The sequence below is a fragment of the Novosphingobium sp. BL-S-20 genome (assembly GCF_055521635.1).
Genome location: NZ_CM145493.1, coordinates 350,001 through 460,741, shown reverse-complemented (window position 1 = coordinate 460,741; position 110,741 = coordinate 350,001). Strand labels below are relative to the sequence as shown.

Annotated in this window: 112 protein-coding genes and 9 pseudogenes (2 of these 121 cut by a window edge); 62 read left to right on the top strand and 59 right to left on the bottom strand. The window is 61.6% G+C overall.

From position 1 onward, the window contains the following. The 5 genes from ACZ1II_RS02125 to ACZ1II_RS02105 all read right to left on the bottom strand — a co-directional run. Window positions 1-331 carry the start of a TonB-dependent siderophore receptor gene (locus tag ACZ1II_RS02125; protein WP_465144154.1) on the bottom strand. The gene continues 2,063 nt to the left of window position 1, outside the view, so the window shows 331 of its 2,394 coding nt (coding positions 1-331); it begins with the start codon at window positions 329-331; the stop codon falls past the left edge of the window. 60 nt (window positions 332-391) lie between these two features. After that, window positions 392-1,408, bottom strand: coding sequence for a FecR family protein (locus ACZ1II_RS02120; RefSeq protein ID WP_465144153.1), 1,017 nt, complete (start codon window positions 1,406-1,408; stop codon window positions 392-394). A 28-nt stretch (window positions 1,409-1,436) separates the two neighbouring features. Then, the gene (locus tag ACZ1II_RS02115) at window positions 1,437-1,955 is read right to left on the bottom strand and encodes a sigma-70 family RNA polymerase sigma factor (protein ID WP_465144152.1); all 519 of its coding nucleotides are present in this window, start codon (window positions 1,953-1,955) and stop codon (window positions 1,437-1,439) included. 141 nt (window positions 1,956-2,096) lie between these two features. Continuing rightward, window positions 2,097-3,812: a malate dehydrogenase (quinone) gene (gene mqo / locus ACZ1II_RS02110; RefSeq protein ID WP_465144151.1), complete on the bottom strand. Its 1,716-nt coding sequence runs from the start codon at window positions 3,810-3,812 to the stop codon at window positions 2,097-2,099. A 99-nt stretch (window positions 3,813-3,911) separates the two neighbouring features. Next, entirely contained in the window at window positions 3,912-5,315 is a 1,404-nt protein-coding gene (locus tag ACZ1II_RS02105; RefSeq protein WP_465144509.1) for an alginate export family protein, read from the bottom strand. 435 nt (window positions 5,316-5,750) lie between these two features. Here ACZ1II_RS02105 and ACZ1II_RS02100 point away from each other — a divergent pair, with 435 nt between their 5' ends. The 4 genes from ACZ1II_RS02100 to phoA all read left to right on the top strand — a co-directional run bounded on the left by ACZ1II_RS02100 (window position 5,751) and on the right by phoA (window position 12,900). Further along, the gene (locus tag ACZ1II_RS02100) at window positions 5,751-7,478 is read left to right on the top strand and encodes a sensor histidine kinase (protein ID WP_465144150.1); all 1,728 of its coding nucleotides are present in this window, start codon (window positions 5,751-5,753) and stop codon (window positions 7,476-7,478) included. Further along, window positions 7,475-8,797, top strand: coding sequence for a sigma-54-dependent transcriptional regulator (locus ACZ1II_RS02095; protein WP_465144149.1), 1,323 nt, complete (start codon window positions 7,475-7,477; stop codon window positions 8,795-8,797). Before ACZ1II_RS02100 ends, ACZ1II_RS02095 begins: the two co-directional genes overlap by 4 nt. 424 nt (window positions 8,798-9,221) lie before the next feature. After that, on the top strand, window positions 9,222-11,240 hold the full coding sequence (locus tag ACZ1II_RS02090) for a TonB-dependent receptor domain-containing protein (protein WP_465144148.1): 2,019 nt from the start codon (window positions 9,222-9,224) through the stop codon (window positions 11,238-11,240). Window positions 11,241-11,484: 244 nt separating this feature from the next. Further along, on the top strand, window positions 11,485-12,900 hold the full coding sequence (phoA, locus tag ACZ1II_RS02085) for an alkaline phosphatase (protein WP_465144147.1): 1,416 nt from the start codon (window positions 11,485-11,487) through the stop codon (window positions 12,898-12,900). 112 nt (window positions 12,901-13,012) lie between these two features. On the opposite strand, the gene ACZ1II_RS02080 is transcribed toward phoA, so the two are convergent. After that, window positions 13,013-14,044: an acyltransferase family protein gene (locus tag ACZ1II_RS02080; RefSeq protein ID WP_465144146.1), complete on the bottom strand. Its 1,032-nt coding sequence runs from the start codon at window positions 14,042-14,044 to the stop codon at window positions 13,013-13,015. 200 nt (window positions 14,045-14,244) lie between these two features. Here ACZ1II_RS02080 and ACZ1II_RS02075 point away from each other — a divergent pair, with 200 nt between their 5' ends. Next, entirely contained in the window at window positions 14,245-15,354 is a 1,110-nt protein-coding gene (locus ACZ1II_RS02075) for a glycosyltransferase (RefSeq protein ID WP_465144145.1), read from the top strand. Here ACZ1II_RS02075 and ACZ1II_RS02070 read toward each other — a convergent pair. The 3 genes from ACZ1II_RS02070 to istA (ACZ1II_RS02060) all read right to left on the bottom strand — a co-directional run bounded on the left by ACZ1II_RS02070 (window position 15,306) and on the right by istA (ACZ1II_RS02060) (window position 18,201). Next, complete coding sequence (locus tag ACZ1II_RS02070) at window positions 15,306-15,848, bottom strand: glycosyltransferase family 4 protein (protein WP_465144144.1); 543 nt, start codon at window positions 15,846-15,848, stop codon at window positions 15,306-15,308. The two genes, ACZ1II_RS02075 and ACZ1II_RS02070, sit on opposite strands and share 49 nt — an antisense overlap. A gap of 95 nt (window positions 15,849-15,943) precedes the next feature. Continuing rightward, window positions 15,944-16,711, bottom strand: coding sequence for an IS21-like element ISSsp5 family helper ATPase IstB (istB, locus tag ACZ1II_RS02065; RefSeq protein WP_465143720.1), 768 nt, complete (start codon window positions 16,709-16,711; stop codon window positions 15,944-15,946). Next, window positions 16,708-18,201 (bottom strand): IS21 family transposase, encoded by a 1,494-nt coding sequence (gene istA / locus ACZ1II_RS02060; protein WP_465143721.1) that lies wholly within the window; start codon window positions 18,199-18,201, stop codon window positions 16,708-16,710. The genes istB (ACZ1II_RS02065) and istA (ACZ1II_RS02060) overlap by 4 nt, the downstream gene beginning before the upstream one ends. A gap of 184 nt (window positions 18,202-18,385) precedes the next feature. Between istA (ACZ1II_RS02060) and ACZ1II_RS02055 the strand changes: the two genes are divergently transcribed. Together ACZ1II_RS02055 and ACZ1II_RS02050 are read left to right on the top strand one after the other, a co-directional pair. Next, complete coding sequence (locus ACZ1II_RS02055; RefSeq protein WP_465144143.1) at window positions 18,386-18,748, top strand: carboxymuconolactone decarboxylase family protein; 363 nt, start codon at window positions 18,386-18,388, stop codon at window positions 18,746-18,748. Continuing rightward, window positions 18,748-19,257: a (R)-mandelonitrile lyase gene (locus tag ACZ1II_RS02050; RefSeq protein WP_465144142.1), complete on the top strand. Its 510-nt coding sequence runs from the start codon at window positions 18,748-18,750 to the stop codon at window positions 19,255-19,257. The genes ACZ1II_RS02055 and ACZ1II_RS02050 overlap by 1 nt, the downstream gene beginning before the upstream one ends. On the opposite strand, the gene ACZ1II_RS02045 is transcribed toward ACZ1II_RS02050, so the two are convergent. Next, window positions 19,245-20,138, bottom strand: a complete 894-nt coding sequence (locus ACZ1II_RS02045) for a LysR family transcriptional regulator (protein WP_465144141.1) — start codon at window positions 20,136-20,138, stop codon at window positions 19,245-19,247. The two genes, ACZ1II_RS02050 and ACZ1II_RS02045, sit on opposite strands and share 13 nt — an antisense overlap. A gap of 143 nt (window positions 20,139-20,281) precedes the next feature. Between ACZ1II_RS02045 and ACZ1II_RS02040 the strand changes: the two genes are divergently transcribed. The 6 genes from ACZ1II_RS02040 (at window position 20,282) to ACZ1II_RS02015 (ending at window position 25,971) form a co-directional block, all read left to right on the top strand. Further along, window positions 20,282-21,715 (top strand): MFS transporter, encoded by a 1,434-nt coding sequence (locus ACZ1II_RS02040; RefSeq protein WP_465144140.1) that lies wholly within the window; start codon window positions 20,282-20,284, stop codon window positions 21,713-21,715. Window positions 21,716-21,730: 15 nt separating this feature from the next. Continuing rightward, window positions 21,731-22,714, top strand: coding sequence for an aldo/keto reductase (locus tag ACZ1II_RS02035; RefSeq protein ID WP_465144139.1), 984 nt, complete (start codon window positions 21,731-21,733; stop codon window positions 22,712-22,714). A gap of 20 nt (window positions 22,715-22,734) precedes the next feature. After that, window positions 22,735-23,592, top strand: a complete 858-nt coding sequence (locus ACZ1II_RS02030) for an aldo/keto reductase (RefSeq protein ID WP_465144138.1) — start codon at window positions 22,735-22,737, stop codon at window positions 23,590-23,592. Between the two features lie 15 nt (window positions 23,593-23,607). Then, the gene (locus ACZ1II_RS02025) at window positions 23,608-24,765 is read left to right on the top strand and encodes an aldo/keto reductase (protein WP_465144137.1); all 1,158 of its coding nucleotides are present in this window, start codon (window positions 23,608-23,610) and stop codon (window positions 24,763-24,765) included. Window positions 24,766-24,836: 71 nt separating this feature from the next. Continuing rightward, entirely contained in the window at window positions 24,837-25,352 is a 516-nt protein-coding gene (locus ACZ1II_RS02020; protein ID WP_465144136.1) for a nuclear transport factor 2 family protein, read from the top strand. Then, window positions 25,339-25,971, top strand: a complete 633-nt coding sequence (locus ACZ1II_RS02015; RefSeq protein WP_465144135.1) for a flavodoxin — start codon at window positions 25,339-25,341, stop codon at window positions 25,969-25,971. The genes ACZ1II_RS02020 and ACZ1II_RS02015 overlap by 14 nt, the downstream gene beginning before the upstream one ends. A 292-nt stretch (window positions 25,972-26,263) precedes the next feature. Here ACZ1II_RS02015 and ACZ1II_RS02010 read toward each other — a convergent pair whose 3' ends face one another. Beyond that, entirely contained in the window at window positions 26,264-26,656 is a 393-nt protein-coding gene (locus ACZ1II_RS02010) for a putative quinol monooxygenase (protein WP_465144134.1), read from the bottom strand. 223 nt (window positions 26,657-26,879) lie between these two features. Here ACZ1II_RS02010 and ACZ1II_RS02005 point away from each other — a divergent pair, with 223 nt between their 5' ends. The 5 genes from ACZ1II_RS02005 (at window position 26,880) to ACZ1II_RS01985 (ending at window position 30,341) form a co-directional block, all read left to right on the top strand. Beyond that, entirely contained in the window at window positions 26,880-27,287 is a 408-nt protein-coding gene (locus ACZ1II_RS02005) for a (R)-mandelonitrile lyase (RefSeq protein WP_465144133.1), read from the top strand. Continuing rightward, the gene (locus ACZ1II_RS02000) at window positions 27,284-27,754 is read left to right on the top strand and encodes a (R)-mandelonitrile lyase (protein WP_465144132.1); all 471 of its coding nucleotides are present in this window, start codon (window positions 27,284-27,286) and stop codon (window positions 27,752-27,754) included. Before ACZ1II_RS02005 ends, ACZ1II_RS02000 begins: the two co-directional genes overlap by 4 nt. A 9-nt stretch (window positions 27,755-27,763) precedes the next feature. After that, entirely contained in the window at window positions 27,764-28,531 is a 768-nt protein-coding gene (locus tag ACZ1II_RS01995; RefSeq protein ID WP_465144131.1) for a glucose 1-dehydrogenase, read from the top strand. A 25-nt stretch (window positions 28,532-28,556) separates the two neighbouring features. Beyond that, window positions 28,557-29,309, top strand: coding sequence for a carboxymuconolactone decarboxylase family protein (locus ACZ1II_RS01990; protein ID WP_465144130.1), 753 nt, complete (start codon window positions 28,557-28,559; stop codon window positions 29,307-29,309). Between the two features lie 87 nt (window positions 29,310-29,396). Beyond that, window positions 29,397-30,341, top strand: a complete 945-nt coding sequence (locus tag ACZ1II_RS01985; protein WP_465144129.1) for a LysR family transcriptional regulator — start codon at window positions 29,397-29,399, stop codon at window positions 30,339-30,341. A 459-nt stretch (window positions 30,342-30,800) separates the two neighbouring features. Here ACZ1II_RS01985 and ACZ1II_RS01980 read toward each other — a convergent pair whose 3' ends face one another. The 6 genes from ACZ1II_RS01980 to ACZ1II_RS01955 all read right to left on the bottom strand — a co-directional run bounded on the left by ACZ1II_RS01980 (window position 30,801) and on the right by ACZ1II_RS01955 (window position 39,617). Then, window positions 30,801-31,964: an aspartyl protease family protein gene (locus ACZ1II_RS01980; protein WP_465144128.1), complete on the bottom strand. Its 1,164-nt coding sequence runs from the start codon at window positions 31,962-31,964 to the stop codon at window positions 30,801-30,803. Between the two features lie 980 nt (window positions 31,965-32,944). Continuing rightward, window positions 32,945-33,472 carry a GNAT family N-acetyltransferase gene (locus ACZ1II_RS01975; protein ID WP_465144127.1) on the bottom strand — a complete coding sequence of 176 codons (528 nt, stop codon included), beginning with the start codon at window positions 33,470-33,472 and terminating at the stop codon, window positions 32,945-32,947. A 67-nt stretch (window positions 33,473-33,539) separates the two neighbouring features. Continuing rightward, a complete protein-coding gene (locus tag ACZ1II_RS01970; protein ID WP_465144126.1) occupies window positions 33,540-34,535 on the bottom strand; it encodes a dipeptide epimerase in 996 nt (331 codons plus the stop codon). Continuing rightward, on the bottom strand, window positions 34,532-35,842 hold the full coding sequence (locus ACZ1II_RS01965) for an MFS transporter (protein ID WP_465144125.1): 1,311 nt from the start codon (window positions 35,840-35,842) through the stop codon (window positions 34,532-34,534). The genes ACZ1II_RS01970 and ACZ1II_RS01965 overlap by 4 nt, the downstream gene beginning before the upstream one ends. Beyond that, window positions 35,839-37,380: a serine hydrolase domain-containing protein gene (locus ACZ1II_RS01960; RefSeq protein WP_465144124.1), complete on the bottom strand. Its 1,542-nt coding sequence runs from the start codon at window positions 37,378-37,380 to the stop codon at window positions 35,839-35,841. The genes ACZ1II_RS01965 and ACZ1II_RS01960 overlap by 4 nt, the downstream gene beginning before the upstream one ends. A gap of 50 nt (window positions 37,381-37,430) precedes the next feature. After that, complete coding sequence (locus tag ACZ1II_RS01955; protein WP_465144123.1) at window positions 37,431-39,617, bottom strand: TonB-dependent receptor; 2,187 nt, start codon at window positions 39,615-39,617, stop codon at window positions 37,431-37,433. Between the two features lie 156 nt (window positions 39,618-39,773). On the opposite strand from ACZ1II_RS01955, the gene ACZ1II_RS01950 reads away from it, so the two are divergent. The 3 genes from ACZ1II_RS01950 (at window position 39,774) to ACZ1II_RS01940 (ending at window position 42,291) form a co-directional block, all read left to right on the top strand. Continuing rightward, complete coding sequence (locus tag ACZ1II_RS01950; protein ID WP_465144122.1) at window positions 39,774-40,337, top strand: TetR/AcrR family transcriptional regulator; 564 nt, start codon at window positions 39,774-39,776, stop codon at window positions 40,335-40,337. After that, window positions 40,338-41,246, top strand: coding sequence for a LysR family transcriptional regulator (locus tag ACZ1II_RS01945; protein ID WP_465144121.1), 909 nt, complete (start codon window positions 40,338-40,340; stop codon window positions 41,244-41,246). A 73-nt stretch (window positions 41,247-41,319) separates the two neighbouring features. Then, entirely contained in the window at window positions 41,320-42,291 is a 972-nt protein-coding gene (locus ACZ1II_RS01940; protein ID WP_465144120.1) for an MBL fold metallo-hydrolase, read from the top strand. 41 nt (window positions 42,292-42,332) lie between these two features. Here the strand turns inward: ACZ1II_RS01940 and ACZ1II_RS01935 are convergent, their stop codons facing one another. The 3 genes from ACZ1II_RS01935 to ACZ1II_RS01925 all read right to left on the bottom strand — a co-directional run bounded on the left by ACZ1II_RS01935 (window position 42,333) and on the right by ACZ1II_RS01925 (window position 44,886). Next, entirely contained in the window at window positions 42,333-42,884 is a 552-nt protein-coding gene (locus ACZ1II_RS01935; protein ID WP_465144119.1) for a flavin reductase family protein, read from the bottom strand. 66 nt (window positions 42,885-42,950) lie between these two features. After that, window positions 42,951-43,712: an SDR family NAD(P)-dependent oxidoreductase gene (locus ACZ1II_RS01930; RefSeq protein ID WP_465144118.1), complete on the bottom strand. Its 762-nt coding sequence runs from the start codon at window positions 43,710-43,712 to the stop codon at window positions 42,951-42,953. 277 nt (window positions 43,713-43,989) lie between these two features. Beyond that, complete coding sequence (locus ACZ1II_RS01925) at window positions 43,990-44,886, bottom strand: helix-turn-helix domain-containing protein (protein ID WP_465144117.1); 897 nt, start codon at window positions 44,884-44,886, stop codon at window positions 43,990-43,992. 207 nt (window positions 44,887-45,093) lie between these two features. Here ACZ1II_RS01925 and ACZ1II_RS01920 point away from each other — a divergent pair, with 207 nt between their 5' ends. The 4 genes from ACZ1II_RS01920 to ACZ1II_RS01905 all read left to right on the top strand — a co-directional run bounded on the left by ACZ1II_RS01920 (window position 45,094) and on the right by ACZ1II_RS01905 (window position 47,302). After that, on the top strand, window positions 45,094-45,924 hold the full coding sequence (locus ACZ1II_RS01920; RefSeq protein WP_465144116.1) for an SDR family NAD(P)-dependent oxidoreductase: 831 nt from the start codon (window positions 45,094-45,096) through the stop codon (window positions 45,922-45,924). Between the two features lie 18 nt (window positions 45,925-45,942). Continuing rightward, window positions 45,943-46,245, top strand: coding sequence for a putative quinol monooxygenase (locus ACZ1II_RS01915; protein WP_465144115.1), 303 nt, complete (start codon window positions 45,943-45,945; stop codon window positions 46,243-46,245). A 21-nt stretch (window positions 46,246-46,266) separates the two neighbouring features. After that, a complete protein-coding gene (locus ACZ1II_RS01910; RefSeq protein WP_465144114.1) occupies window positions 46,267-47,001 on the top strand; it encodes an SDR family oxidoreductase in 735 nt (244 codons plus the stop codon). Between the two features lie 61 nt (window positions 47,002-47,062). Continuing rightward, window positions 47,063-47,302 carry an Atu4866 domain-containing protein gene (locus ACZ1II_RS01905; protein ID WP_283407062.1) on the top strand — a complete coding sequence of 80 codons (240 nt, stop codon included), beginning with the start codon at window positions 47,063-47,065 and terminating at the stop codon, window positions 47,300-47,302. Window positions 47,303-47,316: 14 nt separating this feature from the next. On the opposite strand, the gene ACZ1II_RS01900 is transcribed toward ACZ1II_RS01905, so the two are convergent. Next, the gene (locus ACZ1II_RS01900) at window positions 47,317-48,228 is read right to left on the bottom strand and encodes a LysR family transcriptional regulator (protein WP_465144113.1); all 912 of its coding nucleotides are present in this window, start codon (window positions 48,226-48,228) and stop codon (window positions 47,317-47,319) included. A gap of 220 nt (window positions 48,229-48,448) precedes the next feature. On the opposite strand from ACZ1II_RS01900, the gene ACZ1II_RS01895 reads away from it, so the two are divergent. Further along, complete coding sequence (locus tag ACZ1II_RS01895; RefSeq protein ID WP_465144112.1) at window positions 48,449-48,901, top strand: hypothetical protein; 453 nt, start codon at window positions 48,449-48,451, stop codon at window positions 48,899-48,901. Here the strand turns inward: ACZ1II_RS01895 and ACZ1II_RS01890 are convergent. The 7 genes from ACZ1II_RS01890 to ACZ1II_RS01860 all read right to left on the bottom strand — a co-directional run bounded on the left by ACZ1II_RS01890 (window position 48,850) and on the right by ACZ1II_RS01860 (window position 54,267). After that, on the bottom strand, window positions 48,850-49,803 hold the full coding sequence (locus ACZ1II_RS01890; RefSeq protein ID WP_465144111.1) for a zinc-binding dehydrogenase: 954 nt from the start codon (window positions 49,801-49,803) through the stop codon (window positions 48,850-48,852). The two genes, ACZ1II_RS01895 and ACZ1II_RS01890, sit on opposite strands and share 52 nt — an antisense overlap. Beyond that, window positions 49,796-50,245, bottom strand: coding sequence for an ester cyclase (locus ACZ1II_RS01885; protein WP_465144110.1), 450 nt, complete (start codon window positions 50,243-50,245; stop codon window positions 49,796-49,798). Before ACZ1II_RS01885 ends, ACZ1II_RS01890 begins: the two co-directional genes overlap by 8 nt. A 17-nt stretch (window positions 50,246-50,262) precedes the next feature. Further along, on the bottom strand, window positions 50,263-51,033 hold the full coding sequence (locus tag ACZ1II_RS01880; protein ID WP_465144109.1) for an SDR family NAD(P)-dependent oxidoreductase: 771 nt from the start codon (window positions 51,031-51,033) through the stop codon (window positions 50,263-50,265). A gap of 22 nt (window positions 51,034-51,055) precedes the next feature. After that, on the bottom strand, window positions 51,056-51,655 hold the full coding sequence (gene wrbA, locus ACZ1II_RS01875; RefSeq protein WP_465144108.1) for an NAD(P)H:quinone oxidoreductase: 600 nt from the start codon (window positions 51,653-51,655) through the stop codon (window positions 51,056-51,058). 244 nt (window positions 51,656-51,899) lie between these two features. Beyond that, the gene (locus tag ACZ1II_RS01870) at window positions 51,900-52,670 is read right to left on the bottom strand and encodes an SDR family NAD(P)-dependent oxidoreductase (protein ID WP_465144107.1); all 771 of its coding nucleotides are present in this window, start codon (window positions 52,668-52,670) and stop codon (window positions 51,900-51,902) included. Between the two features lie 39 nt (window positions 52,671-52,709). Beyond that, window positions 52,710-53,306 (bottom strand): NADPH-dependent F420 reductase, encoded by a 597-nt coding sequence (locus ACZ1II_RS01865; RefSeq protein ID WP_465144106.1) that lies wholly within the window; start codon window positions 53,304-53,306, stop codon window positions 52,710-52,712. Window positions 53,307-53,343: 37 nt separating this feature from the next. Next, window positions 53,344-54,267: a pirin family protein gene (locus ACZ1II_RS01860; RefSeq protein WP_465144105.1), complete on the bottom strand. Its 924-nt coding sequence runs from the start codon at window positions 54,265-54,267 to the stop codon at window positions 53,344-53,346. Window positions 54,268-54,367: 100 nt separating this feature from the next. Here ACZ1II_RS01860 and ACZ1II_RS01855 point away from each other — a divergent pair, with 100 nt between their 5' ends. After that, window positions 54,368-55,258, top strand: a complete 891-nt coding sequence (locus ACZ1II_RS01855; RefSeq protein ID WP_465144508.1) for a LysR family transcriptional regulator — start codon at window positions 54,368-54,370, stop codon at window positions 55,256-55,258. A 242-nt stretch (window positions 55,259-55,500) separates the two neighbouring features. Here the strand turns inward: ACZ1II_RS01855 and ACZ1II_RS01850 are convergent, their stop codons facing one another. Together ACZ1II_RS01850 and ACZ1II_RS01845 are read right to left on the bottom strand one after the other, a co-directional pair. Further along, on the bottom strand, window positions 55,501-56,388 hold the full coding sequence (locus tag ACZ1II_RS01850; RefSeq protein ID WP_465144104.1) for an SDR family NAD(P)-dependent oxidoreductase: 888 nt from the start codon (window positions 56,386-56,388) through the stop codon (window positions 55,501-55,503). Between the two features lie 76 nt (window positions 56,389-56,464). After that, complete coding sequence (locus ACZ1II_RS01845) at window positions 56,465-57,199, bottom strand: SDR family oxidoreductase (protein WP_465144103.1); 735 nt, start codon at window positions 57,197-57,199, stop codon at window positions 56,465-56,467. Between the two features lie 234 nt (window positions 57,200-57,433). Here ACZ1II_RS01845 and ACZ1II_RS01840 point away from each other — a divergent pair, with 234 nt between their 5' ends. The 3 genes from ACZ1II_RS01840 to ACZ1II_RS01830 all read left to right on the top strand — a co-directional run bounded on the left by ACZ1II_RS01840 (window position 57,434) and on the right by ACZ1II_RS01830 (window position 59,837). After that, on the top strand, window positions 57,434-57,877 hold the full coding sequence (locus tag ACZ1II_RS01840) for a DoxX family protein (RefSeq protein ID WP_465144102.1): 444 nt from the start codon (window positions 57,434-57,436) through the stop codon (window positions 57,875-57,877). A gap of 61 nt (window positions 57,878-57,938) precedes the next feature. After that, window positions 57,939-58,694 (top strand): alpha/beta fold hydrolase, encoded by a 756-nt coding sequence (locus ACZ1II_RS01835; protein WP_465144101.1) that lies wholly within the window; start codon window positions 57,939-57,941, stop codon window positions 58,692-58,694. Between the two features lie 534 nt (window positions 58,695-59,228). Further along, entirely contained in the window at window positions 59,229-59,837 is a 609-nt protein-coding gene (locus ACZ1II_RS01830) for an outer membrane protein (RefSeq protein ID WP_465144100.1), read from the top strand. A gap of 789 nt (window positions 59,838-60,626) precedes the next feature. Here the strand turns inward: ACZ1II_RS01830 and ACZ1II_RS01825 are convergent. Together ACZ1II_RS01825 and ACZ1II_RS01820 are read right to left on the bottom strand one after the other, a co-directional pair. Next, window positions 60,627-61,100 (bottom strand): DoxX family protein, encoded by a 474-nt coding sequence (locus tag ACZ1II_RS01825; RefSeq protein ID WP_465144099.1) that lies wholly within the window; start codon window positions 61,098-61,100, stop codon window positions 60,627-60,629. Between the two features lie 70 nt (window positions 61,101-61,170). Beyond that, a complete protein-coding gene (locus ACZ1II_RS01820) occupies window positions 61,171-61,443 on the bottom strand; it encodes a BufA1 family periplasmic bufferin-type metallophore (RefSeq protein WP_465144098.1) in 273 nt (90 codons plus the stop codon). A gap of 193 nt (window positions 61,444-61,636) precedes the next feature. Here ACZ1II_RS01820 and ACZ1II_RS01815 point away from each other — a divergent pair, with 193 nt between their 5' ends. From ACZ1II_RS01815 to nhaA, 6 genes are all read left to right on the top strand, one after another. Next, window positions 61,637-62,176, top strand: coding sequence for a sigma-70 family RNA polymerase sigma factor (locus tag ACZ1II_RS01815; RefSeq protein ID WP_465144097.1), 540 nt, complete (start codon window positions 61,637-61,639; stop codon window positions 62,174-62,176). After that, window positions 62,173-62,814, top strand: a complete 642-nt coding sequence (locus ACZ1II_RS01810; protein ID WP_465144096.1) for a DUF1109 domain-containing protein — start codon at window positions 62,173-62,175, stop codon at window positions 62,812-62,814. Before ACZ1II_RS01815 ends, ACZ1II_RS01810 begins: the two co-directional genes overlap by 4 nt. 74 nt (window positions 62,815-62,888) lie before the next feature. Further along, window positions 62,889-63,161, top strand: a complete 273-nt coding sequence (bufA2, locus tag ACZ1II_RS01805) for a BufA2 family periplasmic bufferin-type metallophore (protein WP_465144095.1) — start codon at window positions 62,889-62,891, stop codon at window positions 63,159-63,161. 59 nt (window positions 63,162-63,220) lie between these two features. Then, window positions 63,221-64,051: an MNIO family bufferin maturase gene (gene bufB, locus ACZ1II_RS01800; RefSeq protein WP_465144094.1), complete on the top strand. Its 831-nt coding sequence runs from the start codon at window positions 63,221-63,223 to the stop codon at window positions 64,049-64,051. Further along, entirely contained in the window at window positions 64,048-64,803 is a 756-nt protein-coding gene (locus ACZ1II_RS01795) for an HvfC/BufC family peptide modification chaperone (RefSeq protein ID WP_465144093.1), read from the top strand. Before bufB ends, ACZ1II_RS01795 begins: the two co-directional genes overlap by 4 nt. A gap of 712 nt (window positions 64,804-65,515) precedes the next feature. Then, window positions 65,516-66,697: a Na+/H+ antiporter NhaA gene (nhaA, locus tag ACZ1II_RS01790; protein ID WP_465144092.1), complete on the top strand. Its 1,182-nt coding sequence runs from the start codon at window positions 65,516-65,518 to the stop codon at window positions 66,695-66,697. Here nhaA and ACZ1II_RS01785 read toward each other — a convergent pair. The 11 genes from ACZ1II_RS01785 to ectA all read right to left on the bottom strand — a co-directional run bounded on the left by ACZ1II_RS01785 (window position 66,688) and on the right by ectA (window position 79,531). Next, window positions 66,688-68,409: an SLC13 family permease gene (locus ACZ1II_RS01785; protein ID WP_465144091.1), complete on the bottom strand. Its 1,722-nt coding sequence runs from the start codon at window positions 68,407-68,409 to the stop codon at window positions 66,688-66,690. The two genes, nhaA and ACZ1II_RS01785, sit on opposite strands and share 10 nt — an antisense overlap. Beyond that, complete coding sequence (locus tag ACZ1II_RS01780; protein ID WP_465144090.1) at window positions 68,406-69,977, bottom strand: DUF389 domain-containing protein; 1,572 nt, start codon at window positions 69,975-69,977, stop codon at window positions 68,406-68,408. Before ACZ1II_RS01780 ends, ACZ1II_RS01785 begins: the two co-directional genes overlap by 4 nt. A gap of 107 nt (window positions 69,978-70,084) precedes the next feature. Next, window positions 70,085-70,924, bottom strand: coding sequence for a hypothetical protein (locus ACZ1II_RS01775; RefSeq protein ID WP_465144089.1), 840 nt, complete (start codon window positions 70,922-70,924; stop codon window positions 70,085-70,087). A 3-nt stretch (window positions 70,925-70,927) separates the two neighbouring features. Beyond that, entirely contained in the window at window positions 70,928-72,166 is a 1,239-nt protein-coding gene (locus ACZ1II_RS01770; protein ID WP_465144088.1) for a mechanosensitive ion channel family protein, read from the bottom strand. A gap of 104 nt (window positions 72,167-72,270) precedes the next feature. Beyond that, window positions 72,271-73,533, bottom strand: a complete 1,263-nt coding sequence (locus tag ACZ1II_RS01765) for an MFS transporter (RefSeq protein WP_465144087.1) — start codon at window positions 73,531-73,533, stop codon at window positions 72,271-72,273. Between the two features lie 53 nt (window positions 73,534-73,586). After that, on the bottom strand, window positions 73,587-74,855 hold the full coding sequence (locus ACZ1II_RS01760; RefSeq protein ID WP_465144086.1) for an MFS transporter: 1,269 nt from the start codon (window positions 74,853-74,855) through the stop codon (window positions 73,587-73,589). A 55-nt stretch (window positions 74,856-74,910) separates the two neighbouring features. Continuing rightward, window positions 74,911-76,350, bottom strand: a complete 1,440-nt coding sequence (locus ACZ1II_RS01755) for an aspartate kinase (protein WP_465144085.1) — start codon at window positions 76,348-76,350, stop codon at window positions 74,911-74,913. After that, window positions 76,347-77,273, bottom strand: a complete 927-nt coding sequence (thpD, locus tag ACZ1II_RS01750; protein WP_465144084.1) for an ectoine hydroxylase — start codon at window positions 77,271-77,273, stop codon at window positions 76,347-76,349. The genes ACZ1II_RS01755 and thpD overlap by 4 nt, the downstream gene beginning before the upstream one ends. An 18-nt stretch (window positions 77,274-77,291) precedes the next feature. Next, window positions 77,292-77,678: an ectoine synthase gene (locus ACZ1II_RS01745; RefSeq protein WP_054436098.1), complete on the bottom strand. Its 387-nt coding sequence runs from the start codon at window positions 77,676-77,678 to the stop codon at window positions 77,292-77,294. 30 nt (window positions 77,679-77,708) lie between these two features. Then, complete coding sequence (ectB, locus tag ACZ1II_RS01740; RefSeq protein WP_465144083.1) at window positions 77,709-79,022, bottom strand: diaminobutyrate--2-oxoglutarate transaminase; 1,314 nt, start codon at window positions 79,020-79,022, stop codon at window positions 77,709-77,711. A gap of 17 nt (window positions 79,023-79,039) precedes the next feature. Next, window positions 79,040-79,531 carry a diaminobutyrate acetyltransferase gene (gene ectA / locus ACZ1II_RS01735; RefSeq protein WP_465144507.1) on the bottom strand — a complete coding sequence of 164 codons (492 nt, stop codon included), beginning with the start codon at window positions 79,529-79,531 and terminating at the stop codon, window positions 79,040-79,042. Between the two features lie 335 nt (window positions 79,532-79,866). Between ectA and ACZ1II_RS01730 the strand changes: the two genes are divergently transcribed. Then, window positions 79,867-80,313, top strand: coding sequence for a MarR family winged helix-turn-helix transcriptional regulator (locus tag ACZ1II_RS01730; protein ID WP_465144082.1), 447 nt, complete (start codon window positions 79,867-79,869; stop codon window positions 80,311-80,313). A gap of 381 nt (window positions 80,314-80,694) precedes the next feature. Beyond that, window positions 80,695-81,618 carry a bifunctional helix-turn-helix transcriptional regulator/GNAT family N-acetyltransferase gene (locus ACZ1II_RS01725; RefSeq protein WP_465144081.1) on the top strand — a complete coding sequence of 308 codons (924 nt, stop codon included), beginning with the start codon at window positions 80,695-80,697 and terminating at the stop codon, window positions 81,616-81,618. A gap of 395 nt (window positions 81,619-82,013) precedes the next feature. Here ACZ1II_RS01725 and ACZ1II_RS01720 read toward each other — a convergent pair whose 3' ends face one another. Then, window positions 82,014-82,907, bottom strand: a complete 894-nt coding sequence (locus tag ACZ1II_RS01720) for a LysR family transcriptional regulator (RefSeq protein WP_465144080.1) — start codon at window positions 82,905-82,907, stop codon at window positions 82,014-82,016. Window positions 82,908-83,030: 123 nt separating this feature from the next. On the opposite strand from ACZ1II_RS01720, the gene ACZ1II_RS01715 reads away from it, so the two are divergent. The 4 genes from ACZ1II_RS01715 (at window position 83,031) to ACZ1II_RS01700 (ending at window position 86,920) form a co-directional block, all read left to right on the top strand. Next, window positions 83,031-84,212, top strand: a complete 1,182-nt coding sequence (locus ACZ1II_RS01715) for an aldo/keto reductase (RefSeq protein ID WP_465144079.1) — start codon at window positions 83,031-83,033, stop codon at window positions 84,210-84,212. Between the two features lie 78 nt (window positions 84,213-84,290). After that, entirely contained in the window at window positions 84,291-85,460 is a 1,170-nt protein-coding gene (locus ACZ1II_RS01710) for an NADH-dependent flavin oxidoreductase (protein ID WP_465144078.1), read from the top strand. Beyond that, on the top strand, window positions 85,444-86,211 hold the full coding sequence (locus ACZ1II_RS01705; RefSeq protein WP_465144077.1) for a glucose 1-dehydrogenase: 768 nt from the start codon (window positions 85,444-85,446) through the stop codon (window positions 86,209-86,211). The genes ACZ1II_RS01710 and ACZ1II_RS01705 overlap by 17 nt, the downstream gene beginning before the upstream one ends. Before the next feature lie 16 nt (window positions 86,212-86,227). Then, window positions 86,228-86,920 (top strand): nitroreductase, encoded by a 693-nt coding sequence (locus ACZ1II_RS01700; protein WP_465144076.1) that lies wholly within the window; start codon window positions 86,228-86,230, stop codon window positions 86,918-86,920. A 102-nt stretch (window positions 86,921-87,022) separates the two neighbouring features. Here the strand turns inward: ACZ1II_RS01700 and ACZ1II_RS01695 are convergent, their stop codons facing one another. Continuing rightward, window positions 87,023-87,628: a TetR/AcrR family transcriptional regulator gene (locus ACZ1II_RS01695; protein ID WP_465144075.1), complete on the bottom strand. Its 606-nt coding sequence runs from the start codon at window positions 87,626-87,628 to the stop codon at window positions 87,023-87,025. A 99-nt stretch (window positions 87,629-87,727) separates the two neighbouring features. Here ACZ1II_RS01695 and ACZ1II_RS01690 point away from each other — a divergent pair, with 99 nt between their 5' ends. Then, window positions 87,728-88,939: an MFS transporter gene (locus ACZ1II_RS01690; protein WP_465144074.1), complete on the top strand. Its 1,212-nt coding sequence runs from the start codon at window positions 87,728-87,730 to the stop codon at window positions 88,937-88,939. 217 nt (window positions 88,940-89,156) lie between these two features. Here ACZ1II_RS01690 and ACZ1II_RS01685 read toward each other — a convergent pair whose 3' ends face one another. Continuing rightward, the gene (locus ACZ1II_RS01685; RefSeq protein ID WP_465144073.1) at window positions 89,157-89,789 is read right to left on the bottom strand and encodes a tyrosine-type recombinase/integrase; all 633 of its coding nucleotides are present in this window, start codon (window positions 89,787-89,789) and stop codon (window positions 89,157-89,159) included. A 290-nt stretch (window positions 89,790-90,079) separates the two neighbouring features. Here ACZ1II_RS01685 and ACZ1II_RS01680 point away from each other — a divergent pair, with 290 nt between their 5' ends. Beyond that, complete coding sequence (locus ACZ1II_RS01680; protein WP_465144072.1) at window positions 90,080-90,442, top strand: response regulator; 363 nt, start codon at window positions 90,080-90,082, stop codon at window positions 90,440-90,442. A 93-nt stretch (window positions 90,443-90,535) separates the two neighbouring features. Here the strand turns inward: ACZ1II_RS01680 and ACZ1II_RS01675 are convergent, their stop codons facing one another. Together ACZ1II_RS01675 and ACZ1II_RS01670 are read right to left on the bottom strand one after the other, a co-directional pair. After that, the gene (locus tag ACZ1II_RS01675; protein ID WP_160172155.1) at window positions 90,536-90,682 is read right to left on the bottom strand and encodes a hypothetical protein; all 147 of its coding nucleotides are present in this window, start codon (window positions 90,680-90,682) and stop codon (window positions 90,536-90,538) included. A 29-nt stretch (window positions 90,683-90,711) separates the two neighbouring features. Continuing rightward, window positions 90,712-90,912, bottom strand: a complete 201-nt coding sequence (locus ACZ1II_RS01670) for a S1 domain-containing protein (RefSeq protein WP_407635860.1) — start codon at window positions 90,910-90,912, stop codon at window positions 90,712-90,714. Between ACZ1II_RS01670 and ACZ1II_RS01665 the strand changes: the two genes are divergently transcribed. The 4 genes from ACZ1II_RS01665 (at window position 90,820) to ACZ1II_RS01650 (ending at window position 92,855) form a co-directional block, all read left to right on the top strand. After that, entirely contained in the window at window positions 90,820-91,128 is a 309-nt protein-coding gene (locus ACZ1II_RS01665) for a hypothetical protein (RefSeq protein WP_465144545.1), read from the top strand. The two genes, ACZ1II_RS01670 and ACZ1II_RS01665, sit on opposite strands and share 93 nt — an antisense overlap. Before the next feature lie 157 nt (window positions 91,129-91,285). Next, a complete protein-coding gene (locus ACZ1II_RS01660) occupies window positions 91,286-91,672 on the top strand; it encodes a hypothetical protein (RefSeq protein ID WP_465144071.1) in 387 nt (128 codons plus the stop codon). A gap of 98 nt (window positions 91,673-91,770) precedes the next feature. Continuing rightward, a complete protein-coding gene (locus ACZ1II_RS01655) occupies window positions 91,771-92,037 on the top strand; it encodes an antitoxin Xre/MbcA/ParS toxin-binding domain-containing protein (protein WP_334185926.1) in 267 nt (88 codons plus the stop codon). After that, window positions 92,031-92,855: a transglutaminase-like domain-containing protein gene (locus ACZ1II_RS01650; RefSeq protein WP_465144070.1), complete on the top strand. Its 825-nt coding sequence runs from the start codon at window positions 92,031-92,033 to the stop codon at window positions 92,853-92,855. The genes ACZ1II_RS01655 and ACZ1II_RS01650 overlap by 7 nt, the downstream gene beginning before the upstream one ends. Here the strand turns inward: ACZ1II_RS01650 and ACZ1II_RS01645 are convergent. Next, window positions 92,847-93,278, bottom strand: a complete 432-nt coding sequence (locus ACZ1II_RS01645) for an acyl-CoA thioesterase (protein WP_465144069.1) — start codon at window positions 93,276-93,278, stop codon at window positions 92,847-92,849. The genes ACZ1II_RS01650 and ACZ1II_RS01645 overlap by 9 nt on opposite strands. 227 nt (window positions 93,279-93,505) lie before the next feature. Between ACZ1II_RS01645 and ACZ1II_RS01640 the strand changes: the two genes are divergently transcribed. The 4 genes from ACZ1II_RS01640 (at window position 93,506) to ACZ1II_RS01625 (ending at window position 95,223) form a co-directional block, all read left to right on the top strand. After that, window positions 93,506-93,712, top strand: a complete 207-nt coding sequence (locus ACZ1II_RS01640; RefSeq protein ID WP_031342023.1) for a cold-shock protein — start codon at window positions 93,506-93,508, stop codon at window positions 93,710-93,712. 560 nt (window positions 93,713-94,272) lie between these two features. Continuing rightward, window positions 94,273-94,497, top strand: a complete 225-nt coding sequence (locus tag ACZ1II_RS01635; protein WP_465144068.1) for a hypothetical protein — start codon at window positions 94,273-94,275, stop codon at window positions 94,495-94,497. Next, on the top strand, window positions 94,494-94,718 hold the full coding sequence (locus ACZ1II_RS01630; RefSeq protein ID WP_465144067.1) for a hypothetical protein: 225 nt from the start codon (window positions 94,494-94,496) through the stop codon (window positions 94,716-94,718). Before ACZ1II_RS01635 ends, ACZ1II_RS01630 begins: the two co-directional genes overlap by 4 nt. A gap of 49 nt (window positions 94,719-94,767) precedes the next feature. Beyond that, complete coding sequence (locus tag ACZ1II_RS01625; RefSeq protein WP_465144066.1) at window positions 94,768-95,223, top strand: hypothetical protein; 456 nt, start codon at window positions 94,768-94,770, stop codon at window positions 95,221-95,223. A gap of 262 nt (window positions 95,224-95,485) precedes the next feature. Here the strand turns inward: ACZ1II_RS01625 and istB (ACZ1II_RS01620) are convergent. The 5 genes and pseudogenes from istB (ACZ1II_RS01620) to ACZ1II_RS01600 form a co-directional block, all read right to left on the bottom strand. After that, window positions 95,486-96,160: pseudogene (gene istB / locus ACZ1II_RS01620) on the bottom strand (IS21-like element ISSsp5 family helper ATPase IstB); the annotation flags it as partial. Between the two features lie 64 nt (window positions 96,161-96,224). Beyond that, on the bottom strand, window positions 96,225-97,067 hold the full coding sequence (istB, locus tag ACZ1II_RS01615; RefSeq protein ID WP_222614186.1) for an IS21-like element helper ATPase IstB: 843 nt from the start codon (window positions 97,065-97,067) through the stop codon (window positions 96,225-96,227). Then, the gene (gene istA / locus ACZ1II_RS01610; protein WP_465144065.1) at window positions 97,067-98,317 is read right to left on the bottom strand and encodes an IS21 family transposase; all 1,251 of its coding nucleotides are present in this window, start codon (window positions 98,315-98,317) and stop codon (window positions 97,067-97,069) included. Before istA (ACZ1II_RS01610) ends, istB (ACZ1II_RS01615) begins: the two co-directional genes overlap by 1 nt. 144 nt (window positions 98,318-98,461) lie before the next feature. Continuing rightward, window positions 98,462-98,560: pseudogene (locus ACZ1II_RS01605) on the bottom strand (ATP-binding protein); the annotation flags it as partial. After that, window positions 98,557-99,015 (bottom strand): annotated as a pseudogene (locus tag ACZ1II_RS01600) (IS21 family transposase); the annotation flags it as partial. The pseudogenes ACZ1II_RS01605 and ACZ1II_RS01600, both read right to left, overlap by 4 nt. Window positions 99,016-99,125: 110 nt before the next feature. On the opposite strand from ACZ1II_RS01600, the pseudogene istA (ACZ1II_RS01595) reads away from it, so the two are divergent. The 7 genes and pseudogenes from istA (ACZ1II_RS01595) to tnpC form a co-directional block, all read left to right on the top strand. Next, window positions 99,126-100,645 (top strand): annotated as a pseudogene (istA, locus tag ACZ1II_RS01595) (IS21 family transposase). Then, window positions 100,635-100,748, top strand: a pseudogene (locus tag ACZ1II_RS01590) (ATP-binding protein); the annotation flags it as partial. The pseudogenes istA (ACZ1II_RS01595) and ACZ1II_RS01590, both read left to right, overlap by 11 nt. 129 nt (window positions 100,749-100,877) lie before the next feature. After that, entirely contained in the window at window positions 100,878-102,062 is a 1,185-nt protein-coding gene (locus ACZ1II_RS01585) for an IS256 family transposase (protein WP_465143339.1), read from the top strand. Between the two features lie 41 nt (window positions 102,063-102,103). Further along, window positions 102,104-102,613 (top strand): annotated as a pseudogene (locus ACZ1II_RS01580) (ATP-binding protein); the annotation flags it as partial. Between the two features lie 78 nt (window positions 102,614-102,691). After that, window positions 102,692-103,051 carry an IS66-like element accessory protein TnpA gene (tnpA, locus tag ACZ1II_RS01575; RefSeq protein WP_465144064.1) on the top strand — a complete coding sequence of 120 codons (360 nt, stop codon included), beginning with the start codon at window positions 102,692-102,694 and terminating at the stop codon, window positions 103,049-103,051. Next, window positions 103,048-103,395, top strand: a complete 348-nt coding sequence (gene tnpB, locus ACZ1II_RS01570; protein WP_465144063.1) for an IS66 family insertion sequence element accessory protein TnpB — start codon at window positions 103,048-103,050, stop codon at window positions 103,393-103,395. Before tnpA ends, tnpB begins: the two co-directional genes overlap by 4 nt. Before the next feature lie 88 nt (window positions 103,396-103,483). After that, window positions 103,484-104,527: pseudogene (tnpC, locus tag ACZ1II_RS01565) on the top strand (IS66 family transposase); the annotation flags it as partial. 85 nt (window positions 104,528-104,612) lie between these two features. Here tnpC and ACZ1II_RS01560 read toward each other — a convergent pair. The 3 genes from ACZ1II_RS01560 to ACZ1II_RS01550 are packed head-to-tail and all read right to left on the bottom strand — an operon-like array spanning window position 104,613 to window position 107,832. Further along, a complete protein-coding gene (locus ACZ1II_RS01560) occupies window positions 104,613-105,608 on the bottom strand; it encodes a tyrosine-type recombinase/integrase (protein WP_465144062.1) in 996 nt (331 codons plus the stop codon). A gap of 17 nt (window positions 105,609-105,625) precedes the next feature. Continuing rightward, window positions 105,626-106,597, bottom strand: a complete 972-nt coding sequence (locus tag ACZ1II_RS01555; protein WP_465144061.1) for a tyrosine-type recombinase/integrase — start codon at window positions 106,595-106,597, stop codon at window positions 105,626-105,628. Further along, window positions 106,594-107,832: a site-specific integrase gene (locus tag ACZ1II_RS01550; protein ID WP_465144060.1), complete on the bottom strand. Its 1,239-nt coding sequence runs from the start codon at window positions 107,830-107,832 to the stop codon at window positions 106,594-106,596. The genes ACZ1II_RS01555 and ACZ1II_RS01550 overlap by 4 nt, the downstream gene beginning before the upstream one ends. A 791-nt stretch (window positions 107,833-108,623) precedes the next feature. Between ACZ1II_RS01550 and ACZ1II_RS01545 the strand changes: the two are divergent. After that, window positions 108,624-109,229, top strand: a pseudogene (locus tag ACZ1II_RS01545) (IS66 family transposase); the annotation flags it as partial. Between the two features lie 4 nt (window positions 109,230-109,233). On the opposite strand, the gene ACZ1II_RS01540 reads toward ACZ1II_RS01545, so the two are convergent. Continuing rightward, a complete protein-coding gene (locus ACZ1II_RS01540) occupies window positions 109,234-109,503 on the bottom strand; it encodes a DUF6429 family protein (RefSeq protein WP_465144059.1) in 270 nt (89 codons plus the stop codon). Between the two features lie 73 nt (window positions 109,504-109,576). Between ACZ1II_RS01540 and ACZ1II_RS01535 the strand changes: the two are divergent. Beyond that, a pseudogene (locus ACZ1II_RS01535) lies at window positions 109,577-109,762 on the top strand (ATP-binding protein); the annotation flags it as partial. Between the two features lie 102 nt (window positions 109,763-109,864). Further along, window positions 109,865-110,035 carry a hypothetical protein gene (locus ACZ1II_RS01530; RefSeq protein WP_465144058.1) on the top strand — a complete coding sequence of 57 codons (171 nt, stop codon included), beginning with the start codon at window positions 109,865-109,867 and terminating at the stop codon, window positions 110,033-110,035. Window positions 110,036-110,451: 416 nt separating this feature from the next. On the opposite strand, the gene ACZ1II_RS01525 is transcribed toward ACZ1II_RS01530, so the two are convergent. Continuing rightward, on the bottom strand, window positions 110,452-110,741 hold the 3' portion of the coding sequence (locus ACZ1II_RS01525) for a hypothetical protein (RefSeq protein WP_465144057.1). It continues 259 nt past the right edge of the window; 290 of the gene's 549 nt are visible here — the last part of the coding sequence; its start codon lies beyond the right edge, outside the window; its stop codon occupies window positions 110,452-110,454.

Here is a 110,741-nt window from a genome sequence, read left to right as displayed (position 1 = left end):
GCGAAGTGCGGACCAGGCGTACCGAAGCGGCTCCCGTCTGCCGATAGCTCAGGCCGGTACCCACCAGCATCGCCGCCAGCGCCTCGCCCGCGGGCCGCTTGCCGGATATTGCCGTGGAGATGCGACCTGCCACATCGCCAGGCTCGTAACCGACCTGCATGCCGGATTGGCGCATCCAGGCAACAAGTGCATTCTCCAGCGGCTGCGCGGGGATGTCATAGCCGCGGTTCCCGACCTCCTGCGCGATCGCGACTTGCGGCAGAACCGTCGCGAGAGGTAGCGAGGCACTCGCGAGAAAGCCGGATGCAAGACGTGCCGAAACCGAATTCATGTCAACTCCCGCATCGCCCAAAGACCGTGCCCCCCGTCGGCAAGCCCACCGATGGCGCGATCAGTCGGCGCCGCGCCTGACGACCAGGATGCCGCCGGGCAGGCGGACGCACTCCAGCCCGCGCATCGAGGCCAAAGTGTCCAGCGCCTCCTCGGGCTTGTCGGTGCGAAAGATGCCGCTGATCGGCGGCTCTGCGGAAAGATTTCCGACGATGAAGACCGGAGCGCGGCGATAGCGGGCCAGAGCGCGGATCGCTGCGCGCAGCGGAACCTCACGCAGCAGCAATTCGCCGCGCCGCCAATCCGCGATGCGATCGGCGGGCACCGTTCCAATCGCCCGGCCCCTGCCGTCCGCACCGATTTCCGCGATCTGGCCGGCGCGCAGGACCAGATGATTTCCCGCTTCCAGTTCGGCCACGCCCTCGGTCACACCGACGCGGGTGTTCGGGCCCGTGTCGTCGACCTCGAAAGCCGTGCCGATATCGCGCACGACACCGCCCGCCGCCGCGACGCGGAAAGGGCGGGCGTCGCCGTGGCGAACGGCAAACCAGGCCCGCCCCTGCAACAGACGGATCGTGCGGCCGCTACCGTCGTAATCGATGGCAATGGCGCTATCGCTGTCCAGCACTGCCCGCGATCCGTCCGCCAGCGGCACTTCGCGAAGCTCACCCGCAGCACTGCGCGCATCGGCGCGCGCCCAGAGCCAGGCCGAGGGAGCGGCAAACCACGCAAACGCCGCTGCCGCCGCAATCGGCAACAGCAGCGCAGGCCGGAAGCGCCGTGCCCCCGCCGGCTCAGTTCCGGCTTCGGGCGCAAGTTCGAAAGCGCTCCGCAAGGCTTCAAGATCCTGCCAGGTCTGGCGCTCGCGCAGAAAGGCCGCACGATTGCGCGGATCGGCGGAAATCCAGCTGTCGAAGGACTGCAACTCTTCCACGGTCATCGTCTGGGATGCAAGGCGCACCACCCATGCGCGCGCCTGTTCACCGCGCATATCGGCCGTATCGTTGCCCTGCATTTCCATGATCGCCCTGATCTCTCCACCCATGACACTGACTAGACGCGCGGCGGACCGGGCCACCCAACCCGCCATTTCCGAATAATCGCCATTACAATTCCGGATCGCGCCCCTCGCGCGCTGCCGCAAGGGCGCCGAGTGCCCGGCGAATGTGGTTCTCCACCGTTGTGGTGCTGATCCCCAGCCGCCTTGCGATGGCCGGCTGGCTTTCCCCCTCGAAGCGATTGAGGCGAAAGATCGTACGCGTGGGTTCGGGCAAGGCGAGCGCGGCGGCCCGCACCCGTTCGAGCATAAGCGTGGAATCGACGATGCGGTCCTGCCCCGGTGCTTCGTCGCGTTCCGTCAGGATCGCCTGCACGGCATCGGCCAGAGCGCCGCGCCGCTGCTGCGAACGCCGGAAATCAAGCGCGAGATTGCGTGCAAGGCGGAAGAGGTAGGCGCGCTTGGACAGGATCGGGCGATCGTCTTCCATCGCCTGCACTTTCAGCCAGATCGACTGGACGACTTCCTCCGCGTCGGCGGGATCTTCGACGATCCGGCCAACCCGGCGCAGCAGGGCGGCACGTTCGGTAATGACAAGATTGGCAAGAACGGCCGCGTTTCCACCCATGGAAGCGCGCGTAATGCTATTGCGACGGACATGCAATATCGGCCTTCCCCAAAGGATTGCCGCACTGTTTCCCCCGCGTGAAATAGACCGTCAGCCCCGAGGACTGCGCCGGGCGAGGAGGCCGCCCGGCGCACTATTCCCTTACAGAGCTTGTTGTTCCCGGTTGAGATTCCGTCCCTCGGCAGGGGCGGGAGTGGCCGAAGCCGGAGCCGACCCGAGGTTTTCCGGAACCGCGATGTACGGCAGACCAAGGCGCTCGCTGGTCATCCGGCGAATGCTGTTGGTCAGCGCCGGGCTGTCGTTCAGCTTCTTCCCGTAGGAAGGAACCATCTGGCGAATGCGCTGGCCCCAGGCGCCCTTCATCTGCTGCGGGAACGCCTTTTCCATGACCACGATCATGATGCCGGGCGAAGTCGAGGCACCCGGCGATGCTCCCAGCAGCGCGGCGATGGTGCCGTCCTTGTCGGTCACGATCTCGGTGCCGAATTGCAGGACGGTTCCCTTCTTGGGGTCGCGCTTGATGATCTGGACGCGCTGACCCGCCGTGACGAGCTTCCAGTCCGCGCGGCGGGCCTTGGGGTAGTACTTGACCAGTTCGGCCTGCCGGTCGGCGTCCGTCAGCATCGCCTGCTGCGAAAGGTAGCGCACGAGGTCCAGATTCTCGGCACCGACCTTGACCATGCCGCCGACATTGTTGTTGTTCACCGAACCGAACAGATCGGTCCACGATCCGTTCTTCAGGAACTTGGTGCTTTGCAGTGCGAAGGGTCCGAACAGCGTCACGTCATGCCCGTCGAGCTTGCGCGCATCGAGGTGCGGCACTGACATCGGCGGCGAACCGGCCTCGGCCTTGCCGTATACCTTCACGTCGTGACGCCCCGTGACGGCGGGCGACTGGAACGCCAGGAACTGGCCGCCGACCGGGAAGCCCGCATAGTTCTTCGCTTCCGGAATGCCCGAAAGCTGAAGCAGCTTGAGCGAGGCACCGCCCGCACCGATGAAGACGAAGCGCGACTTGATCGTCGCGTCCTGCCCGGTCTTGAGATCGCGGACGGTCACGTTCCATGTCTTGTCGGCATTCTGGCGCAGGCCGCGCACTTCGTGGGACAGCTGCATGCGGAAATTCGGATTGCGCAGGAGAGCACTTGTCAGCTGGCGGGTGATGACGCCGAAGTTCACATCGGTGCCGAGCGGCATGTACGTCGCGGCGACCTTCTGGGCCGGATCGCGGCCGTCCATCACCAGCGGCGCCCACTTGCCGATCTGGGCATGGTCCTGCGAATACTGCATGCCGTAGAACAGCGGGTTCTTCACCAGCGCCTGCTGGCGCTTGTGCAGATAGGCGATGTTCTCATCGCCCCACACGAAGCTCATGTGCGGCGTCGGGTTGATGAAGGCGGAAGGCTTCGGCAAGCGGCCCTCAGCCACTTCATGGGACCAGAACTGGCGCGAGACCTCGAACTGCTCGGCGATGTCGATCGCCTTTTCGGTCGCGATCGAGCCGTCCTTGTTTTCCGGCGTGTAGTTCAGCTCGGCGAACCCGGAGTGGCCGGTGCCCGCATTGTTCCAGCCGTTCGAGCTTTCCGCCGCGACCTTGTCCATGCGTTCGAACAGACGTACCTTCCAGCCCGGCTCCAGTTCCTGGAGATACGTGGCCAGGGTGACGCTCATGATGCCGCCGCCGATCACCACGACATCGACGGGCTTCTCGTTCTCGGCCACAGGTACCGCGCCGAAATAGAGCGGGCGATAGAGAAACGCCACGAAGGCGAGCAGCAGCGCGAGGACCACGCCCCCGGCAATCTTGAGGCCGCGCCGGGAGCGGCGTCGCGGCTCCGGTCTGGATCGATCGTTCATGTGTCGGTTCTTTCGATTAGCGAAGGGTTTATCGGTTTTCGAGCGGTGTGAAGCGGATCAGGGGGGCTGACGAGATCGGAGCGCATGATCCGGTCCCCGTCAGAAACGCAGGTTGAGCCAGGCGGCGAAGAAGTCGGAATTGCCGTATCCGGCGCGCGTGAGCACGGGTCCGGCATCGAGATGCTCATAGCGCCCGGTGATCGAGACGCGCGGCGTGATCGACCAGACCACCTGCGCGCGCAGGGATTCGCCGATCTTGCGGCCCGCGACCCGCTCCGTGCCGACATAGGCGGAGCGGTTGGCGCGGTAGACGGCATCGCGCGCATCGGCCCGCCAGGCGAACTGGTATTCCAGCAGGGCGCGCACGCCGGGAAGCGGCGCAAGCGAGAGCGTGGGCGCGACGGTTTGCAGGTTGGTGGGGGTGAGCGCCAGCTGGTAGCTGTAATAGACGTTGTTGCCGTGCGGCGTCGTTGCCGCGGTCAGCTTGCCCGATGCATAGCCGCCGCCATCGGCATGATCGGCATGGAACCCGATGCTCGGCGACAGCGGCAGGCCCTGAAGCTTGTAGGATTGGGCCAGGAAAACCTGCCAGGCATCGATCTCGCGCCCGTCGAAACGGCCGGACTGATGGTTGACCGTCCAGTCGATCGCCCAGCGGCCCGCCTCTCCCCACAGCCGCGCGCCGGTGAACATGCGCTCCTCGCGCCCGGAGGTACCGCCGCGAGCGATATCGCGGCTCCGCAGGCGCCAGACGAACGGATCAAGGTAGAGCCGCGATCCGCCAAGCGCCTGCGCCGGGATGCGCAGGCCCGCGGTGAATCCCGAAAAGCGCTGCCCGTGATCGACCCTGTCGTCGCCCGCGCCGCCGGTGCCCAGCCGCGTCGGCTTGAGGTCGAACGCATCGACCCGTACCCTCCCGGTACGCGCCCAGACCCGCACGCCGTTCAGCGCATAGCGGATCGCATTGTTGTCCCGCTGCGCCGTCAGCAGCGGGCTGCCGTCCATGAACTCCTGCCGGCCGTAACGCAGGCCGAGGTCGACACCGCCAAGCCGCGCCTTCGCCTCTGCGAAGGATTGCTGAACGACGAGATCGTTGCGCATCGCACCGGCGGGGCTGCCGATATTGTGGCCCGAAATCCCGGCATGGACCAGTTCGCCATAGAACCGCAGATGCGGACCGACGTGCAGATCGGCAGCGCCCATAATGCGGGTCATGTCCTGCCGCTGGTCGCCCGCATTGCGCAAGTTCAGGTTGGCGGTGCGGTTCATCCGCAGCCGCAGTTCACCGCTGAGCGACAGGTACACCTCGCCATCGCCGTCAAGCGGCAGGAATTTCAGGCGGTCGAGCGGATCGTCGCGGCGGGCGGGATCGCGATAGCCGCGCCAATCCTCCGCCCATCGGGACTGGGCATACCCTTTCGAAACGCTGCCTTCGCCGACTGCCCCGACCGGGTAGGTCTCGGCATCGGCCTCGGCGGCCTCCGCCGGAGAACAGGCGGCGATGGCACAGACGCAGGCACCAAGGCTAAGGCGCGCCGTCTTGCGCGCGTGAACTGTCGGCACGATCGAAGCCCCCTCAGGCGGGAACCAGCCGCGCCGCGGCAAGGCGGGACGTGCGCGAGAAGCGGTCGTGCCGCAGGATTCGGATCGGAGAACAGGCAGGCATGGCAACGGTCTTTCCAGCCCGGCCGAACTCCGCATGGGAGCACATCGTACCGGGTACGGTTGATTTCGCGGCATTATCTCCAGGCGAAGCGCTGATGCAATTTGCCCTATTTCTCAATTATTATATATATTGATCAAATAGTTGATTGACATTTCCAGAACTCGCCCCCGGCCGATTGTGTCGGTATCGAAACATCTGAAAATTCATCGCGTGTCACTATTGGCACACTGCCATCCCGCCGCTATCGGGAGCGAATGGCGGCGACCCGTTCCTTGATTCCCACTCTCTGCATCGCCGCGCTGGCATTCCTGGGCGGCGGGGCCGTCTGGGCTGTGGGCGAGGTGGCGGCAAGCAGCGAACAGGCCCGTCTGGAACGGGAAGCCGCCACCGCCGCCGCGCTTCGCGAAGCCTACCTCGAAAGCGAGATCGAACGCTTCCGCCTGCTTCCGGTGACCCTGTCGGACGACAGCGATATCGGGGCGGGCCTGGCAGGATCGCAGGCCGCGCTGCGGCAGGTCGCCCGCAAGCTGGAAACACTGGCGAAGACTACCGGCGCCGCGCAGATCTACCTTCTGGATGCACGAGGAACGACGCTGGCATCCAGCAACGCCGCCGCGCCGGGCAGTTTCGTCGGCCAGAACTACGCCTTTCGCAACTACTTCCGCAGTGCCGCGAAACATGGTGCCGGAACCCAGTTCGCGCTGGGCACCGTCAGCGAGCGGCCCGGTCTCTACCTCGCGCAGCGCACGCGCGGCGGCGGGTACATCGTCGTCAAGCTGGAGTTCGAGAGGATCGAGCGCGAATGGGCGCGGCTGGGCGAGATCACGTTCGTCACGGGGCGCGAGGGGATCGTGCTCATCACCAGTCGGCCGCAATGGCGCTTCACGACCACGCGGCCGCTTTCGCAGGCGGCACAGCAACAGTTCCGAGCCGAGCTTCAGTCCGGCGAGGGGTCCCTGCAGGCCATTCCGGTCACGCCGACGAAGTCCGGCATGGTCCAGCTGGAGGACGACCCGCGCACGCGGCTGCTGTGGACGTCCGAACCGATGGCCATGTCGGGCTGGCAGCTCAACCTGTTGACCGCGACCGGCAGCGTGGATCGCGCCGCCCGCACCGCGCGGATATCCGCGCTGCTGGCGCTGCTGGTCCTGGCCGGTCTCGCCTGGATCGCACGGGAACGCGGCCTGCGGCGGGCGGAACGCGCAGCGCTTGCGGCGGCGCGGACCGACGAACTGGAGGCCCTCGTCGCCGAGCGCACGCGCGAACTGCGCCGCGAAATGGAGGAACGCGCTGCCGGGGAGGCACGCGCCGATGCCTTGCGCGAAGGGCTGCGACAGGCCAATCGCCTCGCTTCGCTGGGACAGATCACCGCCGGGATTGCGCATGAGACCGCCCAGCCGGTCGCCGCGATCCGCGCCTATGCCGCCAACAGCCGCCAGCTCCTGGCACGCGGAGATACCGCCTCTGCCGTGCAGAACCTTTCCACGATCGAGCGGCTGACCGAGCGGATCGGCCGGGTGACCGCCGAACTGCGCGGCTTTTCGCGCAAGGGGACCGGCACCGTATCGGCAATCCCCTTGCGCGATCCGGTCGAGGGCAGCCTGCTGATCCTGCGCTCGCGCATGAACGGCGTGGCGCTCACCATCGCCGGGGTGCCCGAAGACCTGCGGGTCATGGCCGACGCCGTCCGGCTGGAGCAAGTGCTGGTCAACCTGCTGCAGAACGCTCTCGAAGCGCTGGACGGCACGCCCGATCCGTCGATCGCGATCGAGGTTCGGGTAGAGGACGAGCGTGTCCTGCTCCGCGTGCGGGACAATGGCCCGGGCATTCCGCCGGACATGCAGGAGCGCCTCTTCACCCCCTTCGCCACCAGCCGGCCTGCCGGACTTGGCCTCGGCCTCGTCATCGCCAGCGACATCATGGCCGATCTCGGCGGCGCCCTGCGGCTGCTACCGGCCGAACCGGGCACCTGTTTCGAAATGGAGTTGCGCCGAGCATGACCGAACCCCTGCCCGAAATCCGCTGCGTCGCGGTGATCGACGACGACGCCGACATGCGCGATGCCATGGGCCAGACCCTGACCCTTGCAGGCTACGAAGTCATGGCCTTTCCCGGCCCGCGCGAAGCGCTCAAGGCCATCGATGCCGGTTTTCGCGGCGTCGTCGTCAGCGACGTGCGGATGCCGCACATGTCGGGCATCGAGCTGTTCCGCACGATCGCAGCGATGGATGCCGAACTGCCGGTCATTCTCGTCACCGGCCACGGCGACGTGCCGATGGCGATCGATGCGCTGAAAGGCGGCGCGTGGGATTTCATCACCAAGCCGTTCGACCCCGACGGCCTCGTCGCCTCGGTCGGCCGGGCGGCGGAGAAGCGCGCGCTGGTGCTTGAGAACCGGCTGCTGCGCCAGATGGTGAGCGAGCCGACCTCCCCGCTGATCGGCAACTTCCCCGCGATCGTGCGGCTGCGCGCCACGATCGAGAGCCTGGCCGCGACCGATATCGACGTACTGATCGAAGGCGAGACCGGCACCGGCAAGGAGCTGGTCGCGCGGATGATCCACAAGCGCAGCCTGCGCGCGCGCCAGCGTTTCGTCACGGTCGCCTGCGGCGCCCTGTCCGACGCGGTTGCCCGCCCGATGCTGCACGGCGGGCTGCGTTCGGGCCACGGCCCGGTAGACGGCAAACTGCTGCAGGCGCACGACGGAACCCTGTTCCTGGACGACGTGGACCAGGCCGGTGACGCACTTCAGGCGAATCTCGTGCAATTCATGGAAGACCGCATCGTGCTGCCCGAAGGTGCGCGCGAGCCGCAGCCGGTGGACGTCCGCGTCATCGCCTGCATGCGCGAGAACGTCGGCGAGATGCAGGTGCAACCCGCCCTGCTCTACCGTCTGGCGGCGATCCGCCTGCGCATTCCGCCGCTGCGCGAGCGACGGGAAGACGTTCCGCTGATCTTCGCCCACCTGCTGGAGGCCGCCGCCAGTCGCCTGCGCCGCGAGGTGCCGGTGATCGACAAGCAGACCTGGGCGAGACTGGTCGACCACGACTGGCCCGGCAATGTGCGCGAACTGGCGCATTTCGCCGAGCGCGTCGTCCTCGGGCTGGAGGACGGTGCCTCGGCCGGTCAGGCTCCGCTGCCGCTCAACCAGCAAGTGGACGCCTTCGAGCGCAGCATCCTGGTGGAAGCGATACGCGCGGCGGGCGGCAACATCAGCAAGGCGATGGCCAACCTCGGCCTCGCCCGCAAGACGTTCTACTACAAGGTCGGCCGCCATAACCTCGATCTCGACGAGATCAGGCGCAGTCTGAACAACTAAGTGGCGGAGCGCATTCGACAATCGATCTGCGAATGGCGGGCGGGTGCCAGGCCGTGCAAAAAGTGACACAGTTCGTTGAAATTCCGGGCATAAATGGAGACACTTTCGGCATAAGCCCGGATATCTTTATCCTATCAAGCAATTGATATTTAGTAATATTTCAATACTAATGAGTTTCATTTGCAGCAATGTGTCACCTTGGTAGAACCGGCCCACCAAGCGGCGGATTGCCATGGCCCGCTGCCGATACCGGCGTGATCTGCCGATATCGGTCCAAGGGTGCGAACGGTGCGGCGGCCCAGAGCCGCCGTGCCGGTCAGGGGGTTGCGGTCACGTTGTTCCAGCCATTCCATCTCGCTGCATTCGCGGCTTGAAAGGTCGTGCGCCGTCTTGGGGACCATGCTTCAACACGGGGGATTACATCTTGAAATTCGGTCTCAATGTCCGCGCTCGCCTGCGCGGCGCGTCGTGCCATGCCGCCTGCGCCGCCGTCTGCGCAATCGCCGCGGCCTCGCTTTCGGTTCCGGCCCATGCCTCCACCGGTGCCGCCGATGCTGATGGCGCCGCGGATGGCGCTGCCCCCACCGACATCGTCGTCACCGCGACCGGGTACGACCAGACGGTGGAAGACGCGCCTGCCTCCATCACCGTGATCGACGGCGACGACTTGCGCCGTCGCTCGATCCAGAATCTCGGCGATGCAGTGCGCGATGTCGAAGGCGTGGTCGTTAACGGCGGCGCGAACGAGCAGGACATCCAACTGCGCGGCATGCCCGGCGACTACACGCTGATCCTCGTCGACGGCAAGCGCCAGAGCGGCCGCGAATCCCGCGTCAACGGCAATCGCGGCTACGAGCAGGGCTTCACCCCGCCCGCCGCCGCGATCGAACGCATCGAGGTCGTGCGCGGGCCGATGTCCTCGCTCTACGGCTCGGATGCGATCGGCGGCGTCATCAACATCATCACCCGCAAGCCGGGCACGGAATGGAGCGGCAGCCTGTCCTACGACATCTCCCTGCGCGAGGCCGGGGACCAGGGCGATGCCCATAACGTCCAGGCCTTCGTCAGCGGACCTCTCATAAGCGGCCTGCTCGGCTTCCAGCTCTGGGGCGGCTTGCTCGAACGCGGCGCCGACGACAATGTGGAAGTGACCAACGGCTTCGCCCGGTCACGTAACCGCAACGCCAGCGGCCGCCTCTTCCTGACCCCGAGCGCCGATCACGACATCATCCTGGAAGGCGGCCTGTCGCGGCTGCGCAATGGCGAGGGCGTCAGCGCCAACTGGGCGACCCGCCAGCAGGACAACGACCGCGACTACTGGTCGCTCACCCACAACGGCCGCTGGGGCGCGGCTACGTCCACGCTTTCCTACCTCGACGAGAAGACCAGCCGCGAAGGCCTTGCCACGCCGGACCAGGCCGACGTCTACGGCCGCAAGCCGGAAATCCGCAACCAGGTGTTCGACGGCAAGCTGACCCTGCCGATCGGCACGAACACGCCGACGATCGGCGTCCAATGGCTGAAGACCTCGCTGACCGACTGGAACCAGGCCAATCGGGGCCAGGCCAACGAGTTCGAATACGAGACTTACTCCGTCACCCAGAAGGCGATCTTCGCCGAAAACGAATGGCGTGTTTCCGATGCCTTCGCGCTGACCGGAGGCATCCGCCTCGACGATCACAGCCTCTACGGAAGCCACTTCAATCCGCGCGCCTATGCCGTCTGGCATGCCACGAAGCGCCTGACGCTGAAGGGCGGCATAGCCAAGGGCTTCAAAGCGCCGGAGCTGCGCGCGGTGATCCCGGACTATGCGGTCATCCGCCGCAACCGGCTGGTCCAGTTCGGCAATCCGAACCTCAAGCCCGAGAGCAGCACCAATTACGAAGCGACGGCCATGTGGTCCAACCGCGACGGCATCTCGCTCAGCGCCACGGTGTTCTACAACGACTTCCGGGACCGCCTTTCGACCGAGACGACCGACCAGCGCTGGCAGGGCCTGCAAGTGCTCAACCGGATCAACATCGACAAGGCCTCGATCCTCGGCGTGGAGCTGAGCGGCAAGTGGAAAGTCAGCCGCGCGGTATCGCTGCGGGGCAACTTCACCTACCTCGATTCCGAGCAGAAGAGCGGCGCGAACAAGGGCGCACCGCTGGCGCTGACACCAAAGTACAAGGCCAATGCGCGAGCCGACTGGGAGATCAGCCGCAAGGCCACGGTCTGGACCTCGATCAACTACTACGGCAAGGAATACGAAGCCACAGCAACGGGCGGCGCCGCACCGGCCTATGTGACCGCGGACCTGCTCGGCTCATACGCATTGAACCCGATGATCCAGCTCAAGGCCGGTATCTACAACATCAACGACAAGCGCCTGGACGACGCGACTTACGGCACGGTGAACTATGGGCGCACTTACTGGTTCGGTATCGGCGCCAGCTTCTAAAACCGTTCCCGCATCATCAGGTGATCCCTCAAGATTCGACCGCGCTTGCCCCAGGTGGGCAGGCGCGGTCGGCGTAGCGGTGGCCGGTCACCACGCAATCCCGTTCCCACTTCCGAGGAAATTTTCCTGGCCCGCACGCATGACTGTCAAACTCACCGCCTAAGGGCGTGAAGCCGGGCATGGCGCCCCCCGAAAGGCGCCATGCTCCTTCGCATATCCCGTCTCTTTCTGCGTGAGTTCGACCATGAAATACCGCCTGCTTGCTTCGGCGCTCCTCTCTTTCGCAAGCGCCGTTCCGGCGATGGCCCAGACCGCCGCATCTCCCGATGATCTTGCCCGCGCCGCCGCCGGCGATCCGCAAGAGCCGGGCGGCGCACGCCGTCTGCATGGCAACATGACCGACCTCTACCGCCGCCTGAACAGCGACGGCGAAGTGCGAAACGTGATCCTGCTGATCGGCGACGGCATGGGCGATTCCGAGATCACCCTGGCACGCAACTACGCCGAAGGCGCAGGCGGCTATTTCAAGGGCATCGATGCCCTGCCCTTCACCGGCCAATACACCCATTATTCGCTCGACAAGGCGACCGGCAAGCCGAACTACGTGACCGATTCCGCTGCCTCCGCCACGGCCTGGTCGACCGGGGTGAAAAGCTACAACGGTGCGATCGGAGTGGATATCGCCGAAAAGCCCCATGCCTCGTTGCTGACGCGCGCCAAGGCGGCAGGCCTCGCGACCGGCGACGTTTCCACCGCCGAGATCGAGGACGCCACCCCGGCCGCCCAGGTCGCGCATGTGACCCAGCGCAAGTGCTTCGGGCCGGTCGTGACCAGTGCCGCCTGTCCGGCCAACGCGCTGGAGAACGGCGGCCTGGGATCGATCGCGGAACAGCTTCTCGACACCCGCCCCGATGTCACCCTCGGCGGCGGCGGCGCGGCATTTGAAGAAACGGCCCGTGCAGGCAAGTGGAAGGGCAGGACGCTCACGGCGCAAGCGCAGGCCCGAGGCTACCGGCTCGTGCGCAATGCGGACGAACTCGAACAGGTTTCGGCGGCGAGCCAGAAGCAGCCGCTGCTCGGCCTGTTCTCGCAAGGCGACATGCCGGTGCGCTGGAAAGGCCCCAAGGCCAGCCTCCACGGCAATCTCGAAAAGCCGCCGATCACCTGCGAGATCAACGATTCGCGTACCGACGACATTCCGACGCTGGCCGATATGACGCGCAAGGCTATCGACCTGCTCGGACGAAATCCCAAAGGCTTCTTCCTGCAAGTCGAGGGCGCGTCGATCGACAAGGAAGACCATGCCGCCAATCCCTGCGGCCAGATCGGCGAGACGGTCGATCTCGACGAGGCCGTGCAGGTCGCGCTGGCTTTCGCAAAGGCCGATGGCCATACACTGGTGATCGTCACCGCCGACCATGCCCACAGCAGCCAGATCATCGCCAATGGCAGGCACGCGCCGGGCCTGACCGCTGCCCTCAAGACCCGTGAAGGCGGGGTGATGACGGTCAGCTACGGCACTGCCGAAACCGGCTCTCAAGGCCATACCGGCACGCAGCTGCGTATCGCCGCCTATGGCCCGCATGCCGCGAACTTCTCCGGCCTGCTCGACCAGACCGACGTGTTCTACATCATCCGCGATGCCCTGAAGCTTCCCTGAGCATGAAGGCCCGGCCGACCGGAAGGGGCCGGGCCTTCGATCCCGCTGCGTTGCGCGTTTGCGGCAATGATATAGACCTCGGCCTTCGACGGGTGACGCGGCGAAAATGAACTCAGCCAGCCGCTCCGAGCGGGCGGCCACGCTGGAGCAGAGTTCGCAGGCCCTGCGAGGCGGGCTGCTCGATCAGCCGATAGAGAATGTCCGCAGCGACCACGGCCCCGGCAAGCCCCAGCAGGATCGAGAAACCGGCCGCCACCGGGCTACCGGCGCCCAGGTGTTGCCAGGCGACGATGACCGGCTGCGTGACGAATGGGTGGACAAGGTAGAGCGAATAGCTGGTGTACCCGATGCGCTGTACGATCTTCCAGGAAGCGAGATGTCCCGCCCTCTCGGCGGTCAGGGCGCCCATGAGGATGAGCGTACAGGCCCCGGTTGCACTCAGCGTCGAAGCCGGGCCGGACAGCATGAGCGGCGTGGCGACAAGCCAGATGGCGCCCGCCATGAGGCTCGCGATCCCGGTCCAGCCTGGTCCTGGAACGGCGAGCCGGAGATGCGCGACCGTCATGCCCGCCACGAATTCGAGCAGCTTGGGATTGGTATAGAAAAACGCAAGGCCCGGCCCTTCCGGGCGCAGCACGAAGCCGGCAAGCACGAGGGCAACGATGACCGCAACGCAAATCTCGAACTGGCGGGTGCCCCGCCCAATGGCCAGCGAGCCGGCGAAGACGAGATAGAAGAACATCTCGTAGTTGAGTGACCATCCCAAGAACAGCATCGGCATCATCTGCCCGTCGACACGCGCGTAGGGGATGAACAGGAGCGACTTCACAACCGCAAGCGGGTCGGCGGCGGTACTTTGCAGAACGCGTGGGACGGCAAGGGCGATGGTGAAGACGAGCAGCGTCATCGTCCAGTAGAGCGGCACGATCCGTATGGCCCGATTACGCAGAAACCGGAGCGGCGTCATGCGCGTCGAATCGGTCGTGTAGACCATGATGAAGCCGCTGATCGTGAAGAAAAGGTCGACGCCGAGCGCCGCAAATTCAATCCGGCTCTCCTGCACGCCGAAGGGCGTGAACAGAACCTTGAGATGAAAGAGGACGACGAGCAGGGCAGCGGCCGCTCTGAGCCCCTGAACGTTCACAAGTACCTTGCCAGTTCCTTTTGCCGGAGAAGTCATCATATCGGACGGTTACCCAAACAGGATAGCTTACAGCAAATTGTGGGTATCGATGATGTATTGCTACAACTATACATCAAGACAGAGTTGAACGGCAATATTTCTCTTGCAGTGCAGCAAATCAATTGATTTCTTCTGCATTGAAACCGTGAGGACGATTCCGCTTGGCCAGGATTGCTTACTACGTACACGACCTCAACGATCCCGCCGTCGCTCGTCGCGTCAGGATGCTTCGCGAGGGCGGAGACGACATCCGGCTTGTCGGCTTCTATCGCGGCTCCCCTCCACCGACGCGAATTGAGGGCGCGAACGTCGAGGCGCTCTGCGCAACGTCCGACGCGGCGATGCTGCAGCGAACTCTCGCTGTTTTGCGCTGGTTCTCGGCCCCCGGGAGAGCCGGTGCCGCGGCCAGCGATGCGGACATCGTCATTGGACGCAACCTCGAAGCGCTCGCCATCGCTGTGCGAACACGGCGCAGGGGCTCCCGGCTGATCTACGAATGTCTCGACATCCACCGCCTTCTGCTCGGCAATTCGATGCCGGCGCGGATGATCCGGGCCGTCGAGGCCACGCTGCTGAAGGCCGTCGATCTTGTCATCGTTTCTTCCCCTGCGTTCGAACGCCACCACTTTGCCGTCAGGTCCCCTGACCTGCCCGTGGCGCTCGTCGAAAACCGTCTGCTCGCGCTCGATCCGCCCCTTCCTGCCCCTCTCCCCGCGCCGCCGGGGCCGCCCTGGACCATCGGGTGGCTCGGCAACTTGCGCTGCCGCCGTACTTTCGATGTGCTGACCGGGCTTGCCCGACAGCTTGACGGCCTCGTCCGCATCCTTGTTGCCGGGCGCCCGACGACGGCCATCTTCGAGGACTTGCCGGGGGAACTCGCACGCGCACCGCACTGCACCTATCTCGGTCCCTATGGACCCGAGCAACTCGGCGATATCTATGGACAGTGCCATTTTGCCTGGATGATCGACTGGTTCGAAGAGGGCCTGAACTCTGCCTGGCTCCTGCCGAACCGTCTCTATGAGGCACAGAGTTTCGGTGTGGTGCCGATCGCCCTGGCATCCGTGGAAGTGGGCCGCTGGCTGCAGCGTCATGGTAGCGGAATCCTGCTCGACGCCGGGCTTGCCGACCTCGAGAGCCGTTTCAGGCTCCTCGACCCACCGGCCTATGCCTCGCTGCGACGCGCCGTCGACGCCATTGCCCGGCAAGATCTGATTGCCGATCAAGAAGCCTGCTCGCAACTCGCACGAACCGTCTCGGGCAACACCTGACTGGCCCGCACTTCGAGACCGATTGGCCGCTGCCCATGTTGCGCTACCGCTGAATGCACAAGTTCTTCCCAGCGCCTGGAGAAGCTATCCGGGTCGTTGGCTGCCGCGATCATCCGGGAACCGGCTACGGCGGCCCTCCGAAACACGTCGCGATGACTGTCAGGATCGCGGAGGATCGATAACAGCTCGCGCTCGCCCTCGATCCGCAATGGATAGTCGTCAACATCCATGGCCTCGAAAGTGACCGCATTGCCGATCACCGGAGCGCCATAGCCGAAGGCTTCGAGCACCTTGGTCTTGATCCCCCCCGGGAGATAGGACGGTGTCAGCAGAACGCTGCCGCCATCATAGATCTCGTCGATCGTCCGGGCATAGCCTGCCATGTGCACGTTCTCCGGCACCGCGATCCTGCGATGTTGCTCTCCGTAGATCACCAAAGGGGAGGCCAGCCGGTGACGGCACCAGATGTCAACGGCGGAGCAAAAGTCGGCCATGCGGCGGCGTAAAACCAGGCCATCGTGTTACATGCCGGGGGGAGTGGCGTGAGGGCGTAGCCCGAGGGGCACTCCCCCCGGCATTGGCGTAATTTTCAGGGTCTGGTTTTGGCCTTGCGGGCCCGGCTGTGAGCGAGGCGATAGCTTTCGCCATTCATCTCGAGGATGCTGACGTGATGGGTCAGGCGGTCGAGGAGCGCGCCTGTAAGCCGCTCGGATCCGAAGGTTTCGGTCCATTCGTCGAAGGGCAGGTTGCTGGTGATCAAGGTGGAGCCGCGTTCGTAACGCTGGGAGATCAGCTCGAACAACAGTTCGGCGCCGGTCTTGGAGAGCGGTACGAAGCCCAGTTCGTCGATGATGAGCAGCTTGTATCCGATCATCTGCTTCTGGAAGCGGAGGAGACGCCGCTCGTCGCGCGCCTCCATCATTTCGCTGACCAGCGCCGCCGCAGTGGTGAAGCCCACCGACAGTCCTTTCTGGCATGCAGCCAGTCCGAGCCCCAAAGCTACGTGCGTCTTTCCGGTGCCCGATGGCCCCAGAGCGATGGCGTTCTCACGCCGCTCGATCCACTCGCAGCGCGCCATCTCGAGCACCTGCATCTTGTTGAGCTTGGGGATGACGGCGAAGTCGAAGCTGTCGAGGCTTTTGACGGCGGGGAAGCGCGCAGCCTTGATGCGCCGCTCGACCATACGACGCTCCCTGTCGATCATCTCCATCTCGACGAGACGAGCGAGGAAGCGGATGTGATCGACGCCTTCAGCGGCACATTGCCGCGCGAGCTTGTGATGCTCTCGCAGGCACGTAGGCAGCTTGAGTGCCTTGAGATGGTGAGCGAGAAGAATCTCCGGGGCCTGATCGCTCATGCGGCCTCCTGCTGGTCGGACAGGAGGCTCAGATAGGCTCTGGCAAAGGTCTTCTCGACCGTGGTGCGTGGCAGGAAGGGATAGACGTCCAGGTCCAGTCTGGGCGGTACGCGTTCGACCCGGCACAGCACGAGGTGCTTGACGGCATCGAAGCCGATGGCGCCAAGGTCGATGGCCTGTTCCACCGCTGCCTGGAGATCGGCGACGGCGAACGTTTCCAGCAGGCGCAGCACCTGTACATATTCGCGCCTGCCATGTTTGTGCATGCGCCCTTCCATCAACCGCTGCAGTGTCGTGAACGCTTCGGGCAGGTCCCACCCCTGCAAAGGGGCGGCCTGGTCGAATGCGTTGATCTTCTGCTCGATCAGCGGGAGATAGTGGAGCGGGTCGAAGATAACCTCCTCGCGGGCATAGCAACGAGGATGACGGGCGATGACTTCGCTGCGGCATCCGATCACCACTTCATCGACATAGGCCCTGATCCAGACCTCCTGATGGCCCCAGGCCACCGGAACCGAATAATCGTTGGTCTTGTAGCGCACCAGAGATTGCGAGGAGACCCGCCCACCGGTCTGGTCGCAGGCCTCGAAGGGTGTTGCGGGCAGAGGCCGCATGGCCGCGAGATCGCGCTGCAAGCGCTCACCGATCGTCTCGCTCTCCCCGCGCACCTTGTCCTGCTGGCGCTTGCGGCATTGCTCCTCCAGCCACAGGTTGAAGGCCTCCCAGGTCGGGAACTTCGGGATCGGCACCATGAAATTGCGGCGGCAGTAACCAACCAGCCCTTCCACATTGCCTTTCTCGTTCCCCTTGCCCGGGCGGGCATAGCGGTCGCGGATCACGTAATGTGACAGGAAAGCGCTGAATAGCGTAGCACGCTTGCGCGTGCCGTCTGGCAGGATCTTCGCCACAAGGCAGCGATCGTTGTCATAGACGATCGAGCGCGGCACCGCGCCGAAGAACGCGAAGGCATGAACGTGCCCGTCCACCCAGGCCTCCGCCACTGCCGCCGGATAGGCCCGCACATAGCAGGCATCACTGTGCGGCAGATCGAGCGCGAAGAAGTAGGCCTTCTGCTCCACCCCGCCGATCTCCACCAGCGCTTCCCCGAAATCGGCCTGCGCATCTCCCGCCGGGTGCGCCAGCGGCACGAACATCTCCCGGCCGCGCTGCTCACGCTCCCGGATGTAATCCTTGATGATCGTATAGCCGCCGGTGAAACCATGCTCGGTGCGCAAACGGTCAAATACCCGCTTCGCCGTATGGCGCTGCTTGCGCGGGACACTGCGGTCCCTTTCAAGCCATCCATCGATGATCGCCACAAACCCGTCCAGCTTCGGGCGCTGCGGTACAGACTGACGCCGGTAACCCGGCGGCGATGAAAACGACAGCATCTTGCGTACCGTATCGCGCGACACATTGAAACGCTTCGCCGCCGCCCGCTGGCTCATACCTTCCGCGCAAGCCAAACGGACCTGAAGATAAAGTTCCACGCTGTAGATCCCCACACCTCCCTGACTTGGCAGAAAGGCTTCAAGGTGGACGACTTTTACGCCGTCCGCAGCGGGACTATCCCGCCGCTAGCGTGGCCGAATATTGCTCCGCCGTTCTCAGAAGACGATCACGCGCAGCCTCATCCTCGTTTCAGGCACGATGCTGGGCTCAGGAATGCCGGGTTTGGTTCAGGCTCAGACACCCGCAGCGAACACCGCCAGCGCGCCGTCGCGCGCGCAGCAGCTGATGGGCGACATCGACCCCAAGCTGGCGGAACTGACGGACGAAGTCCTGCTCGGTGACGTGTGGGAACGGCCGGGCTTGGCCAAGCGGGACCGTAGCCTCATCACTGTCGCCGCGTTGATCGCGCTCAATCGCCCCGAGCAGCTACGATCGCACATGCAGCTTGCGCGGACAAACGGGGTCACCGAGACAGAGATCGTGGAGGCAATCACCCAGCTTGCCTTCTACTCGGGCTGGCCCAACGCGATCACCGCCGTTGGCGTCGCGCGTGAGGTGTTCCATCCCAAGAGCGAGGCTGAGTGATGCGCGGACTGAGCAAGGCGGCGATAACGATCGGCGCGGCATGCCTGCCGATGCCTGCCGTGGCAGGTGACGACCCAGGCACGGCACCGGGCGTTTCGGTAATCCGGGAAGGCTCCACCGAGAAATCCACCGGCGCGGCCGCCAACTTCACCGGGACCGCGCTAGTCGAGGGGCGCTTCCAGCGCGAAGCGCCGGCGCGTATCGGCGGCGGGACTGTAACTTTCGCGCCTGGCGCGCATACCGCATGGCACACGCATCCGCTCGGGCAAACCCTCGTCGTCACGCGCGGTCACGGCTTCGTGCAGCAGTGGGGGCAGCCGGCCGAGCAGTTCGGACCGGGCGATGTCGTCTGGATCGGCCCCGGTATCAAGCATTGGCACGGCGCAGACCCCGACGAAGCAATGACCCACGTGGCGCTGGCGGAGGGCAGCAATGGCCAATCCGTGGCGTGGGAGGAACTTGTCAGCGATGCGCAGTATGCAGACGCGGTCGGCCATCAGACACGATAGCGCAAGGCCTCCACGAACAGCGCGAAGGCCGGAGATGCGTGGCGACGGCTGGGATAATAGAGGTGATAGCCAGGAAACGGTTCACACCAGTCTTCCATCACCCGGATCAGCTGACCACGTTCGATGAAGGGCAGCACCTGATCCTCAGGGAGATAGGCGAGGCCCAGCCCGTCGAGTGCCGAGTTCAGTCGCAGGCTGATGTTGTTGAAGACCAGCTGCCCCTCGATCCGGACATTGACCTCATGGCCGTCCTTGTCGAGATCCCAAGGGAAGATGCCGCCGTACGTCGGAAGCCGGATGCCGATACAGTTATGCGCGGTAAGATCCTGCGGCGAACGTGGCACGGGATAGCGGGTGAAATAGTCTGGCGAGCCGACGACAGCCATGCGCAGGTCTGGGCCGATGCGCACCGCGATCATGTCTTTGGCGACCTGGTCACCTAGGCGCACACCGGCATCGAACCCTCCCGCAACGATATCGGTAAGGCCGTAATCGACTATGATCTCGACGCTGATATCGGGATTGTCGGGCAGCAGTTTGCGCAGAGCCGGCTGCAGAACGGACACAGCGGGATGTTCTCCGGCGTTGATTCGGATCTTGCCCGAAGGCTTGTCTCGCAATTGGCTCAGCGAGCCGAGTTCTTGCGCGATCTCCTCAAAACGTGGCGCCACCGTGTCGAACAGGCGATGGCCTGCCTCGGTCGGCGAGACACTGCGGGTCGTTCGGGTCAACAGGCGCAGGCCCAGTCGCTCCTCGAGCCCCCTAATCGTCTGGCTGAGCGCCGATTGCGAAACACCCAGCTGAGCCGCAGCGCGAGTGAAGCTCCGCTCACGAGCCACCATCACGAAGGCCGCTAGCTCGTTGTAGTTCTCGCCCGCCATTAATTAGATCACCTTATAGCGACATGCTGATTATGGCGTCTAATCGCATTCCAGTGCGCGGGCTATATCCAATCCAACAATTCCCTCCGCTGCCTGTGCCCGATTGCCGGACAGCCTGATGAGAGCTTCGGACCAACCTCGCTATGACGCAGCGCCTTCAACCCTCCGGCGAACCGCACAAGAGCGCCATTTTGGCGATCATCCTCGTGAGTTACGTGATGATCGTTCTCGATATCTCGGTCGTGCTTACCGGGCTTCCCAGGATCCACGAGCAGCTCGGCTTCAGCGAGGCCAATCTCGCATGGGTCCAAAGCGCCTACACGCTGACCTTCGGGGGCTTCATGCTGCTGGGCGCGCGCGCAGGAGACATTCTCGGGCGTCGGCGGATGTTCGTCACGGGCCTTGCCATCTTCACGCTGTCGTCCCTCGCAATCGGTGCGTCGCCGTCGGCCACGTGGATGCTGTCGTCGCGGGCGATCCAGGGCCTTGGCGCCGCCGTTCTGGCGCCGTCGACACTCGCTTTGCTGCAGACCAACTTTGCCGAAGGTCATGAACGCACCCGTGCGGTTTCCTACTATGCAGCTGCAGCAGGCGCCTCGGCTACGGTCGGTCTGGTCCTCGGCGGTGTTCTCGCTGAATGGGTGTCTTGGCGCGCAGGGTTCTACGTCAACCTGCCGGTCGGCATCGGCCTGATCATCGCTTCCTATCGCTATATCGAGGAGACGCCAAAGCACACTGGCCGCTTCGATCTGCTCGGAGCCCTCACTTCCACGCTGGGCATCGGTGGTCTGGTCTTCGGTTTCATCCATTCCGCACAAAGCGGGTGGAGAGATCCGATCACAATCATGTCGATCGCCGGAGCGGTCGTGCTCATCGTGCTGTTCGTCAAGATTGAGCGCCGCGCTGCGCAACCGATCCTGCCGCTCGATCTGTTCTCGAGCCGGGTGCGTTCGGGCGCCTATGCTGCGCGGGTGCTCTATCTGGGCGCTATGGTCGGGTTCTTCTTCTTCACGACCCTCTACCTGCAGGACGTAAAGGGCTACGGTCCGGCAAAAAGCGGTCTCGCTTTCATCCCAGCGACCATCCTCCATGTACCGTTCGCCATCGCCGTGCCCCGACTGGTCAAGCTGTTCAGCGCCAACCGCCTGATGGTCGTGGGCATCGTCATCGGCATTGCGGGCATGGCGTGGCTGAGTTTTGCAGGCGCAAATTCGCCCTACATCATCACGGTCGCGCTACCGATGCTTCTGATCGGCGTGAGCCAGGGTCTGACGCTCAGCCCGCTGACCTCTGCCGGTGTCGCCGGAGTAGCCCACGCGAATGCCGGCGCTGCTTCGGGAGCCGTCAACGTAGCGCACCAGATCGGCAGTTCGGTTGGCCTCAGCGTCCTCGTCGCGGTCGCCGGCATCGCAAGCGCTGGACTTCAGGGACAGGCCTTTGCCGTCAGGCGCATCGGCGCCGCGTTCGACACCGGCACGGTCATGCTGGTCCTCGCCCTACTGGTGGTGCTGACCACGATCGTTGCACCGGACAAAGTTTCGAACACCAGACCCTTGGGCGCCACCGGCGCTGCTTGAAGAAAGGACAGTCCCATGAACACATGCGAACTCGGACGTACCGGCCTCGAAGTTTCGGAAATCGGCTTTGGGTGCATGGGTCTCAGCTTCGGCTATGGCCCCCCGATGGAGCGCAGTGCCGCTGTGACGCTGATCCGCGACGCTCATGAGCGAGGTGTGACCTTCTTCGACACGGCAGAAGCCTATGGCCCCGGTTTGAATGAAGAAGTGGTGGGCGAAGCTCTCGAGCCAATCCGCGACGAGGTGGTGATCGCCACCAAGTTCGGTTTCGTGAACGGGGTTCCGGCGCAGGGCCTCGACAGCCGCCCTGAGCGTATCCGCCAGGTTGCTGACGAAGCGCTGGCGCGCCTGCGCACCGATCGCATCGATCTGTTCTATCAGCACCGCGTCGATCCCAATGTGCCGATCGAGGACGTGGCGGGCACCGTCAAAGATCTGATCGCAGAGGGCAAGGTCAAGCATTTCGGGATGTCCGAAGCCGGCATCGATGCGATCCGCCGTGCCCATGCCGTGCAGCCGGTCGCCGCGCTGCAGAGCGAATATTCGATGTTCTGGCGTGAGCCGGAGAACGCGCTCCTTCCGGTGCTCGATGAACTCGGTATCGGCTTCGTCCCGTTCGCACCGCTCGGGAAGGGCTTCCTGACGGGTAAGATGAGCGCCGATACGGTGTTCGCAAAGGATGATTTCCGCAGCACGGTTCCGCGCTTTCAGACCGATGCGCTCAATGCCAACCAAGGTCTCGTCGATCTGGTTATGACCCTCGCGGCCGAGAAGAACGCAACCCCGGCGCAAGTCGCCTTGGCCTGGCTGCTGGCCCAGCGCCCGTGGATCGTGCCGATCCCCGGCACAACCAAGCTGCACCGGCTTGAAGAAAACCTCGGTGCTGTGACCGTCGAGCTGAGCGAGCCGGACCTGGCCCGTATTCGCACGGCACTGACTGCCATCGAACTGGTGGGCGAGCGCTATTCCGCTGCCAACCAGAGCCTCGTCAATCGCTGATTTGAACCGAAGGATCTCCCATGTCCCAGTCCGTTCCCACCGTCACCTTGAACAACGGCGTCGCAATGCCAAGCCTCGGCTTTGGCGTATTCCAGGTTCCCGACCCGGCAGAATGCGAACGCAGCGTGCAAGACGCCATCGATGTTGGCTACCGCCTCCTCGATACCGCCACCTCCTACGGAAACGAGGAAGCCGTCGGCCATGCGATCCGCAACCACGGCATTGACCGCAGCGAGTTGTTCGTCACGACCAAGCTGTGGATCGAGGACGCCAGCTATGAAGGCGCGAAGGCGGCCTTCGAGCGATCGCTCAATAAGCTACAGCTCGACTATCTCGACCTCTGGCTGATCCATCAGCCTTACGGTGATGTGTATGGCGCATGGCGGGCGATGCAGGAGCTCCATCGCGATGGCCGCATCCGGGCCATCGGCGTGAGCAACTTCTATCCCGATCGCCTTCTGGATTTCGTGCTTCATAACGAGATCACGCCTGCCGTCAACCAGATCGAGATCCATCCCTTCCACCAGCAGGACGATGCCCAGGCCCTGCTTGAGGAATACAAGGTTCAGGCGGAAGCTTGGGGGCCCTTTGCCGAAGGCAAGAACGGGCTCTTCAGCAATGAACTGCTCGCCTCAATTGGGACCAAGCACGGCAAGAGCGTCGCCCAGGTCGTCCTGCGCTGGCTGAACCAGCGCGGTATCGTCGCGATCCCCAAGTCGGTCCGCAAGGAGCGCATGGCCGAGAATTTCGCGATCTTCGACTTTGCCCTCGACGAAGAGGACATCGCCGCGATCGCCACGCTGGACCAGAAGGCCAGCAGCTTCTTCGACCATCGCGATCCTGCGATGGTGAAATGGCTCGGCACCCGCAAGCTCTGATCGAAAGGCGATACCATGTCAGATGAAGTAGCATCAGGGCAGGTCAGCCGGCGCGGCCTGCTCGGCGTGGCGGGAACGGGCGTCGCCCTCGCAGCGCTCGGAGCGGGTACAGGCAGGGCGACGAGCGCCACAGCAGCAACGACTCCAGGCAAGGCGGTCCAGGTTGGCGATCGTCGCAAGCTGGGTTCACTTGAGGTCTCCGCCGTCGGTCTCGGTGTCCAGAATATGCACCGGACCTATCAGACGACCATTCCAAACCGGGCGGAGATGATCCGCATCATACGCGCGGCTTATGAGCGCGGCGTCACCCTGTTCGACACAGCGGAGGCTTACGGCCCGTTCGAGGACGAACGCATCCTCGGCGAGGCCGTGCAGCCCTTCCGCAAGGATGTGGTTATCACCTCCAAGTTCGGGTGGAATATCGATCCCGATGGCAAGCGCGTCACGGGCGCCCCGCTCAACAGCCGGCCCGATCACATCAAGCGGGCGGTAGAAGGGTCGCTCAAGCGGCTTCGCACCGATTATCTCGATCTCGTATATCAGCACCGCGTCGACCCTGCGGTGCCGATCGAGGACGTCGCCGGTGCGGTCGGCGACCTCATGCGTGAGGGCAAGGTCCGTCACTGGGGCCTGAGCGAAATGGGGCTCGGCACGCTGCGTCGCGCCCACGCCGCGTTGCCGGTGAGCGCTGTTCAAAACGAATATTCGATGCTGTGGCGCGGCCCCGAGGCCGAGGTGCTACCGCTGTGCGAACAGCTCGGCATCGGCTTCGTATGCTGGAGCCCGCTCGGGGTTGGCTTCCTGAACGGCGCGATCGATGCGCAGACCCGCTTCGCCCAGGGCGACATCCGGGGCAGCGAAGGGCGGTTCTCCCCTGAGAATGTGCCCCAAAACCTCGCTCTGGTCGAACTGGTGAAGCGATGGGCGGTCCGAAAGAACGCGACGCCGGGGCAGATTGCGCTTGCCTGGCTCCTCGCGCAGCGCCCGTGGATCGTGCCGATCCCAGGCACGACCCAGATGGCGCATATGACCGAGAACAGCGCCGCAGGACAGGTGCGCTTCTCGCCGGAGGAGATCGTGGAATTGAACACGGCAGTGCGCGCCATCGAGGTGCAGGGCGCTCGGCTTCCCCCGCAAGTCCTGACCTTCTCTGGCGTCGAGGCGCCAAGCTGAGGGTCCTAGGCAACGGGGAGGCTCGGACCGATCGGTACGTTTGAACGTCGAGAATTCAATAGGAGAGTTACATGCGAAAGCTGGCTATCGGTCTCACGTTATCGATGCTGCCCATGCAGCCGTTGCTGGCGCAACAAACGCCGGCGCCCCCGACAGAGACGATCAAGACCGCCGCCTCCCACACGCCGACCGAGCAGCAGATCATCGACCTCTCGAACAGCAAGTGGGACTGGATGGCGGACAAGAACGTCGACGCCCTGGCGACGCTCTTTGATGATCGGGCCATGTTCACGCACATGGGCGGAACCTGGGGCAAGGCTCAGGAGCTCGCTACGATCAAAAGCGGCGGTATCTGGTACAAGAAGGCGTCGATCCACGCGGTCGACGTGCGCATGTTCGGCGACACCGCGATCGTTCTGGAGGACATGGACCTTGAGGCTGTCGTCGGTCCTCGCACCGTCACCAATGCCTTCATGGTGACGGAGGTCTATACGAAGCAGTCCGGAAACTGGCGCTTGGCCCAGCTTACATTTTCGCATCTGCTCCGGCCGGTGAAGGAAGGTTCCGGCAGCAATGACCATCGATGAACGCGGCCGTTTGCGGGCCACCAAAACCGTCATGGGCGCATCCGAAGATTTCTCGCGTCGTGCTCTGCTGGCCGCGCCGGCGGTGCTGGCGTTTTCCGGCACTGCCGCCTGTGCACAGGAAGGAGGATCAACCAAGATCACGGGAAGCAGAACGCTCGTCGCCTATCTGACGCGGTCGGGCAACACGCGGGTTATCGCCGAGACCCTTCAGCGCAAGCTGGGGGCGACGCTGTTCGAGATCAGGCCGGCGAACCCCTATCCGGCCGATTACGAACAGCATGTCGCTCAGGCGGAGCGCGAACGACAAGCTGGTGTCGAGCCTCCGCTCGCGGCAAGGGTCGAGGATATCGCGACATATGACGAGATTTTCCTCGGGCTGCCGATCTGGGGGACTACAGCACCGGCGCCGATCCGTTCGTTTCTCAAAGCACATGACCTGGCCGGCAAAAGGCTCCGCCCGTTCATAACCCATGGCGGCTATGGTGTGGGAAGTGCGCCGGACGTCATCGCCAGCCACGCGCCACGATCCCACATAGAGCAGGCCTTCGTCATGGAGGCCGATCAGGAGCGGAGGACGCTCAACGAGATTACCGGATGGCTGGGTCGGATACAGAGCTAATAGGCAGTTTCTACTGTTAGCGACCTGACCGCTAAGTCCCAGACTCATCCAAAATCTGAGTGTCCGCTTTCAGGCGAGGCAAAATCGCTGTCGAACGACTTGAATGGGGGCGCGAAGCTGACCACCATTCAGGCGACTGCAATCGCAGACCTAAATTCGCCGCGATACCATTAGCTTCCAAGTCCGTCGCACGAGCTTAGCTGGTGGTAGCAGTGAACACATCGAAGGGGGCAATGAATTCGTTTTCCCATTCCTAGCGTTCGCCAGTGCCAATGCTGAAGCAAACAAGCCGTCAATCTACAGGAGGGCTTTTGCTTTCGAGAGAGATCGGATCCGTGTCAGTCAGCGTCAACGATCGCACCATGTTCGCTGTCGCCATCTTGTACTTCAGGAAGTGGGCGCTGCGAACATGCGCGTCGTACGCGGCTTGGTCGGCATAGACCTCGGTCAGACGGATCTGATTAGGCCGCCCCCGAACGGCGACGGCGTAGAGCATCAGCACGCCGGGTTCGCTGCGCATGGAAACCTCGATCTCCTCCCGCAAATGCGCCTTGTAAGCTTCGATGCTTTCGGGTGCGATTTCGAGTTCGGCAAGTCGGACCATCGGCACGGTTTTGGCCATTGCAGGCATACTCCAAACCAGAAACGAAAACCCGGCCACAGCCTTCCAGCAGATATGCTTCATGAAGTGGTCCTCAACGCTGCGGCAGGGCGGGATGCAGGATTACCCGGGATTTCAGGTAACATCTGCATTGTACCCGAGATGGTCGATCTCACACGTTGAATTCTGCGCAAGAGTTCGTGGCGATCTTCTCATGACGTACAAGGTGCGCGGAGGTGCATCCTGAGACGTATTCGACGGACCGCCGAACAGTACGGCCTGTCGCTCAATCCGAAGGACATTCTTCATGCATCTCAAACGTGCAGGATCGCAGCCATCTCTCGCCGGTCCGGCTGGGTGGTTCACCGGGACGGTGCGGATCGATCCGCTCAACACCGCCACGGATCCGGCGCGCCACAGTTGCGCCGCCGTTACTTTCGAGCCCGGCGCGCGTAGCAACTGGCACACACATCCGCTCGGCCAGACCCTGATCGTCACCAGCGGTTGCGGCTGGACCCAGTGCGAAGGCGAGGAGATCGTCGAAATCCGAGCCGGAGACGTCATCTGGTGCCCGCCCGGCCACAAGCACTGGCACGGCGCCAGCCCGACCACGGCAATGACCCACATCGCCATTCAGGAGGCGCTGGAAGGCAAGAACGTGGAATGGCTCGAACCGGTGACGGATGAGCAGTATCTGGCTGGCCCGCAGGCATGAGGGTGGCGACCCTCATAGCCATTGCCTCTCTCGCGGCAGGCGCCGCAGGGCATGCGCAAGTTGCCCATCAGCACGAAATGCCTTTGGTAAAAGGATCGCCGGATAGCTTCACCGGTGATGTCTCGGTGCGAATTCTGGCCAAACCGCAGCCGCCGGCACAGGCGTCGGTCGGATCGGTGACATTTGCTCCGGGTGCGCGGTCGTATTGGCACACGCACCCGGCCGGGCAGACCCTGATCGTGACCGATGGATGCGGCTGGACGCAGGAAGCAGGTGGTCCCGTTCGTCGTATCTGCAAGGGAGACACTATCACCGTCGCACCCGGCGTGCGGCACTGGCACGGAGCCACGGCCAACGGCGCCATGACCCACCTTGCGATTACCGAAACGGTCGATGGTCGCAATGTCGACTGGAAAGAACCGGTGAGCGCCGCCGAGTATCAGGCCGCCGCGCGCACCGCACGATAGGAACAGGCAATGAATCCGACGTATGATTGCAACGGCCAGGTCGCGCTCGTGACCGGGGCGGCCAAGGGCATGGGTCTGGCCACCGCCCGCATGTTCGCGCAGAGTGGCGCCTCCGTATTGCTCGCTGATCTGGAAGGCGATCGCGCCGAGCAGGAGGCCGCACGCATCGTCCGCGAAGGTGGCCGTGCCATTGCGTTCGCCTGCGATGTCGCGGACGAAGCGCAAGTCTCGGCCATGGTGGACAAGGCGGTGGCCGAGTTCGGCCGCCTCGACATGGCATTTAACAATGCCGGCATTCAGGTGCCGCCCTCCGATGCGGCGGACGAGCCGGGCGACCAGTTCGACCGCGTGACCGCCGTCAACCAGCGCGGGGTCTGGGCCTGCATGAAGCACGAATTGCGGGTGATGCGCGCGCAAGGCGCGGGTGCCATCGTCAACTGTTCCTCGCTTGGCGGGCTTGTCGGCCTGCCGCAGCGCGCGGCCTATCACGGCACCAAACACGCAGTGCTCGGCATGACCAAGAGTGCGGCCGTGGAATATGCACCGCGCGGCATCCGCATCAACGCGGTCTGCCCCGGAACCATCGATACGCCGATGGTCGCCGACATGCTCGAAGGCCAGCGCGAAGCCATGGCCGAGATCATGCGTGAACAGGTGATCGGCCGCCTTGGCCACGCCGACGAGGTAGCCGCTGCAGTGCTGTGGCTGTGCAGCCCCGGCGCCAGCTTCGTGATCGGCGTGGGACTTCCCGTTGATGGCGGCTTCACCGCGCACTGACATATATCCAAGGCAGGAGCCGACCATGAAAGCTCTGCTTCCCCTACTGGCAGGATTGACGACTATGATCGCAGGCAACCTAGAAGCGAAGACCACCGTGCCTTCAGGCAGCGTATCGCCAACGCTGGCGGCGCACACCGAACAGCGCATCGACGGCGATCTCTGGAAGCGGACAGGCCTCTCCCCACGAGACCGTGCCCTCGTGGCAATCGCCGCACTGATCGCGCGCGGCGAGAGTGCCGGAGTGGGTGCCTATGCTGACAAGGCCCTCGGATACGGTGTGAAGCCCGCCGAACTTTCGGAAGCCGTGCTGCACCTTGCCTACTATACCGGCTGGGGCAATGCGATGAACGCTGTTGCGCCCATAACTGTTGTATTTGAAAGACGCGGCATCGGCGCCGATCAGTTGCCCGACGTTTCCCCCCGGCTGCTTCCGCTCGACGAAGCGGCGGAGGCGGCGCGCAGTACCCACGTCAGTGCACAGTTCGCCGCCGTTGCGCCGGGGTTGGTCGACTACACCACCAACTATCTCTTCCGCGATCTCTGGCTGCGCCCTGATCTCGCCCCGCGCGACCGCAGCATGGTCACGGTGGCCGCGCTGATGACGATGGGGCAAGCGGAGCAGATTCCCTTCCACCTGAACAAGGCAATGGACAACGGCCTGACCGCGACCGAGGCTGGAGAAATAGTCACGACGATTGCCTTCTACGCCGGTTGGCCCAAGGCGTTCTCGGCGGCACCGGTCGTCGCCAAAGTGCTGGAGCAGCGCGGAAGCTGACGTTCTGCCTGAAGGATGGCGGTCTGCCTGACTCCGGCTTAAGATGAGCGAAACTCAACGCGCCAACTGCTGGACCCGACCTTCACGATGGACAACGAACCCCGGACCCCGCCCGGCCGCAAATCGCGATTTCGGCGTTCGGACATCGCGAGCCTTGGATACTTCCTCGCCATCGCGCGGCATCGCAATTTCCGGCTGGCGGGGCTGGAAATCGGGGTCGGCACCTCGGCGATCAGCCATTCGCTGCGCGGTCTGGAGGAGAGCATCGGCGTCCGCCTGTTCAACCGGACCAATCGCAGTGTGACCCTGACTGCGGCAGGCGAGGAACTGCTTGCCGAGATTGCCGAACCGTTCGACCGGATCGACAATGCCATCGACATTCTGAATCGCTTCCGGGGATCGCCGGCCGGGCGCATCAGGCTGAACGTGCTCGACGTCGCCGCGACATATCTGATCGCGCCGGTCATGCCCGCCTTTCTCGACCGCTATCCCGATATCGAGATCGATCTGCGCGTGTCGAACAGCATCGTCGATATAGTAGACGGCGGCTTCGACGCTGGAATTCGCTATGGCGGCACGGTACCCGAAGACATGATCGCGCAGCGTCTCTCAGCGCCCGTCCGCTGGGTAGCTGTTGGCGCACCGGCCTATTTCGAGCGCTTCGGCATACCCCGTCATCCCGACGATCTGCTTGCGCATCGCTGCGTGCAGATCCGTCTGGGAGACGACCGCATCTATCGCTGGGAGTTCGATCGCGGATCGGAATCGGTTGCCCTTGCCGTGCCCGGCGCGATCACGATCGACTCCAGCGACACCGCCCGCGCACTGGCACTCAATGGCGCGGCGATCATGTACGCTCCCGAGCCCGCCATTGCCCGCGAGGTGGCGCGCGGCGAGCTGCAGATCGTGCTGGAGGACTGGGCCTCTCCGGGGCCTGCCATGCACATCTACTATCCCGGACGCCGCCAGGTGCCGGTAGGCTTGCGCCTTTTGATCGATCTTGTCCGAGAGCTGCGACCATTGGGCTATTGACGCGACTGCCCTTGAATACTCCTCAACGCACCATTGTTATCCTCGCGGCTGATCAGCTTCGGGTGTGGGCGCCAGTGACCGTTCGTGAATGGCAAGTTTCAGGAGGATAAATGAGACTCGGAAAGCGCAGCAATGGGGCGCGTAGCCGCCAAGCCCCTGCCCTGCACTCTCGATCCGAAATCGCCGACTGAGCCGACGTTCAGCGCCTCATTGAGGCACGCTCAAAGCCGCCGTTCGTTCACCGAACCGTGAACGATGGTGAACGGCCAGTATTCCGACCAGGCTCGCTGCACCCGGAGCGCCCGCCACCGGAACGGATGAGACTGTAAGATGCATGAAGACACCGACTTCGCGGACGGTTCGCACACCTGCGCCGACCAGCCTACGGCAATCTACAAGCGAGGAAAGGCCTGATCGGGTAAAGCCTAAAAAGCTAACCGGGTCGTCGCGGTTTTCCGTTCAAAGGAAAGGCGCCAGCACGAAGCGAACCGACCGGTTTTGGCGAATGCCAACAAGCGAAAGCATCACCTCTTTCCCCGGATGCCCCGCAATGAGCGCGATCGCGGACTTGAGGTCATGGCCATCGATGCGATCACCTACCCGAACGCCCGCAGCTTCCGCCGGACTACCCGTCCCCACCATCGCGACACGAACTTCACCCCCCCTGTCGTCCAGCCATAGGCCCGACAAGCCGTATCGCTCAGGCAAAGGCGCTGCGTTGGCATGGCGCTGCAACCAAAGCGAACGCGTCCGCACTTCGGTGGAGAGATTAAAGCCCCGAAGCATCGACAGTCCAATAATGCCATCATGCTCCCGCGCCCCGTCCGAAGGCGCGCGGAGCAGCACGAGCGGCCTGTCGAAACCCTGCCCAGCAAACACCGCGTTGTTCGCCCGCACGATTCTTCCAATGCCCCCGCTACCGCCGACCCCGCGACTGATTTGCGGCGCGAACGGCTGTGCATCGTTCCACAGGCCCAAACGGCGAGCATTGTCGTAGCTGATCGAAATGCCGCCGGGCGCCCCGGTATCCAGAAGGCAGTCGAGCCTTGTCCCGTCCAACTCGATCTCGCCGTAAAGGCGTGGCGAAGCGGCATTACGACTCAGACCATTGTCATTGCGGATCGCGCGGTCGAACTTGACGAAATCCGTGCGCTGGGGACGTCCATCCGGGTAGATGCGCCATTGGCCTGCCTCGATATCGAGGTCGCTGTCGACTGTCGTGAGAATGCCGGCGGCCAATGTTCCGCGTACACGAGAGCCGAATCCTTGCTCCATGGCGGAAAAGGAAACGACGCCTTGCTGCGCGCCGCCTCCGAAAACGACATCGCGCGCCGAGTAAGTACCAACCACGGCCTGCCCGCCGACACCCCGCATCTTCACCGATCCAGTCGACTGAAGTCGAAGCTCACGAGCAAGACCTGCATCGATGAGACTCGCTGCACCGCCTGTGTCTAGCAGAAAGAGATAAGGCCCATTCCCGCTGATCGTCACCGGCATCACAACGCGTCCGTCCACCAAAGCGATCCGGCTGACAATTATGCGCCGATCCTGCGCAAGCACCGGTCTTACAACTCCGGTCGCCAACGCGAATGCAAATCCTCCCAACAAGTCGCGTCTTTGCATTGTCCAGAGCTCCCTATCCTGCGAAGACACCAACGAAGAGGATGATCCGCATCAGCGATGCACTTGTAGCCGATGTACAGACTAATTAGGGTGACAATTCATGTCGTTTCTACGCTACCGCGGGCGATTTTAGCGGTAGCTGATAGCCTCAATCACACGCCGTCCAGGCTCGGGGCGCAGCTGTGGCCATTGTGGCCATTGCCGTTTTCAGTGATACCTTCGCCGCATGACAAGCAGCAATCCGCTCCGTTTCGTAATGGTAGGCGTCTGGATAATGATTGCCTCAGTAATTTCTACATTCGCAACTATCCCCCTCGGCATTGGAGAGGTTTCCGGTGCCATCTTCCTAATCGGAATGATCTATTCGTGGTTTGCGGGAATTTTGGCCTTGCTAATATGGATTGGACAGCGGCTTCGCGCAAATCGGACCGGCAGCTAGGGCCATTCATACGGACGCCGCAGACAGCTTAAGGTGGTCGCAAAACTACCAATAGCACGCTGCCCCCCAAAAGGAAATCCGCCGACAGAGAGTCGCCGTTCAGCCGCCCATATGAACGTCTCCAAAGCGGCCATTCGTTCACCGCGAGATCAACCACGATGAACGGCTGGCAATGGCCGGTAGGCGACTGTCGCGTTTGGAGCGCACATACAGAGATAGTTGCCGCTTAGCTGCCTCTCCTGCCGACCAGACCCAGTCTTTCCAGTTCGGCATCGCGAACGTCTGTTCACGCAGGAACCGGTCATTCAACGGTGCTGCAGCTGCCAGAATCTATTCTGATGAAACCTAGAAGGGTAATCATTCAGTTTTGCTTCGCAGCTCGGCGCATCAGATGCCGGCAAGCTGATAGTTAACATATAGATGGGAATGATAGATGACTGCCAGAGTCAATCGAAATGCTCGGTGGTTAGCTTGATGATCCTGAGCGTTCCTCCCTCGTTTTCTCCTCGGCAAGCAAGCAAGCCTCACGCTAGCTTTATAATCAGCGCTTCAGCCGGTGGTACTTATTTACGCTGGCTTCGCGATACTTCGTCGAACCATAAGCTCGGAAGTCTAGGCGAGCCGCCAGCCTTACCGAAGGCGCATTCTGGGTATCAATGATGCAAACACAACGCTCTTCGGGCCGAGTGCAGTCGAACCAGCCCATCAGTGTTTCCATCGCCTCTATGGCATAGCCGCGGCCATGCGCTCCTCCGGCAAACAGCCAGGCAGCTTCAGGAGCTGCATCGAAGTCGGCGCCTAATCCTCGCTGAAATTGAGCAAGCCCAACTTCTCCAATCAAACAGCCACTGCCTCGCTCAAAGACTGCAAACATTCCGTATCCGAAAAGGCTCCAGTGCCCTGCGTAACGCAGGAACCTATGCCAGGTATCCTCCCGAGTGAGGGGAAGGCCGCGGATGAACTCCTGTACGGCAGGATCCCGATATCGATTGAACTGCTCATCCACATCACGAATGTCGTGCGCGCGCAAAATTAGGCGGTCAGTCGAGAGATCGGGGCGCTGTGCCATATATTGTCAAATCGTTTGCCGGTCGGTTTGGAGTGGAAGCAGGTGGCTGATGGTCTGTCCGGCGGATCTAGCTACTGCCCCAAAGGCTGAGGGGAAGCTCGATCCGCCCGTCGCGATAGCGAACCGATGGCGTCAAGTCCGATTTAATGAAACTCGGCCCATCCAGGTCGACGAAATCGCAGAATTGTCCAAGAATGTATGCGGGAGCAGCCGCAAGGCTTGAGCCCGCCATGTTTCCGACCATCGTGCGAAGGCCGAGCACTCTGGCACGTTCCCGAAGCTCGAGCGCTTCGGTGAGACCGCCACATTTGTCGAGCTTTATATTTGCTACCTGGAAGCGTCCCACCAGCTGTTCCACCTCATCAAGCCCAAGCAGGCTCTCGTCAGCTGCAAGGGGGATCCCAAGCCGGATGAACTCCAGCCCCGCCTCTTTGCCACGCGGAACCGGTTGCTCCACGAGCTTCACTTCGGCGTCGTGTAGAACCGGCGCGAGATCGGACAGGCGGTCCACGCTGTAACCCTGATTTGCATCGACCATGAACCAGACATCCGGGCGGTGACGATGCACCATCCTTATCCTTTCGGAATCAGCATCGAGATCGCCGTCGAGCTTGAGTTTGATGGCCCGCGCATCGGCGTAGCCATCGAGTTGCTCTAGCATCTCGGCGGGATCATCGGCCGACAGCGTGAAAGTCGTAACGAGAGGCTGGATGTCCCTCAATCCGGCCCGCTTCCATGCTGTTATTCCTGAGGTTGCAGCCTCGATGTCCCACAGAGCGGCATCCAGAGCATTTCGTGCGCCGCCCGCAGGGAGGTGTGCGCGCAAGGACGCGCGGCCAATGCCGTCGCTTAATAGGGGTCTTACCTGCTCAAGCTGGGCGCAAATATTTTCAACCGTGTCCCCTGTGTAGTAGACTCCGCTGGCTTCGCCCCTGCCAACAGCTGCCCCGTCAGTCAGCTCAAGGCGCACTGCCGGTATGCCTTCAAATATGTGACCAGCAATCCGCAGAGGCTTTTTGAATGGCATGGGATCAACGGTATATGTGAGGCTCAGCGGCTTCATGGCGCCACCGCTTCAGTTCCATTGAGCTTGGCGCCGCGCATGGCGACTCCGAAGAAAAGCGCGCTCAGGAGGGCTCCAGGGACACAGATGCCGGCGATTGCGAGACCAAGCTTCGCTTCACCCCCGAGCACTGAACTGAGCAGAGCAATTGCGGTTGGCGCAGTTGCAGCACCGAATACCGCTGAAACGAAGACATTCGCGCCAAGTGCAAGACCGCGAATTTCATTTGGCACGTTCAAGGTGATAGCGATCACTCCGACGGTGGCATTGAATGCTCCCACCAGCATGCTGCCAGCCAGAAGAATGCCGAACGTGGCAACGGAAGGGGCGACACCGAAGAAAGACAGGGGAGCAGTGAGAGCCGCCGCGGCGATCGCTGGCAGCAGAACGCCAGCGCGACCAGCCCGCCTACGACCAAATTCTGCCAGCTGTCCGCCGAGCAACGCTCCCACAATGCCGCCCGCGAAAGTCACCGCGCTCAACCAGCCTGCGAACTGGCCCGGCGTCTGATGATAGCTCCGGATCAGGACCGGGGTCGCCCAGACTGCGGCTGCCTGGAAGGTCATGGTGCTGAATAGCATTGCAGCCAGCAAAGGACCTAGGAACGAGCGATGCTGCCACAGTTCCAGTAGAGCCATCTTCAAACTTCTGCCGCGTTGTTCCTGCTCCTGCCGTGCTGGTTCGGAGATGAGGCCAATGCCCAGAAGAAGCGGGAGGGCGAGGGCGGCCGCCGCGAGATAAAGCGTACGCCAAGGCACCAGGCCCCCCATCAGGCCCGGGCTGCCGACAAGCAGCTTGGTGAGCACATCGAAGATCAGCCCCCCCGCCAGAATGCCGAATGCCTGGCCGCTCGCTTGGCCCACAGCGAAGAGGCTTGTCGCTACGGAGCGCCGCTCGGGGGGATAAAGGTCCGAAATGATGGAGAGTGCGGACGGTATCAGCAGGGCATAAACGAACCCTAGTGCGACCCGGCTCAACATCAGCGTAGTGACCGAGCCCGCCAGTGCTGTCGCCCCCATCGCGACCATCCAGATGAGGAGGCCCAGCTTGAGCAAAGTAACCCTATTGGCCCGATCGATCGCCCGCCCGAGGGGGAGCGAAGCCAGTCCAAATGCCAAGCCGAATGCAGTGCCTTGAAGGAGCCCGATCTCGACGTCGGTAAGCGTCATGTCATGCTTCATCGGCTCGATGAGCAGGGTTGTGAGCGTCACATCCATGGAGAGGAAAAAGCCAAGGACGCTGAGGACCATGATGGCCAAGCGAGCCGTCTTGTGCGGCGGATAGGAGGCGGCGGGATCGATCGTCATGCCAAACCCTGCCGGGCAAAGTGCAGCCGAACCGTGCGACCGGTTGTCAGGAGAAAGCCATCATCGACGATCTCCAGCGTCCCGCCGGTTGATGCCGGCTCGGGCGGACTGATCTTCCAAAGTTTGTGGCCGAGCGGGTGCAAACGATAATCGGTACCCCCCGCCGGTCCTCTGAGATCGACTCGCCAGAATGATTTTTCGTCCTGGTAGATGTTGGCAGACAATCCCGCCGACTGTGCGACGAACATTCCTTTCAAATCTGACGGGTCACCTGCGGCTGAAGCATCGACCAGGCTCAATCGATCCGCATGTCCGAATTCCACGGCTTCGAGTGCCGGTGTACCGCCATCGTCAACGATCCGAAGACGTAGGTCGCTTGGAAGAATAGCGATGCTCATTGTCCCATCCGCAAGGCGTTTGGCGGGAAGCGTCATGCCTGCAACAGAGATGGCCTGCTGATCGCCGATTCCGACCAATGAATAAACTTGTCCCGTCGCCGCCGAGTAGAATGTACCCTCATGCACTTGGCCGACGACATCTTCGTCGGGAGCAGGAAGGCCAGGGATGCACCGGTCAATGATGGCATCGACCAGACTGTAGAGATCGAGGGCGCTTCGGCCGTTCGTCATGATGATGATGTCGAGATCATGCTCAAGGACCTTCAGCATCTGGCTCGACCCGCCGATGACTCCTCCCGCATGATGAACCGTCGCCAGCCCACGGTGCGAGGTCATATTGAGTCCAAGCCCATAGCCATGAGTCGTCAACGGCGTCCGCATCTCCTGCCAGGTCTCTGGGCTGCCTACGATAGGATCGCCCATATGCTTGAGCCACCGCAGCATGTCATCGACCGTCGAAACGATGCCGCCCTCGCCTCCGATCGGGGCGCCGAATACCCCCCGGCTCCAGCCACCATCGGGGCGAGGAAGGTGCAGAGTTGCGCTATTGGGCAAGAGCGCAGTATCGAGCGGGCGCAGGAGGGTGTTATGCATGCCGAGAGGCTGGAGGATGCGCGCCTGCAGGAAATCTGCGAAACTTTGGCCGCTCAAGCGCTCGATTATCTCCGTGAGCAGCACATAGCCGCCATTATTGTAATTCCAAATGTGACCGGCAGGCGCATTGACGCTATCGAGCCCGGCCAGCAGCTTGAGCTGGAAGTCGTTTGAAACGGCTATGCCGGGGCCGGCAGATTGCAAGAGCAGGTCCAGACTGTCGCGCATCCCGCTGGTGTGCGCCATAAGCTGGCGGACCGTCATTGGCGCGGCCCATTCTGGAAGCTCGGGCAGATAGGTCTGCGGAGATGCTTCCAGATCGAGCTTACCCTCTTCACGAAGAAGCATGGCCGCCAGGACGCAGAAATGCTTGCTAGTGGACCCTATGCGCATGCGAATGGACGGGGAAAGCGCTACGGGAAGTTCAATACTCGCCATGCCAAAGCCGCGACGATATCCCGGGACGCCATTGAGAGCGACGCCTACCGCGAAGCCGGGAGCATCGGTACGATCGAAGGGTGCGAACAGCGCGTCGAGCGCTGTCACATCGATGTGTGCAGAGTGCGGAATGGGATCTCTCCTGGAGCTCGGATTGCTCAGAAATGGGAGCTGAGGCTGACGCCTATCGTCCTGGGCTGCATCATGGTTACTTGAGCGGGACCGCCGGCAGACGACAGAATGGTTGCTGCTGACAGCTGGGCTCGCTCGTCGGTTATATTTCGTGCGAACAGCTGGACCTCGAAGCGTCCCACGTCCAACCCGGCGCGCAGATCGATCGCCACATAGTCAGGCAGCTCATACTGAGGCACGCCTAGATTCCCGTCGAACGACGCCGAGCGATCGGAAACAAACCGCAGCGTGGCTCCAAGACGAGGACGCAGCTTCATATCTGCTGGGGCCCGGTAGTCGGCATTGAGTGTGGCGGTATACCGGGGAACGTTGGGCAGGCGATCGCCTCGAAGGGCGCCAAGGTCCAAGCTGTCCTCGGACAATCTGGCATGCTGGTAAGCGAATGCCCCAACGACCGTAAATTGCGGCGAAGGACGCGCGGTCAATGTAAGTTCGCCGCCGGTTATCTTGGCGCCGCCGGCGTTGGCTATCACCGAAACTCCGCCGGCGGCGGTAGTGACCTGTATGTCCTTCCAATCGATATGATAGCCAGAAATGTCGATCCCAAAGGTTCGGTTTGTCGTCTCTGCCTTGAAGCCAGCTTCGTAGCTGTCGAGGGAATCGGACGCGAACAGAGCGGGGGCAAGTGGAGCGCCGGTCACCGGATCGTTTACGACGTAATTGGGTCCCCCAGGCCTATAGCCGGTGGCAAAGCGCACGTAGGCCGTGGTGTTCGGGCTAAACTTGTATCGCGCGTTGGCAAGATAGGTGACGACGTCATCTCGCGAACGAACTTGTGGCGTCGAGCCAATCAGCAACCCGCTGCCGATCTGTTCGAACTTCTGGCGATTTTCTGCCCATCTGAGCCCCCCAGACAGGTCAAACCGATCGGTGACGTGGAGCGTCAGGTTACCAAAGGCAGCGATTTCCTCGTAGGTACTTGGAATGGAAACGTCGGCCAAAGAAATGGGGGACACCACACCCTCGTCTTCATAGGGCACGATGACCTGCGCGTTGCCGGATTTCTCATGCGTGTAGAAGCCACCGACCATCCAGTCCAAAAGCCTCGCGCCACTGGAGGCGAGGCGAACCTCCTGCGTGAACTTATCGGTAGTCCGACGTTGATCAACTGCGACGGCGTCAAAAGGGAGACCAAATGACGTGAGCACCGGCACGTAGAGCGCTGAGCCATCCTGACGATAGCTGTTGCGTATTGTCTGATAGCTGCTGATCGACGTCAGCGACACTGGGCCGAGGTCATAGCTTATGGTTCCGCTCACAAGGCGAAAGCGCTGATCGAAGGGTTCATCAACAAGTCGACGCTGGTCGAGGGAGCCGTCGATCGGTTTTCCGGCAAGCGTGAAGTCAGCCGAGGCGCCGCCGCGCCTGTGGATGTTCTGCAGAAAGCCCGAAAGCCGGATCGTAAGGTCCTCGGTGGGCGTGAACTGAAGGTCGGCACGTCCTCCATATACCCTGGACCTGTTCACATCATTCCTGCCGGCGGCGAGATTGTCGATAAAACCGCCATCATGGGAGTAATAGCCGCTAGTGCGCAGCCCCAACTTACCGGTCACAATCGGGAGGTTGAGACCTGCCGAGCCGCTGTAGCTTGTCCCCCCCCTGTAGGTGTCGGAGAGGCTGGCATTGGCAGAGCCGCTGAAATTGTCGGTGTCCGGCGCAATCGTGACATATTTCAGCAGACCGCCCATCGTGCTGGCGCCGTAGAGTGTGCCTTGAGGGCCACGAAGAACCTCGATGCGCTCCATGTCGAACAGACCGGCATCAAGGGCTAGAGACGAAGCATTGGCGAAGGCGCTGCTGGATCCGAAGGGTACGTCATCCACGTAAATGCCCACGGTCGGACCGATGTCGTTGCCCGCGGTCACGCCGCGAAGTGTCAGCTGGGTCTGCCCGGGTCCTGCCGTTGAGAACGTGAGGGCCGGAACGGCGTTGGCGAAGTCGCGGAACTGCACGGCATTGAGGCGGCTAAGGTCAGCAGCCGATATCGCAGTGACGGATTGCGGCGCATCCAGCAGACGTTCGCTACGCTTTTGGGCGGTTACAACAATCTGGGATCCATCTGAACCTTCATCCTGGGCCAGTGCCGGATGCGGAAAAAAACCTACGAGACCCGCGATGGCGGCGGCGCTCGTCAGCAGTCGGGCATTGCGCATGGGAACCCCCTGTCCTATCGATGCCCCTTCGCATCAATAGAAAGAGAACGTTCCGTCTTTTTAGATTCGTGTCAAGAGATTGTCATGCAGGTTTTGAAGGAATAAAGAACAAACGTATTTTTTGAGGATCTTATGCCAAAGCGTGATGCCCAGCACATGAGCGCTCAACGCGAGCGCATCCTTCGCGGCACGATCGCGTGCATCTCGCGCAAAGGGGTCGAGGGGATGTCGCTTGCCGATATCCGAAAGGAATGTGAGGTCAGCACCGGTGCGATCTACACGCATTTCAGTAACAAGGAGGAGATCGTCGCCGAGGCGCTTCGCTACGGTTTGGTCTCGGGCAGCAGCTTCCCAGAGGACTGGCTGTCGTTCAAACGGATGATCGTCAATCTTGATGATCAGCTGGGTTTCGACATCGCCACTGTGGTGAAAACCCGGCTTCATCTGCGCGCCGAATGTGCCAACCCAGGTCGATTGCACGATCTCTACAAGCCGATCCTGGAAGAAGCGCTGGAAACGCTCTGCGCATTGCTGACGCAACTAGAGGCCAAAGGTGAGATCGCTCTCAAAGCACCGGCCCGGCAGACAGCTCTGGCGATAAGCAGCTTCATTGACGGCATGCTCTGGACGGCGTTGGCAATGGATCGCCCGCTGGCGGATTTGACGCCGGAACTGGCCGCCGGAATCGATAATTTCGTCGAGCCAAAGAAAGGCTCCTGATTGGAGTATCCTGAGCTCGATCTTGCGCTTCTTGTCACGCTCCGGACCCTTTTACAGGAGCGGAACGTGACCAGGGCTGCGACCCGGCTCGGACTATCTCAAGCGGGAATGTCGGGCAGGCTGGCGCGGCTGCGGGACATTTTCGACGACCCGCTCTTTGTCCCCGCATCCAATGGTCGCGGGGTAATACCCACCCCCCGTGCATCAGGCTTGGAACCTGCCCTCTCGAACCTGATTACGGGTGCGCTGGCGCTTGTCTCCGACGCAGACACTTTTCAGCCCGAAACCACCTCCCGGACGTTTGTCCTGGCGATGGCCGAAACACCTGCGGCGGTCCTCGGACCAGTATTGAGCCGAGTGATGCAGAACCATGCGCCAAGAGCCCGCCTGGCCATGGTGTTGCCCTCGCAAGATCCTGTTGCCGACCTCGAGAATGGACGTGTCGATCTGCTTCTCACTGGCCCTGAGACGGTCCCAGGGGACATGATGCAGCGCGTCCTCTGGAAGGACAAGTTCATGACTGCCCGATCGGTTAGCGCGTCAGGCATGCCACTCGACCTCGATTACTTCTGTGCCGCCGATCATGTGATCGTTTCCTCAGTCGGCACATTCTCCGCGATGGTCGACGACGCGCTTGCCAAGGCGGCGCGAAGCCGAAAGGTTGTAGCTTCCGTACAAAGCTATGCGATCGCGGCGATGATTGCTGCCGAAACCAACTATCTGTGCACCCTGCCAGCTCGTTTTCTCATGCGATTTGCTGACCGCCTCGATCTGGCTCCGCCTCCTCTCGAGTTGCCGGGACTGACGATAATGGCAGTCTGGCATCCGCGGATGAATGGTGACCAAGGTCATCGCTGGCTGCGCGACCGCATAGAAGCCGCCACCGCCTCCGTTCGCTCTGCCCGATAGGTCCTATAGCCTTCACACGACTCCGAGGACGCTGTTTGGTCACGATATGCCAGCCTCCATTGGAGGTACTATCATGATTTCAAAGAAGGTGAGGACCGCCGCAGCGCTAATGGCGGTCGCTTCGATTTCGGTAGCGAACGCGCAAGAGCTTGGGCCACACACATCGACAACGATCGCCATGGAGCGGGACCAAGGCGTCCGCACGATACAGGTCGGCGCGGCAACCGTCTTCGCGCTCTACGACGGATCTGTTCCTTTGAAGGCGGCCGATCTGCTCAAGGGCGAAAGCCCGGATACCATAAGGGCACAGCTCCGGGCCGCAGGGGAAAAGGAAGAGGTCGTAACGTCGATCAATGCCTATCTCATCCGCACGGGTAAGCGGTTAGTCCTCGTCGACACGGGGGCTGGGTCTCTGTTCGGGCCGAACGGCGGCAGCTTGATTACCCGGCTTAGATATGCCGGGTACGGGCCAGGAGATGTGACGGACGTATTGATCACGCATATCCATACGGATCATTCTGGTGGTCTCGCGAAAGACGGTAAGTCCGTTTTCCCAAATGCGCTAATCCACGTTTCCAAAGAGGATTTCCGGTTCTTTTTTGAACCCGGTAACCTGCCATCCGACATCCCTGTTCGCTTTCACGACGAGGCCGTTGCAGCTCTTCAATCATATGTAGACCAGGGACAGGTCAGGACATTTTCCAGACCGGCGCAGATATTGCCTGGAATTCGCGCCATCCCGGCGCGGGGCCACACGCCGGGGCACAGCATTTACGAGCTTAGCAGTAAGAAGGAGACCATCGAGTTTCTGGGCGACATCGTTCATGTGGGCGCGGTTCAACTACCCCATCCTGAAGTAACGATCACCTTTGATGTAGACCAGTCCAAAGCCCAGCAGCAGCGTCTGGCCCAGTTCCACCGCCTTGCGAACGACAAAAAGCTCATAGCCGCAGCGCACTTGCCCTTCCCGGGAATGGGCTACCTGAACCGAAGCAATAACGGCTTTGCATTCACGCCTGCCCAAGTGAGAGGCCTTGAACATTGAGCTGATTGTAACCCTGCCGCCGCCCGCTTCTTGGGCGGCGGCTAAAGGTTTTCCGGCCGGAATCGCTCAGTGAAAGCAAGCTCTTCGCCTGCGACCATGAAAGTGCCGTTGCCGCGATAATGGAGCGTTCTTGGCGCCTCCACATCGGCAACATGAGCTTTCACGACCTCCCAGATGAAGAAGCCATAGTTGGAGATCATGGCATCGTCGTAGAGTCTGCATTCGAAGCTCGCATAGCACTCGTCCAGAAGCGAAGCCGCGACAACCTTGCCGCGCCGCGGGGTCAGGCCCGTCACCTCGAATTTGTCGCCGTCGCGCGCATGCCGATTTCCGATTTCCACCACTTGGTCGGCGATTTCAGCCGTCGGTACGTTGATGACACATTCTCCGGACCTGCGGATCAGATCCCTGCTTTCATTACCTTCCCAGATGTAGCAGCCGACCAGGGCAGGCGAGAATTGCAGCATGGTGTGCCAGCCCAATGTCATGATGTTGGAGCGGGAACCGTGCTGGGAGGTGATCAGGACGATCGGGCCAGTCTCAAGGTGCTGGCGCACTGCGTACAGCGGGAAGTTCCGTTTCGAATACGTCACGATAGATTTCCTGTTCTTGAGCGGTAGGAGGCGGATGGCGCCTTCCGGCACCATCCGCCTGCTGACTTAGCCGATTACGACGCTCATACCGCCGTCAGCCATGACCACCGAACCGACGATGAAGCTGGCTCGATCGGAGGCGAGGAACGCCACGATCTCGGCGATTTCCTTCGGGTCGGCAGCGCGACCGATTGGCGCATTCTGCCCATGCTCGGCCAGGAATTCGCGGCCGTCGTCGCGGAAGTGATTGAGCAGGTTGGTCACCACGTCGCCCACGCCGATGGCGTTGACGCGGATATTGTGCTCGATCGCTTCGAGCGCCTGCGTGCGGGTCATCTGGGCGATGGCCCCCTTCGAGGCAGTGTAGGCTGCGATCCCGGGGAAGGCGAAGTAGGCGGCATAGGAGGCGATGTTCACGATCGCACCCGAGCCATTCTTCATCATCGCCTTCTGGGCCTCGCGCGAATGCAGGAAAGCGCCGGTGACGTTTGTCTGCATCTGCCATTCCCACTCGTCGCGGGAAAGATCGACTAGGTTCTTGTAAAGAATGCGACCGGCGTTGTTGACGAGGATGTCGAGCTTGCCGAAGGTATCGACCGCAAGCGACACGGCCTGCTCGGCAACTCCATCGACGGTGATGTCGGCAACCAGGGCAATGAGGCCATCGCGTTCGAGATCCTTCACGGCGGGGTCGATATCTTCTGCAACGACCTTGGCGCCGCGCGAATGCAGCAATTCTGCGATTGCCCGGCCGATGCCGCTGGCTGCGCCCGTGACGATGGCAACCTTGCCCTCAACTTCATTCACAGTGTTCACGATGTTGGTCATGATCAAACTCCATCCGGGATCGCTGGAATAATGCCGGATTTGACGATCCCTTGATCAATCCGGCTCCGTCAGAAGACGTGAGCTGGATATGACACTTGGCGACCGACGCTTCTCTCGGAGCCTTGCGAAAACTGTCGGAGTTTTGCTCAAACTTTTGAAAGTGGGTCTGATGCGCTGCCTTGCAGGGCTTGAGCCGTTACTGATCGCTTCAAAGCCCCCGATTGCCTGCAAAGGAGCGACTAATGGCCTGCAGGTGGTCAAAGCAGGCTATGTTAGCTTATGCGTCTCGATACGAGCGGGGCGATACCCCCGTCTCCTTGCGGAACACCTGTGCGAAATGGCTGGGGCTGGAATAGCCGACTTCAAGTCCCACAGAGATGATCGGTTGGTCGGTTTCCCTGAGGAGCTGTCGCGCCCGACTGACGCGCAGGCGGATAAAATATTGCGATGGCGCGAGACCCGTGGCTTGTTTGAACTGGCGGCTGAAGTGAGCGCTGCTCATTCCTGCAGCCTCCGCATATTGCGCCAGATCAAATTCCTCACTGAGAGATTCTTCCATCTGCTCAATGACTCGGCGAAGCCGATAGGCTGGAAGAGCGTTCCGCCGCTTGGCGCCATCCCTAGCTTCGTCTCGATAACGCTGAACAAGACGGATCGCGAGCGCTTGGGCGATGCTCTCGAGATACAGCGGGCTCGGCTCCCTTGCCCCCGCAATCTCTGCCTCGATCAGCTCTATGTAGCGCCCTAGTTGATCGTCCCTGGCGCCGGAGACCTCGGAGAGAAGTGGCCGATGGCGGCATCCGAGGACCTCGGCGCCAGCCTGTTCCATGAGCGGTAGTCCAAGATAGAGATGCATTACTTCGAACATGCCTTCATCAAGTGATCTCCAGCGCAATTCATATGGCGCGTCGGAATCCGTGATGAAGAAATCACCAGCGGCGACCCGAGCGGCTGTCCAATCGCCGCCAAGCTCCCGCTCTTCGACGACTGCAGAGCCTTTAAGGACCCAGACTATGAGCGGTTCCGCGACCGCTGGCACAAGGAAGCCGTCCTGTTCACTTTCTCGGGCGAAAATCTGAGCAATGACGCTGCGCATCGCGCGATCACGCCCGTCCGCTAGGAGCCGTCCCCGAATATGCCTGTCCAGCGTCTCTGCTGCAGTCCGGTCGATCACGTCCTGGCCTTCTCTGTCTCCACCTACATCACGCCCTGTTCTCTTCCAAGTTGAGAGCAGCACTGCGCACTCGGAAAGTGCCGGCACCACAACTGATTTATAAGCGTGGCTTACAAGGTTCGTCGAGCAGCAGCGGATTATATCCGCCTAACCATCGGAATAGATAGGTCTCAACGGCGCAGACGCGCGAAGCTTCAGGAGGTTTCCATGGCGCAGAAGACTTGGATGATTACCGGTATCTCAAGAGGACTGGGTCTCGCTCTTGCTACGGCCGCACTGGGCCGCGGCGACACTGTCGTTGGCACGACCCGCGATGGCCGATTTCCCACCACCCTTTCATCTGATCGCCTCCACGTGCTGCCTCTGATGATGGGCGAATTATCGCGGGTGGAGCAGATATTCAGTGACGCTGCGGAGCTTACCGGTCCCATTGATGTCCTGGTCAATAATGCAGGATTCGGCCTGTTGGGTTCGATCGAAACAGCAGCGCAGGACGAAATCGATCAGATTTTCAACGTCAATGTGTACGCGCCTCTTGCCTTAATTCGAGGGGCTCTTCCCCTCATGAGGGCACGGGCCCACGGTCATATCGTCAACATCTCGTCGGTTGCCGCGATCGCACCGGCACCAGGGTCGGGGATCTACTCCGCCACAAAAGCTGCGCTTTCGGCCGTGTCAGTTAGCCTGGCGCAGGAGGTTGCTCCGATGGGCATCTGGGTCACCAACGTGTCCCCCGGTTCTTTCCGGACCGAGTTCCTTTCCGAACAGTCGGTTCGGCGCACGGAGCGAAACGTCGATGATTATGCGGCAACGAGCGGCAGGGCTGTCACCGGTCTCCTCAACAAGGATGGCAAGCAAATCGGCGATCCACAGAAGGCCGCACAAGCCATTCTTGCCGCCGTAGACGCCGATGAGCCGCCGATTGATCTCGTTCTGGGATCGGATGCCATCGCGCGTACGCGGGCGCGCCTCGATCGGTTCGAGGACGATCTGCGGCAGTGGGACGACGTATCCACCTCCACCGATTTCACGATCTAATCAGAAAGGAGAAACTCGATGCCCGAACATACCAACCTCGCACAAATCCGGGCAAAGGCCGGACAGACCGACGCACTGGGCGCCGCCCTTCAGAGCCTTGTTGCTCCCTCGCGCGAAGAACCCGGGTGCATCATTTATCAGGTTCATCAGAGTACTGAGGATCCTGCGCTCTGGATGGTCTACGAAGTGTGGCAGTCTTCGGATGATCTCGCCAACCACTTCACCCTCCCGCACATGCAGGCGTTTGTCGCCAGGGTACCCGAACTGGTCGAAGGTGACCTCGACCTCAAATCCTTCACGCGCGTCGGGCCAACGGCCTGATCCAGAAAAAGGGATTACGACATGCACAATGTTGCAGGGAAAATTGTCCTGATCACTGGTGCCAGCAGCGGCATTGGCGAGGCAACCGCGCGTCTTTTAGCCAGTCATGGCGCCAAGGTCGTCCTGGGCGCGCGCAGAACTGATCGACTGGACAAGCTCGTCGAGGAGATCAGGGCACAGGGCGGCGTGGCAGAGGCGCTCAAGCTGGACGTCACCGACCGCGCCAGTGCGGAAAGCTTCGCCAAGGCCGCCCTTGACACGCACGGCCGCATTGACGTGATCGTCAACAATGCCGGCGTGATGCCGCTCTCCCCGATGGCCTCCCTGAAGGTTGACGAATGGGACCGCATGGTCGACGTCAACATCAAGGGCGTGCTCTACGGCATTGCGGCGGTGCTACCTATCATGAACGCCCAAGGGTCGGGGCATATCATCAATGTCGCTTCGATCGGCGGGTTGACGGTTACACCTACCGCTGCCGTGTATTGCGCCACGAAATTCGCGGTGCGGGCGATCTCCGAGGGCCTTCGCCAGGAGAATGACAAGATCCGCGTCACGATTGTATCGCCCGGCGTGGTGGAATCCGAGTTGGCTGACAGCATCTCGGATGAGAAGGGGCGCGAGGAGATGAAGACGTTTCGTGCAATCGCGCTCAAGCCCGAAGCGATCGCTCGCTCCATCCAGTTCGCCATCTCACAGCCTGATGACGTCGATACGACCGAGATGGTCGTTAGACCCACGGCGGCACCCTATTGAACTGGCAGGCGGGCCGGCTATCCCGTCCGCCTAGCTATAATTCCGATCCAGGCGAGACACGATGACGCAGCAACACAAATATGCCGGAATGTGGGTGACGAAGGACGGCTACATCCGCCATGAGCTTCTCCCCAATGGCCGCTATGACGAAGCCCGAGGGAAGAAAAAGAGCGCCTACCAGGGGCGGTATGAGATCTCAGGTGATCACATTGACTATTGGGATGACACCGGCTTTACCGCTGATGGCGATTTCAAGGACGGCATCCTCTACCATGCCGGCATGATCCTTTACCGAGAATAGGTTTGAGGCGAGGGTTATTCCCTCGCCTTCATTCGTATGAAGTCAATGAAAGCGCGCAGAGCCGGGGCCATCTGGCGTTGCTTCGGGTAGCAAAGGAAATAGCCCGGATAAGAGGCGCAATAAGGGTCCAGCATGGCGACCAGGTCGCCTCGCGCGACAAGATCATCGGCCTCCCTGTTCGTCGCAAAGGCGATACCGACATGATCGAGACAGGCCCGCATCATCATCGGTCGATCGGTGGCGATCAAAGAGCCGCTGACAGCCAGTTCGAACCACTCGCCATCGCGATTGAACTCCCAGTTGTATGGAAGAGGGCGCCCGGCCCAGCGCCAGCGAATGCAGTTATGGCTGAGCAAATCCTCAGGCTTTTCCGGCACCGCGCGGCCTTCAAGATAGCGGGACGTCGCAACTGGAAATTGGCGCAATTCGCCGCCAAGCTGGACGGCAACCATATCCCGTTCGACAACTTCTCCCGGCCGCAGAGCGATGTCCCATCCACCAGCCACGATGTCCACCGTGGCATCGTCTACCGTAACATCGAGAAGGATTTCCGGGTATTTTTCATGGAATTCGCCAAGGATCGGCTCGATATGCGCGGTGGCGGCTACCCGGGCGGCGTGAACCCTTACCGTCCCGGCAGCGCTGTCCCGGAAATGCGATGCGTTCGCCAGAGCTGCTGCGATCTCGTCCATGGCAGGGCGGAGGCGCTGCAATAGCGCATCCCCTGCAGGGGTCAGGGCAACGCTGCGGGTCGTCCGATTGAAAAGCCGAAGAGACAATCGCTCTTCCAGGTTTCGGATCGTCTGACTGAGCGATGACGGCGTGATCCCGAGCTGCTCAGCCGCGCGAGAGAAACTGGCGTGTTCCGCGACGGACACAAAGGCACGAAGTTGCGCAAACTCGCTGCCCTGAACCGTCGGTGTCATCGTGTACCTCACTTACGCCCGCACCATGACATTATGCTGCGCGTGCGAATAAACCAAGATGTTCGGGCGAGTTTATGTGGCTTGGCCGACGTAAACCGCCCAAGACCAAAGGCTGCATTTTGAGGTCCTGCTAACAAAGCTGTGTCTCCCTCATTGGATTAATGGCGCGTGGTCGGTTCGCTAGATTGCCTCTCAGACATCATCATCGAGGCACGCCATCATGCATTCCGATCCCCAGGCATTTCGGCCCGCCGCGTCGCCGGACTTTCTCCCCCCAAAGCAGCTTTCGCGGCTCGAACAGCAGGTCGTCATGCTCTCGCTACGCGATCCCCGGTCCAGCCTTCGCAGACCGTCGAAATGGGAGGCTCGATGGAAAAAGCTTTTCGGTGTCGAGATTCCCAATCCGCTGGCCGATCCTCGCCTCGAAGCGCTGCGCCGTTTCTCGGTGCTGATGCGCATTGATGGATATTCGATGCCTGCGAAGGAATATCGCAGGCTTAGCGAGGCGGGGTTCGATGAAGTGATCGCAGACCAGGTTCATGCGTTGGTGTCAGGGCGATCGTCCGCTTCGACACCGCAGCTGGCTGGCGACCCGCACCTAGCCGTTGCCGCCCAATCGGATCAGGGAACGAGGACTGGGTTTGGGCCTATCGTGCGATCGGCGATCGCCTGATGTGCAACTGCGGCGTCTTTCAGGGCATAGCGATCCAGCTGGATTTCTCCGAAAGTACCGTCTCTCCAGCGCGCGAAAATCTCGGTGGCGGCTGCTTCCAGAATGGCCCCCTTTACCGCCGAGGCGGCGCTCGCATGCTCGACACGGATCCGCCGATCCGTCACCAACCTCTCGTCAAATGCCGCCGGGCCTGATGCCGCGCCGATCGTGAAGATTGCGCCTCCCTCTCGCACGGCCTTAAGAGTGGCATCGGCGGTAGCACGTCCCACAAAGTCGTAGACCACGTCGACGCCATCGGGGGCGAGTGCCCGGATTTCGGATCCGAGATCAGGGGTTTCGGAGGCGAGGCGATGACCGATATCAGCGGGAAGCCGCTCGAGCTTGGCGGCGGAGCCAACCGCAATGACGAGCGCCCCAAGCTTCTTGGCCCAGCGCGCCACCAGCGATCCCACGCCACCGGTTGCGCCCTGAACAAGAACAACATCACCGGCTTTAACTTGATGCAGCCTTCGAACAGCCAGCCACGCGGTTACCCCCTTGGTCAACAGACCCGCGGCCAGTTGCGTCGGGACATCCTGCGGCAGCATCACCAGCGGCGCGGTGTCCATGATCCGCTCTTGAGCGTAGGCTCCTGGTGCGAAGAAATATGCGACCCGGCTCCCTGGCTGGAAACCGCCAACATTGGCACCGACTTCGATTATTTCGCCGGCTCCTTCTACGCCATTCACGAATGGCAAGGATACGCCGAACGTGCCGCTGCGGAACATTGTATCGAGGAAGTTCACACCGATCGCGCCATGCCTGATCTTGACCTGGCCCGGCGCAGGGGAACCCAAGGTTTCCTGCTCAGCCACCAACACTGCAGGGCCGCCGACTGTATGCATGCGGATGACATCAGACATGATCGGGTTCTCCGACGGGCAGCGGGTCGATTACACCGATTTGCTGCAGGACCGAGTAAAGGTTAGCCACCCCCCAATGCTCCGTGATCTGACCGTCGATCACCTTCATGGCATCCACGGTTTCGAAGCTGACGCGTGTGCCCGTGCCCGCATGCCCCAGAAAAGTACCGAGATGGGTGCCACGATAGGTCTTGAAGGTGGTGACGATATCGCCGTCAACCTTCTGCCAGTGGATCTCCGGCTTGAAGTCAGGGAATGCTTTCCGAAGGCGCTTGTAGAGGACCAATACGCCAGCCTTGTCGCGGGTACCGCCGGGCTGGGGAGTATGATCGTAGAAGTCATCCGAGAAGAGCTGGTCGAACAGGTCGAAGTCGCCTCCCCCCTGAACTTCTTCCGTGTTGCGGCGGACCACCAGTTTGGCGGCTTCGCTAATGTCGTTCATGTCATATCTCCTATGAATCAGACTTCAAATCCGCCGATGGTCATGCCGCCGTCGACCACCAGCAGCTGTCCGATGACGTAGCTTGCAGCGTTCGAGGCCAACCAGATCGCAGCCTCGGCAATCTCTTTCGGGTCCGCACCGCGTTTCGCGGGAATGGCCGTGCGAGCGAGCTCAGCGAAGCGGGGGTTCTGGTGGCTGTTTGCGACAACCATCGGTGTCTCGGTCCAGCCTGGCGCGATTGCATTGATCCGGATGCCGCGGGCGGCGTTTTCCATGGCCGCTACACGGGTCAGTCCATGCACCCCATGTTTTGAGGCGGCATAGGCACTCATCCCACCCGGGCCGGTTACAGCTGCAACGGAGGCGGTGTTTACGATCGCTCCACCACCACTCTTCAGCATTGCCGGAATCTGGAACTTCATGCCCAGGAAAACGCTGCGCAGGTTCACCGCCAAGACACGGTCAAAGTCATCGACCGGATAGTCCTCGATACGATGGGTCTCGCCCGTAATGCCGGCATTGTTGAAGGCAATGTCGAGACGACCCGCCCATCCGAGTACATGAGAGGTAAAACGCTCGACGTCGCCTTCTCGAGAGACATCGATCTCCGACAGGCTGAAGCGAAAGCCCTCCGATGTGACAAGCTCACTTGTCTGCTGCAGCCCTGCCATATCACGGTCGGCGCCAAAGACCCGGGCGCCCGCTCTTGCGAAACCGAGCGCCGCTTCTCTGCCGATGCCGGAACCGGCCCCGGTTACGATGACAACTTTGTTCTGCAGGTCTACCATCGGAGGTCTCCCGTGGTGCGGCTTAGCCGAAGAGCTTGGCTGCGGTTTTTGCTACGATTTCACCCTGATGGCGGGCACCATCGAGTTCGATCTGCGAAGGCTGCCGCGAGCCGTCACCGCCGGCGATCGTTGTGGCGCCGTAAGGTGCGCCTCCGACGATCTCGTCCATGCTCATCTGGCCGCCATGGCTGTAGGGCAGGCCTACGATGGTCATCCCGAAATGCAGCAGGTTGGTGATGATCGAGAACAGCGTCGTCTCGTTGCCACCGTGCTGGGTAGCCGATGACGTGAAGGCCGCGCCAACCTTGCCGTTCAGCGCGCCGCGTGCCCAAAGGCCGCCTGCCTGATCGAGGAAGGCCGCAAGCTGGCTCGACATGCGGCCAAAGCGTGTGCCGGTTCCCACGATGATTGCATCATAGTCGGCAAGTTCGTTGACGGTGGCGACCGGAGCGTCCTGATCAAGCTTGAAATGCGCGCCGCGGGCGATGTCCTCGGGGACAGTTTCGGGGACGCGCTTCACGTCCACGGTCGCTCCAGCGGAGCGAGCGCCTTCGGCGATTGCCTGGGCCATCGTTTCGATGTGGCCATAGGAAGAATAATAAAGAACGAGAACCTTAGCCATTGTGCAGATCCTTGAGAGAGGAGTTGGAAAAGAGCGTCTGTGTGAGACTGTTTTGACAGCCGTCTCCTGGTTCGAAAATCCGAATACGATCGACGGCTATCATCGAGAAAATCGACAAGCACGGCGTCGCCACCTGCGGTGAGTTGCCATGCGATCTACCCCTTTCTTCATCGACGCCAACGCGACGCCGATAAAAAGAGAACGTTCCGTCTTTTATCGTCGGTGTCAAGCGCGCATCTGATCCTCAGATTACCGCCAGCAAGCCGCCATCGACTTGAAGAGCAATGCCAGAGACATAGCTCGACAGTTCCGAGCCCAGGAACGCGACAGCGTCACCTATCTCGGAAGGCTTTCCAAGCCTGCGCAGCGGAGTGCGTTGGCGAAAGCCTTCGCTCGCGGCAGCGATATCGGGCGTGCTGCGCAGAAGCTCGGTGTCGATTGTCCCAGGAGCAACGGCGTTGACGCGGATGCCATCGGGCCCCAGAGCGTCAGCCAGGGCCTTCGCCATCAGCACGACACCGCCTTTGCTCGTCGAATAGGCGACAGTGATGCCGGCACCAACGAGGCCTCCCATGCTGGCCATCAACACGATGCTGCCGGCTTTGCCCGATGCCTTCATCTGACGCGCAGCCGCCTGTGCGCCGAACAGCGTTCCATCTAGGTTGATGGACATGAGACGCCTATAGTCTTCTTCCGTTACCTCCGCGCCATCAGTGCGGAGGGATATGCCGGCATTCAACACCATGACGTCCACGCCGCCGAATTGATCTGCCGCAGCGACCAGGTGATCATTGTCGTCCTTCTTCGAGACATCGGCCCGGACGAACAGCGCCGGTACGCCGAGCGCCTCGATCTCTTGCGTAGTGAGAGACCCGCCCTCACGGGGTGCCTCGATGATGTCGGACACGATCACGGCCTTCGCTCCATGCTGGGCCGCCGAGATGGCGATGGCACGGCCGATACCGCTGGCAGCGCCTGTGACGACGACAGTCTTGCCGTCCAGAATGTTGGACATGGAAATTCTCCTTGGCGCCATTGCGCCTTTGCTTGATGATCAGCCCTGCTTGATGAGGCTGTGGACCATGAGCGCCCCGCCGAACTGCTGCAGGCGGCCGCCTTCATCGATGCGACCAAGGTTGATGGCCGTGTACCCGAGCGCTTCGATCAGCTGCGCAGCTCTCGCCGATGCGCCGGGATCATTGCTGGCGTGGAAGATGGTGCGCTTACCCGTCGCGGAACCAGGCTCCTGGGCGAGGACAGCTGCGGGAAGCGTGTTGAAGGCTTTCACGATCGCAGCCCCGGGCAACGCCGAAGCGACGATGTCGCTCGAAAGACGGCCCCCTAGGTCTGCGGGTGAGAAGTCCGTGAAGTTGATCGCATTGGTGGCGTCGATGACCACGCGCTCGCTCCAGTCGGATGCCAGAGCCGCGACATCGGCAACAGCGGAAAATGGCATTGCGAGGATAATGGTGTCCGCTTCCACCGCTTCGGAGAGTTCGACTGGGCGAACGCTGGATCCCAGTTCCTGCGCCAAGCCGGCAAGTGAGGCGGGCCCCCGAGTGTTGGCAATGAGGACAGGCGTGCTGGTCCGAGCAAACTGACGAGCCAGAGCGGTGCCAATCGCGCCCGAGCCAATGATCGAATAGGTCATGATGAATATCCTTTTTTGAAAAAGTTGAAGGAGAGGGTCAGGCCGCGCGAGGCGCCGTGACGGGAAGAGGGATGAATTCGGGGTCACCGGGCACGATCGGAAAGCGACCGGAACGCCAGTCATCAGCGGCCTGCTCGATCCGTTCGAAACGGCTCGAGACAAAGTTCCAGTAGATGTGTCGCTCACCTTCGAGCGGCTCGCCGCCCATCAGCATCACCCGCGTGTCAGATGCCGCGCGTAGGACGATCTCTGAGCCGGGTTTGAAGACGATCAACTGGTCTTTGATGAAGCGGCCATCCTGGCCCTCGACTTCGACTTCACCGCTGACGACATAGGCCGCGCGCTCGATATGATCGGACGCCAGTTTGAAGCGTTTGCCTGCGCCCAGTTGCAGATCGGCGTAGAGGGTTTCGGAGAAGATCGGCGTCGGCGACGTTACCCCTGCCAGGCCGCCGGCAAGCAGCTTGAGATGAACACCGTCCTCGGCAAGGCTAGGGAGAGCCCCTGCTTCAACATGCTTGAAGCCGGGATCTGCTTCCTCCAACTCCAGCGGCAATGCCAGCCAGGTCTGGAAACCGAACATACGAGCTTCGCGGTCGCGGAAACCCTGCCCACTGCGTTCGGAATGTACGATACCACGTCCCGCAGTCATCAGGTTGACCTCGCCGGGCTGGATCGTCTGGAAATAGCCTTCACTGTCCCGGTGATCGAGCTCACCCTCGATCAGGTAGGTAAGCGTGGCGAGACCGATGTGCGGGTGGGGGCGCGTATCAACGCCTTCCCCAGACCGAAAGACAGCAGGTCCGAAGGCGTCGAAAAATGCGAAGGGTCCCACCATCCGGCGCTGGACCGAAGGGAGAGCCCGGCGCACATCGAAGCCGCCGAGATCACGCACTGCCGGCAGTATCACCTGCTCGACGAGTGCCGGATTTGCTTGGAAAGTCATGTCTTGTTCCTTCATCGTCGGCGGTAAGCCAGTGGCGATGTCGGAGAGTTATGCGTTTCCTTCCGTCTAAAAAACCGGCATACGATCGGTGATTAGGTTCGAGGAATTCGATATGATTAGTGAGCCCGGCACTCCTACGCTTGACCAGCTAAAGGTCTTCCTGACGGTCGTGGACGTGGGGAGCTTTGCCGGCGCGGCACGGCAGCTCAATCGCGCCTCCTCCGTTGTGAGTTATTCGATTTCGAACCTCGAGGCACAACTCGGGCTGACACTGTTCGACCGAGAGACGACCCGCAAACCCCAACTGACCGAAGCTGGACGCATGGTGCTTGCTGAGGCTCGCCGGGTGGCCGGCGGTATCGACAGCCTGCGAGCGAAATCAAAGGGCATGCTGCAGGGCCTGGAATCCGAGCTTCACATCGTGCTGGATACCTTGCTGCCCGAGGAACGGGTAGTCGATGCCCTTACCAGTTTCCGCGAACAATTCCCGACTGTGACGCTTCACCTGTACGTCGAATCTCTGGGCTCGGTAACGAGGCTGGTAATGGAGCGGATTGCCACCATCGGCGTCGCTGGCCCGCTGGTCAACGTAGATGGCATCGAAAAGGAGGGGATCGGCAGCGTGCGCATGATCCCCGTTGCCGCGCCGAGCCATCCCTTGGCGATAGCAGAGGAGAATCTGCCAGGGGCAGGTCGCGAACATGTCCAGTTGGTCCTTACCGACCGGTCGGCGCTGACCAAGGGGCGCGACATTGCTGTGGTGGGGACCAGCACCTGGCGCCTCGCGGACCTCAGCTCCAAGCACATGCTTCTCAAGGCCGGTATCGGATGGGGGAATATGCCTGAGCCGATGATCGCGGAAGATCTCCTGACCGGGAGGCTGGTGAAGCTGGAGATGCCCGACAGCATCGGTGGTGACTATGTGATGGATGCGATCTACCGGACAGACAGCCCCCCCGGTCCAGCAGGGCGATGGCTGATACAACGCTTCAAGGATCAAGCATAAGCTGGGGCTGGAATGCCGTCAGTTTTCAGAAGCGACCTGCGAGGTTAGGAAGCAGGCTGTTGGACATGAAGGGTAGCTCAGTCTTGCTGCTCGACGGCAAGGATAGCCCGTAAAGGCGCTTCTGAGCGTTGCTGGCTGTACCCCTTGCCATAAGCACTGGATGTGATCGCGATGACCATGCGGCGACTTGGAGCTTCGGTGACAGGAGCCGCATGAACGCTCCTGTCACCCGATGCTTCGCACTAGCCCAGTTCAAGAAGGCGATCGAAGCCCATGATACGGAACACGCGCTCAGTCTGCGCCTGTGCGACGCTATTCACCGGCTCGGCGCCATAGTCTGAATAATCGACGGTCGTTCGCATCGGCTTGCTGCCGCGCGGCAGAGCAAGCACGCGGGCAATCTCATCCGCAACGCCTTGAACAGGAGCATCGCAGCCGCCGCGGAACAGATGACGCAAACCGGGCTCATATTGGTCATATTCTGCCTGGAGCTTGTCGTACCCGGCAACCGCCGCTTCATCCGCCGGAAAGACGGCGGTAGCGAAATGGGAAGTCCCGTCCATGAAGACGCCGGGCATGACGATCACCGTCTCGATCCCGAGGGGGCCTACTTCATAGGCCGTCGCCTCTGCGACGGCGTCCATGGCGTACTTGCCGGCTACATAGGGCATCATGAACGGGGAAACGATCCTGGTGATACCGCTGCCGACGTAGAGCAGGACGCCCGAACCATGCTTGCGCATGTGCGGAAGCGCCGCTCGGTTTAGGCGATGAGCACCCACGGCATTGGTATTGATGCTGTCGGCGAGTTGCTCGGCCGTGAAGCCTTCTGCCATGCCGATAAAAAGGTGAGCCGCATTATGGATCACGACGTCGAGGGAGGGAAATTCGGTAAGGACTTGTGCGACAGCGGCGTTACAGGAATCCTGGCTATGGATGTCAAGGTCGACAACCTTTACGGTCCCGCCGCATTCTCGAGCGAAAGCTTCCAGACCTTCTCGCCGCGCGCTGCTGCGTCCGTGCGGGTCGCGAACACCTGCATAAACGGCATAACCTTCTTTGATCAGGGTTTGGGCCGTCAGAAGTCCCATACCTGAACCGGACCCAGAGATGAGGACTGTCTTTTTCATTTCGGAAAACTCCTCGATTTCATCGCACGCCGGCTCATCGAACCGGCGCTTTGCGCGTGCTGTTGGTTGCGATCGATCAGAGTGCGGACGCGGTCGGGCGAACGATCATCTCGGTGGTGTCGACGTCCGCAGGCTGCTCGACAGCAAAGCGGATTGCCCTGGCGATGGCGAACGGGCTGATCGCGACCTTGCGATATTCCTTCATCTCCTCACGCCCCTTGGGATCGGAGATCGAGTCTGCCAGTTCAGATTCGGTCACACCCGGGCTGATCACCGTCACGCGAATCTTGTCGTTTTCCTGGCGTAGACCTTCGGAGATCGCCCGGACTGCGAATTTGGTCGCACAGTATACCGCTGCAGTGGGAGAGACGACGTGACCGCCCGTCGAGGCGATGTTGATCACGTGACCGAAGCCCTGTTCATTCATGACGGGGAGCACAGCTGCGATGCCGTAGAGCGTTCCCTTGATGTTGACGTCAACCATGCGGTCCCATTCGTCGACCTTCAGAGCGGCCATCGGAGACAACGGCATGACGCCAGCATTGTTGACGATCACGTCGATCCTGCCGAACCGGACCCGGGCTTCCTCGGCAAATGCTGCAACCTCTGCCTGATCCGTCACATCCAGCGCTTTCGCCAATGCCTTGCCACCGGCGGCTTCGATTTCCTGGACCAGTTTTTCAAGACGCTCCGTGCGGCGTGCGCCCAGCACAACCGTGGCTCCTGCTTCGGCGAGAGTGCGAGCTGTGGCTTCACCGATACCGCTGCTTGCGCCCGTGATCAGTACGACCTTGCCATTGAGATTCTGCATGGGATCAATCCTTTCACTTGGTTGGTGAAGCGGATGTATCCCGGCGAACGGTCACCGATAATCGCATGGAAAACATCAAGCTTTGTTAGCAGGACATGCATATTCCATCCGGCTAGTCGATTTTCTCGATCCTAAGCGTCGATCCTATTCGTCTATTTTGAGCAGCTGAGCAGTGCCATTTGGACGTCAGCAGCGGTCGCGGTGACCGGCTGAACCAGACGAAAGAGACATCCAATGAATACTGCAACTGTCAGCCCCGCCCAGACCTTCTCGGGCGCAAACACGAACGCCAATGGCGCTTCCTATGCTGCCCTCGCCGGCCGCGTACTGATCGCTCCGCTCTTTCTGCTTTCTGGCGTATCCAAGGTGGCCGCCCCCGCCGCAACCATCGGCATGATCGGAAGCGTCGGCCTTCCCCTTCCTTCGGTCGGCTTCGGCCTGGCTGTTTTGGTCGAGATCCTCGGCAGCGTCGCTCTCCTCGCAGGCTATCGCACCCGATTGGTAGCTGCAGTCATGGCCCTGTTCACGCTCGGCGCCGCGCTCGCCTTCCACAACAACCTCGCCGATCAGAACCAGTTCATCCATTTCTTCAAGAACATTTCGATCATCGGCGGCCTTCTGCAGATCGTGGCCTTCGGTGCCGGTCGCTTCAGCCTGGATGGCAAGGCGAGCCGCTGAACATGCCCTCGGCACGGCCGAGCCGTGCCGAGCATTCCAGCTTCGATACAGGACCAAGTTTATGAAACGTACAATCCCTTTCCTGGCGGCCGTAGCGGCAATGGCCTCTGGTCCTTCAACCGTCAGCGCTAAGGACACGAGCCACATCCATAACGTGGTCCTGGTACATGGCGCCGCGATGGATGGATCGAGCTGGCGCAAGGTCTACGACATTCTCGTCCGCAAACATTACACCGTATCGGTCGTCCAGCTCCCCCTGTCGGGTCTTGACGCTGATATCGCGGCCACCCGCGCCGTCATAGCCCGCCAGAATGGCCCGGTAGTGCTGGTGGGGCATTCTTACGGCGGGGCCATCATCACTGTCGCTGGCGAAGATCCAAAGGTGAAATCACTCGTCTATGTCGCGGCCATACAACCCGACGCAGGTGAATCTGTTGGTGAACTCAATGCCAGATGGCCGCTTCCAAGCCATGTGCTGATGGTCGACGAGACGTCGCTGATCGTTGATCCCGCCATGTTCGAACATGACGTGGCTAGCGATTTGTCTGCAGACGAGGCACGCTATCTCGCTGCTGCTCAGCGCCCTACCGCGGTAAGCGGTTTTTCCGCAAAGTTGCGAACGGCAGCATGGCACGCAAAACCGAGCTTCGGCATCGTCGCACAGAATGATCGCACGCTTTCACCTGAGATGCTGCGAACTCTCTACCGCCGCTCGCATACGGTGGCCGTCGAGTTTCCAGGAAGTCACCTGATCCAAATTTCGAATCCCCGCGCGGTTTCCGATGTCGTCGTCAAGGCGTCGAAGGTGGATTTCTGACTGGCTACCGTGCCCGCTAGGATGCCTGATTTGTAGCGCCACTATGTGGCTTCGCTAACAAACCTTGGCGCGAACGACGCGATTATTTCCCTGAATATTGCCCCCTATTCTGTCCGCATACGGCCGAGGATGGACATGTCCGCCGTTGGCTTCGGAGGATGACATCATGAACAGAAATCAAGAGGTGAGCCATGACGTAGCTTTGATCCTAAAGCCTCTGGTATGCGATCTCTGCCCTGACACGTTCCACAGCAGCACTCTGGTCTTGAGAGATAGGGGGCTTCAATGAAATGGATGCCTGTTCTTCTGTCGCTGTGCGGCTTCAATGCCGGGCAAGCCACCCAAATTACCTATACCCTTGAGTTCATGATCGCCGAAATTCGCCAATTTGGCGGTCGGTGAACCAGCTCAAAGCTCGGAAATTCCCCAGCAACCCGTGTGCCCAGAAGCAACCGCTGTCTGCGGAAGCGCTGGCGTGCGCCCTGTCTCCATCAATCAAGTCTGCGTACTCAGCACTTTCAAAGGATCATTTTCATGAAAAAGCTCATCATTGCATCCGCCGCTCTGCTCGCTGCGTCGGGCATTTCGGCTGCAGCCTCCGCAGAGCCGTTCAACGGTCCCTATGTCGGCGCACAAATTGGTTGGGATCACGACGACGCCGGAAGCGTCGGCACTTCGGTCGGCCGAGTGAACTCATCCAATGAGCACGACGCCTTCATCGGCGGTGCGTTTGTCGGCTACGATTACAAGATCGCGCCCAAGGTAGTGATCGGCGCCGAAGCGGGGTTCAGTGTAGGCGCCGATGACGCGCTGTCTGGCGGCGCTGCAGGTAGTGCCCTTGTTCTCGATCCGAAATACTCCATCGATGTCAGCGCTCGAGCCGGTTACCTGATCCAGGAAAACACGCTCGTGTACGTCCGCGGCGGATATTCCAATGTTCGTGCCAATGTGCGGCTGACTGAAGCTTCGGGAATTCGCAGCGGGAAGGACAACCGGGATGCCTGGATGGTCGGCGGCGGCGTTGAGCACGCAATCACGCAGAACATCTCTGCTCGTCTGGAGTATCGATATTCAGATCTGAGTGAGGGCCACGGGTCCTGGGATCGGCACCAGGTGCTCCATGGCGCAGCCTATCGCTTTTAACTGATCTTCCTTCGTGTTCGGTCCAGGGTGGGCTTTAGCCCCACCCTGGGGACAGCAATCTCCTCGCCCGAGGCAGTCTTCAGGCCCCAAAAGTCTGAGATAAATTTTGTCTACTTGAATTACGGCAATGCGTGCAAAACCGGACGTGCCGAGTTGTGCTCGGGAGCGGCAGTATTGTCGCAGCCCCGGCCATAACCGGACTGACCGCTCGTAGGCGCGAGACTCTTCCAATTGAGCGGCTTGGATGGGCGCGTACCTGCCAAAGCCCCTGCCCCACTGCCTATTCCAAAACCGCCGACAGAGCTGCCGTTCAGCGCATCACCTGCCAACCCTCAAAGCTGCCTTCCGTTCACCAATCTTCGCCCTCTTCTGAACGACCTAATGTGCCGATAGCTGGCATTTAGGCGGCGTTGGCTGCCGATCCAACCCAGACGCTTGGCGCCAAAACGCCGTTTGGTAAATGCTGAGGTTCCGCCCTTGCGACTGCAGAGCGGTATCCGGCAAGCAGGTCAGCTGCGCGCAATTTTCGGTAAATCGGATGTCTATGGCGTTATCTTTCCAGTCACGGTGAGCTTGTGGGCTGTTTGGAATTATCGCAGCATCTTGCTCATTGCAGCCTCGACATGACCATCGATTGTGCTCGCGTCACCGTGGCTAATAAAGCCGATCTGGTCCTGGTTTGAAGGCAGGGTGGCTGGGCGGGACGACGCTGATCTATGAGAATCTGGCGGTCGTCATGTTCCACGTGGCATGTGGTTGTATCGAATGACGGCTGCCTTGGCCTCGAGGTCATGCATGTCGAGGTTCTTTCCGGGAAAAGTAAAATGAAACTGTGGCGAGTCGGTCGAGCGACCATGCCCCGCCTCCGCGGGCGATGAGTGGGAGCAGGAGCCCTGCCCAGCTCAGGTGCGTCGGCCAGGCATCGGGATAGACGAAAATCTCGATCACGCACGTCATGCCCAACAGCGCGAGGGCCGCAGACCGAGTGAACAGACCCAGCACCAGCAGCAACGGGAAAAGATGCTCCGAATACGTCGCGAGGTGGGCGGCCGTTACCGGATCGATGAAGGGCAAGGCGTATTCGCTGCGGAACAGCTCATAGGTGCTGTCGGTGATGGAGAGCATGCCCTCCACCTTCGTCCGGCCCGACTGGAAGAATACGGCAGCGATGCCGCACCGGGCAACGAGCAGCAGCGCTGCATCTGGCAGAGCGTCCTTTACACCGTTGCACACGCGGCGGTAGATCTGAAGGGGGGATGCCATGGTGATCCTCTCAATCGATGGGCCACGCCGCCCGCAACGGGGCGGCGCCGTCCTTCTCAGGCCTGGTGATTCAGGCCTTGGGGCTCAGCGATCCCATGCCCTTGGGTGTCTTGATCGTGGTGCAGGTTCCGGCTTTCACGAGCTTCCAGGCATTGCCCTGGTAATCGACCTTCGAAGTGCCCGCGCAGCTGGTCCCGGCGCCAGCCTTACAGTCGTTCTTTCCAGCCTTGGCGACGCCGTAGCACTTTTCCATCGGTACTTTCGCGTCATCCGCGGCATGAGCGCCCGCAGCGGTGAGGGTAAGGGCCAGGGTGGCGGCGAAAGCGGCATGAGTGCGGTTCATCGGATTTCTCCTTGAATTTTGGTGACTGAAAGACTGTTCAGGGCCGCATCGGTGGATCGGCGGTCCATGCCGGGGCTTACGCAGCGGTGCGCAGGCCGGTTACACAGAGTTCGGCAGAAAGTTTTTCTGATGGATGTCCGCTCGGCGTGTAACCTTGCGCCACCATGCCGCGTAGACATGTGCTGGAGGCCGAATGCAGGCGAGCGAAGCACAACTCAGACATTGGATGACCGCAGGTCTCGATGGCGACGCCGCGTCGCACGAGGCGCTGTTGCGCGCGCTCGTGCCGCTGTTGGGGGCCTTTTACCGTCGCCGGATGCGCGACGCGCAGGACGATGTCGAGGATCTGGTGCAGGAAACGTTGATCTCGGTACATGGCAAACGGGCGACTTATGATCGCGACCGGCCGTTCACCGCCTGGCTCTACGCCATTGCCCGCTATCGGCTCATCGACCATTTTCGCAGGCGGCGCCTGTCGGTTTCGATCGAAGATGTCGAGACGATCCTGATCGTCGAGGGGTTCGAGGATGCGGCATCGGCGCGGATGGACGTGGACGTGCTGCTTTCCACCCTTTCCCCCAAGCAGGCGCGCGCGATCCGAGACACACATATCGATGGCCTCAGCATATCCGATGCCGCCGCCGGCGCCGGCATCGGGGCATCGGACGTTAAGGTATCCGTCCATCGTGGACTGAAGGCGCTCGCCGCGCGTATCCGGGGAGAGCGGACATGAAGACCGATGACCTCATCCGTTCCCTGAGCCGCGACGTGCCGCGCGTATCGCGCAGTGCGATGGGCCGCAGGATCGGCCTTGGCATCGTGGGCGGCGGACTCATTACGGCACTGCTGGTGGCTATGGTGCTGGGCATCCGGCCCGATCTCCACACCGCGATGCACGGCTTCTCGTTCTGGATGAAGTGGACCTACACCGCTTCGCTGGGGATAGGCGCGATCTTTGCCGTCATTCGCCTATCGCGCCCGACATCCTCCGGCTTGCGCGGATTGTGGTGGCTGATCGTACCGGTTCTGCTCCTTGCCGGGATCGGCATCGCCGAGCTTGCCGCCACCCCGTCGCGCGAATGGCTTGGCATGTGGCTGGGCGCGAGCTGGAAGGTATGCCCGTGGCTGGTGCTGACGCTGGCAATGCCGATCTTCATCGGCCTGCTGTGGTCGTTCCGCCGTCTTGCGCCCACGCGGCTGCGCGAAGCGGGCGCTGCTGCGGGACTTGCGGCAGGGGCATGGGCGGCGACGATCTATTGCCTGCACTGCCCCGAAGTATCGGCGATCTTCGTTCTCACCTGGTACAGCCTGGGCATCCTGTTGGCCTCACTTGCCGGAGCCTTTCTGGGGCCGCGTCTTCTTCGTTGGTAGTTATGTGTAACCGGTGGCGCCGGGCCTGCGTAGGAAAAGGGCCAATCCGGCAGATCTACATACAGGAGAGCATCATGACCCCATCCAAAACCACTGCCACCGCAGGTTTCGCCGCCATCGCCGCCCTCATCGCTCTGTCCGGCGCCGCAGCCACCACGCCTGCCTTCGCCAAGAGCAGCGCCAAGCAGGTGGAATGTTTCGGCGTCAACGCCTGCAAGGGCCAGTCGGACTGCAAGACCGCTAGCCATGACTGCAAAGGCCAGAACGACTGCAAGGGACAGGGTTTCAAGTCCGAGAGCGCCAAACAGTGCGCAGCCGATGGCGGCAGCCTGACCCCGCCGAAGTGATCGACCGGCCCGGCTGTCGCTTCTGTCGGTGGCCGGGCTGTCTTTTCAGGAGCGATACGATGTTCGCGACCCACCAGTTCGGCCTTGGCCTGCGCAAGCCGCACTATACCGATTTCCTGGACGGCGAAGCAGCCGTCCCGGTCGATTTCGTCGAGGTGATCTCGGAAAATTTCATGGTCGATGGCGGACGCCCCCTCGATGTACTGCGCCGTGTGCGGGAGCGTCACCCGATGGCCCTGCACGGCGTCTCGATGTCGATCGGCTCGGCAGATGGTCTAGATCTGAACTACCTCGGGCGCCTGCGCTCGCTGGTCGACGCGATTGATCCGCTGTTCGTCTCAGATCACCTGAGTTGGTCGCGAATCTGCGGTTTCAACTCGCACGACCTGCTGCCGCTGCCCTATACGGCCGAGGCGCTGGACGTGGTCTGCGCCAATATCGATCAGGCGCAGGACTGTCTGGGCCGCACGATCCTGATCGAGAACCCTTCGAGCTATCTGGCACTTGAGGGTGAGATGAGCGAATGGGCCTTTCTCGCCGCGCTGTGCCAGCGGACCGGCTGCGAGCTGTTGCTGGACGTGAACAACATCCATGTCAGTGCTCGCAACCACGGGTTCGATCCCTTCGCCTACCTTGCAGGCATTCCGGCGGGCAAGGTGCGCCAAATCCATCTGGCAGGCCATAGCCAGGGCCGCGATCTACTGATCGACACTCACGACAAGCCGGTGCCGCCGTCGGTCTGGTCGCTCTATGCCGAAGCGATCGCCCACGTCGGCCCGGTTGCGACGATGATCGAACGTGACGACGCGATCCCCCCGCTTGCCGACCTGCTGGCCGAACTGGACACGGCACGCCGTATTGCCTGCGATCCGGCGAGGAGGGCAGCATGAGCCTTCGGGCCCTGCAGGCAGGATTCCGCGAGTGGCTCACCAACGAAGCGCGGCCCAGTCCACTTTGCGCAGCCCAGTTCGAGGCGGGCTTAAGCATCTACCTCAATAACTACCGTGCCCAGCTGATGGACTGCCTGCAAGAAAGCTATGGCATCGTCCACGCTTGGCTGGGCGATGCCGCTTTCGAGGCTGCGGCAGCCACGCATATCGACCGCGCCGCGCCGACCAACTGGACGCTCGATGCCTACGGCGCGGACTTTGCAGTCACGCTCCGGCGGCTCTATCCGGGCGATCCTGAGGTCGCGGATCTGGCTGTTCTGGAACACGCGTTGGCGCAGGCCTTTACCGCGCCGGATGTCGCCGCAGTCGATCCGGCCAGTCTGGGCGCGATCGACTGGGATCACGCCCGGCTGCACTTCACCCCCAGTCTGACACTGCTGACAACGACCAGCAATGCCGCCGCGATTTGGTCGGCCCTTTCGCAGGACACCCCGCCACCGGCAGCGCAGCCGCTTCCTGAACCGACGACGATCCTCGTCTGGCGTGAAGGGTTCACGCCGGCCTTCCGCACACTCGATCCGGCCGAAGGGCGAGCGTTGGCAGGCCTGAAGGAGGGCCAGACGTTTGGCGCGTTCTGTGCCGAATTGGTAGCGCATGTTGGGGAGGAGGCAGGCCCTGCAATGGCAGGCGCCTACCTCGGGCAATGGCTGTCCGACAGCATCGTAGCCGAAATAGCTGCCGCTGAACTGTGACTTGGCAAAGTTACGTTGCGTAGGTCTTCCTGGAAAGGATGGAGCTATTATCGCGGATTTGAGCAGACTGCCGACTGCTGCACTGTTCCTTCAGGGAGACGGGGCCGCGGTGCCGCTTCGGCTGATCGCCGGCTTCGGCTTCTTGGAGCATGGCTTCTTCTAACTGTCGCGCGGGCCTGAGCACTCCGAGACGATCCTTCATGGCATGAGCGGCAGGATCGGTTTCGGAATCTAGGGTATTATCTCCTGCAACCTGCCGCTCTTCAGATGATCCTTTACCTGATAGGCAAAACTCCGGACGATCCCGTGGCCAGAAAGAGCTACGTCGATGCCGGCTTGCGTGCTGTTGACCGAGAGGGGCGGCCTGATCGAACTCCTATGTCCGTCTACAGCGCCGCTTACCGGTCGTTCCGTCGCTGATCTTTCTAGGCTTGGTGCGTCCAGATCTGCTTGCCCATTCAGGATTTTTGAGACGGGCCGTGAAGAGATCGGTGGATTCCGTGCAAAGGTTTCGGGAAAACCGCGAACCCCGATCTCGGCACTGCTTGAAGTTTCAGCGATAAGCGAATGTTATCAGTTTCAGAAACCGTAACCCTTGCGTCACGCTCTTCCCGTCTGCAATAGCGACAGCCGGGTGTTCGCCATTAATGGCGGCAGGTTTTGTAGTATCGGTCGGGCCGCCGGTGCATGTCAGATCACGCCCGGAGTCCGTATGGTCCTCGCTCGCCTCAAATCCCCCAGTGCGCTTCGTCGTTTTCTCGACGGTCAGGCCAATGCCGGCCTGTTCCTCATGGCTATGGCGGCGCTCGCGCTCGTCCTCGACAATTCCCCTTTCGCCCCGGACTATGAAGAAGTCCTGCGTTTTCACGTCGGACCACTTTCGGTTGCGCATTGGATCAACGATGCGCTCATGGCGGCGTTTTTCCTGCTGGTCGGACTGGAGATCAAGCGCGAGATGCTCGACGGGCAGCTAGCCTCGTGGCCCCGGCGTCTCTTACCCGGCATCGCCGCGCTTGGCGGAATGCTTGTCCCCGCATTGCTGTTCTTTGGCCTCAATAGCGGTGAAACGGCACGCGGATGGGCCATTCCTACGGCGACGGATATTGCCTTTGCGCTGGGCGTGATCTCGCTGCTCGGCACCCGTGTTCCGGCATCGCTAAAGGTATTCCTTGCAGCCTTGGCGATCATTGACGACCTCGGCGCTGTCGTCATCATCGCGCTCTTTTATACAGCGCAAATCTCCATGGTAGACCTCGCTTGCGCGGGCGGGGTCATGACGATCCTGATTGCTCTCAACCGCCTGAAAGTGCGCAAGCTGCTGCCTTACCTACTCCTCGGCGCATTGCTGTGGTTCTTTGTTTTCCGCTCGGGTATCCATGCAACCATTGCCGGTGTCGCGCTGGCCCTGACCATTCCGCTCGATATCACGCCGAGCAAGCACGACAGCGACGCCGCCAGTCCGCTGCACCGGCTTGAGAAGGCGCTGCACGTCCCGGTCGGCTTCATCATCGTCCCGCTGTTCGCGCTCGTAAACGCAGGTGTCCCGGTACTCACTCTGCCGCTTCGCGCGCTTGCCGAACCAGTGACGCTTGGCGTCGCAGTGGGGTTGCTTCTCGGCAAGCCGATTGGCGTCTTCGGATTTACCGCGCTTGCTGTCCGGTTTGGTCTTGCCGATGCGCCTGCTCACGCAAGCCGGATGCAGATGCTGGGGGTTGCCCTGCTGTGCGGCATCGGCTTTACCATGAGCCTGTTCATCACGCTCCTGGCATTCCCCGGTGCTCCGATACTCCAGTCGGAAGCGAAAATCGGTATCCTTGCAGGATCCGTCCTCTCGGGGCTGGCCGGCTTCGTCGTTTTGCGCCTGGCGAACCGGGAAATTCCGGATCAGGCGTAAAGTAGCGATAGGGTAAGCGCCGCGCCGCCCACGACGAGCGCAACCAGCGGCGCGCCCATGCGCGCGTAGTCACTGAACCGATAGCCTCCGGGCCCCATGACCAGTAGGTTGTTCTGATGACCGATCGGCGTCAGGAAATCCGACGAGGCGCCGATCAGCACCGCCAGCAGCGCGGCATCAGGACTTACATGCAGGAGGTTTGCTGCATCGATCGCCAGTGGCCCCATGATGATCGCAGTTGCCACATTGTTGAGGAAAATCGACAGTAGCAAGGTGACCGAGCACAGCGCTGCGAGCACTCCGATGAGCGGTATCCCGCCGAGGACCTGTCCCAGCCACTGCGCGGCGATGGCGGCAGCACCGCTATGTTCGAAGCTTTGCCCGACCGGTATCATTGCAGCGAGCAGGACGATCACGCTCCAGTCGATGGAACGGTAGACTTCCTCGGCAGGCAGCAGGCGCAGCGCTGCAATGAGCACGGCTGCCCCGGTAAAGGCGAGGGCCGGCGATAGTCCGAGGCCGACGATGGAGCCGATTGCCGCAGCGAAAATGGAAAGGATTGCGATGGCTTGCGGGCGTGCCGTCGGCACCGGATCGTGCCGATCGATCTCGAGGAGGCGGGCTCCGGCGCAAAAGGCGCCCAGAACATGTTGCGGGCCTCGGATGTAGAGCTGGTCGCCGGGGCCGATGCGCATGTCGACGAGCTGGACTCGCTCTTTGGCGACCCTGGGGCCTACAGCCACAACCTGCAATTGTTGCAGGCTCCTCGTACGCACCTCGTCATAGCCCATGCCGATGAGCAGCGAACCGTAGGCCACCACGACCCGACCGGTAACTGCATCGGGATCGCGATCGACGGCAACGTCGGAGGTGAGGCCCGATTTGGCCGCGACGGACCACTGGTTTTCTCGCGAGAGCACCAGCAATCGATCCCGGGGCAGGAGCCGATCGATGCCCTCGACTCGCTCGATATCGCGAAAAGTCGCAAGGAGGCGCGCGCCGGATCGACGAAGGCGCTGACGCAATTCAGCGAAATCGAAAGCCTCTTCGCCCACTTCGAGTTCGTAAACGCGCCAGGGGGCCTTACCATCTGTCACCTCGACTCCCCGGTTCGGCAGGAAACGCCAACCGACGAGCGCCAGATAGGCGAGACCCACAATTGTGACGGCAGTGCCTGCCGGCGTCATGGTGAAGAAGCCGAAAGGCTCGCCAAGCCGTGCCTCCCGCACAGAGGAGAGGATGAGATTGGCCGGTGTGCCGATCAACGTCGTCATGCCGCCCAGGATCGTGGCGAAAGCAAGCGGCATGAGTGTTGCCGCGGGCGAACGTCTTGCAGACCGCGCGATTTCCGACGCGATCGGCATGGTTATGACCAGCGCAGCTATGTTGTTCATGAACGCAGAAAGCAGGGCGCCGACAAGAAGCAGGCTGGAAAGGCGTATCGCGAATGGTGCGCCCGGGGGAATGATCCTGCTCGCTATTGCAGCGGCCGCGCCGCTGAGCTCGATGGCGCGGCCAACCACAAGTACTGCCGCAACTGCGATCACGGCCGGGTCAGCAAAGCCGGTGAAGGCTTCTGCAGGCGTCACAAGTCCCACGGCAAGAGAGGCAATGAGCGCGAACAGCGCGACAAGATCGTGTCGCACTCGCTCCGAGACGAACAGGACCAGTGCGCCGAGCAGGATCAGCGCGCTGACAAGGGCTGGGCTCAAGGCCTTTCCTCGTCAGCAGTGGCGGCCCGGAGCACAAACCGGCTGCCTGCGGCTGGAGCAGGCTTGGGTTCGATACCGTTTTCACGTAAAAGTGCGGCGATTGTGAGGGCGCGGCGCTCGGTGAGCGCAGGTGTTTCTGGCGTAGTTTCGGGAAGACCTGGAACCGCGAGAGCGCGGACATTCCAGTGCTGAGCCGCCCATGCCGAAGTCAGCACCGCCTCGCGAGAAGGCCCGTCCAATTGGTCACCATTGCTGATAAAGCCAATTGGCGGATAGGGCATTTGCGGTGGGGTCAGGACAATGTCCCATCCTTGCGCCTGCTCGGCGACGCGGCGCTCCAATGTACGGTAGGTTGCCAGCGAGGCTCCGGGCAAGAAAGACGCCGTTGCCATGGCGCGGTGATGGTCGCGGTCGATGGTAACACTGTCAGGGGCAATGCCGGCCGTGAGCGCCAGAACGTGCGAGAGCGCAGCAATGCGCTGGCTCTCGATAGCCGCAGCCTCACCTGCCTGGCGCAATTCCTCGCGCTGCGCATCGATGGCCCCCGCTCCCGGCTCCAGGACGACCTGATCGAGTCGCAATTTCAATGGTTCGCCAAGCCTCTCGGTCAAATCCTGCTGCAAGCCGTTTGATCGTTCAAGGCTCGCCCGCGGAGCGATGATCACGGCCCGCACGACCAGCGGCTCACTGTCGAAGTCTATGTCGAGCTGGCTTATGCGCGCGTCCGCGCCGAAACGCTGGACCAAGAACGTTCGGGTCTGATTAAGGGTCACGGTTTCGCCGGCGATTTGTCGTAGGGAAATGCCGAGCGGGATTGCCATGGCAATGAAGACAAAGAGCAGTACGAACGTCTGCGTCCAGGTCTGCTGGCTGCTGAGGTGATGCCCGAAGCCGTAAAAGCGCGCCATGACCGTGGCGGACAATGCGATGGTCACAAAGTTCGTGACGAAAAGGGCAAAGGCTCCGCCTAGGATCGGCATGTTCCAGGTTGCAAGGCCATAGCCCACGACCGCGAGCGGGGGCATCAGCGCTGTCGCGATCGCGACGCCGACAATCGTATCGCCGCGCCCCCGGATGATCGCAAATGTTCCGGCAAGCGCCGCGAAGAGGGCAACGGCGAGGTCAAATAGATTGGGCCGGGTTCGCGCGATGATTTCGGCAGTCGGAGCCTGTAAAGGAGAAAGCGCGACGATGAGCGCAGTAAAGATCACAGCTGCCACTGAGCCTATTGCCAGAGCCGTCAGCGACCGGCGCATTTCGGAGAAATCGAAGAGGGCCAGACTAAAGCCGAGCCCAAGGATCGGGCTCATCAAGGGGGAGATCAGCATCGCCCCGATGACGACTGCGGGCGAGGAAAGGAGCAGGCCGAGAACGGCGATGCCCGCCGACATCATCACCATGAAGGCATAGCGCGGAGACCAGCCGCTGTCCTCCTGGATGCGATCAAGGACAATCTGGTGATCGACACGTCCGACAACCGAGCGGCACCACCAGCGATAGAGCGCCAAGCGCTGATAATGGGCTTCCGTACTTTCGCGCGAAAGCGCCGCCCCGCTCGCTTGGACCATATCGTCTCTCCGTTTCGGCCTGTCCGATCGGATCAGGAACGCAAGCAATGCTATGCTGGTTCTCGGTTAAAGTCCGCCGGTATCAAGCCCATGCGATGTATGGATACCTATTGGCTCCGCTCGCATGGCCCCAGTGCCGCCAGAACCATGCGATAGTCCGCGTAGGCTTGCTGTTTGGACGGGAAAGTGCCCGAGACGTAAGCACTTTGCGGTGGCGACGCCGGAAGGAAGCAGGCAAGGTTGTACCATTCGAGCGTGTCTTTGCTGGGGGGATGCAGATCGCCTCCCGTCAGTTCCGAAAGCGAGACACCCCAGGTTTCGGGCTGGCCGGGCATGTGGCGCACGGCGATCGTCACCGGGCCCTTTTTCGTATCAAGAAAGATCTGCGTGCGGCCCTGCCCCGCAAGATTTCCGGGAACATAGCCCAGTTCCCTTACACCGGTTACCGGGGCTGGCGCACGCGGCGAGACCAGTGCACGCAGTACCCCGCGCAGGCGGTTCTCCCGTTCCGGAGACCAAATCTGCTGCGCGGCGGGTTCCACCAGCTTGATCTCCTTGGGGCGGCCAGGCACCCTCGATGCGAAAAGGAAAACGTCCTTCCCCACAAAAGCCGTAGCGCTTTGCGCTGGAGCATCGGGCAGATCGACCAGATACTGCAGCGAAGCCCCGATCCCGCTCTTGCCGTATAGCAGCGCCCGCGTGCTGGCTTCGGCATAGTAGCGACGATGATTTGGCAGCAGTGTGCCCGGTGCAGCGCTCGCCACCGGCTTCAATTGCGTTATCCGCGCCAGCACGACGAGGTCAGCCTTTTTTGATAGCTCTACCGTGTCCACGTAGGTTCCCTGGTCTGCCGAAAAGGAACGGACCTGGGCAAGCGAGGCGCTGGACATGAACGAGCAGGTGGCGGCTGCCAGGCCGATCAGCAGGATTGAGATGCGAGCGGGCATAGTTCAGGGGTTCCGCTGAAAGGATACAGGGGCGGGCGAGAAAAAATTGCCTTCAGGGCTACGCCCTGGACCTTGCGAGAGAAAGGTAAAATCTGCCCCCGTTGGCCGCTGGAAAACCCTCAGCCCGAATTCCGGCATGACTGCGAGCAGATGGTCGAAGATGTCGGCCTGAATCGTTTCGTATTGCGCCCAGACCGTAGTTGTTGCGAAAGCGTAGATTTCGAGCGGAAGGCCATTCTCGCTGGGCGCCAGCTGGCGCACTAGCAGGGTCTTGTCGTCGGCTATATCGGGCCGCGCCTTCAGGTAGGCCAGGACATAGGCGCGGAAAGTGCCGAGGTTGGTCAACCGCCGCGCATCGAGAATTTCGCTGGGAGCATGTTTCCGGTTCCACGCCTGCACTTCGTCCCGGCGCTGCTGGAGATAATCGCGCAGCACGCTGAACCGGGCGAATTTCGCAAGGTCGGCCTCACCGAGAAAGCCGATCGAATTCTGGTCGATCATCAAGGCACGCATGATCCGGCGACCGCCGGATTCGGACATGCCGCGCCAGTTGCGGAAGCTCTCCGTAATCAGGCGATAGGTGGGGATCGTGGTGATCGTCTTGTCGAAATTCTGAACTTTCACGGTGTGCAGAGCGATGTCGATCACATCGCCGTTGGCATCGAGCTTGGGCATCTCGATCCAGTCGCCCACGCGGACCATGTCGTTGGAGCCGATCTGCACAGAGGCGACGAGCGAGAGGATCGTGTCCTTGAACACCAGCATGAGAACCGCTGCCATGGCGCCAAGGCCCGACAGCAGCAGAAGAGGCGACTGGTTCATCAGCGCCGCCAGCATCAGGATCGCGGCTGCGGCATAGACCAGCAGGTTAGCGACCTGGACATAGCCCTTGATCGGCCGGTTCCCGGCATCGGGACGGCGCTGGTAGAGCTCGTTGCCGAGAGTCAGCGTCGCCGTGACGGCAAGGGCAAGCGTCAGGATGATGATCACTGCGCAAAGGCTGTGGACGAACGAAACGAACTCCATCGGCAGGCCGGGTACGGCAGCGATGCCCACTTGCACGATCACGGTCGGCAGGATGTTCGAAAGGCGCGCGGCGATGGCGCCGACATGGCGCGCTTCCGCCTCAAACGGACTGCGCCCGAGCAGGCGAAGCACGCCCTTGAGCACGATCCGCTTGGCGACCCAGTTCGCCAGGGCCGCACCGGCCAGCAGCGCCAGCAGGGCAATGCCCGTCTGCATCCAGGGCTCGCTCGCCCAGGGCAGGTCCAGAATTGGAAAACGGAAAGTCGATGGGGATCGGGTAGACAAGACGGTTCCTCAGAAGGATCGGGACGGCGACCTTTTCAGGTCGTTGGCAGCGGCTTTCCGGCGCTTTCCGGGGTGAATTCCAGCGCGAGAAGGCCGCAGAGGCAGGCCAGGATCATGACGTAGGCAGGCACCAGCGGGTTGCCTGTCAAATCGATGAGCCAGGCGTTGACGACAGGTGCCGTGCCTCCGAACAGCGAGGTAGACAGGTTGTAGGCCAGCGCAAAGCCTGCAAATCGTACCGAGGTGGGGAAGAAGGCCGGGAAGGTCGCCGAAATCGTGGCGAGTTGGGGCACATAGAGGAGGCCGAGCAGGACGTAGCCGATCGCCGCCTGTACCGGGCCGAGCCCCATGAGATGGTAGAGCGGGATGACCAGCAGGGTGAGCCCCAGCAGCGATGCCCGCCACATCGGCTTGCGGCCGATGCGGTCGGACTGTGCTCCGGCGAACGGGAGCAGGAGCATCATGAACAGCATCCCCGAGATCGGCACGACCAGGGCCGTGTCGGTGGCAAGGCCGAGACGGCGCTCAAGATAGGTCGGCATGTAGCTCAGCAGCGTGTAGTTGACCACGTTGAGGGCGATGACGAGGCCGCTCATCGCCAGCAGGGGGCGGCGATAGCGGGAAAGCAGGTGGCGAAGTCCGGCTGGTGCTGCCTCTCCGCTCTCGCGCTGCGCCTCGGCTTCCTGAAACAGGGGCGTCTCCGCCATGCGCGCCCGCAAGTAGAGGCCGACCAGCCCTAGCGGACCGGCCAGCAGGAACGGCAGGCGCCAAGCCCAATCGCGCATCGCCGTGTCCCCCAGCAGCAGCGAGAAGCCCAGCATCATCAGGGCGCCGGCGCTGAAACCGGCCAGGGTGCCCACTTCCAGAAAACTGCCGTAGAAGCCGCGCTTCTCGTCCGGAGCATATTCGGCCATGAAGATCGCGGCACCGCCGTATTCGCCGCCGGTGGAGAAACCCTGCACCATGCGCAGGACCACCAGCAGCGCGGGTGCCCAGCCGCCGATAGCGGCATAGGAGGGGATGAGACCGACGCCGACAGTGGCACCGGCCATGAGCAGGATCGTCAGGCCGAGCACGGCCTTGCGGCCATAGCGGTCTCCCAGCGGCCCCCAGAACAGGCCGCCCAGCGGACGCACCAGGAACGAGATCGCAAAAGTGGCAAGCGCGAACAGCGTTGCCTCCGCCGTCTCGCCGGGAAACAGGGCGGCTGAAATATAGCTCACGCCATAGGCGTAGATACCGTAGTCGAACCACTCGGTGGCATTGCCGATGGCGGATGCGGAGATGGCTCGGCGCAAGTCGTGCGGCGCGGCGCTTTGTTTTTGAGCGGGCAGTATTCTGGCGGGCGGATTCAATGACGGCTCCCTGTTTCCCCGGGCTCGTCCCGGGCCGCGGATGTTTCCGAAGCGAGCGGATCGAGCGAAGCGGCCAGTGGCGAGGTGCGCGGCAGGCCGACGTAGCTTTCCTGAAGGTGGGCGGGCACGGGGTCCGACTTCGCCTGCCGCAGCATCGCGAACGAAAGCGCGGCGCTTGCGCAGGCGGCGATGAACAGGAAAAGTCCCGAAGCGCCTGTAAGGGACACGGCCAGGGATCCCGTGGCCGGCCCGGCAGCAGCGCCCAGCGAATAGACGAGCACGAGACCGCCGCTCGCCGCCACACGCTTTTCCGGCGCAAGGTGGTCGTTGGTATGGGCCGCGCATAAGGGATAGAGCGCGAAACTCAGCCCTCCGAAAAGGGCGCCGAGCCCGAGCAGCAGCGCCCCCGCCTGCGCCGTGAGGGCGATCGTCAACGCGGCGGCCAGCGTCCCGGCGAAAGCGAGCACGATAACCTTGCGGCGGTCGATACGGTCGGACAGCCAGCCGAGCGGCCATTGCAGCACCACGCCGCCCAGGATCACCGCACTCATGAACAGGGTGGTCTGCGAAAGATCCATGCCCAGCCGGCGCGCGAACACGGCGCCGAGCGCATAGAAAGCGCCGAGCATCACGCCGGTCAGCCCGGCACCGACCATGCCGAGAGGCGAGGTTTGGTAGAGTTCCCGAAACGGGAGCGGCGCGAAATCGCCGGTTTCGGGCTCGGTGATACGCGTCAGAAGCACAGGAATCGCCGCCAGGGAAATCAGGATCGATCCCACCAGCAGCGGCACTGCCGGTTCTCCCGCTCCCAGGCGGATGAGGAACTGCCCCGTCGCCTGCCCGCCGTAGAGCATGATCATGTAGCCGGCCAGCACCATGCCCCGCCGATCCGGTTCGGCGCGCTCGTTCAGCCAGCTCTCCACGCAGACGTAGATTCCCGCGAGGCACAGTCCATCGAAGAAACGCAGCGCGCCCCAGAACACCGGGTTGGTGTGGAGCGCATAGGCCAGCGTATCCGCGCTGAGCAGCGTGACGAAGGCCGCAAAGGCCCGGATATGGCCGATGCGTCCTACCAGCGCGGGCACGCGAACCGACCCAAGAGTGAGTCCGGCGAAATAAGCGGTTCCGACGAGGCCGATCGCAAGGGCTCCGCTTCCCGCCCGCTCCAGCCGCAGCGCGACAAGCGTGTTGAGGAACCCGCCGCCCGCCATGAGCAGGAAGATGGCGATCAGCAGGCTGCGGACGGGAAGGATGGCCTTTAGCATAATGACGATGCGGCGCCCTTTCCGCCGAAGTGCGGAAAAAGGGCGCCTTTGCCGGTCAGGCCGCCGCGCGGTCGCTGGCAGTGCCCGCTTCGACCAGGGCCGCGTGAAGGGCACGGATGGCTTCCTCGAAGTCCGGCGCCGCGACGATGAACTGGACGTCCACGCCCTGGATCTGATGCTGGAGCGCGACGAGGCCGATGCCCGCCCCATCCAGCGCGGCAAGGGCGCGAGGCACAAGTCCGGGCTCGGACAAGTCGCTGCCGATCACCGAGACCATCGCCACTTCCTGCGCGGTCACCACCGATCCGGGCCACTGCGCGCACAAGTCGTCGACGATCTGCGCGGCCTGTTCGCTGCCGGTGCCGCTGAGGTAATGGGTGATGGTATTGGCGTTGGAACTCTTGCTGACGATCCAGGCGCCGTGGCGGGTCAGCGTTTCCAGGATCGCCGCGTCGTAGCCCTTCTCTCCCACCATGTCCTGCTCGAAGAATTGCAGGGCCTGGATCGAAGCGAGACCGGTGACGATCTCCACGCGTGGTGCTTTGGAAACGTAGTCGCCCTCGATCAGCGTACCTTCGTCATGACGCTCGAACGTGTTGCGGACTCGCAGCGGGATACCCGACTGGCGCAGGCCCCTGCCCGCACGCGGATGGATCGCTTCCATGCCGAGGTTGGCGAGCTGGTCGGCCACGTCATAATTGGTCCACCCGATCTTGCGCGCCCGGCTTTCGCCGACGAGACGGGGATCCGCGCTGGAGAGATGGAACTCCTTGTGGATGACCGCCTCGCGCGCGCCGGTGACGACGGCGATGCGGGAGAAAGTCATCTCGGAGTAGCCGCGGGCATAGCGGCGCACCATGCCGCCTTCGCAGCCCGCGTAGCCGGTGACGATCGGCATCTCGCGCGAGAGATCGATCGAGGCGAAGGCAATGCGGATGCGTTCGTCGAGATCGACCAGATCGTCCTGGTTCCAGACGGAAAGATCGACGAAGACGGCATTGACGCCGCGATCGCGCAGAAGCAGCGCGGTGGAGTGCGCGGCATGGGCCTCGCCCAGACCGGCCAGCATTTCCCGCAAGGTGGCGATCTGCTCGGAGAGGCGGAAATGGCCATGGCGGCGCAGGCGGTCGAGATCATCGAGGCAGGATTCCAGCGCGGCAATCCGCTCCGCGACGAAACGGTCTGCTTCCTCGCGGCTTTCCGGGCGCGCGAACATTTCGGCATTGCGCGCCCACATGGCGCCCAGAACTTCAGTCAGCGCGGTTCGCCATGCGCCCGCCGCCTCGTTGCGCACGAAATGGCCGTGAACGCCCGGCTCGCCGCTCTTCTTGTGCTCCAGCAGCAGATCGGTCATCCCGGCATAGGCCGAAACCACGAAGATCCGGTTGTAGAGATCCGCGCCCTCGCGTCCGGCGACCAGCACGTTCTCGAACACGGTGGAGGTTGCGGCCATGGACGTACCGCCGATCTTTTCGACGCTGTGCGTTCCCGTCATGCAGCAACTCCTTCGACAAGTCCCTCGATTGCCCCAGAAATCGGCACTACCGGTGAGAAATCGCGCGCAGCGATGAATTCGGGCCGCGGCGCGGGCGCGGCATAGGGCGCGGTCAGCCGGTTGCTCACGGCGTTGTAGACCAGGAAGGCATTGGCGCGCGGGAACGGCGTGATGTTGCCGTTGGAGCCGTGCATGATGTTGCAGTCGAACACCACCACCGTACCCGGCTTGCCGACCGGCGCGTCGATCCCGTGGCGATGGGCCAGCTCGGCCAGGCTGAGTTCGTCGGGAACGCCGTATTCCTGGCGCCGCAGCGACTGGCGGTAGTGGTCCTGCGGCGTTTCGCCGACGCAGGACACGAACGTCCCCTGCGAACCGGGGATCACCATCAGCGGCCCGTTGTTCGGCGTGTTCTCCGCCAGCAGGACCGACATGGACAGCGCCCGCATCGCGGGCATCCCGTCCTCGGCATGCCAAGTCTCGAAATCGGAATGCCAGTAGAACTCCTTGCCCGCGAAGCCCGGCTTGTAATTGAGCCGGGTCTGGTGGAGGTAGACCTCGTCGTCGAGCAGGAAAGCCGCGACACCGGCCAGCCTCCGGTCCGCGGCAAGGCGGGCCATGACGTCGCTCTGGGCGTGAATCTCGAAGATCGAGCGGACTTCCCGGCTGCCGGGTTCGGCAATGACCGTCTCGTCCTTGAGACCGGCGGGATCGGCCAGGAGGCGCCCCGTTTCAGCCTGCAGCGCGGCGACTTCCTGCGCCGAGAACAGGTTTTCCAGCACGAGATAGCCGTTCCGGTCGAACTGTTCGACCTGGGTTGCGGTCAGCGGCGTGGCGGGGTGCCAGGCGCGCCGCGCGACGGGTTCGTCTCGCGGCTGGAGCCTGGGTTCGCTTTCGCATCGGGTGGGATAGAGATCCTGCATCGTTTGCCTGCCCCTCCCTCAGTCAGCCAGAGCCGGATAGGCGCCGTTCTCGTCGTGGACCTCGCGGCCGGTGACGGGCGGATTGAAAGTGCAGGCGCAGAGAATGTCCTCCACCGGACGCACGATGTGGCGGTCATGGGCATTGAGCGCATACATCACCCCCGGCTTCAGTTCGTGGGTCTCGCCGGTGCCGAGATCCTCGATCGTGCCGCTGCCCTGAAGGACGAGCACGGCTTCCAGATGGTTCTGGTAATGCATGTGCAATTCCTCGCCCGCGAACATCGTGGTGACGTGGAACGAGAAGCCCATCCGGTCATCCTTGAGCAGCAGGCGGTCGCTGACCCAGCCCTTGCCCTGGACGTGACGGTCGGACTTGCGGATATCTTCGAGATTGCGAACGATCATGGGTATGTTCCTTTAATGCTGGGATCGGGCTCAGGCGGCGACGCCGAGCTTGCGGTTGGCGAGCGCAGGGAACGCATCGGCCACGGCTTCTTCCAGGATATCGAGACCGGCATTGAGCAGGGCATCGTCGATCACCAGCGGCGCCAGCACCTTGACGATCTCGTCGTAAGCGCCGCTGGTCTCGATGATCAGGCCCTGCGCAAAGCAGGCGGCGGTGATCTTTCCGGCCACCTCGCCGCTGCCCACATCGATGCCGCGCATCATGCCCCGGCCACGGGTGGACAGCCCGTGGCGCGCGGCGATCGCTTCGAGGCGGCGTTCCAGGATGCCGCCGCGGCGGGCGATATCGTCGGCAAAGGCCGGGTCCGCCCAGAATTCGCGCAAGGCCGCCGTGGCCGTCACGAAGGCATGGTTGTTGCCCCGGAACGTGCCGTTGTGCTCGCCAGGGGACCACTGATCGAACTCCGGCCGCATCAGCGTCAGCGCGAAGGGCAGGCCCATGCCGGAGAGCGACTTGGCCAGCGTGACGATGTCCGGCGTGAAGCCCAGGCCGTCGAAGCTGAAGAAGCCGCCGGTGCGGCCGCAACCGGCCTGGATGTCGTCCACGATCAGCAGGGCGCCGTGCTTGCGGGCGATGGCGGCGATCCGGCGCAGCCACTCGGGCGAAGCGGCATTGAGGCCGCCTTCGCCCTGCACGGTCTCGACGAGGAAGGCGGCAGGCGCATCGAGCCCGCTGGACGGATCCGACAGGCGCTGTTCCAGCAGTTCGGCCGTATCGACATCCGGCCCGTAGTAGCTGTCGAACGGTTCATGGCTGACGTGACTGAGCGGCACGCCCGCACCGCTGCGCTTGCCCGCATTTCCGGTACAGGCCAGCGCGCCCAGGGTCATGCCGTGGAAGCCGTTGGTGAAAGCGATCACCATCTCGCGCCCGGTAACCTTGCGCGCCAGCTTGATGGCCGCCTCGACGGCATTGGTGCCGGTGGGGCCGGTGAACATCGCCCGATAATCGAGCCCGCGCGGTTCAAGGATCACTTCCTCGAAAGTGCGCAGGAACTCGCTCTTGGCCTTGGTGTGGAGATCAAGCGCATGGGTGACGCCGTCACGGGCGATATAGTCAATCAGGGCCTGCTTCAGCACCGGGTGGTTGTGTCCGTAGTTCAGCGAGGAGCAGCCGGACAGGAAATCGAGATAGCGCCCGCCCTTGCTGTCGTGCAGCCAGACGCCTTCGGCGCGGTCGAACTGGCGGGGCATGGTACGCGAATAGCTGCGCACCTCGGATTCGCGGCGGTCATAGATGCTGGTATCCGGCGCATGCGCGCTCGGCTTGGGAATCGTCGTCATCTGGAGGAATTTCCTGTTCAGTTGGACGGAATGAACGGCAGGGGCGAAATGCTCGCCTGCCATTCGGTGTCGTGCGCTCCGGCGAAATGGGCATCGCGTTCGAAACGCGGGGAGCGCGTCAGCACGGCGCCGTGGCGCCGCGCGAAGGCGGAGAAAAGGCCCCAGGAGGCCGAGTTCGCCTCGGTAATGGTCGTGGTGAGCTCACGCGCGCCGCGCGAAGCACTGCGGGCGATCAATGCGTCGAGCATGCGCCCGCCGAGGCCCTCCCCGCGCGCCTCGGCGGCGACGGCGACCTGCCAGACAAAGATCCGGTCGGGATGGGAGGGCGGACGATAGGCGGAAATCCAGCCGAGCAGCCGGCCTTCCCTTTCGGCGACCACGCAAGTTCCGGCAAAGTCGCTGCACTGGAGAAGATTGCAGTAGGCCGAGTTGACGTCCAGCGGCGGCGAGGCCGCGATCAAGGCGGAGACCGCCGGGCCGTCCTCGGCAATGGGTTCGCGCAGGACAATGGCGGGGCTGGCAGTGGGGCTGGCGACTGTGCCGGAATTTCCCTCCGCGACGCCGCCCTCGTCGCGCACGCGGATCGGGCTCGCGGAATCGCTCCGCGGGCGAACTTCATTCACATTATCATCAAATATTACTTCACCCTCCGAAGCACGTTCGCGTGCTTGGCTGTTGCCATGTCCTTCGTCGTTCTCGCGTATTACCATAGGGATTGTGAGGAGATGCGCAACAGCAGGGAGCCGAAAATTCCGCTTTCATGCCTTCATGGAACTGCAATTAATTCGATTTTCGAAGCATCTTCGTACTTGGCGCAAACCCGCAGGAAAGCTAGCTGTCGGGCATGGAAATCGATCTCACACCGGCGGCACTTCTGGCCCTGCGAAAAATTCTCGATGCAGCCGAACTGGAGAACCGGAAAATGGCCGCCGCGACGGGCCTGACCTCCTCGCAGGCACTGGTGCTGCGGCAGATCGGAGGCCATGAGACGATCACACCGAGCGCCGTCGCGAGCGCCCTGGGATTTGGACAGGCGACGATCACCAACATCGTCGATCGCCTTGTGGCAGCGCAGCTCGTGACGCGCACGCGCGGTCTGACCGACAAGCGGCAGGTCATGCTGCAAGTCACCGAACTCGGCCGGGAAAAGCTGAAGGCATCGCCGTTTCCGCTCCAGATGCGCTTCAGCCAGGGCTACGCTGGCCTTGCCCCCTGGGAGCAGGCTATGATCCTGGCCGCGCTGGAACGGCTCGATGGGTTGCTTACGCCCGAGGGCGCAGGCCTGGTCTGATCAAACGGCTTCGAACGGAAGGATTTAGAGAAGCGGCGGAGATTGCCACGCATCCTTCCCATCATATCGAAGTCGTCGCTGGAACGCTGGGGAGACAGAGCGACAAACGACACTAAACATTGGGCGGAATGGCCGAAAAGGTCATCGAGCGCTTTGAATGCGCGTGCAACCAGTCCCGCCCTTGTCAGTGTCGCCTGAGCCCGCCGACATTGCCGTCATTCAGTGACCCCGTCACGTTCTGCCAAAGCAGCCACTCAGCAAGCAAGAAACGCCGCCGCTTCCTTGCAGGCACCGCGGTCAATCCAAACCCTCGGCACATTGTTGACTCAATCAACACTCTTGCATAATATTGATTGAGTCAACAATGTGCCGAGTGGATAAATGTCCTCCCCTACCCCTCAGGATGTCGAGCTCCTTCGTGGCTTCAACAGAACCTATACCGCGCGCCTTGGCCTGCTTGATGCTCATCTCGCAAACAGCCCATTCACGCTGAGCGAAGCACGAATTCTGTTCGAGCTTGCCCATCGCGATGAACCAACCGCCGCTGAAATTGCCCGATCGCTCGATCTCGATCGAGCCCAGCTGAGCCGGACGCTCAAGCGCTTTGGCGAGCGGGGTCTCGTAATAAGCCGGGAGAACCCGGATCACGGGCGCCATCAGCTGCTCAAGCTTACGCCTGCAGGCACCACCGCATTCGCCGAGCTTGAGGATGCAGCACAGGAGGGGGTGTATGAACTACTCCAGGAGATTCCGTTTTCCCGGCGACGCCGCCTCCTAAGCGCAGCGGGATCGATCCAGGAAATACTTGAGGCTAGCACGCCTCCTGCTTTGGTATTGAGGAAGTTAGCGCCTGGAGACATCGGTTTCATCGTCCATCGCCAAGCGATCCTTTACGCGGGCGAGTATGGATACGATGGCAGCTATGAGGCTCTGATTGCGGGCATCCTCGCCGAATTCCACCAGTCATTCGACCCTGAACTCGAAGCCGCCTGGATTGCCGAGTTGGATGGCAGAATAGCCGGATCGATTTTCCTTGTACGTACCTCCGAGCCGGGCGTAGCCAAACTTCGCCTGCTCTACGTCGAGCCGGCGGCTCGCGGAACTGGCGTTGGCGGACGATTGGTCGAGGCCTGCATCGATCGTGCCCGCGCCGCGGGTTACGCGAGGCTGGACCTTTGGACCGACAGCCAACTAGCTGCCGCGCGCCGGCTCTACGAGCGTTCGGGCTTCAAGCTGCAGGAGACAAAACGCGAGCGCCACTTTGGGCAGGACATCGGAAGCGAAACCTGGTCTCTTGACCTGTAGCATCCATCTCGAGCAGCAATCCGTTTTGACTATTGCTGGCCGGCTCTGCTCGTTCATAGTGATCTTCTTCCGTGAAGGAAGAAGGGCGCTGGAAGGTGCGACCCGATCCCAGCAACGGCGGCAGGCTTTCTCGACCCCTCAGCCGCCGCCCCTTACCCCCTGCAAATGCTTGGTACGCCGACAGAGATGCCGTTCAGCGCATCACCTGCTCCCCCTCAAAGCCGCCTTCCGTTCACCAATCTACGCCCTCTCCTGAACGACCCGGTATGGCCGATTGCAGACTGGCGGCTTCGAGAATCAAAACTGCACGAAGCCGCCATTCCTAAGCAACTCGCGGGAATGGCAGCTACTGACGTAATCCCTGTCGCCTGCCAGCCTCGTAACCCGCCATCCGGTTACGCCCGGAAGCGAAGGGCATCTACGAGTAGCGCAAAGGCCGGGGTCTGCTGCCGACGGCTGGGGTAATAAAGGTGATAGCCCGACATCGGCGCGGACCAATCAGCCAGGACACGCGCCAGCCGTCCAGTCTTCAAATGATCCCGCACGATATCTTCGGGAAGATATCCCAACCCCAATCCCGCAAGGGCAGCGTCAAGCTGCAACGTGACGGTGTTGAATGCCACCTGGCCATGCGGGCGCACCTTGATCTCATGGCCGTCCTTAACGAACGGCCAGCTCCACAGACCGCCTGAGGTCGGCAGGCGCAATGCTATGCACTGGTGCGCCGTCAGGTCGTGCGGGGTCTGAGGTATGCCATGCATCGCGAAATAGGCTGGTGACCCGACGACACAGTGCGCGAAGTCAGCGCCGATCCGCACCGCGATCATGTCCTGCGCGACTTGCTCGCCAAGCCTGACACCCGCATCGAATCTGTCCGCCACGATGTCGGCCAAGCGGTAGTCGTTGATGATCTCAACTGTGATGTCGGGATATTCAGGCAGCAGTTTTGCGAGTGCTGGCGCAAGGATGGTCTGCGATGCGTGTTCGACCGAGGTGATCCGCAGGGCGCCAGCCGGCTTGTCTCGCAGTTCGCTCAATGCCGCGAGGCCAGCGTCGATGCCGTCCAGATGCGGGCCAACCGATCGGACGAGCTGCTCACCTGCTTCGGTGGTCGAGACGCTGCGCGTCGTTCGTGTAAGCAGGCGGACGCCCAATCGCGCCTCCAGCGCAGTCATCTTCGCGCTGAGTGCAGGTTGCGAAATGCCGAGCTGTGCCGCTGCGCGAGTGAAGCTCTGTTCCCGCGCAACCGCCAGAAAGGCATAGAGGTCATCCGTGCTTTCGCGCGCCATTGATAATCCCAGATTATAACTTCAAGACGATTACACGCCATAATCATATGGCGATGCAATGCCTATTGTTGGTTTGAGATCGGAGCTGACGCCCGACGACCCAACTAAAAGGCGGCGCAAACGATGAGACCTCATGAAAATCCCGGCCTTGGCAACGATGAGGTCGCGGGCGCGCAGCCCAGTCGCGAACCGTCTCGCCGTCAATTCCTCGCCACCTCGGCAATGCTCGGCACCGCTGCCGCTGCTGGTTCCTTCCTCGGCGTCGGCCCGGCGGCCGCCTCCAGCCACCAGACCCCTCAAATTACGAGAAGCAGAACCATGAAACAGCGCAAACTAGGCAATTTAGTCGTCTCCGAGATCGGCTCGGGCTGCATGAACATGAGCGGCAATTACAACGGCCCAATCCCGACCGAGCAGGGCGTGAAGACGATCCGCACAGCGTTCGAGAATGGCGTTACCTTCTTCGACACCGCTGAGGTCTATGGTCCTTATATCAATGAGGAACTGGTCGGTGAGGCGCTGGCGCCGATCCGCGATCAGGTGAAAATCGCCACCAAATTCGGGTTCGCCATCGATGGTACGATCGCGCTGAACAGCCGCCCCGATCATATCCGCAAGGTCGTCGAGCAATCGCTGAAGCGTCTGCGCACCGATCGCATCGACCTCTATTATCAGCACCGCGTCGATCCCGCCGTTCCGATCGAAGACGTTGCGGGTACGATCAAGGACCTCATCGCAGAGGGCAAGGTGCTGAATTTCGGCCTGTCCGAGGCCAGCGCCAAGACGATCCGCCGTGCCCATGCCGTGCAGCCGGTGGCAGCTGTGCAAAGCGAATATTCGCTGTGGACGCGCAATATCGAACTGAATGGCGTGATGGCGGCGTGCGAAGAACTGGGCATTGGCATCGTCCCTTGGGCACCCCTCGGCGAAGGCTTCCTCACCGGCAAGCACGATCCCGATACGAAGTATGACGCGAAGACGGATTTCCGGTCAGGCTTCCCGCGCTTCTCGGAGGAATTCATGCCGCTCAACATGCCGATCATCGAATGGATCAGGGGCTATGCGGCGAAGAAAGGCGTGACCCCCGCGCAGATTTCGCTCGCCTGGCTGCTGGCCAAGGGGCCGGGAATCGTGCCGATCCCCGGCACCCGCAACGTGGATCATCTCCTCGAAAATCTCGGCGCACAGCGCGTGCAACTGAGTGCCGCCGATGTGCAGGAGATTGACATTTCGCTCTCCAAATTCCCGGTCTTCGGCGACCGTATGGGCGAAGCCCATATGAGCCAGATCGACTACACGGTCTGATCGATCCGCGATCGACGCGACCGGCTCCATGCGCCGGTCGCCTCTCGCCCCACCATTTCATTACAAAGGGCATCGCCCGTGAACGACGACGCACTGTTTGACGCCACCGCACTGGTGGCCGGTATCAATCTCCGCAACCGCGTGGTGATGGCACCCATGACAACCTGGGCCGCCAATGATGATGGGACGGTTTCCGATGAGGAGGAAGCCTATTATCGGCGACGCGCCAGGGATGTCGGCCTCGTCATCACCGGCTGTACTCATGTGCAGGCCAATGGCATTGGCTTCACCGGCGAATTTGCGGCCCATGACGACCGGTTTATCCCGAGCCTGAGCCGCCTTGCGCGCGCAGCCAAAAGCGGCGGGGCTCCCGCCATTCTTCAGCTCTTCCATGCTGGCGTGAAGACATCGCCCGCGCTGGTTTCCGACATTGTTGCGGCAAGCGCGGTTGAGGGGGAAGCGGGACCGTTCGCACCGGCAAGCATACCGCGCGCGCTCAGTGACGCGGAGGTTCTGGCGGTCGCGCAGGCCTTTGCCGATGCGACGCGGCGAGCGATCCTTGCAGGCTTCGATGGGATCGAACTTCACGGCGCACACGGATTCCTGATCCAGAATTTCCTTTCCCCGTATTTCAATCGTCGCGAGGATCGCTGGGGCGGTTCACTTGAGAACCGAATGCGATTTCCGCTCGCGGTGGTCGATGCGGTGCGTGGGGCGATCGCGCTCCATGCCGATCGGCCTTTTGCGCTGGGCTATCGGATTTCCGTCGATGAGGGCATCGCGACCGGCCTTCGGATCGCGGACTCGCTGCAACTGATCGATCGACTGGTCGAGCATGGCGTAAGCTATATCCATGTATCGCTCGGAAACGCGCTGGAGCAACGTCCGGTCGATGACAGCGCGGGCCGATCGATTGTTGACCTCGTGCAGGAGCGCATCGCCCACCGTGTTCCACTGATCGCGGCGGGCGGCATCCGAACCCCGGAACAGGCGCGACGGGGCATAGCCTCGGGCCTTGCCCTCGTCGCCATAGGCCAAGGGTTGGTGATGGACCCCGACTGGGTGGCGCAGGCGCGTGATGGGTGCGACAGCAATATCGCCGCTTCGCTCGCAGTTGCCGACATTTCCCGCCTCGCCATCCCGTCCAGGCTCTGGGCGATCATCGAAGCCACGCCCGGCTGGTTCAATGTCACCGAACAATCCGTGAAGGAAACGCAGCAGGTCACCGATCATGAACATCAGCTTTGATTTTACCGGCAAGGTGGCGCTCGTCACCGGGGCCAGCTCCGGCATCGGTCTTGCCACTGCCGAGGCTTTCTCCGCCGCTGGCGCATCGGTCGTCCTGGTGGACATCAATCGTATCGCCGTTGAAGCCGTTGCAGCGCGGTTTGTGGCGGCAGGGCATCGCGCGACTGCGCTGGTCTGCGACGTATCGGACGAGCGGCAGGTGGCGGCGATGATGGAAAGCGCTTTAGCCGCTTACGGTCAGCTCGACATGGCATTCAACAATGCCGGAATCGAGGGGCCATCGGGGCCGATCACGGATGAAACCGCCGAAGCGTTCAAGCAGGTCAATGCCGTTAATCTGCGTGGTGTCTGGGCGTGCATGAAACACGAGTTACTGCACCTGCGGACCCGTGGCAGCGGCGCGATCGTCAACTGCTCATCGCTTGGTGGGTTGGTCGGTCAGGCTGGGCGTGCGGCCTATCACGCCACAAAACACGGCGTCATCGGCCTCACCAAGAGCGCAGCGATCGAATACGCCCCGCTCGGCATCCAGATCAACGCAGTGTGCCCCGGCGTGATCGAAACGCCCATGCTGTCCAGCTTGCTGGAGCGCAGCCCGGAGGCGATCAGCGCGGTCATCAAGGATCAGCCGATCGGGCGGCTCGGGCGCGCTGATGAGATCGCCGCCGCCGTATTGTGGCTTTGCAGCGATGGCGCCAGCTTTGTGCATGGCGCAGCGTTGCCCGTCGATGGCGCCTTCACGGCGCACTGACCGGAAGGAAAAAACGATGGATATGGACGTGGCCGGATCGACGCTGCCCTTTGCTGAAACCGTAAGGATGCGGCGCTCGTGCCGCGACTTTCACACGGCGCCCGTTCCCAGCGCGTTGATCAACGAAGTGCTTGCGGATGCGCAATATGTCCCCTCGAATTGCAATACCCAGCCCTGGGCCACCCATATCGTCAGCGGTGCGAAGCGGGACGAACTGTCGCGCGCGTTGCATGAAGCCAATGACGCAGGCCACCTCACCCCGGATTTCTCATGGGACGAAATGGAGTTTGCCGGTCGGCTGGGCGAACGGCGACGCGAGCATGGCAAGCTGTACTATGAAAATCTCGGTGTGATGCGCGATGATGTCGAGGCCCGTCGTCGTGCGGGGGCGATCAACTTCTCCTTCTTCAACGCGCCGCATGTCGCACTGCTGTTCATGCCCACGATCGGCGACAATGTCCGCGTGGCGGGTGACATCGGCATGTACGGCCAGACGCTTCTGCTGTCTTTGGCCGCGCGTGGACTGGGGGGTGTTCCGCAGACCGTTCTAGGCCTCTATGCCGATACCGTGCGCAACGTGCTGCATGTGCCTGCCGATATGAAATTGCTGTTTGGTATCTCGTTTGGCTATCCGAACCTGGAAGCACCGGCCAACAAAGCCAGGATCGGCCGCGACCCGTTGTCGGACTCGGTCATATTTCATGATTAGCCTGAAGTTTGTGACCGGCCTTGAGGCGGACCTCTGAACCGAGCAAGGTGGATCAGGGCGCACTCGGCAGAATTCCGTCAGTCACGCATCAACCTTCTACCGTCAGGCTGCAGCTTGATCCCAAAGCCGCATTAACGACGTAATCGCTGCGTCGATCTGCGATAAAGGTACGCCGTCTCGGGCTTCCACTGATATGCCGCTCAGGAAGGTGCTAAACATCCCCGCCATTGCGGCCGTGTCAGTACCTGGTGAAAACTCTCCCTCCGTTTTTGCTCTCTCAACATGCCGTTCGATCCCTTGGCGGTTGCGTTGACGCTCCTGCACCAGGATCGCCTCGACCTGCCGATTTTCTGGCGAGCAGTTGCTGGCACCGAGCATGATCAAGCAGCCTGGGGGATGCGATTGCGCCGTTTGCATAGCGGCGGATTTGCGCAGTGCCGTCTCGATCGCATTGCGCGGGGCGAGCGTATCGTCCTTGAGGCTGGCGGTCACTTGACCGTAGGATCCGATATAACGGTCCACGACATCCTGGAACAGCGCTTCCTTTGACGTGAAAGCCGCATAGAAGCTGGCCGACGATAGCCCTCCCATGCTGGACCTGAGCTGCGACAAGGATGTCGGCTCATAACCTTGGGCCCAGAAAAGCATCATGGCCGCATCGATGGCGGCGTCTCGGTCAAAAGTGCGTGGGCGTCCTGTGCGGGGCATGCCATCCTCATTTATGGATCGACCATTCTATAAATCATTGCCATCCGGTTGTCACCTGCGTAGTTGTGGATCGATCAATCCATAAATGTGAAGGCTTCCATGGCGAACGAAAAATTCAACCGGGCAAGCGGTCCCATGCCAGTTTCCGCACTTCTAGCGCTGGCGATGACTGGCTTCATCTGCATCGCCACCGAAACCCTGCCGGCCGGACTGCTGCCGCAAATTTCCTCGGGCATGGACATTTCATCAGCGCTCGCGGGCCAAACTGTTACCGCTTATGCGATCGGCTCACTGATCGCTGCCATTCCCCTCAGCATCGCGACGCAGGGGTGGCGGCGGCGCAGCGTATTGTTGCTGACGATTGTCGGTTTCCTCGTCTTCAACTCGATCACTGCACTTTCACATAACATACTGCTCACGATGGCAGCCCGGTTCATGGCCGGCATGTCGGCGGGATTGGCCTGGAGCCTGTTGGCGGGATACGCGCGCCGGATGGTTACACCTGAACAACAGGGCCGAGCGATGGCGATTGCCATGGTGGGAACGCCTGTGGCCTTGTCCCTCGGTGTTCCCTTTGGAACCTGGCTCGGCGCCGCAGTCGGCTGGCGTTCTGCCTTTGGTGTCATGTCGTTGCTAACGATCGTGCTGATCTTGTGGGTTCTGGCGAAGGTTCCCGATTATCCCGGCCAAGCCCGCAGTGCGCGAATGCCGCTTCACCGCGTTCTCACTACCCCAGGAGTCCGTCCCGTCCTGGGCGTCGTCGCCAGCTGGATGCTCGCACACAACATCCTTTATACCTACGTGGCGCCGTTCGTGACGCCTGCTGGTCTGGCAGACCATGTGGATCTCGTCCTGCTCACATTTGGCATGACAGCTTTGGTCGGAATATGGCTGACCGGGAAGCTGGTAGACCATTTTCTGCGGTCGACCGTGCTGGCCAGTCTTGCTCTGTTCGCGCTGGTCACGGTGACGCTTGTGCTAGGCGCTAGATCCGTCATCGTTATATACGCATGCACTGCGATCTGGGGGCTGACCTTTGGCGGCGCAGCAACTTTACTTCAGACCGCCCTGGCAGATGCTGCCGGCGACAGCGCGGACACGGCTCTGTCGATGAATGTCGTTGCCTGGAACGGTGCGATCGCAGCGGGCGGCCTTGCTGGCGGCTTTATGCTTGAGGTTTGGGGTGTCGCAGCATTTCCCTGGGCCATGCTCGCGTTGATATGCGTTGGTTTCATGATGGCATGGTCATCAAGTACGCACGGCTTTCCCGCAGGAAGCCGCATGGGAGGTATGGCGGTCATAGGACATTGATTTAACTCGGCTGCATGGGAGGCATCGCCTCGACTTTGGGCCTCCCATGTTTGAGCAAGGGAAGCTGCGGGAGTGACAGCTTCGTCCCAAACCAAATCATGATCCAAATATCCGCTTCCGGGAGCGAGAATATCGCTCTCGAACGGCGGGAATGGGCGCAGATCAGCTGCCACGCTGGAGGGTCTGGCTCCTTGCAATGGCAAGGAGCCAGACAATTTCAGATCTCAGTGCACTCTGCGAGGGGCAAAGCATCCTCCACGTCCACGCCGAGGTATCTGACCGTGCTCTCAATCTTCGTGTGCCCAAGCAAAATCTGGACAGCGCGGAGATTTCCAGTCGCCTTGTAGATGATCGATGCCTTCGTTCGGCGTAGAGAGTGAGTGCCATAGTCTTCGCCGGGCAAGCCGATCCCGGTAACCCATTCGTCGACAAGACGAGCATATTGCCGGGTGCTTATGTGGGCAGCGTGATTGGTGCGACTAGGGAAAGCAAAGTTCTCCAAGGATCCACCGCGGAGTTCGAGCCATTTGAGTAGGCTAGCGCGGGCATCGGTCATCAGTTCAAACTGAACCGGCCTGCCCGTCTTCTGCTGTACGACCGTAGCCCGTGTTCGAATTTTCCGATCGCAAACGATATCGCTGATCCTGATCTTCACCAAATCGCATCCACGAAGCTTACTGTCGATGGCAAGGTCAAAGAGAGCCCGGTCGCGGACCCGCCCATGCTGGTCGAGAAAGAAGCGGATCGCCCATATCTGATGGGGTTTGAGCGCTCGCTTCGCACCAACTTTGCGCCCGGCGTTCCAAGACACCCTCTCGCGAGCAGCGGGATCAAATTCTGATAATCCCATGACACATCTCCTGTGGCCCTGACGGCCTCAGGGTAGAACGCTTCAAAGCAGGCGCGACCATTATCGCCGTTCAACAGCCAATTCGCGCTCCCAAGTGCGGTAGGTCAGCTTCGTCATTCTGCGCGCCGCGACATATTTGCAAATTGGCCGAATATTTAAAGGAGACTGGAACTCATAGGCCTTGTCGCTGTTTTGCTGATTGGGTTCGATCGGAGCCTGCGAGCCTCGGCCCATGAAATCGGGACGGCAAGCCGGGCTGACTGCTGCGCCCCGCAGAAAGCCGTCTTTTCATGCCGCCTCTACCGATTGTCCTCGTTGTCGAGGATGAACCCATTATTTTGCTGGCCGCCTGCGAGATGGTCGAAAGCGCGGGATTCATTACGAGAGAAGCAGCGAACGCTACATGTGCTCTCAGAATCCTCGTGGAAAACCCTCCGATCGCGATCCTCTTTACCGACATAGACATGCCGGGCCCGATCGACGGCCTAGCATTGGCTTTTGAAGCACAGGCTCGCTGGCCGATGATCGGCATCATTATCACTTCGGGCCGAAGGCCGTTGGCACTGCACGAGCTGCCTGCCGGCGCTATCTTCCTTGAAAAACCATACCTCGAACGGGCACTCACGGAAGCATTAGCGAACGTTCTCTCTTGAGTCGCGCTCGCGCAGGTCTTTGCGACGTCCATATAGCAGATTTGGATACGGCCCATCTGACGAGAGGGTGCGCCGGCTGAAGCCGGGTGCGGATCAATCGACCATGGCAGCGACAAGACGCCGCAATCGATCCCGGCTTAGCAGGCCGGTGGGCCGTTGAACCGGACCGTTATGTCCGGCGGCTGGTTGGTAGATGGCATTGTCGGGACGCTTTTCCGCGCCTTTGATGTTGATATGCATGTTTTCCTATGGTGCGGATTTTTCCGCGTTTATCTTCTGAAACCGCTGCGCCGTCTCGGCGGTTCTCCGGCTTGCTCCGGCGCCCTTTCACGAAACGCGATCCGGCCCTTCGAAAGATCGCAAGGCGTCATTTCGACATGTACGCGATCTCCTTCCATCGAGCGGATGCAGACCTGCGCATCTTGCCCGCAGTAGGCGATGATCTTGTGCTCATTATCGAGCAGAACCACGAAGCGGCCGATCGGGAATGGATTTCCTCGACAAAGCCTTCCGTCAGCGACTCTTCTTTGGTCGATCCACGGTGTCCCGAAATCGAGGGCACCCGCCGACATGCATGCGCAAAAGCGGCGGTCATGAGAGCCAAGCTGATGGCTGAAAAATCCTGCGCGAGCAGGCGCAAATTCGTCAAGAGCGACGATTCAAAATCCTTATACATGATAAAATAAATTCTTCAATGCCGGTGATAATTTTTAAATATTTGATCAGTTCATGGAATCCTCTCGCCGAGTACGGTGAAATTCTGTAGAAGGAAAATATTGCCGGTCATTTTTGCATATCGGCGACTGAGAGACCAAGCGTGCTCCCGCAAAAAGGAGAGTCCGCATGGATCTCAATCAGCTACTTTATCACCATCAGATCGCGCTCATCGAATTTACCGCCCGCAGCAAGCGCAACCGTGATGCCGGGTCGCGGTTCGATCTGATGCGCCATTATGCAACCATGATCGCCCGGCTGCAAAAGGACATGGGGTGGCGGCCTACCCCCAATGGTCATGAACTGGCCATCGCGGAACCAATTTGCCTGCCTGAGGTCGCGCCCGACGGATATCCCGCCGTGCGGACGTCAATGGCATCGCATGCCGAGAGACGATCTGACCTTTCGGCGGCGCAGCGAGATATCCGATCTTGCGTTTACACTGCTGGGCGGCCGCGTGGCCGCACGGGATTTCCTGCTCGGTCCGGTCCCCGATCACGCATGCACCGTGCTTGAGATCGCAACCGGCTCCTCAATCGGACAGGCCCAGATAACCAGTATGCTCTGGAAGATCGCCGCGCGTCGGGTGCGGCCGTATCAGTAGGAAATTCGAAATGGCAAGCGACGAAAAGCCCGCTCGGCCTGCTCGCGCGAAAGTGCGCTGGTCGGATCGCCCTAAACTGGCGCCAGATGCGGCAAGTCGCCAGGGGTTGGTGACGAGGCTGGCGCTTGAAGCATTCGGAAGCCGGGACAAGGCCATCGCCTATCTCAACACGGCTTGCGGCAAGCTCGGCGGACGACCGCTTGATCTCGCCGTGGAATCCGCGGAGGGACTGGGCCGGGTGGAGCGCGCCCTTGCGAACCTTAGGCCTGCATGCTGATCCGCGCGGGATACGATATCGCTTTCACCTGTGAGCAGCCTGTGCCGATGCTGGCGCACCTGAGCGTCCATGCTTCGCGCAACAAGGATCTGCGCACGCCGCAGCGCTTGTTCACGACGCCAGGTGTCCCGGTTTATGACTACATCGACAGCTTTGGCAACATCTGTACCCGCCTCGCCATTCCGGCCGGCGGCCTGACGCTGTCCTGCGGTTTTGTCATCGAGGATGATTTCCAGCCTGACCCGGTGGCACCGGAGGCATTGCAATCATCGATCGAGGCTTTGCCAGACGATGTGATGCTCTACCTTCTGGCGAGCCGTTACTGCGAGACGGACCGGCTGAGCGAAGTGGCATGGGATCTGTTCGGCAAAACCCCTCGGGGCTGGGCACTGGTCCAAGGCATCGTGGATTTTGTACATCGTCACGTCCGCTTCGACTACATGAAGGCGCGGCCGACAAAGACAGCGCGGGACGTGTTCGAGGAGCGCGAAGGTGTCTGCCGCGACTTTGCCCATCTGGCGATCACGCTGTGCCGCTGCATGAACATACCCGCACGCTACTGTACAGGATATCTCGGTGACATGGACTTGCCAAAGCCACTAGGCGAAATGGATTTTTCGGCATGGTTCGAAGTGTGGCTGGGCGATCGCTGGTATGTCTTCGATGCAAGGCACAACCGCCCTCGTAGCGGGCGAATATTGATGGCGCGAGGACGTGATGCGGCTGATGCGGCACTGACGATGACCTTCGGACGTGTCACACTTTCCCGGTTCGACATCTACACCGACGAAGACAGGTTGGGCCTCGCGTCACCGTAATGCTGGAGCGGTCTGCTCATCGGCGGCTTCGGGAAAGAAACATGCTATTACGGCAGCTGACACCCGGACCGGACGCTGTGTCACGGCATCAACACAGCACCAGCGCGATTTCACCTCGGCAATCACTTCGCTGCCGCGCCGGATCGCCGTTTCGTAGAATGCGCTTTCCCGCCGGACCTGCTCCAGCACCACATTGGCCGTCAGCTGGTCGCGAAGGAATGCCGGTCTGCGGTACGTGATCTCATGTTTGAGCGCGATCCATAGATATTCTGTAATCGCCTGAGGAGATGCGACCCTCTGCCAATGTTGGATGACAGCTGCCTGTACCCATTTCAAATATATGGAATTATTAACGTGCCCCACGAAGTCGATGTCGTCGATTTCGATCCCCAAAGGGCAATCATGCATTTGCGCGGAATTCATGATGTCATGTATCACATCGATATGACATTCCGGATTCATTTTTGGATGAGAACCCAGTCGCCACTATCTATTTTTTTAAAAGCGCGTACAAGAACCAAGCTGAAACGTCGCCTGCGACGGATATTGGGCCGCCAAGGCTCCCCTTTGTCCTTTACTAGCCTCACGAAGCCGGGATGCGCCGCGATTGGCGCATGCCCGTCATACTGCATTGGGCAAAGGATACCCATATGATCACCGGCACCGTAAAATTCTTCAACGCTGACAAGGGCTTCGGCTTCATCGCTCCCGAAACGGGCGGGGATGACGCCTTCGTTCACATCAGCGCGGTCGAACGCGCGGGCATGCGGACCCTGAACAAGGATCAGCGCGTGTCCTACGAACTGGAAACCGACCGTCGCGGCAAGACCTCGGCCGTCAATCTCCAGTCGGTCTGAATAAACGAGATTGGCGGAGCATTACCAGGTCCGCCAATCTTGGTCGCCGGGCGCAGGAGTAAATTTATGTCGTCGCTGGCATTTTATCGCGAACAAGCAGATCTTCAGACAATTGCAGCGGATGCCGCAAGCCTGCCACAGGTGCGTGATCGATGTCTGCGAGCCGTGTCCGCGTGGACCGAATTGGCCGATCGAGCCCAGAAGACCGAAGATGCTCGGAAAGCTAAGGCCTTGGACACCGGGGCAAAAGCGATAACCTCGGTCTTAGTGGGGCACTGAGTGAATCGAGGCAGCCCGAGGCCCTGTTTTTTATGACGCAAAGCGCGTTATTGCACATACCACCACCAGAATTATGGCGCCACATGGCATAAAAATAAGAATAATTCTGGAATGAGCTTTACCAAATTTCGTGGCGGCTATGGCATTTTATGCGATCGTGAAAGGCCTGCTGTTGAAATATCAACTTTGATTCCTATGTAATCAAAATCGCTGGCATCGGAAAATAAGCGCCGGCGGCTGAGAGACAATAGTGCTCCCGCTTACAAGAAGGGGGATTTACCATGGATCTCAATCGCCAGTACTTCGAGCACCAATTATCGCTCATGCGCGCAAGCGTTGCCGGAACGCGTCTTGCAAAAACGCGACACCTCGCCGCAGCTGCCGTCACCGCGTACCGGATCAGCAACCATCAATTCGGTATTGGAGCGGACGCAGCGGACGGCTGGGTCAGGAGCTCGCACAACCTGGATTTATGGATTGATTGCGATTTCGGGATCAGATCATGAGCCGCCTGCTGAACATTGATCTCCCCCCGGCAGACGTGGAGCGGCAATGCGCCGAACACCACGTGTCGATCAGTGCGATCGAACCGCTCCCGAGCGGCGGCACTCATCTTGTCTGCGTCAGGCTCGAAGAGGCAGAGGAGATGCGTCAGGTTTTCTCGGGAAAGCTGATTGCCGGCATCGTCCGGCGCTACCCCTTTTATCGCGCACGAGGGCCGTGGTGATGACGAGCGGCCCCCTTTCCAGCGCTTCACCCGCGGAGTTGAATTAGCCATGACCCATCCGATGCTGCAATTCTCCCTCAGCTCCAACGGCGATCAATGGTATCTGGCCCGTGGAAACGGTCCCGACACAACCACGGTGGTGCATGAAGCAAACCGCGCATCAGGCGGCGCAGTCACGAGCATCTCGATTGAGGACTTCCTGCGTGTGAATCCGGAAGCGCCTGAGCGACAGGATTTCGTGAGACTGGTCGCTGATTTGATCGGCAACGAGCTTGACGCTTACAAAGCGCGCAAGGGCGTTCAGCTGATACAACTTCGGGATGCAACCGAAGAAGACGCGTCGAACGCCTTGCTCGGCGCAAAAGTGCAACTGCCGCTGACGACGCCTTACGAAGCTTTAGAGTTTTTCAACTGCATGGTGGACGTGGTGACGGGTCAGCGCGCCATTGAGGTAGAGGAAGATGCCCATCGTATTCGTCCTGGTTTTGGCAGCACTCACGGTTAGCCTCGGCAAGCGGGATACTAAAGAATCTGGCAGACTACGACATCGACACGGATCAAGGGTTGCTGCGCATCCTATGCCACCCTCAACGGGTATTCATCATTGGCAGGTCCATGAGCGACCCGATTGCGCGAGTGTCCGCTGTCAACGGCGGAGCAAAAGTCGGCCATGCGGCGGCGTAAAACCAGGCCATCGTGTTACATGCCGGGGGGAGTGGCGTGAGGGCGTAGCCCGAGGGGCACTCCCCCCGGCATTGGCGTAATTTTCAGGGTCTGGTTTTGGCCTTGCGGGCCCGGCTGTGAGCGAGGCGATAGCTTTCGCCATTCATCTCGAGGATGCTGACGTGATGGGTCAGGCGGTCGAGGAGCGCGCCTGTAAGCCGCTCGGATCCGAAGGTTTCGGTCCATTCGTCGAAGGGCAGGTTGCTGGTGATCAAGGTGGAGCCGCGTTCGTAACGCTGGGAGATCAGCTCGAACAACAGTTCGGCGCCGGTCTTGGAGAGCGGTACGAAGCCCAGTTCGTCGATGATGAGCAGCTTGTATCCGATCATCTGCTTCTGGAAGCGGAGGAGACGCCGCTCGTCGCGCGCCTCCATCATTTCGCTGACCAGCGCCGCCGCAGTGGTGAAGCCCACCGACAGTCCTTTCTGGCATGCAGCCAGTCCGAGCCCCAAAGCTACGTGCGTCTTTCCGGTGCCCGATGGCCCCAGAGCGATGGCGTTCTCACGCCGCTCGATCCACTCGCAGCGCGCCATCTCGAGCACCTGCATCTTGTTGAGCTTGGGGATGACGGCGAAGTCGAAGCTGTCGAGGCTTTTGACGGCGGGGAAGCGCGCAGCCTTGATGCGCCGCTCGACCATACGACGCTCCCTGTCGATCATCTCCATCTCGACGAGACGAGCGAGGAAGCGGATGTGATCGACGCCTTCAGCGGCACATTTGTAAATGCTGATCGAATATTCCTCAGAAGTGCTGGTGCAAAAATCCCCAGCGCGGATTTGGTGATCAGCCATTGAGATGATCGACAGCTCCATTTTTAGGCGGCCTGCCGCGACGCCTTGGAGCGGGCGGCGGGGTGAGATTGGCGTGGGCGCGTGTATGCTCGGGGATCAGATCGGCATGTTGCCGCAATCGGTAGCTTGCGCCTTCGATCTGAACGACGACGGCATGGTGAAGCAGTCGGTCCAGTAGCGCGGTGGCCACGACGGGATCACCGAAGACTTCGCCCCACTCGGCGAAGCCGCGGTTGGAGGTTAGGATCATTGCGCCCTTTTCGTAGCGGGCGTTGACGAGTTGGAAGAAGAGGTTAGCCCCGCCCGGAGTGATGGGCAGGTAGCCGATTTCGTCGACGATCAGAAGCGACGCGCGGGTGTAGAAGCGGATTTTCTCGACCAGACGACCTTCGCGCTCCGCCTTGGTCAGCGCTTCGATCAGCTCGGCCAGCGAGCAGCGATAAACGCTGCGCCCGGCTTTGACCGCTGCCACTCCGATGGCGGTGGCCAGATGGGATTTGCCCGTACCGGGCGGCCCGAGAAAATGGAGAACTTCCGCGCGGTTGATGAACTCGAGTTGGGCGAGTGCGGTGATGCGATGCCGGTCCAATGAAGGCTGGAAGGAGAAGTCGAAGCTTTCGAGCGTCTTGACCGGCATGAGGCGGGCGGTGCGCAATGCCACGCCGATACGCCGCCCCTCCCGCAAGTTCAGTTCCTCGGCCAGAAGGTCGTCGATGGCCTCGATCGCGCTGATTTCGCCCTTTTCCAGCCTGGCCAGCGTGTGATCGAGCGTTTCCAGGGCACGGGCCATGTGGAGAGCCAGCAGGCTCTGCCGGATGCGGTCGGAGACGGACATCACGCAGCACCTGTGGCATTGAGAGCAGCCAGACGATCACCTACGGCGCCGTAAAAGGTCAATGGTCGCTGACCGACCGGCTTGTCCGAGGTTGTGGGCAGGAGTTGTGCGGGTTTCGCCGCCTGTGCCTTGCGATGCCCGGGCTCGACCCGCCTGCGGTTCTTGCCCTCGATCACGGGATGCTGGGCAATCAATTGTCCTTCCTCGAAGATCCGCACCTCATGCGTGTGATGCTGGACTTCGACCACGCGGCGGCGAGTGGTATCGGGTACGCTGTAATAATTGCCAGCCACCGCGACCATGCCTTCCCGGCTGATCCGCCGTTCGACCGTCAGGACCGTGTCGTAGCGCATGCCGGGCAGCGGCAGCAGATGAGGCTGTTCCTGCTCAAAATGCTCCTTCACGATCCGCCCGGTGGTCGCGTGCTGCCTGGCATTGGCGATATCGGCACGCCATGTGCCGAACTGGGCGTTCAGATCGTCGAGATCACGAAAGCTGCGGCCAAGGAAGAAATCCTGCCGGATATAGCCGAACGGCCTTTCCACCTTACCCTTCGTCTTGGCCCGGTAAGGCTGGCAGGCTTTCGGGGCGCTGCCATAGTGGGCCAACAGCGCCACCAGCGAGGCGTTGTAGGTGACCACCCCGGCAGCGTCCTCGCCGATGACGGCGGTCTTCATGCGGTCGTAGAGAATTTCGCTGCAGCAGCCCCCCATCGCTTCGAAGGCGGCGATATGGCAGCGCATCACCGTTTCCAGCCCCTGGTTCGGGCAGAACCGCCCCCAAAGCCACCGACTGTGCCCCAGGACCATGCTGAACAGCCAGACCTTGCGCACGACACCAGGCTCGCTGGTGAAGATCGTCTGGAATTCGGCAAAATCAACTTGAGCCTGTACGCCGGCGGCGGTTTCGAAGCGCCGCTCATAGGTCTTGGGCACGGGCGGCCGGACCTCGCGCAGATATTCGGTCAGGGAGGAATAAGCTCCCTTGAACCCCATCTCTCGGATTTCGCGATGCAGCCTGCGTGCTGAAAGGCCGGGATAGCTCTCCAATCGTTCCAGCAGATGGGCCCGATATGGCTCGACGGCGTTCGCTATGGGTTTACGTGGCGAATAGGTTGGCGCCTCCAGACCGTTGGCCAGATATTTCTTCACGGTCTTGCGGTCGAGGCTGGTCTGGCGCGCGATGGCGCTGATGCTCAGCCCCTGTCTCTTGAGTTCCTGGATCAAAACGACCTCCCTCAGTCCTATCACCTGCTCGCCCTTCCTTCGGCATCAGCAGGGATAATTGTGCCGCCTGATCGGCATGGGGGCATGCCCCCATGCCGATCAGGCGCAGTCCTCAAACTGGGGAATTTTCAACCAGCACATTTGGGGAGATTACGACCAGCACTCACAACATTGCCGCGCGAGCTTGTGATGCTCTCGCAGGCACGTAGGCAGCTTGAGTGCCTTGAGATGGTGAGCGAGAAGAATCTCCGGGGCCTGATCGCTCATGCGGCCTCCTGCTGGTCGGACAGGAGGCTCAGATAGGCTCTGGCAAAGGTCTTCTCGACCGTGGTGCGTGGCAGGAAGGGATAGACGTCCAGGTCCAGTCTGGGCGGTACGCGTTCGACCCGGCACAGCACGAGGTGCTTGACGGCATCGAAGCCGATGGCGCCAAGGTCGATGGCCTGTTCCACCGCTGCCTGGAGATCGGCGACGGCGAACGTTTCCAGCAGGCGCAGCACCTGTACATATTCGCGCCTGCCATGTTTGTGCATGCGCCCTTCCATCAACCGCTGCAGTGTCGTGAACGCTTCGGGCAGGTCCCACCCCTGCAAAGGGGCGGCCTGGTCGAATGCGTTGATCTTCTGCTCGATCAGCGGGAGATAGTGGAGCGGGTCGAAGATAACCTCCTCGCGGGCATAGCAACGAGGATGACGGGCGATGACTTCGCTGCGGCATCCGATTGTTGATTGCCACTGAGATGTGACCCGGGGGGCGTATAAATTACCATTGAGAATTGACCCATGTTTCCCTCGCCTCCGGCTGCCAGTCGGAGGGTCGTGGAGTGATCAACATGGACTTACTCAGTGTGATCCGCCGGTGGCATTTCCGGCAGAAGATCTCCATTCGGGAGATCAAGAGGCGGACCGGCCTGTCCCGCAATACCATCCGCAAATATCTGCGTTCTGACGCGATTGAGCCGAGCTTCAAGGTTCCGATCCGGCCGAGCAAGCTCGACCCTTACGCCGAGAAGCTGACGGCCTGGTTGCGAGTGGAATCCAAGAAGTCCCGTAAACAAAGGCGGACTGCCAAGCAGTTGCATGCTGATCTGGTAAAGCTGGGATACGATGGCTCTTATAACCGGGTTGCCGCTTTTGCCCGACGATGGCGGCCGAGCTGCAATATGAGCAGCAGACCAGCGGGCGTGGAACATTCGTGCCCCTGATGTTCCAGCCTGGCGAGGCGTTCCAGTTCGACTGGAGCGAGGACTATGCCGTGTTAGATGGCAAGCCCACGAAGCTGCAGGTCGCCCATACCAAACTGGCGCATAGCCGCGCCTTCATCGTCCGCGCCTATCTGCTCCAGACCCATGAGATGCTGTTCGACGCGCTGACGCAGGCGTTCCGGGTGCTGGGCGGCGTGCCCCAGCGCGGGATCTTCGATAATATGAGGACCGCTGTCGACAAGATCGGGACCGGGAAGGCGCGGCAGGTCAACGCAAGGTTTGCCGCCATGGCCAGCCACTATCTGTTCGAGACGGATTTCTGCAATCCGGCTTCAGGTTGGGAGAAGGGGCAGGTCGAGAAGAACGTCCAGGACGCTCGGCGCCGGTTGTGGCAACCGATGCCCAGCTTCCCTGGCCTGGCTGAGCTGAACGCCTGGCTGGAAGAGCAATGCATCGCCCAATGGAGTGATATCCAGCATGGCGTCATGCCCGGCACCCTGGCCGATGTGCATGCCGAGGAAGTTTCCTGTCTGATGCCGCTGGGCCGGCCCTTCGATGGCTTTGTCGAGCAGATCAAGCGCGTGTCGCCAACCTGCCTCATCGCCTTTGACCGCAACCGCTACTCGGTACCCGCTTCCTTCGCGAACCGGCCGGTCAGCCTGCGGATCTACCCTGATCGTCTGGTCATAGCGGCCGAAGGCCAGATCGTGTGCGAACATGCCCGGCTCATCGAGCGCTCTCATCACAAGCCGGGACGCACAATCTATGACTGGCGGCATTATCTGGCGGTGATCCAGCGCAAGCCCGGCGCCTTACGTAATGGCGCCCCCTTCCTCGAGATGCCCGAAGCCTTCCGGCAGTTACAGGGCCATCTGCTCAAGCGCCCTGGTGGCGACAGGGAGATGGTCGAGATACTTTCTCTCGTTCTGCATCACGACGAACAGGCCGTGTTGAGCGCGGTCGAGTTGGCTCTGGAGGCCGGTGTCGCCACCAAGACCCACGTTCTCAACGTGTTGCATCGCCTCATCGACGGCAAGGCGCCTCCAGCTTCGCCGATCGATGCGCCTCAGGCGCTGCGCCTGGCGCAGGAGCCCGAGGCCAATGTCGTTCGCTATGACAGGCTGAGGGATATTCGCCATGCGTCATGACCCCGCGAGCGCCGCGGTCGTCGTCATGCTGCGCAGCCTCAAGATGTTCGGCATGGCTCAGGCCGCCGACGAACTGATCGAGCAGGGCGCGCCTGCCTTCGAGGTTGTGTAACCAGAGGTCTGGAAATTCGAACGTGTCGGACGCGCTGAGCTGGTGCCGGGGCATGCCCCGGCACCAGCTGCCCATCTTCAGCATTCCATGGAGTTACCACACACCTATGGAGCAAGAGAAATGGACAAGCGCGACGATACAGCGATCGAGGCGGTTCTGGAACAGTTGATCGAACACGGCCCCGAAGGGATTGCGACCGTATTCGCGCGCACCTTCGAGATGGCGATGCGCATCGAGCGTGAACGCTTCCTGGGCGCGCAGCGCTATGAGCGAACGCCCGACCGGCGCGGATATGCGAACGGCTACAAGCCCAAGCGGATCGATACGCCAGCGGGCACGGTGCATGTGGCCGTGCCCAAAACCGCCGGCCATGACGGTCAGCCCTTCTTCCCGCAGTCACTGGAGCGCGGCTGCCGGTCGGTGCGTGCGGTCATGCTGGCCGTGGCAGAGATGTACGTGAAGGGCGTCTCTACCCGGCAGACCGAAGCGGTGCTGCGCGAGTTTGGGATCGATGGCATATCCTCTTCACAGGTCAGCCGCGCGGCAGCGATGCTCGATGACGAACTGGAGGCGTGGCGGACCCGCCCGCTCGGCGAGATCCGCTACCTCATTCTCGATGCGCGGTACGAGAAAATGCGCCAAGGCGGCGTTGTGCGCGATGCCGCGGTATTATCTGCGATCGGCATCGGACCTGACGAGCGCCGCCGGGTGCTGGGCGTCAGCGTTGCTCTGTCGGAAGCGGAAGTCCACTGGCGCAGCTTCCTCGATGATCTGGTCGCGCGGGGCATGCGAGGCGTCGAATTCATCGTGTCCGATGATCATGCGGGCCTTCGTGCCGCTCGCCGGGCGGTACTGGGGGCGGCCACCTGGCAGCGCTGCCAATTCCACCTCGCCGCCAATGCCATCCATCACGCTCCGGGCGTCGCCATCCGCGCTCGCATCGGCTCAGAGCTGCGCAGCGTCTGGAACGCCGGCTCGCTGGCAAAGGCACAGACTGCGCTCGAAGAGCTCGTCACCGGCTATAGAAAAACCGCACCAAAGCTCGCCGCGTGGCTCGAAAACGCCATTCCCGAAGGTCTGGCTGTCTTCACCCTGCCGGAGCACCACCGCCGCCGCCTGCGCACCTCCAACCCGATCGAGCGCGCCGTCCAGCAGGAACTCAAGCGCCGTACCGTCAAGGTCAGGGTCTTCCCCAACGAACACGCGCTCCTGCGCCTCGTCTCCGCCGTTCTGGTCGAAATCGACGAAACATGGGCCTGCGACAACAAGGCCTACATCAAATGGGAATGCCGAGATGCTGCGTGATCCTGCCCAGATTCAATTTCCATACATCAGGTTGCTCAATCGCCTTCGATGCTGCCGTGCCGATGCTCGCTGGACTCCTGAAGGCAGAGATGGCCGAACGCGAGGTCAGGTCCATCGCCTATCAAATCAAGGCGGCCCGCTTCCCGGCCTATAAGGATCTGGCTGGCTTTGACTTTGCTGCCAGCGAGATCAACGAAGCCCTCGTCCGCCAGCTTCATCAGGGCGACTTCATGGAAAACGCCGACAATGTCGTGCTGATTGGCGGGCCCGGAACCGGCAAGAGCCATATCGCAACGGCACTGGGCGTCCAGGCCGTCGAGCATCACCGCAAGAAGGTCCGCTTCTTCTCCACGGTCGATTTGGTCAATGCGCTTGAGCAGGAAAAGACCATGAACCGATCCGGCCAGCTGGCAGAACGCCTGCTACGTCTCGACCTGCTCATCCTCGACGAGCTGGGTTATCTGCCCTTCAGCCCATCGGGCGGAGCCATGCTCTTCCATCTGCTCAGCAAGCTGTACGAGCGCACCAGCGTCGTCATCACCGTACGCATCCGCTGAGCGGCGCCTTGCCGGTGGAGTGATGGATCGGTCTTAAGGTCGCAGTTATTTGCGAACTTAGGAGCGGTGTTTGTGGGACGGATCACGGTTTTCGGCGGGCCTGAACGCCGCCGTCGCTGGAGTACCGAGGAACAGCAGCGCATTCTGGAAGAGGCCTTTGCCCCCGGCGCGTGTGTGTCACAGGTTGCTCGGCGGCACGACGTCTCCACTGCGCTGGTCTATACCTGGCGGCGCAAGCTGAGTGCGGCGCTCGTCGCGTCGCAGGAGGACCATGGCTTCATCGAAGCTGTCGTGCTGGAAGACAAGAGCTCCGTGCCCACGCCCGGGCAGCCGGCGATCATGGTCGAGCTTTCCCACGGCGCCCGGGTGAGCATCTACAATTCGGCGTCGCCGACCATGGCAGCGGCCGTCATCAAGGCCTTGGCCCGGTGATCCCGATCCCGAGCGGCGTGAGGGTGTGGCTTGCGCTGGGGCATACGGATATGCGCCGGGGAATGCGGTCGCTGGCCCTGCAGGTCCAGCAATCGCTGAACAAGGCCGTTCATGCCGGCGATCTGTACGTCTTCAGGGGACGAAGCGGATCGCTGTGCAAGATCTTGTGGCATGACGGCCTCGGGATGTCGTTATATGCAAAACGCCTGGAAAGAGGGCGTTTTGTCTGGCCATCTGCAAAGGATGGGACGATCGCGATCTCGGCCTCGGCGATGGCCTGCCTGCTGGAAGGCGTGGATTGGCGCAATCCGCAGGAGACCTGGCGACCGACACAGGTCGGGTGATTCCCGACTGCATCAAAATAGCAGCAGGACCGGCACAAAAGTGCTGTAAATGCTGGGTTCCTGCGGACTTGCGGGTTATAATCCGCGCATGGTCTCCAGCGACGCATCCGATGAGCTTGTGCAGCTTCGCGCTGAACTTGCCATCGCGCGTGCGCAGGCACTGGTAGCAGAGGCTGAGGCCGCCAAAGTCTGGGCGATCAACGCCGATTTGCGGGCTCGCAACGCCCATCTCGAACTGATGAACGAGCAGATGCGCCGCGAGAAATATGGCGCGCGCTCCGAGCGCAGCCGACGCCTGCTCGATCAACTCGAGCTGACCTTCGAGGAACTGGAGGCCAATGCCAGCGAGGCCGAACTGCTCGGCCAGATCGCCGCTGGCAAGACCACCACAGTCCAGGCGTTCACCCGCACGCGATCCACCCGCCGCGACTTCCCTGCCGATCTCCCGCGCGAGCAGGTCGTCATCCCCGCGCCGGACCTTTGCCCGTGCTGCGGCTCGGACGATCTGAGCCAGCTTCCCGCGGCGGTCACCGAAACGCTCGAGCGCGTTCCGGCCCGCCACAAGGTGATCCAGACCGTGCGCGAGAAGGTCTCCTGCCGCCAGTGCGAGAAGATCAGCCAGCCACCCGCGCCCTTCCACGTAACCCCGCGCGGAATGTTCGGGCCGCACTTCCTGGCAAACCTCGCCTTCCAGAAGTACGGCCTGCACCAGCCCCTGAACAGCCAGCGCGACAGGCTCGAGGCCGAAGGCATCCCCTTGAGCCTGTCGACCCTTGGCGATCAGATCGGCGCGATCTGCGTAGCGGTAAAGCCCCTGTTCCTGCTGCTGGAAGCCCACGGGCTTGCCGCAGACCGCCTGCACGCCGACGACACCACCGTCCCGCTTCTCGCCAAGCTCAAGACCAGCGTAGCGCGAATATGGGATTATGTGCGTGACGATCGCCCGTTCGGCGGCACGGCTCCGCCGGTGGCGCTATGCTATTACTCGAGCGATCGAAGAGGTGAGCATCCCCGCGCTCACCTGGCAGGTTATGCCGGGATCCTCCAGGTCGACCGGTATGCCGGCTTCAATGCCCTGTTCGAGGAAGGCCGGACGGACAAACCCATGACCCGCGCCAATTGCTGGGTTCATTATCCAGAGCATGGTTTTATCTGGGGCCACGCGATGCTGACGTCCGGGATCGGCGAAAAAGCTATGCGTGGACCTCATGATAAAATCATAGGGACCGGAGGTACGAAAGCAGATCCGGCTTTGGCTTCCAAGGCGTGGCCTTTGCGGGTTCGATGCCAGCGTGCTTCCAAAAGTTCTGTAGCGCATCGCGCTTCATCTTCAGGTTCGTTGAGATATACCGGTTCGTGGTCGCGATGCTGGAATGACCGAGATAATCGCGGATCACGGTCACGTCGGTGCCTGACTGCAGGAGCGCGACGGCGCAGCTGTGGCGGAAAACGTGAGGAGTGATGCGGTCACGCGCCAACCTTGGCCGATCCTGGACGACTGGCGAGGCATGCTTGGTAAGGATGTACGCCGCTCCATCGCGGGTCAGCGGCTGGCCGTGTCGGTTCATAAAAACATGCTGCTGACCCGCGGCACCCGACAGGTTTTGCAGGCGCCGCAACGCGTCGGCCGTCTCGCGCCATAGCGGAACGAACCGCTCCTTGCGGCCCTTCCCACGTAGTCGGGCCTGGTGTGGCGGCGTCAGTTGAAGGTCCTGCCACAGCAGGCCGGTTGCTTCGCTCACTCTGGCGCCGCAATTATAGAGGAAAAGCAGCAGCGTGTAGTCGCGCCAGCCACTGCGGGTCCGCCGATCGGGATGGGCGATGATGGCCCGCACGTCGGTTGCTTCGAGGTAAGTTGCGGGCTTTTGCCTCGCCCGCTTCGACGGCAGCGCCAGCACCTGCGTGTAACGGAGGGCATTGTCGAGATCGTTGCGCAAGAGGTGCTTGAAGAAGCTGCGAAGCGCGGCACGGCGGCAGTTGCGCGTCGCGGTGGAGTTCGATCTTCCGCCCTCGAGATGATCGAGGAACCCAGCGACGGTGTCGGCATCGAGATCCTCCAGTACAAGCGCGGCGACCTCGCGGCTGCGATGCTGGGCAATGAATTGAAACAGCAGCTTGAGCGTGTCGCGATAGGCGCGCGTCGTATGTGGGCTCGCGCCGCGCTGACGCGGCAGATAGTTGGAGAAGAACGACTCCACCAGAGCGAACAGCATCTGAGGTCCGGCCTTACTCATCGTGGCTGCCGGGCGTGTCGCATATGTTGTTCGAAGCGCGTGCTCGCGAGTTCCAGGAGTTGCGGCGTCGCCTTCAGATAGACCTCGGTGCCAATGACGTTCTGGTGCCCGAGATAGGCCGAAAGCCAAGGGAGCTTGGCGTGAATGTCAGCACCTTCCTCCGCCCATGCCGTCAGGCGGTGAACCGCGAATGCATGCCGAAACTCATATGGACGCGCTCCGACGCGCCCTTGCGCAGGCTTGATATCGAGGCGGCGCAGGAGCTTGCGAATAGCTTCGGACGCAGCGTGGGTATGGAGTGGCGCGCCGTTGAGGCGAACGAACAGCGCTTCGGAATCCACGTGACCACGATCGTGAAGTAACCGGCATCGATCATCGACATAGAGGCGAAGCTCTGCGACAAGATCGTCGCGCATGGGGACGATCCGCGTACGCCGTTTGCTGTTGCGGATGAGCAAGGTCCCACGGTCGAGATCGACATCATCCATGGTCAGACGCACCGCCTCGCCGAGCCTGAGGCCGGTGCAGTAAAGCACGAGAATCAGCCTTCGCAGCATCGATGCCCATATGAAGCGGCCTTGGTGCGCTGACGCGGCGGCGAGAATGCAGAGGATCTCGTCGCGGCTGAAAATATAAGGAAAGAACGTCGACTCCTTCACCGGCGCAAAGGCGTGCTCGGGCACATAGCTGGTCGGATCGCGACGACGGCGATGCAGGCAAAGTTGACGAATGACCCCGAACTCATTGCCGAGCGTGACGGCCTTGCGGTCGGGCAAGCGGCCACACCAGCGGCTAATCGCTTCGGCCAGCGGAATATCGACATCGTCGCCCCACTGGTCTTCGACGAAGCGAAGGAAGCGTTCGATCTCAAACTCGCCGCGTCGATAGGGATGGCCCATGGCGCGCTTGAACGCCAGAAAGCTCGCGGCGTCGTTCCTCAACTCTTCCAGGACGACGACGGTGGTCATGTTGGCACCGGCAATGCGATCTCGCGCAGGGATGCGGTGGCGATCCGCACATAGGCCGAGACCGACTCTGGATCCCGGTGACCAAGGAGATCCGATACCACCTGGGGCCGCGCACCAAGGTCGATCTGGCGCGCCGCGTGAGAGTGTCGCAAGACATGGCTGCCCAGAAATGGCGCATCGATCCCCGCGATCTTCGCATGCTTCATCAAGATGTGGCGTATCGCGCTCGAAGCGACGAATGGCTCCAGCGGCATCTTCATCTGCACGAAAAGATGGCGGGTGGGTGTATCGGCGGGCCGGCCGTGGCGTAGATACTCTGCCAGCGCCTTGGCGACGGGTGGCAACAGCGGCAGCGTGAATGCGACGCCCGTCTTTGGGCGAAGGACTGACAGCGTGCCGCTATCCCAGTCAATATCCTGAAACTGCAAGCGGATGATCTCGCCGGCGCCAAAGCCATAGGTGCTCATCATCAGCAGGATCGCGTAGTCGCGAAGGCCCGACGGACTCGATCTGTCCACGGCCATCAGGAGCCGCTTCACATCGTCCCAGGAAAGGGACCGTCTCGGTCGCTCGTGCCGTCGTTGCACGGGCGCGATCACGGCCTCGCTGATATCGACCGGGCTCTGGCCACTCCAGTGCAGGAAACGGGAAAAGCAGCGTACCGTGCAAGCGAGATCGCTCACATGCGATCGGGAATATCGCGCGGCGCAGCCAGCCAGAAATGCGTCGACATCGGTTAGCTGCATCGAGTGCCAGTCCTTGCCGGCCTGGATCAAATGATCCTGAAGTCTGCCGATGTGGCCCAGCTTCTTGTGAACCGTCACCTCTGGATTACCGCGGTGCTGGGTCAGATAGGCGGCATATTGCGCGAGCAACGGCGTCAGCAGAGCCTTCACCGGACGAGGCGGTCGCCAGTCAGGTGGGGCAAGCCCCAAGCGATGATAGACACGGCTGAGCGACAGCAGGGCGGTGCTGGAAAGGCGGAGAGAAAGCGGGTCGAGACCCCGTCGCTTCGCATACCAGTCTATGAACCGGCCAACTCGTTCGAGGGTCAACTCTTCTCGCTCGACCAAGCCGTGCAAGGCGCAATAGGTACGAAACTGCTGGATGCGGTTCAGATAGACAATCGTTGTTCCTGCCCCAAGCCGCCGCTCCGCGCTCCAGATGCGGCGGATATCGTCGGGGGTGGGCGCGGCAGGGTCGGCTGCGGCGATATGATCGACATGTATGGGCATGGCTTTACCTCGATCGGCAAAGCGTAGCTCGCGATGAACGCGTGATCACGCCCCGCATCGTGTTGGCAAGAGCCACCGGGGGCGTCGCCACTGCCAATCTTCTGGATAGGCCGGAATCCCAGGGGCGCCGGAATGCAGTGCAACAGCTGCGGGGAAAGAGCTCGGCGAAGCATTGCAAGGGCCGGAACGTCATCCACCGGCAAGCCCGGCCTTGCCAGCCGGGGCGCCATCACTTCAACGGCGGCAACGGATCTGCGCACCGCGACCACACGGCGGCGAAGCCAGCGCACCGCGCCTGGAAGGCAAATATCGGGCCCGCGTGCTGCGTCTGCGGCGGCTTCCATGCTCCGCGCCGACGCTGCGATCCCAGCGCTGCGATCAATCGCGGCAAGCGAACCGGGCAGGCGAGCGGCGAGAAAATCCGGGAGCAAGCTGAATGTTATGCGCCCTTGTGGGCAATAGCAGCGAGCGATCCGTACACCCGGGCTGGTCAGGCGCGCATAGCTGCCGTGACGCCGAAATGCACAGCCACCGTTCGGGTGGAGCGGGCAGCGCGACAGTCGCGCGCGCCGCCACTCCTGTGTGGCGACATAGTCCTCGATCGTCGACCTGGTACGCAATGGTATCTGCAACTTCGCCCCCGCACGCGGCGGCCGCCAACAGCAAGGTCGCGGCTTTTATCTGGAGCCCAGCGCGCCGAAATCTCCGGCAAGCACGGACTATATCCCAAAATACCCCAGATAAAACCATGCTCTGGATAATGCGCCTTATGTCGATCTCGACATAAGGTTCACGCACGCCGGGAATTCTTCAAGCTCGTCGATATCAGGCAGCAACTCAAGCGCCGGAAGAAGGGCGCCGCGCCGCTCGTCTCGCCGCTGGCGAGTCAAGCGCTCGAGATCATCGACCGGCTCTTTGCCATCGAGCGCGACATCAACGGCAAGCCTGCCGCCGAACGCCTCGCCGTTCGCCGGGAACTGTCCGCGCCCATCGTTGCCGAACTCGAGACCTGGATGCGCGAGACACGTAGCAAACTGTCTCGTCACGATGCGGTGGCCAAGGCCATCGCCTATCTCCAGAACGACTGGGACGGCTTTACCAGCTTCCTCGCTGATGGCCGAATCTGCCTCTCCAACAACGCCGCCGAGCGTGAGCTGCGCAGCGTGGCTCGGGGAAGAAAAGCATGGTTGTTCGTCGGCTCTGATCGTGGCGGCCAGCGCGCCGCGATGATGTTCAGCCTCTTCGGCACCGCGCGCCTCAACGACGTCGATCCGCTCGCCTGGTTCACTGACGTACTCGCCCGGATCGCCGACATACCCCAGAGCCGCCTTCACGAACTCCTCCCTTGGCACTGGAAGGCCGCTCAGCTGCAGCTCACACAGGAAATCGCTGCCTGAACCGTTAGACCGAGGCCTTGCGGCTTGCGCAGAACAGTCCATGAAATAGCCGCTCGCAGCGCTCACGGCCGGCTGAGGTCAACATTACCGACTTCGCCTTGCTCACGGGATTGTTGATCAATCCTCGCTCGTACAAGCGTCCCAGCGCATCCCAATCAAAGGTCTTCCAGGCTCGACAAGTCCCTGACGTCCGATCCAGGTCGTGCAGCGTCAAAAACATCAGAGCCAGAACCGCCTCATCAATCCGGTCGGTATCGATATCCTGCTCGTCCATAGGCAGCTCCTCGCGGCGCTGCCGATAATCTCACATCTTGACCACCAGCTCCACTGCGTCCGCTATCGGATGCGTACTCATCACCACCAACCTAAGCTTCAGCGAATGGGCTGGCGTGTTCGGCGATGCCAAGATGACCACCGCGTTGCTCGATCGGCTAACCCACCACTGCCACATCCTGGAAACCGGAAACGACAGCTTCCGCTTCCGTGCCAGCACCGCTGCGCCAAAAGCCAGAAAGGAGAAGCCAGCATCTTGAACCTGCCAGGATACGGCAGCACATAACCCATACCCACCCGGGTCAATTCTCAATGGAAACCCCGGGTCACATCTCAGTGGCAATCAACATCTGGCGCAACAAATGACCGGGATATTGACGACGCGGGCGGCTATCCTCGGCCTTGCTGCGAGCGGCCTTCCTGATTTCGCCGAACTGTCTGGCGGTCAGATGGCCGAGAGCATCGAGGAAGAGCCCGAACGCTATTCCCGCAAGTTGGCAGAAGCAGCGGCGCGATACCACGTCATCGACTAGTCGCATTCAAAAGGGCCGCTTTCGGGCGGCCCCTTCCTCGCTGACAAACGGCAATTGTGGGTGGTTAGTTGCCGCTCCGCCGAAGCGTTACTGCTTCCTCGAGCGCCTGATTGCTGATGCGAACAGGCTGACCGAGAAGACTGCGAGCGCAAGGCCGAGCATTGACCCAAATGCGCCCATGGTCGCTTGGGCAAGTAAGGCCAGAACAAAAGCTAAGCAGCCCGCTGTGACCGAAACGCTAATCGGATAATTGTCTAGACCTCGCATGCCGCACACATGCCAGTGGCATCAAACGGCCGCAATGGGGCGTCAACGGAATTTCCGGTTCTGGATAGCTGGCTCCAAAAAAGAGACTTTCGGACAACCCCCGTTTTTATCCCTTGCGCTTAGTAAATCCGGGGTTCCAATTGCTAACATTAAACAATTCGACCGTTTGGTAGGCTATATGGCACATGCAAAGCAGGGTCGGGATTATAGTGCCACTTTAGGAGAAAATCCCAAGCTGGCTTGCTGTCTGGGGCTGCCAGACATCCCAACTTGTCTCGATTTGTTCGGTAGGTTTCGAGAATCTCATTTAATGACTGCGGTATACGATCAAGTCGGTCCTTGATAAGCCCGACCCAAAGATCCGCCGGAACTGGCAGGCCGTGGTCAATATGAAAGTCACGTAAGACATCTTCGTTCGCTATGTGATAGCCGACTATAC

What these genes read in the sequence shown, in the direction of transcription:
- ACZ1II_RS01755 (WP_465144085.1), bottom strand. Translation starts at nt 76,350, where the DNA reads ATGACGGGAACGCACAGCGTCGAAAAGATCGGCGGTACGTCCATGGCC.
- ACZ1II_RS01745 (WP_054436098.1), bottom strand. Translation starts at nt 77,678, where the DNA reads ATGATCGTTCGCAATCTCGAAGATATCCGCAAGTCCGACCGTCACGTC.
- ACZ1II_RS01780 (WP_465144090.1), bottom strand. Translation starts at nt 69,977, where the DNA reads ATGGTCCAAGCGAGCGGGGCGGCGCTTTCGCGCGAAAGTACGGAAGCC.
- ACZ1II_RS01555 (WP_465144061.1), bottom strand. Translation starts at nt 106,597, where the DNA reads ATGACCACCGTCGTCGTCCTGGAAGAGTTGAGGAACGACGCCGCGAGC.
- ACZ1II_RS01635 (WP_465144068.1), top strand. Translation starts at nt 94,273, where the DNA reads ATGGATCTCAATCGCCAGTACTTCGAGCACCAATTATCGCTCATGCGC.
- ACZ1II_RS01775 (WP_465144089.1), bottom strand. Translation starts at nt 70,924, where the DNA reads ATGCCCGCTCGCATCTCAATCCTGCTGATCGGCCTGGCAGCCGCCACC.
- ACZ1II_RS01810 (WP_465144096.1), top strand. Translation starts at nt 62,173, where the DNA reads ATGAAGACCGATGACCTCATCCGTTCCCTGAGCCGCGACGTGCCGCGC.
- ACZ1II_RS01560 (WP_465144062.1), bottom strand. Translation starts at nt 105,608, where the DNA reads ATGCTGTTCGCTCTGGTGGAGTCGTTCTTCTCCAACTATCTGCCGCGT.
- ACZ1II_RS01910 (WP_465144114.1), top strand. Translation starts at nt 46,267, where the DNA reads ATGCACAATGTTGCAGGGAAAATTGTCCTGATCACTGGTGCCAGCAGC.
- ectB (WP_465144083.1), bottom strand. Translation starts at nt 79,022, where the DNA reads ATGACGACGATTCCCAAGCCGAGCGCGCATGCGCCGGATACCAGCATC.
- ACZ1II_RS01885 (WP_465144110.1), bottom strand. Translation starts at nt 50,245, where the DNA reads ATGAACGACATTAGCGAAGCCGCCAAACTGGTGGTCCGCCGCAACACG.
- ACZ1II_RS01720 (WP_465144080.1), bottom strand. Translation starts at nt 82,907, where the DNA reads ATGGCGCGCGAAAGCACGGATGACCTCTATGCCTTTCTGGCGGTTGCG.
- ACZ1II_RS01530 (WP_465144058.1), top strand. Translation starts at nt 109,865, where the DNA reads ATGACCGGGATATTGACGACGCGGGCGGCTATCCTCGGCCTTGCTGCG.
- ACZ1II_RS01630 (WP_465144067.1), top strand. Translation starts at nt 94,494, where the DNA reads ATGAGCCGCCTGCTGAACATTGATCTCCCCCCGGCAGACGTGGAGCGG.
- istB (WP_465143720.1), bottom strand. Translation starts at nt 16,711, where the DNA reads ATGAGCGATCAGGCCCCGGAGATTCTTCTCGCTCACCATCTCAAGGCA.
- ACZ1II_RS02020 (WP_465144136.1), top strand. Translation starts at nt 24,837, where the DNA reads ATGCGAAAGCTGGCTATCGGTCTCACGTTATCGATGCTGCCCATGCAG.
- ACZ1II_RS01965 (WP_465144125.1), bottom strand. Translation starts at nt 35,842, where the DNA reads ATGACGATCGATCCCGCCGCCTCCTATCCGCCGCACAAGACGGCTCGC.
- ACZ1II_RS02040 (WP_465144140.1), top strand. Translation starts at nt 20,282, where the DNA reads ATGACGCAGCGCCTTCAACCCTCCGGCGAACCGCACAAGAGCGCCATT.
- ACZ1II_RS01665 (WP_465144545.1), top strand. Translation starts at nt 90,820, where the DNA reads ATGTACGCGATCTCCTTCCATCGAGCGGATGCAGACCTGCGCATCTTG.
- ACZ1II_RS01660 (WP_465144071.1), top strand. Translation starts at nt 91,286, where the DNA reads ATGGATCTCAATCAGCTACTTTATCACCATCAGATCGCGCTCATCGAA.
- ACZ1II_RS01880 (WP_465144109.1), bottom strand. Translation starts at nt 51,033, where the DNA reads ATGGTAGACCTGCAGAACAAAGTTGTCATCGTAACCGGGGCCGGTTCC.
- ACZ1II_RS01990 (WP_465144130.1), top strand. Translation starts at nt 28,557, where the DNA reads ATGAAAGCTCTGCTTCCCCTACTGGCAGGATTGACGACTATGATCGCA.
- ACZ1II_RS01540 (WP_465144059.1), bottom strand. Translation starts at nt 109,503, where the DNA reads ATGGACGAGCAGGATATCGATACCGACCGGATTGATGAGGCGGTTCTG.
- ACZ1II_RS01895 (WP_465144112.1), top strand. Translation starts at nt 48,449, where the DNA reads ATGCATTCCGATCCCCAGGCATTTCGGCCCGCCGCGTCGCCGGACTTT.
- ACZ1II_RS01815 (WP_465144097.1), top strand. Translation starts at nt 61,637, where the DNA reads ATGCAGGCGAGCGAAGCACAACTCAGACATTGGATGACCGCAGGTCTC.
- ACZ1II_RS01915 (WP_465144115.1), top strand. Translation starts at nt 45,943, where the DNA reads ATGCCCGAACATACCAACCTCGCACAAATCCGGGCAAAGGCCGGACAG.
- ACZ1II_RS02025 (WP_465144137.1), top strand. Translation starts at nt 23,608, where the DNA reads ATGTCAGATGAAGTAGCATCAGGGCAGGTCAGCCGGCGCGGCCTGCTC.
- ACZ1II_RS01870 (WP_465144107.1), bottom strand. Translation starts at nt 52,670, where the DNA reads ATGTCCAACATTCTGGACGGCAAGACTGTCGTCGTCACAGGCGCTGCC.
- mqo (WP_465144151.1), bottom strand. Translation starts at nt 3,812, where the DNA reads ATGAACGATCGATCCAGACCGGAGCCGCGACGCCGCTCCCGGCGCGGC.
- ACZ1II_RS01680 (WP_465144072.1), top strand. Translation starts at nt 90,080, where the DNA reads ATGCCGCCTCTACCGATTGTCCTCGTTGTCGAGGATGAACCCATTATT.
- ACZ1II_RS01975 (WP_465144127.1), bottom strand. Translation starts at nt 33,472, where the DNA reads ATGGCACAGCGCCCCGATCTCTCGACTGACCGCCTAATTTTGCGCGCG.
- ACZ1II_RS01905 (WP_283407062.1), top strand. Translation starts at nt 47,063, where the DNA reads ATGACGCAGCAACACAAATATGCCGGAATGTGGGTGACGAAGGACGGC.
- ACZ1II_RS01970 (WP_465144126.1), bottom strand. Translation starts at nt 34,535, where the DNA reads ATGAAGCCGCTGAGCCTCACATATACCGTTGATCCCATGCCATTCAAA.
- ACZ1II_RS01795 (WP_465144093.1), top strand. Translation starts at nt 64,048, where the DNA reads ATGAGCCTTCGGGCCCTGCAGGCAGGATTCCGCGAGTGGCTCACCAAC.
- ACZ1II_RS02010 (WP_465144134.1), bottom strand. Translation starts at nt 26,656, where the DNA reads ATGAAGCATATCTGCTGGAAGGCTGTGGCCGGGTTTTCGTTTCTGGTT.
- nhaA (WP_465144092.1), top strand. Translation starts at nt 65,516, where the DNA reads ATGGTCCTCGCTCGCCTCAAATCCCCCAGTGCGCTTCGTCGTTTTCTC.
- ACZ1II_RS01950 (WP_465144122.1), top strand. Translation starts at nt 39,774, where the DNA reads ATGAGCGCTCAACGCGAGCGCATCCTTCGCGGCACGATCGCGTGCATC.
- ACZ1II_RS01930 (WP_465144118.1), bottom strand. Translation starts at nt 43,712, where the DNA reads ATGACCAACATCGTGAACACTGTGAATGAAGTTGAGGGCAAGGTTGCC.
- ACZ1II_RS01700 (WP_465144076.1), top strand. Translation starts at nt 86,228, where the DNA reads ATGGATATGGACGTGGCCGGATCGACGCTGCCCTTTGCTGAAACCGTA.
- ACZ1II_RS02050 (WP_465144142.1), top strand. Translation starts at nt 18,748, where the DNA reads ATGCGCGGACTGAGCAAGGCGGCGATAACGATCGGCGCGGCATGCCTG.
- ACZ1II_RS02005 (WP_465144133.1), top strand. Translation starts at nt 26,880, where the DNA reads ATGCATCTCAAACGTGCAGGATCGCAGCCATCTCTCGCCGGTCCGGCT.
- ACZ1II_RS02095 (WP_465144149.1), top strand. Translation starts at nt 7,475, where the DNA reads ATGACCGAACCCCTGCCCGAAATCCGCTGCGTCGCGGTGATCGACGAC.
- ACZ1II_RS02115 (WP_465144152.1), bottom strand. Translation starts at nt 1,955, where the DNA reads ATGGGTGGAAACGCGGCCGTTCTTGCCAATCTTGTCATTACCGAACGT.
- thpD (WP_465144084.1), bottom strand. Translation starts at nt 77,273, where the DNA reads ATGCAGGATCTCTATCCCACCCGATGCGAAAGCGAACCCAGGCTCCAG.
- ACZ1II_RS01675 (WP_160172155.1), bottom strand. Translation starts at nt 90,682, where the DNA reads ATGCATATCAACATCAAAGGCGCGGAAAAGCGTCCCGACAATGCCATC.
- ACZ1II_RS01845 (WP_465144103.1), bottom strand. Translation starts at nt 57,199, where the DNA reads ATGCAGAATCTCAATGGCAAGGTCGTACTGATCACGGGCGCAAGCAGC.
- ACZ1II_RS01900 (WP_465144113.1), bottom strand. Translation starts at nt 48,228, where the DNA reads ATGACACCGACGGTTCAGGGCAGCGAGTTTGCGCAACTTCGTGCCTTT.
- ACZ1II_RS01550 (WP_465144060.1), bottom strand. Translation starts at nt 107,832, where the DNA reads ATGCCCATACATGTCGATCATATCGCCGCAGCCGACCCTGCCGCGCCC.
- ACZ1II_RS01865 (WP_465144106.1), bottom strand. Translation starts at nt 53,306, where the DNA reads ATGACCTATTCGATCATTGGCTCGGGCGCGATTGGCACCGCTCTGGCT.
- ACZ1II_RS01995 (WP_465144131.1), top strand. Translation starts at nt 27,764, where the DNA reads ATGAATCCGACGTATGATTGCAACGGCCAGGTCGCGCTCGTGACCGGG.
- phoA (WP_465144147.1), top strand. Translation starts at nt 11,485, where the DNA reads ATGAAATACCGCCTGCTTGCTTCGGCGCTCCTCTCTTTCGCAAGCGCC.
- ACZ1II_RS01920 (WP_465144116.1), top strand. Translation starts at nt 45,094, where the DNA reads ATGGCGCAGAAGACTTGGATGATTACCGGTATCTCAAGAGGACTGGGT.
- ACZ1II_RS01955 (WP_465144123.1), bottom strand. Translation starts at nt 39,617, where the DNA reads ATGCGCAATGCCCGACTGCTGACGAGCGCCGCCGCCATCGCGGGTCTC.
- ACZ1II_RS01655 (WP_334185926.1), top strand. Translation starts at nt 91,771, where the DNA reads ATGGCAAGCGACGAAAAGCCCGCTCGGCCTGCTCGCGCGAAAGTGCGC.
- ACZ1II_RS01715 (WP_465144079.1), top strand. Translation starts at nt 83,031, where the DNA reads ATGAGACCTCATGAAAATCCCGGCCTTGGCAACGATGAGGTCGCGGGC.
- ACZ1II_RS02015 (WP_465144135.1), top strand. Translation starts at nt 25,339, where the DNA reads ATGACCATCGATGAACGCGGCCGTTTGCGGGCCACCAAAACCGTCATG.
- ACZ1II_RS01825 (WP_465144099.1), bottom strand. Translation starts at nt 61,100, where the DNA reads ATGGCATCCCCCCTTCAGATCTACCGCCGCGTGTGCAACGGTGTAAAG.
- ACZ1II_RS01980 (WP_465144128.1), bottom strand. Translation starts at nt 31,964, where the DNA reads ATGCAAAGACGCGACTTGTTGGGAGGATTTGCATTCGCGTTGGCGACC.
- ACZ1II_RS01705 (WP_465144077.1), top strand. Translation starts at nt 85,444, where the DNA reads ATGAACATCAGCTTTGATTTTACCGGCAAGGTGGCGCTCGTCACCGGG.
- ACZ1II_RS02030 (WP_465144138.1), top strand. Translation starts at nt 22,735, where the DNA reads ATGTCCCAGTCCGTTCCCACCGTCACCTTGAACAACGGCGTCGCAATG.
- ACZ1II_RS01645 (WP_465144069.1), bottom strand. Translation starts at nt 93,278, where the DNA reads ATGAATTCCGCGCAAATGCATGATTGCCCTTTGGGGATCGAAATCGAC.
- ACZ1II_RS01770 (WP_465144088.1), bottom strand. Translation starts at nt 72,166, where the DNA reads ATGCAGACGGGCATTGCCCTGCTGGCGCTGCTGGCCGGTGCGGCCCTG.
- ACZ1II_RS01650 (WP_465144070.1), top strand. Translation starts at nt 92,031, where the DNA reads ATGCTGATCCGCGCGGGATACGATATCGCTTTCACCTGTGAGCAGCCT.
- ACZ1II_RS02000 (WP_465144132.1), top strand. Translation starts at nt 27,284, where the DNA reads ATGAGGGTGGCGACCCTCATAGCCATTGCCTCTCTCGCGGCAGGCGCC.
- bufA2 (WP_465144095.1), top strand. Translation starts at nt 62,889, where the DNA reads ATGACCCCATCCAAAACCACTGCCACCGCAGGTTTCGCCGCCATCGCC.
- ACZ1II_RS01820 (WP_465144098.1), bottom strand. Translation starts at nt 61,443, where the DNA reads ATGAACCGCACTCATGCCGCTTTCGCCGCCACCCTGGCCCTTACCCTC.
- ACZ1II_RS02045 (WP_465144141.1), bottom strand. Translation starts at nt 20,138, where the DNA reads ATGGCGGGCGAGAACTACAACGAGCTAGCGGCCTTCGTGATGGTGGCT.
- ACZ1II_RS01690 (WP_465144074.1), top strand. Translation starts at nt 87,728, where the DNA reads ATGGCGAACGAAAAATTCAACCGGGCAAGCGGTCCCATGCCAGTTTCC.
- ACZ1II_RS01685 (WP_465144073.1), bottom strand. Translation starts at nt 89,789, where the DNA reads ATGGGATTATCAGAATTTGATCCCGCTGCTCGCGAGAGGGTGTCTTGG.
- ACZ1II_RS01695 (WP_465144075.1), bottom strand. Translation starts at nt 87,628, where the DNA reads ATGCCCCGCACAGGACGCCCACGCACTTTTGACCGAGACGCCGCCATC.
- ACZ1II_RS01940 (WP_465144120.1), top strand. Translation starts at nt 41,320, where the DNA reads ATGATTTCAAAGAAGGTGAGGACCGCCGCAGCGCTAATGGCGGTCGCT.
- ACZ1II_RS01640 (WP_031342023.1), top strand. Translation starts at nt 93,506, where the DNA reads ATGATCACCGGCACCGTAAAATTCTTCAACGCTGACAAGGGCTTCGGC.
- ACZ1II_RS01850 (WP_465144104.1), bottom strand. Translation starts at nt 56,388, where the DNA reads ATGAAAAAGACAGTCCTCATCTCTGGGTCCGGTTCAGGTATGGGACTT.
- ACZ1II_RS01985 (WP_465144129.1), top strand. Translation starts at nt 29,397, where the DNA reads ATGGACAACGAACCCCGGACCCCGCCCGGCCGCAAATCGCGATTTCGG.
- ACZ1II_RS01725 (WP_465144081.1), top strand. Translation starts at nt 80,695, where the DNA reads ATGTCCTCCCCTACCCCTCAGGATGTCGAGCTCCTTCGTGGCTTCAAC.
- ACZ1II_RS02035 (WP_465144139.1), top strand. Translation starts at nt 21,731, where the DNA reads ATGAACACATGCGAACTCGGACGTACCGGCCTCGAAGTTTCGGAAATC.
- ACZ1II_RS01625 (WP_465144066.1), top strand. Translation starts at nt 94,768, where the DNA reads ATGACCCATCCGATGCTGCAATTCTCCCTCAGCTCCAACGGCGATCAA.
- istB (WP_222614186.1), bottom strand. Translation starts at nt 97,067, where the DNA reads ATGTCCGTCTCCGACCGCATCCGGCAGAGCCTGCTGGCTCTCCACATG.
- ACZ1II_RS01840 (WP_465144102.1), top strand. Translation starts at nt 57,434, where the DNA reads ATGAATACTGCAACTGTCAGCCCCGCCCAGACCTTCTCGGGCGCAAAC.
- ACZ1II_RS01860 (WP_465144105.1), bottom strand. Translation starts at nt 54,267, where the DNA reads ATGAAGGAACAAGACATGACTTTCCAAGCAAATCCGGCACTCGTCGAG.
- ACZ1II_RS01585 (WP_465143339.1), top strand. Translation starts at nt 100,878, where the DNA reads ATGGACAAGCGCGACGATACAGCGATCGAGGCGGTTCTGGAACAGTTG.
- ACZ1II_RS01760 (WP_465144086.1), bottom strand. Translation starts at nt 74,855, where the DNA reads ATGCTAAAGGCCATCCTTCCCGTCCGCAGCCTGCTGATCGCCATCTTC.
- ACZ1II_RS01890 (WP_465144111.1), bottom strand. Translation starts at nt 49,803, where the DNA reads ATGTCTGATGTCATCCGCATGCATACAGTCGGCGGCCCTGCAGTGTTG.
- ACZ1II_RS02070 (WP_465144144.1), bottom strand. Translation starts at nt 15,848, where the DNA reads ATGGCCGACTTTTGCTCCGCCGTTGACATCTGGTGCCGTCACCGGCTG.
- ACZ1II_RS01730 (WP_465144082.1), top strand. Translation starts at nt 79,867, where the DNA reads ATGGAAATCGATCTCACACCGGCGGCACTTCTGGCCCTGCGAAAAATT.
- ACZ1II_RS01835 (WP_465144101.1), top strand. Translation starts at nt 57,939, where the DNA reads ATGAAACGTACAATCCCTTTCCTGGCGGCCGTAGCGGCAATGGCCTCT.
- bufB (WP_465144094.1), top strand. Translation starts at nt 63,221, where the DNA reads ATGTTCGCGACCCACCAGTTCGGCCTTGGCCTGCGCAAGCCGCACTAT.
- wrbA (WP_465144108.1), bottom strand. Translation starts at nt 51,655, where the DNA reads ATGGCTAAGGTTCTCGTTCTTTATTATTCTTCCTATGGCCACATCGAA.
- ACZ1II_RS01830 (WP_465144100.1), top strand. Translation starts at nt 59,229, where the DNA reads ATGAAAAAGCTCATCATTGCATCCGCCGCTCTGCTCGCTGCGTCGGGC.